The 115,343-nt window shown below is 39.9% G+C and carries 85 protein-coding genes and 2 pseudogenes (2 of these 87 running past the window's edge); 58 read left to right on the forward strand and 29 right to left on the reverse strand.

All coding sequences use genetic code 11. The annotated features are described in order from the left end of the window. Positions 1–215: the 5' portion of a cytochrome d ubiquinol oxidase subunit II gene (locus BN6556_RS11710; RefSeq protein WP_066191567.1), read on the reverse strand. It extends 799 nt beyond the left edge of the window; the window shows 215 of its 1,014 coding nt (coding positions 1–215); it begins with the start codon at positions 213–215; its stop codon lies beyond the left edge, outside the window. Further along, on the reverse strand, positions 212–1,552 hold the full coding sequence (locus BN6556_RS11715) for a cytochrome ubiquinol oxidase subunit I (protein ID WP_066191569.1): 1,341 nt from the start codon (positions 1,550–1,552) through the stop codon (positions 212–214). Before BN6556_RS11715 ends, BN6556_RS11710 begins: the two co-directional genes overlap by 4 nt. A 738-nt stretch (positions 1,553–2,290) precedes the next feature. Between BN6556_RS11715 and BN6556_RS11720 the strand changes: the two genes are divergently transcribed. From BN6556_RS11720 to BN6556_RS11735, 4 genes are read left to right on the forward strand one after another with little or no spacing between them, the layout of a single operon-like run. Next, positions 2,291–2,803 (forward strand): hypothetical protein, encoded by a 513-nt coding sequence (locus BN6556_RS11720; protein ID WP_066191574.1) that lies wholly within the window; start codon positions 2,291–2,293, stop codon positions 2,801–2,803. A 7-nt stretch (positions 2,804–2,810) separates the two neighbouring features. After that, positions 2,811–3,839 (forward strand): hypothetical protein, encoded by a 1,029-nt coding sequence (locus BN6556_RS11725; RefSeq protein ID WP_066191577.1) that lies wholly within the window; start codon positions 2,811–2,813, stop codon positions 3,837–3,839. After that, positions 3,836–4,597, forward strand: coding sequence for a TPM domain-containing protein (locus BN6556_RS11730; protein WP_066191578.1), 762 nt, complete (start codon positions 3,836–3,838; stop codon positions 4,595–4,597). Before BN6556_RS11725 ends, BN6556_RS11730 begins: the two co-directional genes overlap by 4 nt. 37 nt (positions 4,598–4,634) lie before the next feature. After that, the gene (locus tag BN6556_RS11735; protein WP_066191582.1) at positions 4,635–5,663 is read left to right on the forward strand and encodes an SPFH domain-containing protein; all 1,029 of its coding nucleotides are present in this window, start codon (positions 4,635–4,637) and stop codon (positions 5,661–5,663) included. A gap of 428 nt (positions 5,664–6,091) precedes the next feature. On the opposite strand, the gene BN6556_RS11740 is transcribed toward BN6556_RS11735, so the two are convergent. Beyond that, complete coding sequence (locus BN6556_RS11740) at positions 6,092–6,532, reverse strand: YtoQ family protein (protein ID WP_066191585.1); 441 nt, start codon at positions 6,530–6,532, stop codon at positions 6,092–6,094. 92 nt (positions 6,533–6,624) lie between these two features. Next, a complete protein-coding gene (gene htpX, locus BN6556_RS11745) occupies positions 6,625–7,527 on the reverse strand; it encodes a protease HtpX (protein ID WP_066191588.1) in 903 nt (300 codons plus the stop codon). A 419-nt stretch (positions 7,528–7,946) separates the two neighbouring features. On the opposite strand from htpX, the gene BN6556_RS11750 reads away from it, so the two are divergent. Continuing rightward, positions 7,947–8,453, forward strand: a complete 507-nt coding sequence (locus BN6556_RS11750) for an SRPBCC family protein (protein WP_066191592.1) — start codon at positions 7,947–7,949, stop codon at positions 8,451–8,453. 48 nt (positions 8,454–8,501) lie between these two features. After that, positions 8,502–8,843 (forward strand): ArsR/SmtB family transcription factor, encoded by a 342-nt coding sequence (locus BN6556_RS11755; protein ID WP_066191595.1) that lies wholly within the window; start codon positions 8,502–8,504, stop codon positions 8,841–8,843. Positions 8,844–8,894: 51 nt separating this feature from the next. Here BN6556_RS11755 and ilvD read toward each other — a convergent pair whose 3' ends face one another. The 3 genes from ilvD to BN6556_RS11770 form a co-directional block, all read right to left on the reverse strand. Further along, the gene (gene ilvD / locus BN6556_RS11760; protein WP_066191598.1) at positions 8,895–10,565 is read right to left on the reverse strand and encodes a dihydroxy-acid dehydratase; all 1,671 of its coding nucleotides are present in this window, start codon (positions 10,563–10,565) and stop codon (positions 8,895–8,897) included. Between the two features lie 190 nt (positions 10,566–10,755). After that, positions 10,756–11,430, reverse strand: a complete 675-nt coding sequence (locus BN6556_RS11765; RefSeq protein ID WP_066191603.1) for a FadR/GntR family transcriptional regulator — start codon at positions 11,428–11,430, stop codon at positions 10,756–10,758. Between the two features lie 56 nt (positions 11,431–11,486). After that, the gene (locus BN6556_RS11770; RefSeq protein WP_066191608.1) at positions 11,487–12,359 is read right to left on the reverse strand and encodes a TetR/AcrR family transcriptional regulator; all 873 of its coding nucleotides are present in this window, start codon (positions 12,357–12,359) and stop codon (positions 11,487–11,489) included. Positions 12,360–12,516: 157 nt separating this feature from the next. Here BN6556_RS11770 and BN6556_RS11775 point away from each other — a divergent pair, with 157 nt between their 5' ends. Then, positions 12,517–14,019 (forward strand): DHA2 family efflux MFS transporter permease subunit, encoded by a 1,503-nt coding sequence (locus tag BN6556_RS11775; RefSeq protein ID WP_066191610.1) that lies wholly within the window; start codon positions 12,517–12,519, stop codon positions 14,017–14,019. Positions 14,020–14,112: 93 nt separating this feature from the next. Then, positions 14,113–14,514: a hypothetical protein gene (locus BN6556_RS11780; protein ID WP_148436767.1), complete on the forward strand. Its 402-nt coding sequence runs from the start codon at positions 14,113–14,115 to the stop codon at positions 14,512–14,514. A gap of 15 nt (positions 14,515–14,529) precedes the next feature. Here BN6556_RS11780 and BN6556_RS11785 read toward each other — a convergent pair whose 3' ends face one another. Continuing rightward, positions 14,530–15,636: an N-acetylmuramoyl-L-alanine amidase gene (locus tag BN6556_RS11785; protein ID WP_066191618.1), complete on the reverse strand. Its 1,107-nt coding sequence runs from the start codon at positions 15,634–15,636 to the stop codon at positions 14,530–14,532. A 215-nt stretch (positions 15,637–15,851) separates the two neighbouring features. On the opposite strand from BN6556_RS11785, the gene BN6556_RS11790 reads away from it, so the two are divergent. The 13 genes from BN6556_RS11790 (at position 15,852) to BN6556_RS11850 (ending at position 35,898) form a co-directional block, all read left to right on the forward strand. Then, on the forward strand, positions 15,852–17,162 hold the full coding sequence (locus tag BN6556_RS11790; RefSeq protein WP_235817519.1) for a purine/pyrimidine permease: 1,311 nt from the start codon (positions 15,852–15,854) through the stop codon (positions 17,160–17,162). Continuing rightward, on the forward strand, positions 17,159–18,142 hold the full coding sequence (locus BN6556_RS11795) for an NAD(P)H-quinone oxidoreductase (RefSeq protein ID WP_066191624.1): 984 nt from the start codon (positions 17,159–17,161) through the stop codon (positions 18,140–18,142). The genes BN6556_RS11790 and BN6556_RS11795 overlap by 4 nt, the downstream gene beginning before the upstream one ends. 169 nt (positions 18,143–18,311) lie before the next feature. Further along, positions 18,312–19,970, forward strand: coding sequence for an L-lactate permease (locus BN6556_RS11800; RefSeq protein WP_066191626.1), 1,659 nt, complete (start codon positions 18,312–18,314; stop codon positions 19,968–19,970). A 772-nt stretch (positions 19,971–20,742) separates the two neighbouring features. Further along, complete coding sequence (locus BN6556_RS11805; protein WP_066191628.1) at positions 20,743–21,060, forward strand: PadR family transcriptional regulator; 318 nt, start codon at positions 20,743–20,745, stop codon at positions 21,058–21,060. Continuing rightward, positions 21,060–21,599 (forward strand): DUF2812 domain-containing protein, encoded by a 540-nt coding sequence (locus tag BN6556_RS11810; RefSeq protein WP_066191631.1) that lies wholly within the window; start codon positions 21,060–21,062, stop codon positions 21,597–21,599. Before BN6556_RS11805 ends, BN6556_RS11810 begins: the two co-directional genes overlap by 1 nt. Before the next feature lie 1,130 nt (positions 21,600–22,729). Then, a complete protein-coding gene (locus BN6556_RS11815) occupies positions 22,730–24,463 on the forward strand; it encodes a phospho-sugar mutase (protein WP_066191634.1) in 1,734 nt (577 codons plus the stop codon). A 110-nt stretch (positions 24,464–24,573) separates the two neighbouring features. Then, positions 24,574–26,490: a 1,4-alpha-glucan branching protein GlgB gene (gene glgB, locus BN6556_RS11820; RefSeq protein WP_066191638.1), complete on the forward strand. Its 1,917-nt coding sequence runs from the start codon at positions 24,574–24,576 to the stop codon at positions 26,488–26,490. 103 nt (positions 26,491–26,593) lie between these two features. After that, complete coding sequence (locus BN6556_RS11825) at positions 26,594–27,736, forward strand: glucose-1-phosphate adenylyltransferase (protein WP_066191640.1); 1,143 nt, start codon at positions 26,594–26,596, stop codon at positions 27,734–27,736. After that, positions 27,726–28,880, forward strand: coding sequence for a glucose-1-phosphate adenylyltransferase subunit GlgD (gene glgD, locus BN6556_RS11830; RefSeq protein WP_066191642.1), 1,155 nt, complete (start codon positions 27,726–27,728; stop codon positions 28,878–28,880). Before BN6556_RS11825 ends, glgD begins: the two co-directional genes overlap by 11 nt. Next, positions 28,877–30,307, forward strand: a complete 1,431-nt coding sequence (glgA, locus tag BN6556_RS11835; RefSeq protein WP_066191647.1) for a glycogen synthase GlgA — start codon at positions 28,877–28,879, stop codon at positions 30,305–30,307. The genes glgD and glgA overlap by 4 nt, the downstream gene beginning before the upstream one ends. Positions 30,308–30,526: 219 nt before the next feature. Beyond that, the gene (locus BN6556_RS11840; RefSeq protein WP_205410330.1) at positions 30,527–32,944 is read left to right on the forward strand and encodes a glycogen/starch/alpha-glucan phosphorylase; all 2,418 of its coding nucleotides are present in this window, start codon (positions 30,527–30,529) and stop codon (positions 32,942–32,944) included. A gap of 8 nt (positions 32,945–32,952) precedes the next feature. After that, positions 32,953–34,779, forward strand: coding sequence for a glycoside hydrolase family 13 protein (locus BN6556_RS11845; RefSeq protein WP_066191652.1), 1,827 nt, complete (start codon positions 32,953–32,955; stop codon positions 34,777–34,779). A gap of 516 nt (positions 34,780–35,295) precedes the next feature. Continuing rightward, on the forward strand, positions 35,296–35,898 hold the full coding sequence (locus BN6556_RS11850) for a GGDEF domain-containing protein (RefSeq protein ID WP_066191654.1): 603 nt from the start codon (positions 35,296–35,298) through the stop codon (positions 35,896–35,898). 270 nt (positions 35,899–36,168) lie between these two features. On the opposite strand, the gene trhA is transcribed toward BN6556_RS11850, so the two are convergent. Next, the gene (trhA, locus tag BN6556_RS11855) at positions 36,169–36,816 is read right to left on the reverse strand and encodes a PAQR family membrane homeostasis protein TrhA (protein WP_066191657.1); all 648 of its coding nucleotides are present in this window, start codon (positions 36,814–36,816) and stop codon (positions 36,169–36,171) included. A 389-nt stretch (positions 36,817–37,205) separates the two neighbouring features. Between trhA and BN6556_RS11860 the strand changes: the two genes are divergently transcribed. From BN6556_RS11860 to BN6556_RS11875, 4 genes are all read left to right on the forward strand, one after another. After that, positions 37,206–37,856, forward strand: a complete 651-nt coding sequence (locus tag BN6556_RS11860) for a ThuA domain-containing protein (protein ID WP_066191659.1) — start codon at positions 37,206–37,208, stop codon at positions 37,854–37,856. A gap of 247 nt (positions 37,857–38,103) precedes the next feature. Further along, a complete protein-coding gene (locus BN6556_RS11865; RefSeq protein WP_066191665.1) occupies positions 38,104–39,180 on the forward strand; it encodes a Gfo/Idh/MocA family protein in 1,077 nt (358 codons plus the stop codon). A 27-nt stretch (positions 39,181–39,207) separates the two neighbouring features. Then, positions 39,208–40,374, forward strand: a complete 1,167-nt coding sequence (locus BN6556_RS11870; RefSeq protein WP_066191669.1) for a Gfo/Idh/MocA family protein — start codon at positions 39,208–39,210, stop codon at positions 40,372–40,374. Between the two features lie 239 nt (positions 40,375–40,613). After that, on the forward strand, positions 40,614–41,537 hold the full coding sequence (locus BN6556_RS11875) for an LCP family glycopolymer transferase (RefSeq protein ID WP_066191672.1): 924 nt from the start codon (positions 40,614–40,616) through the stop codon (positions 41,535–41,537). Positions 41,538–41,625: 88 nt separating this feature from the next. On the opposite strand, the gene BN6556_RS11880 is transcribed toward BN6556_RS11875, so the two are convergent. The 3 genes from BN6556_RS11880 to BN6556_RS11890 all read right to left on the reverse strand — a co-directional run bounded on the left by BN6556_RS11880 (position 41,626) and on the right by BN6556_RS11890 (position 43,245). Beyond that, positions 41,626–42,099, reverse strand: coding sequence for a hypothetical protein (locus tag BN6556_RS11880; protein WP_066191675.1), 474 nt, complete (start codon positions 42,097–42,099; stop codon positions 41,626–41,628). 19 nt (positions 42,100–42,118) lie between these two features. Beyond that, positions 42,119–42,577, reverse strand: a complete 459-nt coding sequence (locus tag BN6556_RS11885; protein ID WP_066191678.1) for a flavin reductase family protein — start codon at positions 42,575–42,577, stop codon at positions 42,119–42,121. A 371-nt stretch (positions 42,578–42,948) separates the two neighbouring features. Continuing rightward, positions 42,949–43,245, reverse strand: coding sequence for a HesB/YadR/YfhF family protein (locus BN6556_RS11890; protein WP_066191682.1), 297 nt, complete (start codon positions 43,243–43,245; stop codon positions 42,949–42,951). A gap of 419 nt (positions 43,246–43,664) precedes the next feature. On the opposite strand from BN6556_RS11890, the gene BN6556_RS11895 reads away from it, so the two are divergent. Beyond that, complete coding sequence (locus BN6556_RS11895; protein ID WP_066191685.1) at positions 43,665–44,219, forward strand: hypothetical protein; 555 nt, start codon at positions 43,665–43,667, stop codon at positions 44,217–44,219. A gap of 135 nt (positions 44,220–44,354) precedes the next feature. Here the strand turns inward: BN6556_RS11895 and BN6556_RS11900 are convergent, their stop codons facing one another. After that, a complete protein-coding gene (locus tag BN6556_RS11900) occupies positions 44,355–45,257 on the reverse strand; it encodes an ArsR/SmtB family transcription factor (protein ID WP_066191689.1) in 903 nt (300 codons plus the stop codon). Between the two features lie 349 nt (positions 45,258–45,606). On the opposite strand from BN6556_RS11900, the gene BN6556_RS11905 reads away from it, so the two are divergent. The 3 genes from BN6556_RS11905 to cyoE all read left to right on the forward strand — a co-directional run bounded on the left by BN6556_RS11905 (position 45,607) and on the right by cyoE (position 50,221). Beyond that, positions 45,607–48,240, forward strand: coding sequence for a cation-translocating P-type ATPase (locus BN6556_RS11905; protein ID WP_066191691.1), 2,634 nt, complete (start codon positions 45,607–45,609; stop codon positions 48,238–48,240). Between the two features lie 252 nt (positions 48,241–48,492). Further along, the gene (locus BN6556_RS11910) at positions 48,493–49,335 is read left to right on the forward strand and encodes an SAM hydrolase/SAM-dependent halogenase family protein (RefSeq protein ID WP_066191693.1); all 843 of its coding nucleotides are present in this window, start codon (positions 48,493–48,495) and stop codon (positions 49,333–49,335) included. Positions 49,336–49,351: 16 nt separating this feature from the next. After that, positions 49,352–50,221 carry a heme o synthase gene (cyoE, locus tag BN6556_RS11915; RefSeq protein WP_066191696.1) on the forward strand — a complete coding sequence of 290 codons (870 nt, stop codon included), beginning with the start codon at positions 49,352–49,354 and terminating at the stop codon, positions 50,219–50,221. A 46-nt stretch (positions 50,222–50,267) separates the two neighbouring features. Here cyoE and BN6556_RS11920 read toward each other — a convergent pair whose 3' ends face one another. The 7 genes from BN6556_RS11920 to BN6556_RS11950 all read right to left on the reverse strand — a co-directional run bounded on the left by BN6556_RS11920 (position 50,268) and on the right by BN6556_RS11950 (position 58,023). Continuing rightward, entirely contained in the window at positions 50,268–51,065 is a 798-nt protein-coding gene (locus BN6556_RS11920) for a PepSY domain-containing protein (protein ID WP_066191698.1), read from the reverse strand. 160 nt (positions 51,066–51,225) lie between these two features. Next, a complete protein-coding gene (locus BN6556_RS11925; RefSeq protein ID WP_066191700.1) occupies positions 51,226–52,581 on the reverse strand; it encodes a sensor histidine kinase in 1,356 nt (451 codons plus the stop codon). After that, positions 52,578–53,264 (reverse strand): response regulator transcription factor, encoded by a 687-nt coding sequence (locus tag BN6556_RS11930; protein ID WP_066191704.1) that lies wholly within the window; start codon positions 53,262–53,264, stop codon positions 52,578–52,580. The genes BN6556_RS11925 and BN6556_RS11930 overlap by 4 nt, the downstream gene beginning before the upstream one ends. 60 nt (positions 53,265–53,324) lie before the next feature. Beyond that, on the reverse strand, positions 53,325–54,350 hold the full coding sequence (locus BN6556_RS11935) for a LacI family DNA-binding transcriptional regulator (protein ID WP_066191707.1): 1,026 nt from the start codon (positions 54,348–54,350) through the stop codon (positions 53,325–53,327). 176 nt (positions 54,351–54,526) lie between these two features. Next, entirely contained in the window at positions 54,527–55,369 is an 843-nt protein-coding gene (locus BN6556_RS11940) for a sugar ABC transporter permease (protein WP_066196306.1), read from the reverse strand. Between the two features lie 5 nt (positions 55,370–55,374). Continuing rightward, positions 55,375–56,667: a sugar ABC transporter permease gene (locus tag BN6556_RS11945; protein WP_066191709.1), complete on the reverse strand. Its 1,293-nt coding sequence runs from the start codon at positions 56,665–56,667 to the stop codon at positions 55,375–55,377. A 69-nt stretch (positions 56,668–56,736) separates the two neighbouring features. After that, positions 56,737–58,023, reverse strand: coding sequence for a sugar ABC transporter substrate-binding protein (locus BN6556_RS11950; RefSeq protein ID WP_066191711.1), 1,287 nt, complete (start codon positions 58,021–58,023; stop codon positions 56,737–56,739). Positions 58,024–58,274: 251 nt separating this feature from the next. Between BN6556_RS11950 and BN6556_RS11955 the strand changes: the two genes are divergently transcribed. Next, a complete protein-coding gene (locus BN6556_RS11955; protein WP_066191713.1) occupies positions 58,275–60,026 on the forward strand; it encodes a glycoside hydrolase family 13 protein in 1,752 nt (583 codons plus the stop codon). Between the two features lie 304 nt (positions 60,027–60,330). Next, the gene (locus BN6556_RS21680) at positions 60,331–66,315 is read left to right on the forward strand and encodes a pullulanase (RefSeq protein ID WP_235817520.1); all 5,985 of its coding nucleotides are present in this window, start codon (positions 60,331–60,333) and stop codon (positions 66,313–66,315) included. Positions 66,316–66,449: 134 nt separating this feature from the next. On the opposite strand, the gene BN6556_RS11965 is transcribed toward BN6556_RS21680, so the two are convergent. From BN6556_RS11965 to BN6556_RS11990, 6 genes are all read right to left on the reverse strand, one after another. Continuing rightward, positions 66,450–67,442, reverse strand: coding sequence for a tagatose 1,6-diphosphate aldolase (locus BN6556_RS11965; RefSeq protein WP_066191716.1), 993 nt, complete (start codon positions 67,440–67,442; stop codon positions 66,450–66,452). After that, on the reverse strand, positions 67,439–68,392 hold the full coding sequence (locus tag BN6556_RS11970) for a hexose kinase (protein ID WP_066191719.1): 954 nt from the start codon (positions 68,390–68,392) through the stop codon (positions 67,439–67,441). Before BN6556_RS11970 ends, BN6556_RS11965 begins: the two co-directional genes overlap by 4 nt. Next, a complete protein-coding gene (nagA, locus tag BN6556_RS11975; RefSeq protein WP_066191722.1) occupies positions 68,392–69,558 on the reverse strand; it encodes an N-acetylglucosamine-6-phosphate deacetylase in 1,167 nt (388 codons plus the stop codon). The genes BN6556_RS11970 and nagA overlap by 1 nt, the downstream gene beginning before the upstream one ends. Positions 69,559–69,576: 18 nt before the next feature. After that, positions 69,577–70,737, reverse strand: a complete 1,161-nt coding sequence (locus BN6556_RS11980; RefSeq protein ID WP_066191725.1) for an SIS domain-containing protein — start codon at positions 70,735–70,737, stop codon at positions 69,577–69,579. A gap of 87 nt (positions 70,738–70,824) precedes the next feature. After that, a complete protein-coding gene (locus BN6556_RS11985) occupies positions 70,825–71,541 on the reverse strand; it encodes a GntR family transcriptional regulator (protein ID WP_235817521.1) in 717 nt (238 codons plus the stop codon). A gap of 171 nt (positions 71,542–71,712) precedes the next feature. Continuing rightward, positions 71,713–72,558 carry an AraC family transcriptional regulator gene (locus tag BN6556_RS11990; RefSeq protein ID WP_066191728.1) on the reverse strand — a complete coding sequence of 282 codons (846 nt, stop codon included), beginning with the start codon at positions 72,556–72,558 and terminating at the stop codon, positions 71,713–71,715. Between the two features lie 328 nt (positions 72,559–72,886). Here BN6556_RS11990 and BN6556_RS11995 point away from each other — a divergent pair, with 328 nt between their 5' ends. The 20 genes and pseudogenes from BN6556_RS11995 (at position 72,887) to BN6556_RS12075 (ending at position 102,607) form a co-directional block, all read left to right on the forward strand. Further along, complete coding sequence (locus BN6556_RS11995; protein ID WP_066191730.1) at positions 72,887–74,233, forward strand: carbohydrate ABC transporter substrate-binding protein; 1,347 nt, start codon at positions 72,887–72,889, stop codon at positions 74,231–74,233. Positions 74,234–74,340: 107 nt separating this feature from the next. Next, a complete protein-coding gene (locus tag BN6556_RS12000; RefSeq protein ID WP_235817522.1) occupies positions 74,341–75,240 on the forward strand; it encodes a carbohydrate ABC transporter permease in 900 nt (299 codons plus the stop codon). A gap of 13 nt (positions 75,241–75,253) precedes the next feature. Then, entirely contained in the window at positions 75,254–76,135 is an 882-nt protein-coding gene (locus tag BN6556_RS12005) for a carbohydrate ABC transporter permease (RefSeq protein WP_066191735.1), read from the forward strand. Between the two features lie 9 nt (positions 76,136–76,144). Next, positions 76,145–78,316: a 1,3-beta-galactosyl-N-acetylhexosamine phosphorylase gene (gnpA, locus tag BN6556_RS12010; protein ID WP_066191738.1), complete on the forward strand. Its 2,172-nt coding sequence runs from the start codon at positions 76,145–76,147 to the stop codon at positions 78,314–78,316. After that, complete coding sequence (locus tag BN6556_RS22300; protein WP_162840598.1) at positions 78,309–78,473, forward strand: DUF6903 family protein; 165 nt, start codon at positions 78,309–78,311, stop codon at positions 78,471–78,473. The genes gnpA and BN6556_RS22300 overlap by 8 nt, the downstream gene beginning before the upstream one ends. Before the next feature lie 44 nt (positions 78,474–78,517). Then, on the forward strand, positions 78,518–79,426 hold the full coding sequence (locus BN6556_RS12015) for an ROK family protein (RefSeq protein WP_066191741.1): 909 nt from the start codon (positions 78,518–78,520) through the stop codon (positions 79,424–79,426). A gap of 39 nt (positions 79,427–79,465) precedes the next feature. Next, the gene (locus BN6556_RS12020) at positions 79,466–80,920 is read left to right on the forward strand and encodes an arylsulfatase (RefSeq protein ID WP_066191742.1); all 1,455 of its coding nucleotides are present in this window, start codon (positions 79,466–79,468) and stop codon (positions 80,918–80,920) included. Positions 80,921–81,177: 257 nt separating this feature from the next. Next, positions 81,178–81,681, forward strand: a pseudogene (locus BN6556_RS22535) (hypothetical protein); the annotation flags it as partial. Between the two features lie 318 nt (positions 81,682–81,999). Then, a pseudogene (locus tag BN6556_RS12025) lies at positions 82,000–86,571 on the forward strand (endo-alpha-N-acetylgalactosaminidase family protein); the annotation flags it as partial. A gap of 628 nt (positions 86,572–87,199) precedes the next feature. After that, on the forward strand, positions 87,200–88,363 hold the full coding sequence (locus BN6556_RS12030; protein ID WP_066191747.1) for an SIS domain-containing protein: 1,164 nt from the start codon (positions 87,200–87,202) through the stop codon (positions 88,361–88,363). 27 nt (positions 88,364–88,390) lie between these two features. Beyond that, positions 88,391–88,870, forward strand: a complete 480-nt coding sequence (gene agaV, locus BN6556_RS12035; protein ID WP_066191749.1) for a PTS N-acetylgalactosamine transporter subunit IIB — start codon at positions 88,391–88,393, stop codon at positions 88,868–88,870. Positions 88,871–88,901: 31 nt separating this feature from the next. Continuing rightward, positions 88,902–89,678 (forward strand): PTS N-acetylgalactosamine transporter subunit IIC, encoded by a 777-nt coding sequence (agaW, locus tag BN6556_RS12040; protein ID WP_066191751.1) that lies wholly within the window; start codon positions 88,902–88,904, stop codon positions 89,676–89,678. Then, positions 89,668–90,486 carry a PTS system mannose/fructose/sorbose family transporter subunit IID gene (locus tag BN6556_RS12045; protein ID WP_066191753.1) on the forward strand — a complete coding sequence of 273 codons (819 nt, stop codon included), beginning with the start codon at positions 89,668–89,670 and terminating at the stop codon, positions 90,484–90,486. Before agaW ends, BN6556_RS12045 begins: the two co-directional genes overlap by 11 nt. 130 nt (positions 90,487–90,616) lie before the next feature. Continuing rightward, entirely contained in the window at positions 90,617–91,036 is a 420-nt protein-coding gene (locus BN6556_RS12050; RefSeq protein ID WP_066191757.1) for a PTS sugar transporter subunit IIA, read from the forward strand. Between the two features lie 180 nt (positions 91,037–91,216). After that, positions 91,217–91,441: a hypothetical protein gene (locus tag BN6556_RS12055; RefSeq protein ID WP_066191764.1), complete on the forward strand. Its 225-nt coding sequence runs from the start codon at positions 91,217–91,219 to the stop codon at positions 91,439–91,441. A gap of 108 nt (positions 91,442–91,549) precedes the next feature. Beyond that, positions 91,550–97,747: a discoidin domain-containing protein gene (locus tag BN6556_RS21950; RefSeq protein WP_066191768.1), complete on the forward strand. Its 6,198-nt coding sequence runs from the start codon at positions 91,550–91,552 to the stop codon at positions 97,745–97,747. Positions 97,748–98,304: 557 nt separating this feature from the next. Beyond that, positions 98,305–100,200: a PrkA family serine protein kinase gene (locus BN6556_RS12065; RefSeq protein WP_066191771.1), complete on the forward strand. Its 1,896-nt coding sequence runs from the start codon at positions 98,305–98,307 to the stop codon at positions 100,198–100,200. 253 nt (positions 100,201–100,453) lie between these two features. Continuing rightward, complete coding sequence (tnpA, locus tag BN6556_RS12070; protein WP_066188382.1) at positions 100,454–100,924, forward strand: IS200/IS605 family transposase; 471 nt, start codon at positions 100,454–100,456, stop codon at positions 100,922–100,924. A 254-nt stretch (positions 100,925–101,178) separates the two neighbouring features. Then, a complete protein-coding gene (locus BN6556_RS21695) occupies positions 101,179–101,373 on the forward strand; it encodes a hypothetical protein (protein WP_078060081.1) in 195 nt (64 codons plus the stop codon). 280 nt (positions 101,374–101,653) lie between these two features. Further along, entirely contained in the window at positions 101,654–102,607 is a 954-nt protein-coding gene (locus tag BN6556_RS12075) for a 2-hydroxyacid dehydrogenase family protein (RefSeq protein WP_066191774.1), read from the forward strand. Positions 102,608–102,678: 71 nt separating this feature from the next. On the opposite strand, the gene panF is transcribed toward BN6556_RS12075, so the two are convergent. Together panF and BN6556_RS12085 are read right to left on the reverse strand one after the other, a co-directional pair. After that, positions 102,679–104,121, reverse strand: coding sequence for a sodium/pantothenate symporter (gene panF, locus BN6556_RS12080; RefSeq protein WP_066191775.1), 1,443 nt, complete (start codon positions 104,119–104,121; stop codon positions 102,679–102,681). Further along, the gene (locus BN6556_RS12085; protein ID WP_066191776.1) at positions 104,118–104,387 is read right to left on the reverse strand and encodes a YhdT family protein; all 270 of its coding nucleotides are present in this window, start codon (positions 104,385–104,387) and stop codon (positions 104,118–104,120) included. The genes panF and BN6556_RS12085 overlap by 4 nt, the downstream gene beginning before the upstream one ends. A 176-nt stretch (positions 104,388–104,563) precedes the next feature. Here BN6556_RS12085 and BN6556_RS12090 point away from each other — a divergent pair, with 176 nt between their 5' ends. From BN6556_RS12090 to BN6556_RS12110, 5 genes are all read left to right on the forward strand, one after another. Next, entirely contained in the window at positions 104,564–105,148 is a 585-nt protein-coding gene (locus BN6556_RS12090; protein WP_066191779.1) for a chromate transporter, read from the forward strand. 43 nt (positions 105,149–105,191) lie between these two features. Further along, positions 105,192–105,728: a chromate transporter gene (locus tag BN6556_RS12095; protein ID WP_066191782.1), complete on the forward strand. Its 537-nt coding sequence runs from the start codon at positions 105,192–105,194 to the stop codon at positions 105,726–105,728. Between the two features lie 31 nt (positions 105,729–105,759). Further along, positions 105,760–106,704, forward strand: a complete 945-nt coding sequence (locus BN6556_RS12100) for a formylglycine-generating enzyme family protein (protein WP_066191785.1) — start codon at positions 105,760–105,762, stop codon at positions 106,702–106,704. Between the two features lie 308 nt (positions 106,705–107,012). Beyond that, complete coding sequence (locus BN6556_RS12105) at positions 107,013–108,926, forward strand: BglG family transcription antiterminator (RefSeq protein ID WP_066191788.1); 1,914 nt, start codon at positions 107,013–107,015, stop codon at positions 108,924–108,926. A gap of 94 nt (positions 108,927–109,020) precedes the next feature. Next, positions 109,021–111,006 carry a PTS fructose transporter subunit IIABC gene (locus BN6556_RS12110; protein WP_066191791.1) on the forward strand — a complete coding sequence of 662 codons (1,986 nt, stop codon included), beginning with the start codon at positions 109,021–109,023 and terminating at the stop codon, positions 111,004–111,006. Between the two features lie 114 nt (positions 111,007–111,120). Here BN6556_RS12110 and BN6556_RS12115 read toward each other — a convergent pair whose 3' ends face one another. After that, positions 111,121–111,354, reverse strand: coding sequence for a hypothetical protein (locus BN6556_RS12115; RefSeq protein WP_066191793.1), 234 nt, complete (start codon positions 111,352–111,354; stop codon positions 111,121–111,123). 297 nt (positions 111,355–111,651) lie between these two features. Between BN6556_RS12115 and BN6556_RS12120 the strand changes: the two genes are divergently transcribed. Both BN6556_RS12120 and BN6556_RS12125 read left to right on the forward strand, forming a co-directional pair. Beyond that, positions 111,652–112,836, forward strand: coding sequence for an ROK family transcriptional regulator (locus BN6556_RS12120; RefSeq protein ID WP_066191796.1), 1,185 nt, complete (start codon positions 111,652–111,654; stop codon positions 112,834–112,836). 329 nt (positions 112,837–113,165) lie between these two features. Beyond that, positions 113,166–115,343: the 5' portion of a 2-oxoglutarate dehydrogenase E1 component gene (locus BN6556_RS12125; RefSeq protein ID WP_078060082.1), read on the forward strand. 693 nt of this gene lie beyond the right edge of the window; the window shows 2,178 of its 2,871 coding nt (coding positions 1–2,178); the start codon lies at positions 113,166–113,168; its stop codon lies off the right edge, out of view.

The raw sequence follows: 115,343 nt of genomic DNA on the forward strand, positions 1-115,343 counted from the left end.
CCGATAATCCCGACAAAGAAGAAAACGAAAAAGACATTGGTCACTTCCCAGACAGGAGATAAGTAACGTTGAATAATTTTCGAAACGACATGTTGTTTACCAGTTACAATACTGTAGGCATTAAAGAATCCGGCACCATAATCGATCGAACCAACAATAATATAGCCGAATAGAAATAACCATAAAACGGAGATACCAAGTATTTCAAGTGTCATGTTTGATCACCCCCATGGTAGTCTTGTAAATCTTGTTCAACCGGATTGTTGCGGAACATATGGCGTAATACGACCACGGTACCGACACCGAGAATAAAATATAAAGCGACGAATAGGATAAACATCCAGCCGACATAATCACTGGTGGTAGCCGCTTCTTCCACGCGCATGAGACCACGTAATATCCATGGCTGCCGTCCTACCTCTGCCATCCACCAGCCGGCTTCAATCGCAAGAAACGACAGGGGTCCACCAAGTACAATCAGCCAGCGATACCAATTTTTACGAATAAAGGACCAATTCCGCCAGGTACCAACCCAATAAACAAAAGAAAGTACGAGCATAAAGACACCGATCGTCACCATTAGATCAAAGAAAAAGTGAATTAAAAGCGGTGGCTGTTCATCGGCTGGAAATTCCTCCAACCCTAATACCTCAGCATTAGGTACGCCGTGTGCCAGTATACTCAAGGCGAATGGGATTTCCAAGGCGTACTGTGGTTCATTATTTTCATCTAACGTACCCCACATGACAAGCGGAGCTTCGGTTGACGTTTCAAAATGCCATTCTGCTGCCGCGAGCTTCTCTGGCTGGTGCTCAGCCAAATACTTACCAGAAAGGTCCCCGATTAGGGCGGAAGACAAGGCAAAGACAAAACCGATTTTTATGGTCATGTGTAAGGCTTTTTTATGATATTGCTTGTGAGAGCCTTTGATCAAACGAAATGCAGCAATTGCAGCCAACATAAAAGCGACTGTCATATAACCAGTTGATAACACGTGCGCCACCTTGGTTGGCATGGAGACCGTAAACATGGCGGCAATCGGATTGGCATTGACCAATTCGCCGTTTACGATATCGAATCCAGCCGGGCTGTTCATAAACGAATTCACCACCGTAATAAAGTAGGCCGACATCCCACCGCCGACAGCGACAGGAATTAATAATAGTAAATGCTTCTTCTGGTTATCAAAGCGATCCCATGTGTATAAATAAATACCCAAGAATATGGCTTCGAAGAAAAAGGCAAATACCTCCATAAACAATGGTAGAGCGATAATATTTCCGGCCAGTTCCATAAAGCTTGGCCATAATAAAGAAAGCTGTAAGCCAATCGCCGTACCAGTGACAACCCCAACAGCTACGGTGACAACAAAGCCTTTTGCCCAGCGTCGAGCTAGTAATAAGTAATGGGGGTCATTATTACGAATTCCAATCCATTGGGCAATCATAATCATTAACGGCAACCCAACCCCAATGGTGGCGTAAATAATATGAAAGGATAAGGTTAATAGTGTGAGCAGTTGACTGGCATAGGCCGGGTCTTCAAATAACATAAGTAGTCCTCCTTTGCTGAACGAAATGGCTTTTTCCCTATAATTATGTTACCCGAAAAGGTCATATCTTAATTCCATTTGGTGATTTTTTTGCACTTTAAGAAAGTAAAAAGAATGTAAGGAATAAAGTATAAGTGCAACTAAGGTATTCACAAAAGGATTGGCGAATGCCAAGTTTTCTTTATTAGATAAGAAAGTATATCATTTTGCATGAATAAATTCTTATTCAGGAACAGCCGTGTCCAGCTCCAAGCGCCAAACTTTAGAGATTTCACGACACGCCCTACGATAAAGAAGACTTAGCGACTGGCAAGCCAACAGGCGCAGACAGAGCTAAAGTCGCACTTATGTCCTGCGGGTGAAAGTCAACATCGACTCCTCACGTCGCCGTGTTTCCTTTATCTCAGTTGCAACGCGCAGGTCTCTACGTTTTTAAGAGGGCGCTCCTGCGCTTTTCGTTCAAAATAGGGTCATTCTTTCCCTATTATAGCAGATTTGTTTGACTTGTGGAGGGGATAATAGTGAAGGTTTAATGAAAATGACCAGGAAATAATAAGCAACACAGCCTGATAATAGTGACAGCAAACGAAAAATATGGATATCATTTTGAAGAACAACCAAAGAATACTTCTACCCATGATAGGATGTATGGTATGCTTAGAAAAAGCAGCGCTGTATCATGTGAAACTTTTTTGACAAGAGAGCGTATATAAGATATACCGAAAGGAGTGTGTCAAGATGAGTTTCTTTCATCGGTTGAAGACCGTAGCAAAAAGTTATATGATAAAAGATAATAAAAAATGGCAAAGAATGAAAGATGATACCGAAAAAACGATGCGAGAACTGCAGACCAAAATCGATACCTACCAAATGAAGATTCAGCAAGCAGCTCAGGAAATCATTAGTCAGCAGGCGAAAGTAAATAAGTTGGCCCGCTATCAGGAGAAAGCAGATCAGCCCGAGCAAAAACAGCAATTTGCCTTACAACAGCAGCAAGCAGAGCAAGAAATCAAACAATTAGAACAGAGGAAATCGCAGCTGGAGCAATCACTGGCTCCTTATCAGCACCGTTTTCAGCAAATCGATCAAGACTTTGCGGAAACGTTGGCTTACATTCAGGCAATGGAAGCGGAAGCAGCCTCCAAACAGCAAGAAGCAGAAACCATTCAGCAATTACAGCAGTACGAAGATAAAGTAAGACGACAATTAGCAGAAGCAGAGGCATTACTAGAACTAAGGAATTCGAGGTGAGGAGCGTATGTTAGTACACTATAAGTGCCCTAGCTGTGGGGCTGATATGAAATTTGACAGTGGCTCGGGTCATTTATCATGTGACAGCTGCGGACATGAGGAGCATATTGATACATATGATGACGTCAATATTTCACACTCCTTTGAAGAAAGTGAAGCGAAAGAATACCATTGTGATAATTGCGGTGCAGTGGTGATAACGGATGCGGATACAACGGCAACCTCTTGTAGCTTTTGTGGTGCAGGGGTGGTGCTGGCCGATCGATTATCAGGGAGTTTGGCGCCGGCTCAGGTTATTCCTTTTACCATTAGTAAGGAAGAAGCGATGGCCGCTTTTAAAAAATGGTGTAAAAATGGACGTTTGACACCAAAAGGGTTTATGACGGCCGATCGCGTCAAAGGAATTACTGGAATGTATGTTCCTTTTTGGATGTATGACTTAGATAATGACGTGGAAGTGAAAGCTACCGGTACTAGAGTGAAGACATATCGGCGCGGTGATTACCGTTATCGTGAAACGCATTATTACAGTGTCTATCGTGATATTGATGTCAGCTATTTAAAGGTGCCTGTCGATGCCTCGGAGAAAATGGATGATCAGCTGATGGATAAACTAGAACCTTATCATTATGGCGAGTTAAAAGACTTTAAAACTCCTTATCTAGCAGGCTATTTGGCAGAAAAGTATAATTATACCGATAAAGAGTTATTTGGCAGGGTCAAGGATAAGATCGGCAAGTTTATCGATTCCTATGTGGCTTCGACGATCAATGGTTATTCATCGGTTTCTTACGACCATAAACATATCGATACCAAACAGCGTAACAGCTATTATGTTTTGTTACCAGTTTGGATGGTGTATTATGACTTTGATAAACAGGAGCACACCTTTGCGATGAATGGTCAAACTGGCAAGATTGTCGGAAAACCGCCGCTAAGCTATAAAAAAGCAGCGATTTGGTTTTCCAGTATTGCGGGTGGCTCCTTTGTTATCTTTAAGTCGATCGCGCTGATGTTAGGTGGTGGCTGGCTATGAGAAAATATCTTGCTGCCTTATGTTTCATCGTATTGGTTTCGTTGCTCTGGTTACCAGCAAGTTTTGCGGTAGAGCAATATATTTACGATGATGGGAATCTTTTGAACGATGGAGAAAGGGAAGAGCTAACACAACTAGCAGAAGAATACAGTGCTAATCATGATGTGAATTTGCTTATTGCTACGGCAACAGATCTTGGCGGTCGTGATGTCGTTCAGTATACCGAAGATTTTTATGATGAGCATGATACTGAATTCGGTGACGCCGCCATTTTGACGATTGATATGTCGGAAAATCGAGAAGTATATTTAGCAGGATTTGGTAAGGGAGAGCAATATTTAGAGGATAGTCGCCTCGATCAAATTAGAGAACAGATTACTCCGTATTTATCTAATGAGAACTTCTTTGCTGCCGGTGAATTATATTTGGAAAAGGCCGATCAGTACTTAGGTGTTAATCCGATCATTAATCCGGAAAGTATTTTGTTGAAAACATGGTTTCAATTGGTTGTAGCGGTTGTGATCGGCGGTGCCATTGTTGGATTTATGATATTTAATATGGGCGGCCGGGTAACGGTGGATCATCAAACCTATGTCGATGCCAATAACTCCAAAGTAAAAAGGAAAAAAGATACTTATGTGCGCAAGACCGTGTCCAAAACAAAAATCCAAAAGAACTCAGGTGGCGGCCGAGGTGGCGGTGGCGGCGGTGTAACCAGCGGCGGTCATTCCCATTCAGGCAGTCGTGGCGGTTTCTAGCACATGTTTATATTTTAACAGGAAAGGATGAAAGCAGATGTTTGATTTTTTCAAAGACCAGTTTGCCAATGTCGTCGAATGGGAAGAATTCCGCGATGATATGATTTTCTGGAAATGGAATAATAATGAGATAAAAAAGGGAAGTAATTTAATTATTCGATCCGGCCAGGATGCGATTTTCTTCGATCAAGGAAAAGTAGAGGGTGTTTTTAAAGAGCCGGGCGAGTATGAAATTGAGTCGGAAATCATTCCTTTTTTATCTACTCTAAAAGGGTTTAAATTTGGTTTCAACACCGGGATGCGTGTGGAAGTGCTGTTTGTGAATACGAAAGAATTCACGGTAAAATGGGGAACCAAAAACGCCATTAATATTCCAACCCAGCAACTGCCAGGTGGAATGCCGATTCGCGCCAACGGGACCTTCCAATTCAAGGTCAACGATTATGTCAAGCTGATTGAAAATATTGCCGGGGTGAAGGATAGCTATTTGGTAGAAGATGTACGTTTGCGTATTACGGCGATTCTTGATCAGCTGTTAATGAAGTGGATTAGTAAAGAGGGCAAGGATATGTTTAATCTGCAAGCCAATTCCTTTGAGATCGGTAATGGTATTCGTGAAGACTTGGATATGCAGGTAAACAAGGATGGCCTGGAGATTTGCGGTTTTAACATTATGAGTTTCAATTATCCAAAAGAGATTCAGGATATGATCACAAAATCCGCTTCTCATGGTATGATTGGCGATATGAACCGTTATAAGGAAGTATCGATGACCGATGCGATTGCCTCTGGTAAGTCGGAAGGCGGCAACTCGGCAACGGATATGGCAGGAATGATGATGGGGATGAATATGGCCCAGGAAATGATGAAGGGCATGAACCAAAATCAGTCGAATAATAATAATCAGCAACAGACCTCTAACCAACAGCAGCCTAACCAGCAATCGAATCAACAGGCTGCAGACAACAATCCGTCGCCTGGATCGATTCCTAACTTTTGCCCGAATTGTGGAAGCAAAACAGCTGGAATGAAATTTTGTGGGAATTGTGGTTATAAGTTAGTGTAAATAAACACCTCTCGTCATGTGAAAGACGGGAGGTGTTTGTTTATGGTTGAAATGGATCTGACGTTACGGACTGAGTGCTCCTGAGTCCGCGAGAATCTAGCGGACAGAATATAGCGATGCCACGAATTTTTGTCTGTAAGATTCATTCTAACGGACAGAATATAGCGATGCCACGAATTTTTGTCTGTGAGATTCATTCTAACGGACAGAATATAGCGATGCCGCGTTTTTTTGTCTGTAAGATTCATTCTAACGGACAGAATATAGCGATGCCGCGTTTTTTTGTCTGTAAGATTCATTCTAACGGACAGAATATAGCGATGCCACGAATTTTTGTCTGTAAGATCTAATGGATGGAGGGGAGGGATCTCACTTGCTCTTTTGATTGGCAAGAACGAGCGGACCATCAAAAAGCCAAACCTCACTAATCATTCATAAATATATTGCAGCACGTCTAGCGCCTGTTCCATCGTTTCTACAGTCACATTTGTTTTATTCGACAATTCTTTAAGCGGATGGATGAGTGACTCTGGACGAATCATAATCGTTGGTTTGCCCATCTGAATAGCGGTGCTCAGGTCCATTGCCGTATTCCACTGTTTGTATTTTTCTCCAAATAAGCCAATGACAATATCTGCTTTCTGAAGTAAGACTTGTGTACGAAAGTTGTTGATATCGGAAGCAGCATCGTCCTTACAATAGTTATTTGGCTGCTCTCCAAGAATTGCTTCGCCAATATTGTCTGAGCGGTCATGGTTGGTTTGGGGTCCAGAAAACGTTAGAGGTAGTTTCCGTTTTTTGGCTAGTTCAGCAAGTTGTTCCCGCCAATCATCATGAATTTGTCCAGCAAGGTATACGGTTAGTTCCATGTTATCACTCCTTAGGATAGTATTATCTACTATGCTAAAAGTAAACCGAAAAAAATACAACTGTTTAGTCTAACAGTTGTATTTTTCATATCTTATCGTTGTTCCAGCTTGGCAATACGTTCCTCTAATGGTGGATGAGAAGAGAATAATCTCATCACACTGCTTTTTCCACTGATTTTCATGGTTTGAATCGCATCATCGTTGGAATGATCATCCATTGTGGCACGATCGACATAAGCTTGTAATGAGCGCAAGGCATGCGCCATTTTGTCACGTCCAGCTAAGTCAGCGCCGCCACGATCGGCATGAAATTCCCGATATCTCGAATAGGAACTGACCACAATACTTCCTAAAATAGAGAAGAGAATCTGGAATACAATAATCGAAGCAAAATGTACGATCCATTGCAATTCCGAACGAACTAAACGGGACACAACCGAAGCAACAATACGGGATAAGAAGACAACAAAGGTGTTGACAATTCCTTGTAATAAGGTCATCGTTACCATATCTCCATTAGCAACGTGTGCTACCTCATGGGCAATAACCCCTTCGACAGCATCGTCATCCATCGTATCTAATAACCCCTGAGAGACTGCAACCAGAGAACGCTTTTTCGTTGGACCAGTAGCAAAGGCGTTTACTTCATGTGATTGATAGATACCAACTTCTGGTGTATGTGCTAGTCCAGCTGCACGAGACAAGCGTTCTACTTTTTCATATACGGCACGTTCTTGTCCATAAGCACTGTTCGGGTCAATTACTTTTACCTTCATCATCATTTTTGCCATCCATCGTGACATCGCTAGGGAGATGAAGGAGCCGGCGAAACCGACGATAATACTGAAGACCATGAGGGAACCATAATCAAGTGTCCCATCCAAATTGTACATACTACCTATATTGGTAAAAGATGTGATGACGGTCCAAACAATCACAATGGTTGTCATCACCAAAATGTTTGTCAAAAGAAATAATAAAATTCGTTTACCCATTATCCAACCCCCATATGCATAAAGTTACACATCTATATCATATCACATTTTATTCCGTTTACTAAGGAATTAGCACTGTATATTTTTTGAATATTTAGTGAAAGAGGTATGGGCTGGAGTTGGTAAGGGTGAAAGGTTGCCTATTATAAGAAAAAAGTACTGTGACGTGTTTAGATCCTGATTATCGGATGTTCAAAACCTCTAAAAGATGTTTTTCTTTATATTAAATTGGTCAACAGTATATGGAAACGACAATGTATTTTGGAATAAGCATTTCAAAGAAAAATCAGTGATATTGAAAATTAAATATTCCTTGACAAGAATATTCTTTTTGAGGCATAATTAAATCTATAAGATGACTCAACTTACAGCAAAAGGTTGTGGGTTTCATGTTAAATATTTATAAGGAGTGATTTATAATGACTGAATCGAATGAATTAGGGGACATCACCACGAACATAGGCGACCGGGCGTTTACTCTAGAACGTGTCTTTGATGCACCACGTGAACTTGTATTTAAGGCATTTACGGAACCTGAGCATGTTTCTCGTTGGTGGGCACCAAGTGGATTTTCCATGCCGGTGTGTAAGATGGACCTGCGACCGGGTGGTATCTGGCATTATTGTTTTGAATCACCAGAAGGTGAAAAGCATTGGTCAAGATGTGTATATCAAGAAATTGTCGCACCGGAGCGGCTTGTATACACCAGTACCTTGTCAGATGAAGAAGCCAATCCAATAGAAAGCCCACTACCTGAGCATCGGGCAACCATAATATTTGAGGAAAAAGAAGGTAAAACGAAGCTTTCAGTCCATATTCAATTACCTTCCGTCGAAGAACTAAAGGCAACATTGGAAATGGGAATGATGCAAGGATTGAAAGAAACAATGAACAATCTCGACAAACATTTGAAAGAAGTTCAATAACCCCAAAAAACGGTGTCATCATGAATCGAGAAGAAAGAAGCAACTATCATGAATAAAACCTTTAAAACGTTAGCTGAACCAAATCGTTTTCAGATTGTCGAGCTTCTGCGTAACGGACCGCTTTCTGTAGGGGAAGTTGCTGATCGAATTGGGCTCCGCCAACCACAGACCTCGAAACATCTTCGTGCCTTAATGGACGCCGGGTTGGTCGAGGTGGATCCAATTGCCAACCGACGAATTTACAAACTGCGCCTGGAGCCATTCCAAGAGCTAGATATCTGGTTGGAGTCTTATCGACACATCTGGAAGGAAAGATTAGACAGCTTAGATGATTACCTGCAGGACTTGCAGCGAAAAGACAATCATCATCATGATGAAGATAAAGAATAATAAAAAAAACAAGAGCCTGTTTTGAAAATTTTTCAAAACAGGCTCTTGTTATTAAATTCCCATCACACCACCGTTAGATGCATTTGTTACTAGTTTGGAATATCGGCCTAACCAACCCTTTTTGATTTTAGGCTCAAATGGTGGTAAGTTTTTTTTACGTTCTTCCAATTCCTCGTCAGATATTTGTGCGTTTAAGGTTCTGTTTGGTAAATCAATCACAATCGTATCCCCATTTTCAATCAAGGCAATTGGGCCGCCTTCTGCTGCTTCTGGAGAGATATGTCCGATCGAGATACCTCGAGAGGCACCAGAAAAACGTCCATCGGTTAAAAGTGCTACCGTACTGCCTAACCCACGTCCCATAATTGCGGAAGTTGGAGCGAGCATCTCCGGCATGCCAGGACCACCTTTCGGACCTTCATAACGAATCACAACCACATGACCTTCTTTTACCGTCCCATTGTCAATTGCTTCCTGTGCTTCGTCTTGTGAATTAAAGACGATGGCTTCCCCTTTAAATTCCTTAATAGCTGGATCAACGGCACCTACTTTAATCACAGCGCCTTCTGGGGCAAGGTTTCCATATAAAATCGATAAGCCACCAACCGGGCTATAGGGATTGTCCTTGGTTCGAATGACTTGTTCGTTGGTGATGCGATAATCACTAACAAGATCTCCCATCGTTTGCCCGGTGATAGTTAAGCGGTCGGGATGGATAGCACCAGGAATGTTTGTCAGTTCATTAATGATAGCGCTGACCCCGCCAGCCTTATTAATATCATCCATTGATAGATCGGAGGCAGGCATAATTTTGGCTAGATATGGTACGCGTTCGGCAATTTTATTTATATCCTCTAGGTTGTACTCGATTTCTGCTTCATTCGCAATCGCAAGGGTATGCAAAACGGTATTGGTTGAGCCTCCCATGGCCATATCTAAAGCAAAAGCATCATCAATTGCTTCTTTTGTAATAATATCCCGTGGTTTCACGTCTTCTTTAACCATGCGAACGAGATGTCTGGCTGCCTCATAAATAAGTTCTTTACGTTTCTCACTAGTGGCCACAACCGAACCATTGCCGGGGAGAGCAAGACCTAACATCTCCATTAAACAGTTCATCGAGTTGGCTGTAAACATACCAGAACAAGAACCACAGGTAGGGCATGCATTATTTTCGATATCTTTAAACTCTTCTTCTGACATTTTACCAGATTTAAAGGCACCAACCCCTTCGAAAACAGAGCTTAACGATAACTGTTTTCCACTGGAGCTTGTTCCTGCTTCCATCGGACCGCCAGACACAAATACGGCTGGGACATTGGTACGGGCAGCAGCCATCAGCATGCCCGGTGTGATCTTGTCACAATTGGGGATATAAAATACCCCATCAAACCAATGGGCATTAATTACCGTTTCTGCACTGTCAGCGATTAATTCACGGCTGGGCAAGGAATAACGCATGCCGATATGTCCCATGGCAATCCCGTCATCAACACCAATCGTATTGAATTCAAATGGAATACCACCGGCTTCAATAATCGCTTCCTTCACGACCTCAGCAAATTCACGTAAATGGACATGACCTGGAATAATATCAATATAGGAATTACAAACGCCAATAAAAGGTTTGCCCCAATCTTTCGCTTTTACCTTTCCTGTCGCGTATAAAAGACTGCGATGCGGGGCGCGATCTACCCCAATTTTAATCGTATCACTTCTCATTTGTACATCCATCCTTAAATTAATAGTTAATATTCTATATTTTATAAGGATAGTTGTCTGCTGTCAATAACGTTGTATGATGTATTTTATGAAAAATGTATTTACTAGAGGCTATTGTTAAAAAATGACGGACAAAGTCAGGAAAAAACTCCCACTTTGTCCGTCATTAAATCTTACGACATTCTCAAACTTATTCAATTCCTAATTCTCGCATCGCATGTAAAATATGAATTTTCATGGCGCTTTTGGCCCCTTCAGGATTACGATGTTTCATAAACTCCATAATCATATGGTGATCATGGATGGTATCTTTGACGGCTAATTCTCTTTTAGTGGATAGAATAACCCCTTTGTTGATTGCCTGATAAATAACCGGCATCAGCTTTTCCATAAATTCATTATGGGTCGCCTTTACAATGGCTTGGTGAAATTGCTGTTCCACTTCTGTCCGGTCCTCTTTGGCTTTGATTTTCTGTTCTATCTGCATGCCGTAATCCAAAATCCGTTTTAATTCTGTTTCACTGGCTCGAACTGTCGCATAGTAGGCGGCGTCCGGCTCAAATATCAATCGCATTTCGTATAAATCCCGTGCATTGATTTTTGCTTCTGTAAGCTCGCCAAAGGTTTCTAGATTATCAGTATCAATATTTTCTTTGATATATGTTCCTTTTCCACGTCTGATTTCTACGATACCATTAGCCACTAAGATACGAATGGCTTCCCGAAGCGTGGTTCGGCTGATATTTAATTCCCCTGATAACTCATTTTCGTTGGGAAGCTTATCACCAGGTGCAAATCTTTTCTCTATGGCGATCATCGACATCATATCGTCGGCTACACTATCAGATAATCTTTTTTGCTGCATATTCTCTATCACCCTGTTTTAGTATAACATAGCTGGAACATTTAGCGTTCTCATAGTTAATTCGCCTGCAAATAAGTCCACACAGCATTGGTGAATAATTGTACCTGGGCTTTGGTCGAATTTTCTTCAAACAAGGATAGGAATGGCTTCAAAAGGTTTTGCACGACAATTTTTCGAATGCGATCTCGTTTTAATTCGGATAACATGGTATCAAATAAGTCCTGTTGCTCCTCATTAAAATCAAGATGTGCTTGCAGTTGATCAGCCATTTCTAAAAGCTCAGGGAGTGTGATGATTTGTTTGTGTACATTCGATTGCAATAAATCGATGGCGCTATTATTTAAAAAAGTACTTCCTCTCTGTTCCATCTGCGCGAGTAAAATTTCTACATAAGACAGTAAGGTTTCAATTAATTCTTTTAGAGAGAAGCGGCTGTTGGTAATATTCAAGGTGAACAGCATATACTGCAGCATGCCAAAGTATAATACGGTTGCCTCGGTGGCATATTCCCTGATATCTTCGCCCATCACATCGACTAAACGATTGGCCATCCATTCCATTTCAATCGTACGATGCTGTAAAACCAGTTTTTTTAAATCGGAATTATCGGAGGATAAGATGTTCTCAAACAATGCACGTAAATTATTTTCTTCATTTAGCTTCATAATTACAGTGATTTGCTCCACCAGTACGCTGCGATCCTTCTCATCTTTGCCAATTTGGATGGCTACTCGTTGTTGACTGGCGTCATAACGAATATTCTCTAATATTTCAACAAGACAATCATTTTTAGAAGAAAAATAATTATAAAAAGTTCCTTTTGATATCTCTGCTTTATCGATAATTTCCTGAATCGATGTTTCCTGGAATCCTTTATCAATAAACAGTCTTAACGCAATGTCGGCTACTTTTCTTTTGCGTTGATTCATCTAGCATCACCTGATCTTTCTCTATCGTCTAGTATACAATTCTAATAGATAAAAAACAATTTTTTGAACTAACAGTATAAAAACCTTGAAAAAATGTACGGTAGGTATAATATATAAAAGTGCTCATTATTTTAAAGAAAGATAAGAGGGATGTTTGATGGATTCACAAGTAAATAAAGCATCTTATACGATGCTTGCTATTTTGTTTGTTGGGGCGTTTGTTTCTTTTTTGAATAATTCGTTATTAAATGTAGCTCTTCCGTCGATTATGGTTGATTTAGGGTTGGATAACTACTCAACGGTACAATGGTTGGCTACCGGTTATATGCTGGTAAGCGGGATTCTTATTCCGGCTTCAGCTTTTTTGATTACACGTTTTTCTAATCGGAATTTGTTTATTACGGCAATGTCCATCTTTGCGTTAGGTACGGCTTTGGCGGCATTTGCACCTAATTTCGGTGTTTTATTAGCAGGGCGTATGGTGCAGGCCGTTGGATCTTCCGTTATGGGACCATTATTAATGAATATTATGTTAGTCAGCTTTCCACGAGATAAACGTGGTACAGCGATGGGCGTGTTTGGCATGGTAATGATAGCTGCACCGGCAATTGGCCCAACGCTATCAGGCTATATTGTGGAATATCACCATTGGCGTCTGCTTTTTGAAATGATTTTGCCATTATCCATTATTAGTCTAGGTTTAGCCATTTGGAAATTCCGTAATGTGATGGAACAGGATAAACAGGCAAGTCTGGATTATTTCTCCTTAGTGCTATCTAGCTTAGGCTTTGGTGGTGTTTTATATGGAGTCAGTAATGCGAGTGCGGATGGCTGGGGCGATACCATCGTATTAACTACCTTGATAGTTGGTGTTATTTCTTTAGTTTTATTTGTTATCCGACAGCTAAAAATGGATAAGCCATTGTTAGATTTACGGCCTTATAAATATCCAATGTTTAGCTTGGCTTCTATTATTATGGTAGTTAATGCTGTTGCCATGTTTTCTGGTATGATTTTGACACCTGCTTATGTGCAGGATGTTCGTGGTATTTCACCTATGCATTCCGGTTTAATGTTATTACCAGGTGCATTGATCATGGGGCTTATGTCACCAATTACGGGAAAATTATTTGATAAGTTTGGTCCACGTGTTTTAGCTTTTGTGGGGCTTACTGTTACAGGGGTATCGACATTTATGCTTGCCCATGTACAGCTTGATTCTACGTATACCTATATTGTAGTCGTTTATGCATTGCGGATGTTAGGAATGTCAATGGTGATGATGCCAATCATGACAAATGGCTTGAATCAATTGCCAACCAGCTTAAATCCACATGGTACGGCGATTAATAATACAGCACAACAAGTATCTGGTGCGATTGGTACTGCAGTTATGATTACGATTATGAACTCCGTTGCTACATCTGAAGGGGAAAGCTTAATGCAGGGTGTGGATCCAGCCACGGTAACAGACGCCACCATGATGTCGATGTCACAGCAAGCATTGTTGGCAGGGATTCAATATTCCTTTTATGTGGCATTGGGAATAAATATTGTGGCTTTAATCTTGTCCTTATTTATGAAACGAGTCGATACAAGTGATAAAGCCGTGGAGGAAATAGAAAAAGAAAAAGGTGCTGTCAAACCAGCGGTATCCTAATGGTCAAACCAGCGTGCGCGAACGTCATCATGATGTTTCGTGCACTTTTTTTGTTTACTATTATGATTATATGATTTGGGCGTCATCGGGGAAATGACGCCCAAAATCGGAGGGAGAAGCGCTGAAATGGTCGTCATCACGGAAATGACGGCCAAAATCGGAGGGGAAAGCGTTAAAATGGGCGTCATCACGGAAATGACGGCCAAAATCGGAGAGGGAAGCGTCGAAATGGGCGTCATCATGGAAATGACGGCCAAAATCGGAGAGAAAAGCGTCAAAATGGTCGTCATCACGGAAATGACGGCCAAAATCGGAGGGAAAAGCGCTGAAATGGTCGTCATCACGGAAATGATGGCCAAAATCGGAGAGGAAAGCATCGAAATGGTCGTCATATCGGAAATGAAGGCCAAAATCCGAGGAAAAAGCGTCGAAATGGGTGTCATCTCAGTAATAACGCCAAGCATACATGCTATAATACAAGAAAAAACCGAGTAAAGATACTCGGCTTTTTTAATGAAAATAGTTGCTTAAGGCATTGGTGACTGCCTGTCCAATGTTAGATTGATAGCTTTCGGTTTGAATAACCTCGATATCATGCGGGTTGGTAATAAAGCCTAATTCAAGTAATAATGCCGGGTTGTCATTGTTACGCAATACATGCAGGCTTTCGTGCATGACGCCGCGATCTGTCAAATCAACATGTTCTGCAAGCGACTGCTGCATCTGATAGGCAAATGATTGATCACTATCATTCGTATAATAAGTACTGATTCCATTGACTAATCGCAATGGATTGGCATTGTAATGAAGACTTATAAATGCATCGGTATGATAGCTGTGACTAATATTTACCCGTTCTTCTAAACTAATAAAGGTATCATTCGATCGAGTGAGGATGACATTTGCGCCTGCACTTTCCAAATCACTCGCAATTTGGTTGGCGGCTATCATGGCAAGATCTTTTTCTTGGTTGCCATACAAACCAATGGCACCGGGATCATGACCGCCATGACCAGGGTCAAGCACGATATTATATCCGCTTAAGTCCCCATCACCATTATTTTCCGTGCGAGCAACCTGTTCTACCTCTGCACTTTCTGACTGTGTCGTTTCATTAGAGGAAGAGGACTGGCTGTCATTGGCACTGTCACTCGTTAACCAACGAGCAACCCATCCTGTAGATCCATCGTTTAATTGGACTTTAATCCAATCACTTTGCGTTTCAACGACGGAGAACTTATCCCCGTTTGTGGCAAAGTTTATGATGGAATTACTGGTATCAGGTCCGGAACGTATTCTGGTGCCTTCTGCTTGCACAGTGATTTCTTTACTGCTGGTTGTTTCGACGGCAGTTTCGGAATCAGAAGCAAATAGATACTGTGACGCTACCCAGCCGCTTTGGCCATTTACGTAGGTTTGGTACCAACCATGCTTTTCTTGGAATACTTTAATCTTATCCCCGGCCTGGAGTTTTCCGATGACATCGCTATTACTAGCTGGTTCTTCACGAACAAGAAGAACTGAGGCGTCTACCTCGTATACTTTTTCCTGCGCAAATACGGTGGCAGGCAGTATAAAGAAAAAACATAAGATGCTAAAACCAACTATTTTTTTCATCTCATCTCCCCATTCTATATCTATTAAAAATCTATATCCCATTGTACCCTATTTTTAAAAAAATAAACATGAAATATTAGGAATTATTCAATGTACTTGAAAGGATAGCGCTGTTGATTATCTGTCATGACTACTTTAAATGTAATAGATGCGGTCGGTAGCATTTCCTAGTATAATAAAATAATATGGTATTTTTTGAATAGGAGCGTTTTTTTGTGAAGAATCAGTCATTTGTTCAAACATCCTTGGAAACAATGCAGTGGTTTATTTTCTTTTTGGCTAGTTCGGTGGCTTTGCCGATCGTGATCGGGGCCGTTTTTCATATGGATTTCCACCAGATTGCTGGTTTAATGCAGCGTACTTTTTTTATTGTTGGTCTTGCTTCCCTGCTGCAAGGTCTATTCGGTCATCGTTTGCCGATCATGGAAGGACCGGCGGGAATATGGATCAGTATTTTTACTGTCATGGCCGCAACGGGTTTACAGAGTGGGGAAGGTCTTGATCATACCTTGCGTTTATTACAGACAACCATGATCTTTACAGGGATCTTCTTAGTATTAATTGGTGTTTTTCGTATCTCGCAAAAAATATTACCAATTTTCACTCCATTAGTTACTGGCACCTTCTTCTTATTATTAACGGTTCAATTGAGCGGTACTTTTTTGGAAGGTATGCTGGGGTTACAAGGAGAAGCAGAGAATATCCAGGTAAAGGAAGCTGGTCTTGCCTTTCTAACTTTTTTTATTGTATTGGGTTTGTCTACTTTTGCTAAAGGTTGGTTAAGCAGTTATTCTATGTTTATAGGTATTATTGCCGGATGGATATTATTTGTGCTGATTGGGGGATCTTCTCCGCAGTTAGAAAGTGTGTCTTTTTTTGCTGTGCCGGAATTATTCGCCTTTGGAATGCCTGTATGGGATTTGAGTGTGGTACCTGTTGCTTTGATTACCTCGATTATATTAATATCTAATGTGGTTGCTTCTGTAGTAGCGATTGAACAAACATTAGGTGCCAAAACAAATAGCCCCTTAGCGGTAAACCGAGGGACGATCTTGTCAGGTGTTAACCATGGTGTAGCTGGTGTATTCTCTGGCATTGCCAATGTGCCGTTAGCAACTTCAGCTGGCTTTATTGGTTTGACAGGACAGAAAAGAAAAAAACCTTTTATCTATGCGTCGTTGATCTTATTGATTATTGCGTTTTTTCCACCAATTGTTTCGTTTATCTCCAGCATTCCGGCACCGATTGCCAATGCAGCCTTGATGGCATCATTCATTCAATTGGTTAGTTTGGGTATTCATAATGTGACGCTGCAGCCTTTAGATAACCGGAAAGTTACGATTGTAGGTATTGCCTATTTAATTGGAATGGGCACGATGTTTTTACCGGCAGAGGTGTTCTCCAATCTGCCATCTATTGTGCAGAATGTGATGAGCAATGGGCTGTTAGTCGGTGTGACGTTAGTTATTTTGATCGAACAATTATGGCGTGAGAAAAAAACGTCTGGAAAGGAGAATGAGTCATGAAAGCAGTCATAGCAAAACAACCAGGAGGAGCTGAACAATTAGTTTATCAAGAAATGCCAGGCCCAACCATGTCAGATAAAGATGTTTTAATCGACGTTTATGCGTCTGCTGTGAACCGTACCGATATCTTGAATCGTGAGGGGAAGTCTGGGTATGCAGAGAATCCGATAATTGGAATTGAGGTAGCTGGTGAGGTTGCTGATCCGAATGGTCATAGTCACTGGAAGAAAGGGGATCGAATAATGGGTTTGGTGAACGGCGGTGCCTATGCAGAACAAGTGGTAATGCCTGCCGACCGAGTGATACCTATTCCAGATCGCTTGTCGTTTGAAGAGGCTGCTGCTATCCCTGAGGTATTCCTGACTGCTTTTCAAACATTGTATTGGATCGGTGATTTGCAACGTAGTGAAAAGGTATTGATTCACGCTGGCGCCAGTGGAGTGGGTACAGCTGCGATCCAGTTAGCGCGTGTCCTTTCTGATGCAGAAATTTTCACAACGGCAGGGACAGCAGAGAAATTAGCTTATTGTAAACAGTTAGGCGCGAATGAGACCATTCCGTATAAAGAAGTAGATTTTGCTGACGTTATCACCAAGATTACAGATGGTGAAGGTGTTTCCTTGATTTTAGATTTCGTTGGAGCCAGCTACTGGCAGAAAAATATGCAGAGTATTGCCGTGGATGGCCGCTGGGTGCTGATTGGTGTACTAGGTGGAAGTAAGGTGGAACAGATTTCTTTAATGGATGTCATGGCAAAGCGAATCCAATTGACAGGTACCTTGTTAACCCCAAGAAGTGATGCCTATAAAGCAAGACTTACGAGAGATTTTATCGAACGGGCGCTTCCATACATGGAACAGGGCAAGTTGCAGCCAGTTATTGATACGGTTTATCCAATAGAAGAAGTAGCTGATGCCCATCGTCATATGGAAGCCAATAAGAATATTGGTAAGCTGATTTTGCAGGTGCGAACATCATAAAATAGAGAATAAAAACAACTTGCTATCGTTAAAAAAGGCAGGTCCATATTATGAGTGCAGCCTGCTTTTATTGCGCTAAATACGATGAGGTAACTAGTGTTAAATAGAGGCAGCGCATCTGCTAGTATATGCTATAATAATCACAGAATGGAAAGGAAGTGGGGATAAAATGATGACAATAGTAGCGCTGACACCGATTTTAGCAGTATTCTTATTTCTTGTCTTACTACGTATGCCAGCGATGAAAGCGATGCCAATTAGCCTGCTGATTACAGGAGTTTTGGCATTTTTCTATTGGAAAGTCCCCTTATTACAAATTAGTGCTTCCATAATTGAAGGGGTGTTGATTGGTATATCTGTTCTGTATATTGTATTTGGTGCGATTTTATTATTAAATACGTTACAGAAAAGCGGGGCTATTGGTACGATTCGTAACTTCTTTATGGGAGTAACTCCTGATAGGAGGGTGCAAGTTATTTTAATTGCATGGCTATTTGGTGCTTTTATCGAAGGAGCAGCGGGGTTTGGTACACCAGCGGCGATCGTGGCACCATTATTGGTAGTCTTGGGCTTCCCTCCTTTGGCTGCCGTTGTACTAGCATTAATAGCGAACAGTGTGCCGGTATCGTTCGGAGCGGTAGGAACACCGATTATTGTTGGTGTTGGACAAGGTTTGGTAGAAGGTGGCTCGCTTGCTCAAGTCGCCGCTTTATTCTTAGGAGATATTAGCATTGGAGAATATACGCGCGTGATTGCTAGTCAAGTGATGCAATTTGACCTAATCACTGGTACACTCATGCCGTTAGTATTGGTCGTGCTATTAAGCCGCTTTTTTGGCAAGGATAAATCTTGGAAAAAGGCGTTTGAATTATGGAGATTTGCTCTTTATGCTGGGTTTAGTTTTACGATTCCAGCCTTCCTGGTAGCCGTTTTTGTAGGACCGGAATTTCCATCGATCATCGCCGGTTTAGTGGGATTATTACTGGTATTGTTTGCTGTTAAAAGAGGCTGGATGATGCCTGATGAGCCATGGCAATTTCCGCCACGCGAAGATTGGTCAAAAGAATGGCTGGGAGATTTACCAATCGCCAAGCAGGAAAAAGTAAAGGAAATGAATTTATTAAAGGCTTGGTTACCCTACTTATTATTGGGCATATTATTAATTATCACGCGTGTAGAAGAACTGCCGGTTAAGGGCTGGCTTAATAATGTGACTGTCGGCTGGGAGAACATTCTTGGCACTTCGATTTCAGCGGTATTTGAACCCTTGTATTTACCAGGTACTGTTTTTTTAATCGTTGTTCTTATTACTATCATTTACCACCAAGTATCATTTCGAGCATTTGGTCAGGCCTTTGCTACTTCCGGAAAAACTTTAATCGGCACAGCTATTACCTTGTTTACAGCTGTTCCTATGGTAAGAATTTTTATCAATTCTGGATTGAATGAAGCCGGATTAGAAAGTATGCCTATTGAATTAGCGCATCAAGCGGCTGTTTTAATTGGTACAGGTTGGCCAATCATGGCACCATTTATTGGTGTGTTAGGTTCGTTTATTTCAGGGAGTGCAACATTTAGTAATATGATGTTTTCCTTATTCCAATTTTCGGTAGCGGATAAAGCAGGAGTTGATCCAACCCAAATTGTTAGTTTACAGATCATAGGATCAAATGCAGGAAATATGATTTGTGTTGTGAATGTGGTAGCCGCTGCATCCGTGGTTGGTCTAGTTGGAAAAGAAGGGGTAATCATTCGAATGACTATGATCGCCATGTTCGTTTATGCTGGGTTAGCCGGTGTGCTTGGATACGTATTCTCTTTATGGTGAGTCGACTCTTGTTCATCTATGCTTGACAAGTGCTTTAACCCTTGGTGGAACGAGTTCTGTCTGTGCGGAAATCGCTTGCGTCTGCCTTGAATTTTTGTTTCGTATTATTTCTAATATTTCGAATATTATATTTTTTCTTTGGCATGTTATTCTACCTCCCTTATATTGTTACCTGCATTAATAAGGTGCCCAATTTTTCAGTGGTTATGTAGAGCAAAAAGGAGGAGTACTCCAAATGTTGTTTTGTGAGATCAGCCATTAATACACCCACACACCTAGAAAATTATCCCGATCATACAGAAGTTGGACGGTAAACTGCGATTCAGTCAGCAGTTCGTATGTTTTTATAAGATAAAAGACTGGATATATTTATTCTGTTTTTGTGCTCGTTTATTTCATTGAGTTCTTTTTCACGTCTATAACTTTTCTGCAATAATGTGTAACAAGCATAAGGATGATACTATAACATAAAAAATCGATTAACTAGTAACACTCAATTTAGTGATTTCACAAGATTTCAAGATTATTTTACCACTCATTTACTACTGTGGAATGAACTTTAATGTGAAAAAAATCACCAAACAGATCAGCTGCTTTTCTAAAAATACAACGGAGCCGATTCTTCAAATACTTAAGCATTTCTGTTCATGCCACTTTAAATCATAACATAATGATGAGGGTTCACGTATTTAGATTTCTTTACAAACGATTGACTTATATATCGCATCTCGATATAATAAAAGAAATATATGTATCGAGGTGCGATATAGTGATGAATTCAAAAATTAAAAAGATATATGTTCCAATGACCGAAACAGCCTTTTATATTTTATTATCCCTGCAGTCTTCTCGATATGGTTATCTTATTATGCAGCATGTTGAGGAATTAACAAATGGTCGTATCAAACTTGGAGCAGGGACTTTATATGGTAGTTTAGCGAAAATGCAGAAGGATGGACTGATTGAGATTGTAAGGATAGAAGATAAGCGAAAGATTTATCAAGTAACGGACCTTGGTAATCAGCTGTTGCGTATCGAAAAAGAAAGAATTATAGAACTATACAAAAATACAGAAAGGATTGAGGACTGATGGAGAAGAAGGTGTTCAAATTTTTCACCGTGGATAATTTTGAAAAGGAGGAAGCATATTTAAGGAAGATGGCACAGAAAGGCTGGCATTTTAAACGTTATCAAGGATTTAGATACTACTTTGAAAAAGGTGAGCCACAAGACGTGTATTACCGTATCGACTGTCACAGTCCAGGTGATGGAGACAGAGATGATTATATACAGTTTTTTGAAGATAGTGGCTGGTCACCAGTTTTTTTCTATCCTATATTTGACGTAGAATGGACTTATTTTCGCAAAAGCAGCAACCATTCTGGAATTACAGAAATATATACAGATTCTACATCAAAAATCAGTCTGTTTCGTAAAATAAGAAAAAGATGGAGCTTTTTGGGAATATTTATTTTCACTTGTATGATTATACTTTCGCTTCTAAGTGGTATAACGCTTGAAAGACCCTTTCTATTATTATTTCTTGCAATTGTAGTAGGAAGCTTTATTCTCTTATATAGCAAAATGATATTTAATTTTACGAGAAAAATTCAAAAGCTACAACAATAATTTTCTGTTATCTTTTTCTTATGACAGGTGGAACGATTTTTGCATGGATTAACCGTTGTGATATCTGCTATGCTTCCCATATCAAAGGCGATGCATGTCTTGCAGTACCTAGAACTCTTTATGCTTTTCGTGATAACCATTATTGAGTCATTTTCTAGCGGAGCATATTCCCGCAGCGCTTGTTTCGCACAGATAAAACGATCAAACTCACTACTCAGGAAAGGGCTCTACTTAACATAATCCGTCTTATCGATAGTCAGTATCCACATTAGCAGTAAAGGACCAGGCGAAAATTGCTTGGTTTTTTAACAAAAAATAAGACTTTGAAGTTTCGTTCAAATAAAGTAGGGGAATATAAAAAATAGGTATTTCGCGATCCTATGATGGATAGTCATTCTCCTTATTTTATCATGGAAAAATTCCAATTCTGGAAAAATAATTTTCAAAAATGGAATTTAATACTGTTTTTGCTTGACATAGACAGCTTTTTCCTTTAAGATTTGAGTATAATATTACATTAGTATTTCATTTTTATTACATGAATGTGTCACTTTGTGTAAGGTTAATGTTATACAATGTATGTATCAGTGGCAATACGAAGCAATTGCCCTTGATACCAATAAGGTTATAATAGGAATACCTGTCTTTTCTAACACATTAGCCATAACTTAGCGACTGTTAAGTCATATCAGGCTACCAAGTCTTACCTTCCAAAATTATGTCGTACTCTCTTAAATTCTGCAACGTGTACAATCGATTTCGTTTCTTTCTTTTGTTTCAAATGATTGCCAGATCTATAAGTGGTGAGTACATTGAAATCTGTAAATGTAGAGTCAAAGGAAGATTGAAATCACATTAGCATAAGTTTAAATGTATGCGCTTTCCGTTTTGCTGATATAGCCTTTTGACAGAACTATACTACTCTTAGCAATCTAAACAAGAGTTGTATAGTTTTATTTAAAATAGGGGTGTATAAATTGTCATTTTGGTAAACAAGATCACATTAGTGAGGCAACTATTATATTACCCAAGCCATCTGGCGTTATATATCAGCGAATGCATAGTGGGGGGAGATGGGATTTTCCTATTTAGTAAAAGCTTGAGAACTTATAACGGAGGGAGTGCTGTCGATGGGCTATCAAGAAACATATGAACAATGGAAAGAGGAAAAGGATTTAGACCTGTTATTAAGACAACAACTAGACATGCTTGCCGAAGATCAGGAACAACTAGAGGATGCTTTTGCGGTACCATTAGAATTTGGTACGGCTGGCATGAGAGGGCTTATAGGCCCTGGTATTAATCGAATGAATATGTATACTGTAAGACAAGCTACAGAAGGATTAGCACGTTTTATCGAAGCGCAATCAAACACAGCTAAATCAAAAGGAGTAGTGATCGCTTACGATTGTCGCCACATGTCACAGGAATTTGCACTAGAGGCTGCAAAAACCTTGGCAGCACATGACATTGTCACTTATGTGTTCGAGGATTTACGACCAACACCGGAACTTTCCTTCGCGGTAAGACATTTAGGGACTGTTGCGGGCATTATGATAACCGCTTCACACAATCCGGCTGCATACAATGGTTACAAGGTTTATGGTGAGGCTGGCGGTCAAATGCCCCCGGATGAAGCCGATAGGTTAACGGAGTTTGTGCGCGCTGTAGAAAATCCACTGCAAATTGCTGTCCTGTCCGAACAAGAGGCTAAGGAAAAAGGATTATTAACCATCATTGGTGCGGAAATAGACCGTATCTATTTGGAAAATGTGAAAACAGTAACGGTTGACCCAGCACTTACTAAACAGGCTGGGAAAGATTTGAAACTGGTTTTTTCGCCATTGCATGGAACAGGCAAAATGCTTGGAGAAAAAGCATTAAGGCAAGCTGGTTTTGAAGGTTTTTCTTTGGTGCCTGAGCAAGCGGTTGCCGACCCTAATTTTTCTACCGTGAAGTCGCCTAATCCAGAAGAACATTCTGCTTTTGAATATGCGATTAAATTGGGCAAGGAACAACAGGCGGAGCTGCTTGTTGCGACAGATCCTGACGCCGATCGTCTTGGTGTCGCCGTCAGAATGCTCAATCAGGAGTACGAGGTGTTATCAGGCAATCAAATCGGCGCATTGATGGCAGAATATATCTTAAGGACACGCCAACAGGCAGGGACGTTACCGAAAAATGCGACGATTTTGAAATCGATTGTTTCTAGTGAACTCGCGACAGCTATTGCGGAAAAGTATGATACGAGGTGCGTTAGCGTACTAACAGGGTTTAAATTTATTGCTGAAAAAATGGAACAATATGAAATAGATCAATCACAAACCTTCATGTTCGGTTTTGAAGAGAGTTACGGCTATTTAGTGAAACCGTTTGTTCGTGATAAGGACGCGATTCAAGCGCTAGTTATGATTGCAGAAGTAGCAGCATATCATAAAAAACAAGGAAAAACACTTTATGACGCTTTGCAGTCAATTTTTGAAACATTCGGATATTATAGTGAAAAAACCATATCGGTGACCATGCCAGGGGTTAAAGGTTCAGCAAAGATTGCAGCCCTTATGAAGCAATTGCGCAAAGATCCACCAAGGGAGTTTGGTGGAGAACTAGTGATACAAGTGGAAGATTATCAGCATTTGATCAAAACCTTTTTAGATGGAAACTCAGAAGATATCAATGCACCTGTCTCCAATGTATTAAAGTACACGTTATCTGATCATAGCTGGGTCGCCATACGGCCTTCAGGAACAGAGCCTAAGGTCAAATTTTACATCGCCGCGGTAGCGATTGATGCGGAGGAGGTTGAAGAAAAGATTACTAAATATGAATCTACTATTTCCAAACTAATAGAATCAATCGAGTAGTCTTCCTGCTCTTGACAAAACGGAGCAATGTCAAAGAAGTTGTAGAAAATGCTACTAGCCTCCTGATGGATCTCAGGTGAAAACTAAAACGTTTATGATGGGGTGGCAATATGCAAAGAAACGAACAAACTCGTGAAGCATTAGAAAGATTTCAATCTGGTGAGAACTTCTATAGTCACCATCTATTTGGTTATCATCATGACGTGCAGGATGAGCAAACAGGATTTATATTTAGGGTGTGGGCACCTCATGCTCAACAAGTATGGCTGGTAGGAACATTTAATGATTGGAACGATTCCTTACCAATGGAGAAAAATGAAGAATACGGCTGTTGGGAAATATTTACGACCATAGCGAAAGAACAAGATTTATATAAATACAAAATCCGTCAAGCAGATGGCAGAGAAATTCTCAAGATCGATCCCTTTGCCATAGCTTTTGAGGAGAGACCAGGCAGTGCAAGTGTTATTCGTGCCATTCCCGAACGAAAATGGAAGGATGGTCTATGGTTCGTCCGGAAAAAACGCTCCAATTTTTTCAAACGTCCGATCAATATTTATGAAGTTCATGCTAGCTCATGGAGACATCATGAGGATGGTACGCCGTATACCTTTCAACAATTGACGGAAGAACTAATTCCTTATGTAAAAGAAATGGGCTATACCCATATCGAATTTATGCCGCTCATGGAGCACCCGCTTGGCGCCTCATGGGGATATCAACTAGTTGGTTATTTTGCCTTAAGTTCCTATTATGGTACCCCTGAAGAGTTTCAAGCATTCGTTGAATCTTGTCATATCCAGAATATTGGCGTATTAGTCGATTGGGTTCCAGGCCATTTCTGCGTAAACGAGGAAACGTTACCTCGTTATGATGGAACTCCGCAGTTTGAGTATCAAGATCTACAACGAGCCCAGAATATTCGCTGGGGTTCGGTAAATTTTGATTTAGGTAAACCACAAGTACAAAGCTTTCTGATATCCAGTGCCATATTCTGGTTGGAATTTTACCACCTTGATGGAATTAGGGTGGACGCTGTATCTAATATGCTGTATCTGGATTATGATGAGGGATCATGGCAACCAAATCATGAAGGTGGCAATCGTAACTTGGAAGGATACTACTTCTTGCAAAAGTTGAACGCCGTCATTAAATTGGCACATCCAGAAGCCATGATGATCGCTGAAGAGAGCTCATCAGATACGAAGATTACTGGATTGATCGAAACGGGAGCACTAGGTTTTGATTACAAATGGAATATGGGCTGGATGAATGACGTATTGCGTTTCTATCAAATGGACCCTCTTTTTCGCAAGGATCACATTTCCTTAATGACCTTTTCTTTTATGTACATGATGGATGAGAATTATATTCTGCCTTTATCACATGATGAAGTGGTACATGGAAAAAAGAGCTTAATGCACAAAATGTGGGGAGATCGTTATAAACAATTTGCTCAGCTTCGTAATCTATACACCTATTTACTGACACATCCCGGAAAGAAACTATTGTTTATGGGCAGTGAATGGGGGCAATTTTTGGAATGGAAGTATGATGAAGGGTTAGAATGGCGTGATTTGCAAGACGATTTGAATCATAAAATGCAGCACTTCACTCGTCATATCAATCATTTATATAAAGCAGAATCAGCATTATGGGAATTAGAAGAGACCCAAGATACATTAACCATCATTGATGCCGATAATCGAAATGAAACGGTATTGAGTTTTATCCGCCAAGGGAAAAAGAAGAAGGATTTCCTGATTGTTATCTTCAATATGACCCCGATAGAACGTAAAGACTTCCCGATCGGTGTGCCTTATCCGGGAGTATACGAAGAAATTCTCAATACAGAAAAAGAAGAATTTGGCGGTACATGGGTGAGAAACAATGAAGATTGTCAAAGTGTACAAGAACCATTCAAAGCATTTGACCAGCAGATTCGAACCATCGTTCCGGCACTAGGAGCACTCCTGTTACGACCGAAAAAAATCCAAATGAAAAAAAAGCAAAAACCCGGTAAATAATTGTTCCCACCCAGCATACACTTTAAAGTTGGCAAGATGAAAGAATCCATAGATATTAAGCCACAGAAGGGAGGCAGGTGGAAGAATTCTTTCACCGTAGATTATGAAAAACGGGATGCTTGCAATGATTCTTGCTGGGGGTAAAGGTACCCGCCTAGGCAAACTGACACAGAAAAATGCGAAACCAGCAGTTCCTTTTGGAGGACGTTACCGTATTATTGATTTTACGTTAAGTAATTGTGCCAATGCCGGTATTAAAAATGTTGGGGTCGTTACACAATATCAGCCATTAGGGTTAAACAAACATATTGGGAATGGGGCCAGTTGGGGTTTGGATGGTATTAATTCCAGTGTCACCATTTTACAGCCGTTTTCCAGTTCAGAGGGAGGGAAATGGTTTGATGGTACAGCTCATGCCATTTACCAAAATATGTCCTATATCGATGAAATGGATCCGGAATATATCTTAGTGTTGTCAGGTGATCATATTTATAAGATGGACTATGAAGAGATGTTAGAAACGCATAAAAAGAATCATGCCTCATTAACGGTAGCCGTGCTTGAGGTTCCCATTAAGGAAGCTTCGCGCTTCGGGATTATGAATACAGATGAAAATGACCGCATTATAGAGTTTCAGGAAAAACCGCAAGAACCCAAGAATAATCTCGCCTCCATGGGGATCTATATCTTTGACTGGCAACAACTACGTAGTGTATTGCTGAACAGTTATTCGAAGGACGATCAAATGCTTGATTTTGGTAAACATGTGATTCCTGCCTACTTAGAGAGTGGTGAGAATGTGTTTGTCTATCGCTTTGATGGATATTGGAAGGATGTTGGAACGATTGATTCGTTGTGGGAAGCGAATATGGAATTTATTGATCCTGCGATGAATTTGGATATTCGAGATAAAAACTGGCGCGTATATTCTAAAAATACGATATCACCGCCTCATTTTTTAACGGATACAGCATCTGTGAAGGAATCATTGATTGTTGATGGCTGTTATGTGGCAGGGCGAATTGAACGGAGTATCTTATCCAACGATGTTCAAGTAAAAGAAGGTTCCACGATTAGGGAAAGCTTCATTATGCCAGGGGCGTCTATTGGCAAGAATGTGACGATCAATCGGGCAATTATTGGTGAATATGCCGTAGTAGGGGATAATACAGTGATTGATGGCAGTGAAGAAATTGGTGTAGTTGGCGATTCTGAAGTGATTGGAGTGACGATCGATGAGGACTAACAAAATGTGTGCTGTGTTAGGGAATATTCAACGTTACAACGCCTTATTACCATTAACGAATGAACGACCGCTTGCTACTCTACCAGTAGCTTGTAAATATAGAATGCTTGATTTTCCTTTATCCAGTATTGTGAACGCCAATGTGAATACGGTATTTATGATCTTTAATGAAGGAGAGACGCAATCCGTTTTTGATCATATTGGTGGGGGAAAGGAATGGAATTTAGATGGTATCCATAATCGTTTCTTTATCCATCTCTATCAGGATTTCTTGAAATTAAAGGCACAAAACTTAGAATATTATAATGAATTAATTGGTTATTTAGAGAAATCAAAATCCGAGTATACGGTGTATATGAGCAGTAAGATGCTGTGTAGTATTGACCTGCGCGCCGTCCTTAACATCCATCAAGCTAATCAGAATGAAATGACGGTAGTCTATAAGAAAGTGCAGCCTGATAACGTCTGTGCCACCGATGCCGTGCTGACGATTGAAGAGAACGGAAAGATATCCGAAGTATTCTCTGCCAAGGAAAAAGGGGACACTGAGGATCAAATGAATCTATGTATGGATATTTATATTGTGCAAACAGATTGGTTAATCAATGAGCTGAAAGCCGGTCAACGAGAGGGAGCTACCGTGGACTTACAGGACTTTTTACGTAAGAAGATCCATACCGTCAAAAGCTCTATTTATGAATACACCGGTTATTTGAGTAATATATTTGATATTCCGTCGTATTACAAGGCTTCCATGGATATGTTGAATTCCAAACGATTTAACTCCCTTATGTATTCAAGCCAAAAGATTTATACCAAATTAAAGAATGAAGTTCCAACTTATTATTCGGAAACATCAGAGGTGAATAACAGCCAATTTGCGACAGGAAGCATTGTCGAAGGAAAGGTGGAAGACTCGGTCGTATCCAGAGGTGCTATTATTGAGAAGGATACAGAAGTACTCCACTCCATCATCATGCCAAGTGCCGAAATTCGTTCGGGTGCCTCCATTCAATTTGCGATATTAGATAAGAACGTCGTAGTAGACGCAGGTGTTAAGATTGCCGGGACAAAAGAAGAACCCGTGGTCATACCAAAGGGTACACATGTGACTAACCATATCTTGGAGGGACAAACGCAATGAAAGTACTGTTTGCAAGTACTGAATGTGCTCCGTTTTTTAAGACGGGTGGACTTGGTGATGTAATGGGAGCTCTACCGAAAGAATTAGCGAAAAAAAATACGGAAGTAGCTGTGGTGCTTCCGTATTTTTCGCAAATGCCATCAGCCTATCAAGAGGCATGCAAGGATTTATTTTCTTTTACAGTAAATGTTGGCTGGCGAAAACAATACGCTGGTGTGAAGCACCTAAAAATCAAAGATGTCGATTATTATTTTGTGGATAGTCTCTACTATTTTGCTCGCGACGGTTTGTATGGTTATTACGATGACGGGGAACGCTTCGCCTTTTTCCAGATGGCCGCTATTGAGCTGATGGAACATATCGAATTTATACCAGATATTTTGCATGTAAATGATTATCATACGGCGATGATACCGTTTCTGCTAAAAGAAAAGTATCGCTGGATTAATGCCTATCAATCGATTCGTACTGTTCTGACAATTCATAATATGGAATTTCAAGGAAGATTTAGTCCTAGTATTCTCTCTGATTTGTTCGGTATGGGTATGGAGCGATATTATGACGGTGCCGTACGTTTTGACGATGATGTGAATTTCTTGAAGGCAGGTATACAGTATGCGGACCGAGTGAATACCGTTAGTCCCTCTTATGCGGAAGAAATCCAAACCGCCGAGTTTGGTCACGGATTGGAAGGGATTTTACGGATGGAGCAGCATAAGCTAAGCGGTATTGTTAATGGAATTGATTATGAGATTAATGATCCGGAAAACGATGAGGCCTTATATACCAACTATTCACGCAAGGACACAGACGGTAAACAAAAGAACAAACTGGAATTACAGCGTGCGCTGGGTTTACCGGTTCGGGAAGATGTGCCAGTGATCACTGTTGTCAGCCGCTTAACTCATCAGAAAGGCTTTCGATTAGTGCTACAGGAATTAGAAAACCTATTGCAATTCGATGTGCAATTTGTCTTGCTAGGGACGGGCGATCCTGGTATGGAAGCCGCATTTAAAAGCTTTGGTGAACGGTTTCCTGAAAAATGCTCGGTCCATATCGACTTTGATGTCAGCTTTGCGCAACAGTTATATGCAGGTGCGGATATGTTTTTGATGCCATCTGCTTTCGAACCTTGTGGGTTGTCCCAAATGATTTCGATGCGCTATGGCACCTTGCCAGTTGTTCATGAAGTGGGGGGATTAAAAGATACGGTAAAGCCTTATAATCCGATTGAAAAAAGTGGGACAGGCTTTGGTTTTTCCTCCTTCAAATCTTTTTACTTGATGGAGACTCTTAAGATGGCGATCCAGCTGTACCAGAATGACTCTGAAACTTGGCGAAACCTGATGAGTCAAGCCATGGCAGAAGATTTTAGTTGGGAAAGTTCCAGTGATCGGTACCTTTCTCTGTATCATGAAATAGTATAGTATCATCTGCATGATCGAGTGTTCTGGCGTAACGAAATAGTTATAACAGGAGGGAGATAGTTGTCCTCCCTTCTGCCATATTTAGCCCCCACTATTGTCTGGTGCTAACGTCCGTAATATCCTCGTTACGTCTTACCTTATTCGGAAAATGGCGATCTACTTCGGCTTAGCAACAAAGAATGCAAGGCCTTACATTCAAAAAAGGAGCTAACAGATCATATGGGAATGACAAAAAAAGAATTTAAGCAGGAATTTCAACAGCGTCTTAGGGAGAACTATGCGATGGAGGTGGGAGAAGCAAAGGCGCCAGAACTTTTTAATACATTGGGCGCCGTTCTAAAAGCTAAATATTCCAATGATTGGCGGGACACCTGGAAGAATTATCTTGTGAAAAAGCAAAAACAGGTCTATTATTTTTCTATTGAGTTTTTGCCAGGAAAAATGTTAAAAAGTAATCTATTGAATATGGGCATGCTAAATATGGTACGAGATGCACTAGCAGAAATGGATATTAATCTAGAGGAGCTAGCCGATGTGGAACGAGATATGGCCTTGGGGAATGGTGGATTAGGTCGTTTAGCATCTTGTTTTATGGATTCGATTGCCTCAGGTGGCTTTCCTGGTAATGGGAATGGCATCCGTTATGATTATGGTTTATTTAAACAGCGTTTCGTGGATGGTTATCAGGTAGAATTGCCAGATGAATGGCTTCGTAGCGGTAACATATGGGAATTGAGAAGGGATAGTAAGGCTGTGAATGTGCGTGTTGGCGGCAATGTGTACATGAAAGAAGTAAAAAAAGGCAGGCTCGAACCGGTTTATGAACATGCCCGTGTCTTACGAGCAGTGCCATATGATACGGGGATGGTCGGTTATGACAATGGTGTTGTCAATACGATGCGTCTCTGGTCTGTGGAGATTCCCGCATCAGAAGAAGATAAATATCAAAGCATTCAAAGGAGACGGGAGTTGGAGGATTTAACCGCAGTCCTCTATCCGGATGATTCCAATGAGAGCGGCAGGATTACGCGCTTAACCCAAGAATATTTCTTTGTATCTGCAGGTATTCAAAGTATTATTCGTTATTACAAACAATTAAATGTCCCCATGACTCGTTTAAGTGAATATATTGCGATTCATATTAATGATACCCATCCAGCGCTATGTATCCCGGAAATGATGCGTGTTCTAATGGATGAAGAGAGGCTCACTTGGGAACAGGCATGGGATACGACCGTTAAGGTGATGAGTTATACGAACCATACGATTATGGCAGAGGCATTGGAAAAATGGTCCATCGACTTAATGCAGCGAACGGTGCCAAGAATGTATCAGATTATTGAAGAAATTGATCGCCGTTATGTGCAAAAAATGTCGGATATTCATGAGTCAGACTTAGTCGACAGGACCCGTATCATCAAAGACGGACAGGTTCATATGGCGCATATGGCGATTATCGGAAGCTACAGCACTAACGGGGTAGCGAAATTGCATTCCGATTTATTAAAATCCGTTGTGCTCCATGATTTTTATGTAATATATCCAGACCGTTTCAATAATAAAACGAATGGTATTACCCATCGTCGCTGGTCGCAGCTAGCCAATGAACCTTTGTCGAATGTCTTAGATGAAACCATTGGTAAAACATGGCGAAAAAATCCATCCGACTTAAAGTTGCTGATGAATTATCAGAACAATGAGGCGGTATTAGAGAAACTAGCTCAAGCAAAACAAACGAATAAACAGGTACTAGCTGATTATATTCATGACAAGACGAGTGTTGAAGTGTCAGCGAATGCTATTTTTGATGTGCAAATCAAGCGTCTCCATGCTTATAAGCGTCAATTAATGAACCTGATGCATATTATCAAACTGTATCTGGATTTGAAGGATAATCCAAGCCATCCGATGCAGCCCCGTGTGTTTATTTTTGGAGCTAAGGCGGCACCAAGTTATGCCTATGCCAAGACGATCATTAAATGTATCAATGAAACAGCCAATTTAATTAATAATGACCCGGATATCAAGGATCGCTTGAAAATCATTTTCTTAGAAAACTATAATGTGTCCCTGGCCGAGAAGATTATTCCAGCTTCTGATGTCAGTGAACAAATCTCGCTAGCGTCCAAAGAGGCGTCAGGAACCAGTAATATGAAGCTGATGTTAAATGGGGCAGTCACCGTTGCTACGTTGGATGGGGCAAATGTCGAAATCCGAAATGCTGTTGGAGACGAGAATATTTATATCTTTGGACTTACAGAGAAAGAAGTATACCAATATTATGAAAACAAACAGTACTCTTCGATCCGTCTCTATGAGGAAAATGCGGTGATTCAAAGGGTGTTAAATACCTTTATTGATGGAACCATTCCTAATATCATTTATGAAGGGCGAGAAATATTTGATTCCTTGATTAAATATAATGATGAATACTTCGTGTTAAGAGACTTTGAGTCCTATACAAAAGCCCAAGAACAAATTGATCAGGCCTATGCTGATCAAAAAAAATGGCAAAAAATCAGTCTGATTAATATTTCCAATGCTGGTCGTTTCTCTGCCGATGATACCGTGCGCCGTTATGCCGAGGATATTTGGAATATTGAAACCATCGCATCACACGCAAAGAAAAAGGAGTAAACTGTTATATGTCAGATATTTATTTTCATTCATGGTTAACTAAACATAAATATCCGTTTGGTGCCATTCAACAGGATCAATCATGCACGTTTCGTTTATGGGTTACATCGCCGGCTATCTCCCATGTGAAGATGGTGATTCGAAAGGAAGATGGTCCCAATGGGGAAGAAGCTTATTTGTTGGAAAAAACAGATGGCGACTATCTTTCTTTTACCTATACCTTCGATCAAGGGAAAGGCTTGTATTTCTATTATTTTACTTTTGAAGAAAGGCAGCCAAACGGTACAGTTGTCATTAAGTATTATGCCCCGCTTAAGCAGGGCGGGCAGGGACAAGTGTATCAAGACAATGCAGGGATGCCTGCTTATCAGCTAACATGTTTTGAAAAGGCAGAAAGCCCCCCTGCTTGGTATAGAGAGTCTATCTTTTATCAAATATTTCCGGATCGTTTTTATAATGGCAATCCCAACGGTCAGCTGAATGCAGTAAAGCCTAATACCTTTCTTTATGCCACGACAAATGATGATCCAATGTATATCAAGGACGAGGCAGGGGATATTATCCGTTGGGACTTCTATGGCGGTAATTTGCAAGGTATCATTCAAAAGATTCCCTATCTCAAAGAATTGGGAGTAAATGCGCTTTACTTAAACCCAATTTTTGAAGCCGCCAGTAATCACCGTTACGACACAGGAGACTATGATAAGATAGATTCTATGCTTGGGGATGAAGAAATATTCACGCAATTGGTCGATCAATTACATCAAGCTGGAATAAGGGTGATTTTGGATGGTGTGTTCAGCCATGTCGGCAGAAATAGCCGCTATTTCAATTATGATGGCTCCTATGGTAAAAACCAAGGGGCTTATCAAAATCAAGCAAGTCCCTATTATTCTTGGTTTAATTTCGATCATTACCCTGATGAATACAAGTCATGGTGGGGGATAAAGGATTTACCGGAAATGGACAAGACAAACGCTTCTTTCCAATCGTTTATTTACGGAAAAGAAAACAGTGTGTTAACGAAATGGAATCGTTTAGGCATTGACGGTTGGCGTATCGATGTAGTGGATGAACTTCCAGATACCTTTTTACAAGGGGTTAGAAACAATCTGAATCAATGGGATGATAAACTATTGATTGGTGAAGTTTGGGAAGATGCCTCGAACAAGATAGCTTATGATCAAAGAAGGCAGTACATATTAGGAGATCATTTGCACGGCGTGATGAATTACCCATTCCGTGATCAACTATTACGATTATTGAATTTACAAACGACTCCACAAGAGGTCTGTGAAACGTTGATGCAGCTGCAGGAAAATTATCCTGAGGATGTGTTTTATAATGGTTTCAATAATATTGGAACCCATGACACAGAACGTATTCTTACCTTACTTGGAGGGGATATGGCGAAGCTGAAACTAGCATTTGGTTTTCTGTTTATGTCTCCAGGTACCCCTTGTATTTATTACGGAGATGAAGCCGGTCTAACCGGAGGCAGTGATCCGGATAATAGAAAGTTTTTCCCGTGGGAGAATATAAATGAAACTATATTTCAAGCATGTCAGGCTTGGATCGATCAACGTAAGCAGAATCGCTGTTTAACACATGGAGAGTTTCTCACTTGTTACACTAAGTCATTGTTCGGGATATTACGCTATCTAGACGATCGGTATGTCTTATATGTGATAAATCCTCATCCAGAACAAATAGAATTACGAATACAGGAAGTGAAGACAGCGACTGGAGATTTTCCTTTTCGCAGTGTTCTGTTGGAGCCAGTTGTACTGCCCGCTCACAGTGGTTATTTTGTAACGTCAAAAAATATCGCTTGATCATGTCAACGGGTAGTAGTATATAAGTTGAACTTACAAATGTAACAAAAACAAGTGACAAGCAAGTCTTTGCTCGCATGATTTCCTGATCATACCTCGTTTGATCCATTTCGTGCTCTTGACCTATTCACACTGCGTAAATGGATCAAGAGCACATACCAAACCAATGAGAAATGATTTCATTCATCTTATATAGGCAAGTGTTCCGGGGAGTTGTTGACCAGAGCGCTTGCCTTCTATTGCGGAACAAGCAACAAAGGATCGATCATTCACCATCGATTAGTGATGGTATCCCAAAATACACAGGACCATTCACACAACAAAAAATTGTGCAAAATTCCCGTTAAGAGGCAATGTTTAACGGGTATATAGTACTATATGTGCTTTTGATATGGAGGTTTTTGGATGTTGGAAATCTATATTTGTGTTAAAATATAAATGTCGACAAGTTTACCTTGTGAAAAATGTGTGATGCACTGCTCATCATAGCTTAATCCCTTTAGGAGTTGTCAAAGAATGATGGATTTCTTAATTATATATGGTATTGCAGTGACGTGGTTTGTTGTTATTCTTGCGATGGAATGGCGCAAATTACGTAAAAAGGCCTATCAAGATTTTACCACTGGTCTGTTTAATAGATATGCCTTGCAACAATATAAAAAGAATATGAAAAATGGTATAACCCGTGGCTTGATTTACATCGACCTAGATAATTTTAAAGGGATTAATGACAGTTATGGTCATCATATTGGTGATATGATCTTACAGGAGGTTGGTAACCGTTTAAAAGAATTAACTAATGAGCAGCATTATTTTTTTCGAGTGGGCGGAGATGAATTTCTCTTGCTAACGGAAGGCTGTAGTGCTGCAACCGTGCGAGATTTGGCTAAGCAGGTGGTGGAGCTATTAAACGAGCCAATAGTGACAGAAGAGAAAAATGTGATAGTATCAGGAAGCGTGGGAATCAGCTTTACAGATATAAACTCCGCCCAACGTTTTGAAGGAATTATTGAACAGGCAGAGCAGGCGATGTATCAAGCCAAAGGTAACGGAAAAAATCAATTTGACTTCTTGGCTGAACAATTCGTTACCAGAGACCATCGTGAAGACAATCGATAAAATAAGAAAAAACGGGCAAACCCCGCCTGATCCTTTATTGCTATATAAGTTGAACTTACAAATGTAACAAAAACAAGTGACAAGCAAGTTTTTGCTCGCATGATTTCCTGGTCATATCTCGTTTGATCCATTTCGTGCTCTTGACCTATTCACACTGCGTAAATGGATCAAGAGCACATACCAGATCAATGAGAAATGATTTCATTCATCTTATATCATCAAAAGAAAATGCTGACTACCGATAAGGAGGGGTTATATTAACTGTAACCTTTATGTTAACGGCAAAACATACCATAGCACAGCAAAGAAATGTGCTGCCGATCCTGCTAATACAAACACATGCCATAGTGCATGATGATAACGAAAGCCTCGCCATACATAGAAAACGGCACCAATGGTATAAAATAAGCCTCCTGCCACTAGAAGAATAATCCCATTGGACGCCAAGTTTGCGGTTAACGTGTTCCAGCTTAAGACGATAAGCCATCCCATCAAAATATACAAAATAGTGGAGAAAAAGAGGAACCGTTTGACAAAAAAGGCTTTAAATATCGTTCCTCCAATGGCCAGCCCCCAAATAACACCAAAGAGTGTCCATCCTTCCCATCCTTTAATCACAATAAATAGAAAAGGGGTATAGGTACCTGCAATGAAGAAATATATGGAAGAATGATCGAGTATCTCAAATACATTCTTAGCCCTTCCTTTTGGTAAACTGTGCAATAACGTGGAGGATGTATACAACAATACCATAGTGGCACCAAAAAGGGTAAAACTAACGATATGCCATACGGTACCATACAATGAGGCATATACAATCAAAACGATTAGCCCAGCTATACTTAGTATCACGCCTATCCCATGCGTGATCGAATTAGCGACTTCTTCCTTTAAAGAAAATTCATGCGTAGAGCCCATCTTGGTTAATTCCTTCCCGAAACAGAATAACTGTCACTATTTTAAAAACTTGTATTTACATTATCGCGCTTTAAGCGGCGGATTGCAAATATTCGAAGTTTGATGAAACCGACAAGACATGGATTAAAAAGTAATAAAGGATTGCTAAGAAAGATGTTCTAAACTTTACTACATGGAATAGATAGACTAGCTACTTAACATTATCCATCTTATCAGCAACTCGGTTCGTTCAAGGTCAAAATGGTTCCGCCTCCTATCATATCAAAAATGTTATGCTTTCTTTTCATATAACGAAATAAAGCGAATATATCACTTTGTTTTAAAGATGTACTAAGTTATAATATGAGATGAATAGATAGAAAGCGATATCATTTTGGGGGAGGTACATAATGAAACAGGCATTAATATTTCAAGGCGGCTGGGATGGACATGAGCCGGAAAAAGTCGCACATATCCTGGGCGGGATATTAAACGAAGAAGGATTTCAAGTAAAGATTACCGACACGTTACAAACATTGGCAGAAGACGACTTATCCCTTTATGATCTGATTATACCCAATTGGACTCAAGGGACCATTGCTCAAGAGCAGCTACAACCGTTATTAAAAGCAGTGGAAAATGGAACGGGGCTTGCCGGTTTACATGGTGGCATGGGTGATTCTTTTCGAATGGAAGTAGATTATCAATTCATGGTCGGCGGCCAATGGGTGGCACACCCGGGCAATGACGGGGTTGAATACCAAGTTTGTATCAAAGACCCTGGTCATCTTTTAACCAAAGGAATGGACGATTTCACGGTTGTCTCCGAGCAATATTATATGCATGTAGATCCTGTGGTTGATGTCCACGCTACGACAAAATTTCCTGTTATCGCAGGTCCTCATCAAACCAACGGAGAAGTGGAGATGCCAGTTGTCTGGACGAAAAAATGGGGAGATGGCAAGGTTTATTATTGTGGACTTGGCCATGTAGCCGAAGTGGTTCAAATGCCAGAGGTACGGCAACTTATGCGTAATGGTATGAAGTGGGCGTGCCGATAATTTTTAGTCCAATTAAGAAGGGAAATGACAGCTCTGCTACATCTCGCGTTATACTAAAAACCGAAGAACGACTTCCTTGTTTGCGGTAGTCGTTTCTTGAAAAGAAGGAGGGGAACCGTTCTGTCAAATCTTGCAACAGATTAAAAAAAGCTGGTTCGCTGGTTCTTGAGGAGGCTAGATGGGCAAGTGTCAATCTTCTTTTCAACCAACAGGACCATGCCAAAATAGATGTTGACAGCGGGAACAAATGAAAGTTGGTATTATAGGTTGTGGTAATATTAGCCGCATTTATTTAGAGAATGCACCAAGATTTGCTAATTATACGATCGAGGCAGTAGCCGATCTAGTGGTGGAAAGGGCCGAGGAAAGAGCAAAAGAATATGGTATACTTAAAGCATACAGTACGGATGCGTTATTAAATGACCCAGAAATAGAATTAGTCATTAACTTGACGATTCCTGCTGTTCACGCGGATATTGCTAAACGTGCCCTAAAGCAAGGAAAACATGTATATGGCGAAAAACCTTTGGCCGTTGCACTGGAAGATGGAGAAGAAATGCTTAAATTGGCACAAGAAAAGGGATTATATCTTGGTAATGCCCCAGATACATCCTTAGGAGCAGGTATTCAAACGGTTCGGAAGTTGATCGATGAAGGGGAAATTGGCGAGCCCTTATCTGCAAGCGCTTTTATGATGGGGCCGGGACATGAAAGCTGGCATCCAGATCCTGCTTTTTATTATAAACAGGGAGGCGGACCAATGTTTGATATGGGTCCCTATTACTTAACTACTCTTATCCATCTGTTAGGACCTGCCGCTAGAGTGACAGGCTCCGCCCAAATTTCCAGCACAGAGAGAACGATTACCAGCCAGCCTAAACGCGGGGAAAAAATAGAAGTTGAGGTTCCTACCCAAGTTAATAGTGTCATTGATTTTGAAAGAGGGACCGTTGTTTCCTTGATTATGAGCTTTGACGTTCAAGCACATCAGTTGCCACACATGGAAATATACGGAACAAAGGGGACGATTTCTGTTCCAGATCCTAATACCTTTGCCGGTCCTGTACGAATGAAGACACACGATCAACAAGAGTGGAAAGAAGTTCCTTTAGTTGCTGGATATGCTGATAACAGTCGCGGTTTAGGTGTGGCAGAGATGGTTGCGGCGATTAAGAAACAGAAAGTGTCTAGGGTGACAGGGGAAGTGGGATATCATGTGTTAGAGATCATGCACGGTGTACATCACGCCTCAACAGAGCAAAAGCACGTCATTCTTTCCAGCAGTTGTAAGCAGCCAGAGGCATTTGTGAACGAAAGTTTCTAAACTAAAAGAAGGGTTGGTGCTATTCATATGAGTAATAAGAAAAAGATTAGAATAGGGATGGTAGGTTATCAGTTTATGGGAAAGGCGCATAGTCATGCGTACCGTGATCTTCCTTTTTATTTTGATAATCCATTACAACCTGAATTAAAAGCGATTTCAGGAAGAAATGAGACAGCCGTGAAGGAAGCAATGGAGAACATGGGATGGGAATCGTATGAAACGGATTGGCGCAAACTTATTGCCCGGGACGATATTGATGTCATCGATATTGTGACGCCTAACCATACGCATGCCGAGATCGCCATTGCAGCCGCAGAAGCCGGCAAGCATATTATTACAGAGAAACCACTTGCCTTAACCGTCGAAGAAGCAGAGCGCATGGTGGATGCCGTCGAGCGTAACAAGGTGAAGCATATGGTATGTCATAATTATCGTTTTGTTCCGGCCGTCCAATATATCAAACAACTCATTACAGAAGGCAGGCTTGGCCATATCTATCATTACCGAGCCAACTACCTGCAAGATTTTATCATGGATCCTAATTTTCCGCTCGCTTGGCGATTGAAAAAAGAAATATCTGGTTCTGGTGCCTTAGGGGATATCGGTGCTCATAGTATTGATTTGGCACGATTCCTAGTAGGAGAATTTCAAGAAGTATCGGCAATGATGGAAACGTTCATTAAAGAACGCCCGATAGGCGGGGATACAGCAGGAGGCTTAAGCGCGGCAGCTAGTACAGAAGCACAAGAAATGGGTGAGGTGACTGTGGACGACGCTGTTGCTTTTCTTGCTCGTATGGAAAATGGAATATTTGGTGTTTTTGAAGCGACGCGGTTTGCTGGGGGAAATCGTAATAAAAATAAATTAGAAATAAATGGGGAAAAGGGCTCGGTTCGTTGGGACATGGAAAATATGAATAAGCTGGAGGTTTATTTGGCAGATGACGAAGCGGGTTTACAAGGCTTCCGTGTGATCAATTGTACCGAAGAAGTCCATCCATATGCCGGGGCTTATTGGCCAGCGGGTCATATCATTGGGTATGAGCATACTTTTATCAATCTGATGGATGCCTTCTTTAGAGGATTGGCAGCAGATCAACAAGCATATCCAGACTTTATCGATGGATTGCAAAACCAAAAGGTACTAGACGCAATTGAGCGTTCCGCAACAGAAAAACGTTGGATCTCATTATAGGTACAAGTAAGTCGATTATTTCGATAAGCTTGATGAATTTTGTCGGGCGCGCTCCGAAACAGGATGCCCTGTTTTGTAATGATTCATAGGTCAAAATAATTACGTGAATTACTAATGAAGCAAACCCTGTCTACTAAAAATATTCGGAATTTTTCCAAAAGTAGCTTACTAATGTTGGGAGCATTATGTTATAATGAAAAAGTCGAATAGAGTATAAAAAGATAGGATGTTGATGAATAGTGGAAACGAGATCGAGACAAAGAAAGGGAAAAAAATCAAAAAAATGGTGGATACTAACGCCACTTATTATTATTTTTGCATTGATTTTAGCGGTAGGCATATATGCCTGGTCGATTCTTAGTAATGTACAAGATACGTTTGATTCAAAGATGCACGATCCGTTGGAAACCATTGATATGGAAAGGTCAATGGAAAAAGCAGAAAGCGGAGAACCTCTTAACATTTTATTATTAGGAGTAGATCAGGAAGATAATGATATTGGTAGATCTGATGCGATGATGGTGCTCTCTTTAAAACCAGAAAGTGATTCTATGGAATTAATTAGTATTCCACGTGATACAAGGACTGTCCTTCCTGGTAGGGGGGAAGATAAAATTAACCATGCTTACGCTTTTGGTGGTGCCGATATGGCCGTTCAAACGGTGGAAGACTTCATCGGTATTGAGCTTGACTATTTTGTGCGCGTGAATATGGGTGGTTTAAAAGAGTTAGTAGATGAGCTAGGTACCATTACGGTTGATAATGAAATCGCATGGGATGATGGTACTTATCAATTTACCGAAGGACCAACGGAAATGGACGGTGCCAAGACCTTGGCTTTCGTACGGATGAGGAAACAGGATCCGGAAGGTGATTTTGGTCGAACAGAACGGCAGCGTAAGGTTATTCAAGGTATTATCGACGAGGGTGCTAACGTTGCCAATGTCACAAAGGTCAATGAATTAATTGATATCATGGGCAATAACATGGCTACCAGCCTGACATACGATGATATGAAAGCCTTATTGAGTGGATATCGCGGTACTAGAAATAATCCGACCAGCTATTTAATGCAAGGTTCTGGTACAACCATTGATGGTATCTATTATTATATTGTTCCAGAAGAGGAAGTCACTAAAGTACGAGAGATGATCAACAGCTAGGGCCGATAAACGGCTCTAGCTTTTTATTTTAAAAGGATGTGAAGAAAAAGGAAAGTTGAGCTTGCTTAGACTAGGTATCGTAACAAATCTACCTTTTAGCTGGATATACACGAATCATTTGAATGAGTAAGATGTATAACAAAAGCAAACCACCTATAAACGCTAGATTTGGCAACCATACTGCCAGTCCTTTATAGAAGACCAATGGCCATAGCAAGGCAAAACCCGTCATCTTCCATAATTGTTGATAAGCAAGGCGACGATGTAAGTAAAGCCTGCACAACCAGCCGCCTAGTGCTAATATAGAAACACTTACAATCACAAGAAACATGATAGAAAAGGGATAAAATACAATAATTTGCAGTAAATATTGACTATAAGATGCTTGTGAAACGCCTGCTTCAAATCGAAGGATGAGCGAAATAACGTTTGGTAAAAAAGCAATAAAAAACAATAAGAATAGATAGACAAGGGTGTCTCTCATACTAACGCGGTTCAAAGCAAAAAGCGCCTTTTTCTTTGGCAGTGCCGCACTTTTCCCTAGGATATTAAATAGTTTCATAGGAACCTCCGACAATCGCTTAATCGATTATTTTTCGATAGGCCCTATCATAATAAATCAACGGCTTACCATCTCTCAAGTCAATTTCATCTACTTCTGCGATTAATAACATGTGATCGCCAGCTTCTACACTGTTAATAACTGTGCAAGCCAGGGTTGTTAGCGCATTGTTTATCACAGAGACTCCGTCTAGTGTTGTAAAATCCTCAAACGGTTCATCTACCTGTTTGGCAAAGATCATCGAAACATCTTCTTGTTCTTCTCGTAAAATACTTACTCCAAAACGCTGCAGCTCATCTGCATGTTTATACATTTTTGTTTTTTGATCGAGTGAAATGGTAATTAATTGTGGATCCAGGGATACGGACATAAATGCATTAACCGTCATTCCATGTATGTGCCCATTAATTTGACCGGTAACCACCGTAACCCCAGTGGAAAACTTGCCCATAGCCTGGCGAAATTCTTGTGAACTCATCAGCTGAATGCCTCCTTTATATATTCTCTGTATCTTATCATCATAACATAATCCATTATAATAATAATCTGATTGGCTCAGAAATAAGGAAATGATATTCAGGAATAAAAAGCTGGGCAAAATCCTGTCTTGTCCTTTATTACGAATCAAATGTAGTCTAGTCAGAGGCATTGCTTTGGGGAGCTAAGCATGGTTTTCTTTTTCTTTGAAAAAAAACACTTATTACAGTGTTAACCGTCCGAGAAAAAACACATATGGCAGCCTCGTTTATAGAAGGTTTTTTACGAAGGAATTTCACAAGCCACTTCATTATTAGCCGTAATAATTGTAAAAGCAGGCATGTGTTATTCTGCCTGCTCAACATACGGAAGTTATTCTTCTTCATACTCATAGGCAACTTCATCGTCTTTTTCATCATAATTAACAATCAAGTTATAGCCTTTGAAATACCATTCGTCTGTCTCATCAATAAAAAAGGTGATTCCGCCCTTTTCTTTTTGTGTAATGATTCCTTTTAGCGGTTCATTAAGGGAAAAGGCTAACGAAAACCCTTCATGTATAGGGCTGTTTCCTCCATACTTCGCTTGAAATTTCACCGTGTTACCTTCACTTACTTCCACTTCGTCTTTAAACCATTCTAGTGCCTTATCCGAAATCTTTATTTCCAATCATAGCAACTCCCTTCTAGTATAAAAAATAGTTCAAAAAAAGCTTGATAAAAGGATCGGATTTTTATCGATTATGGGCGATTTTTAGTAGAAATCCAGCTGCATTCTTTTTCAGCCACTTTTTGAACATCCTCTTAAATCTATTCCCATATAAGGAAGGTGTTACACCTATTATACGGGATTAGTATGTGAATAGATAGCATTATTTCCTGGGAAATTGTCGATATACCTTCGTAAATAGGAAGGATTACTTGAATCGCTGATGAATAAGTTTTACTTTAGGGTATTTTTTGTTACACTGTATTATAGTAAAATGAGTCTTATCAGGATGTTTTGCGACTATGACGCAGAATAAAATGGACGCTTAACAACATGATATTGTGCGTAGGTAAATAATAATAACTGAAGGTGGTGTAATAGTGGCAGTTAAATATACGAATTTTCGTGGGGATGTATACTATCTGCATGTACGACAAACCAAAAAGGGAAATCCAAGCTATTACTTTAAGAAAGAAGACGATAATACCGATGTACCCAGTATCCCAGAAGGATATGAAATTTATGAGCACCCCAATGGCCGTGTGTTTTTAACCAAAAAAACCAAGAAACAAATTACTAATGAAGAGATCAATTTAGTACAAGAGTGTATGGAACAACATAGTCCGATTAGGGATTTTAAATTAGATGTCAAAAAGAATACGATTTTTGTATATACCTATGAAAATCCCGTCCCATTCAATGAAAATCCTTTGATTGTGGAGGCATTGTCGGATCCCAAGTATAAAACCTACTTCACTGAGCTTTGCTTCACATTGATAGATAAGGAAAACAGAGCTTTTAAGGTGGAGCAAAGAAAATATACAGGTGGTAAAGAGAATGAATGGTTAACGCTAGATGAATCAGATGATTTAGCAGCCTTAGTAGAGCAATATGTACAACATTTAGGACAAGAAAGCTTCTATGAATTGCGTTAACACCTGAAATACAGCTATTATCGCCATTTTTTAATCACCATTATAGCCCCATCATGTTTAACTATCATTCTATGGATAGTTAATGGAACATGGTGGGGGCGCTTTTCTGTTTGAAACAGGTGAGCAAGACTTGTACTAAATGTAGTATAGTTTTACGTTAATATCTTGATTATGATTACCGAATTCCCGCCCAAAGAGGGTGAGGCCACCTACATGCTCGGCCTCTTGCTTTACTTCCATGCGAATCTTCCATAAGTCAATGGTTGTATCTAAATCGTCAATGGTTACATCAGATAGAGGATCGCCATCTATATAGGTGCCATGAGATGTGATCCTTATCGTCTTTAATAATCCATATTGATTCACATTTTCCGGCCACCAGTCGGGGGTGTATAAGCCGCGTGTATCGGCAAAATCTCCAGGGCTTTGCCAAGTGCCCAGCTCTTGGTCATTCAAACTAAACGTAATATCAGACGGCCACACATCATGAGAAAAAGGGAATTCTGATCCTATTTCAAAACTGATTTCCAACTGTTGTAATTGATCATTTTCCTGTAAATAGTTTGGTGTTTTATACTCGATAAAACCTTCCGTAAACCAGAGGATTCCTGCCTCCATTCGTTTAGGGTCCATAAAATACTTGGTTTGATCTACTTCGCCAATAAAATCCTTACTGGTGGCCAGACCGCATGTTGGTTTTACCAAGTAATCCGTATAATGACCGACCGGGATAGAGGTTTCATATGTAGCAAACGAATGATAAATTTTCTTTGGGAAGTTAACTTCAATATGATCTACTTTTAATATAGAAATACGTTGTAAACCTGATTTACCGGGGATCTTTTCGGTTCGAATAATCCCTGCCTCTTCTAATTTTTCTACGTGTTTTTTAACGATTGGACTGCTTAGCCCTAAAGCCGCGGATAATTCTTTAATATTCATTTTGTTGGTAGAGAGTAATTGGATGATATCCAGTCTTACTTGGCTTGCCAAAGCGGCATAAACTGGTAATGAGTCTTGATCTATTTTCAATTGCATAAAACGTATCAGCTACTTTCTTTATATGATTTCTCAAGTTTAAAAAGGTTGTTCAAAAAGTCCAACAAAAATGACGCATCGAATTTCTGCTAAGTCCGCCCGCATCCTGGTGGGTAACATAGAAGTCAACACTTCCTGTGCAAGCGCAGGCGTTGCGAATGTTACCTGTGTACCTATTATCGGCCTTTTTGAATACGCACTTAAAAAACTCGTTTAATGTTTATTATACCGAAGTTTGCGCTAGGATTCAGCATTTGTGGAATTTTTTTATTAAATAAATTCGACTGAGTCAGGTCCAACAAGGGTATACCAATGGTAGTTAGAATTGTTCAACCAGGGAGGAAAGTCTGTGAAAACCTATCAATACACCAAACAAGAAGTACTTAACGAATGGAAGGCAGATGAGAAAAATGGATTAACAGAGGCCGAAGCGAAGAAACGATTAGAGCAAGAAGGTTATAATGAAATTGCCGATCGTGAGAGTGTTCCGACATGGAAGTTATTTTTAGAGACATTCAAAGATGCGATGGTTATCGTTCTCTTAGTGGCTGCAATTGTTCAAATCTTGCTAGGAGAAATGATTGAATCGATCATTATCTTTATCGTTATTTTGTTAAATTCGGTAATCAGCGTTGTTCAGACGAAAAAAGCAGAAAGCTCACTAGAGGCATTGCGGGATATGTCTGCGCCAGAGGCAAAGGTGATTCGAGATGGAACAAGTGCGGTTGTGATGGCTCGGGAATTGGTGCCAGGCGATATTGTTACCTTAGAGGCGGGAGATTACATACCGGCTGATGGGCGGTTATTGGAAGCAGAATCTTTGAAAGTAAATGAAGGAATGTTAACGGGAGAATCAAATGCCGTAGAGAAAATCACCGAACCGCTAGAAGAAGAAATGTCTATTGGAGATCAAGTCAATATGGTTTTCTCCAGTTCGCTAGTAGTGAATGGGCGAGCGAGCTTTGTCGTTACCGGAACTGGTGAGAAAGCAGAAATAGGCAAGATTGCGGAAATGATTGAAACGGCAGAAGCCAAACAGACACCTTTACAACGAAAATTGGATAATTTCAGTAAAAAACTAGGATTCGCCATTCTTGCGATTTGTATTCTTATTTTTGCTATACAAGTGGGGCGTATCTGGTTTAGCGATGCTGACGTGGACATGACTACAGCGGTGTTAGAGGCTTTGATGTTTTCAGTAGCTATTGCGGTAGCCGCGATTCCTGAGGCATTACAATCGATTGTGACCATTGTCTTATCCGTTGGTACGAACAAAATGGCCAAACAGCATGCGATTATCAGACGACTTCCAGCCGTGGAGACATTAGGTTCCACAAGTGTGATCTGTACCGATAAGACTGGAACATTAACCAAGAATGAAATGACAGTAACGCAAGCCTATCTTCCATTAATAGAGAGTCCATGGCAAGACAAGCAGTGGAGTCAAGCAGAACAGTTGCTGCTTTTTTCGGCTGCATTGTGTAATGATTCGTATATCAATGAAGAGTCTAATGAAATTGGTGATCCTACAGAGATTGCTTTGATTCGTTTAGGGGAAAAATATAATCAATCGTATCAAACATTACGTGAACGTTATCCACGTGAAGCAGAGTTACCGTTTGATTCCGATCGTAAAATGATGTCGACTGTACATACGATAGAAGGAAAACGTCTTATGCTGGTTAAGGGCGGACCGGATGTGATGCTGGAGCGTACTGATTCTGTTCTCGAAAATGGGAAAGTGACGGCGATGACGGCAGAACGACAGCAGCAATTGATCCAACAAAACGAAGCGTATTCGAACCAAGCACTTCGTGTACTCGCTTTTGCTTATAAGGAAATACCAAAAGGAAAAGAAATTTCTTTGGCAGACGAACAAGGATTAACGTTTCTAGGTTTTACAGCGATGATTGATCCACCTCGCGATGCTGTTTATGGGGCAATTGAGGAAGCTAAGAAGGCGGGTGTTAAGCCTGTGATGATTACCGGGGACCATAAGACAACCGCAGAGACGATTGGTCGTGATATCGGATTGATGAGAGAGGGCGATATGGCACTAACCGGTAAAGAGCTTGATCAGTTGTCCGAACAGGAATTGGATCAAAAGCTAGAATATATCTCGGTTTATGCCAGGGTTTCACCAGAAAATAAAATTCGTATTGTGAAGGCATGGCAACGCAAGAATCAAATCACGGCGATGACCGGAGACGGTGTCAACGATGCACCTGCCCTTAAACAAGCCGATATTGGTATTGGAATGGGAAGTGGTACGGATGTAGCGAAAGACGCTGCTGCCATGGTCTTAACGGATGATAATTTTGTTTCTATTGTCAAGGCGGTTAGTGTAGGGCGTACGGTATTTGATAATATCAAAAAATCGATTGCGTATCTATTTGCTGGGAATCTAGGGGCAATTATAGCGATTGTGTTTGCCGTTCTGATGAACTGGGCCAATCCTTTTACCGCTCTGCAGCTCTTGTTTATTAATCTGGTCAATGATTCCCTGCCTGCGATAGCATTGGGAATGGAAAAATCAGAACCAAATGTTATGAAACGAAAGCCACGTAAAATCGATGAAGGCATCTTTGCCGGTGGAACACTGCAATCGGTTATCCTGCGTGGGGTGCTAATTGCTGCAGCTGTTATTACGGCTCATTATATTGGACTTCAGCATTCAGATGAAATGGGCGTGGCGATGGCCTTTAGTGTGCTAATCTTATCGCGAACGCTGCAGACTTTCCCAGCAAGATCCAACGTACAGACGGCTATTGGCGCTGGCTTTTTCCAAAATAAATATGTCTTAGGTGCCGTTATCGTAGGATTCTTATTATATGCACTGACGATGATGCCATTTGCCCGGGGAGTATTTCAGATTCCAGATACATTCGGTTGGGCAGAAGGCTTGCTTGCCTTTGGACTAGCGCTTGGCAGTATGGTTTTAATGGAAGTGTTCAAGCTGATTCGAGTAAAAAGCAAATCCTAAGATGTAATGCATGTAGTTGACATAATCTGAGATTGTCCGGAAAAAGGTTGAAACCGTCCGGAAAACGAACGAAACTGTCAAGAAAAAAGCTGAAAAAGATGTCAGTAAAGAGAACAAACCGTCCGGAAGACGAGGTTTTACGCTCAAATGGATTGCTACAGGAATAGCAGCCGCTGAAAAAATAGGATTTTCTTTCATTTCTGACAGAGAAAATAGTATAATGGGGGATAAGTAGAGAAAGGGGTAGTCATCATGATGAACGCACTGGTTTTACAATCTGATTTTGGCCTGGAAGATGGCGCAGTAAGTGCAATGAAAGGTGTTGCACACAACGTTAGCAAACTGATTTCTATATATGACAACACCCATGATATCCCGCCATTTGATATTTGGGCTGGGTCTTACCGCTTATTACAGACGATAGGTTATTGGCCAGAGAGCACCGTTTTTGTATCTGTCGTTGATCCTGGGGTTGGATCAGAAAGAAAAAGCGTTGTCGCTCAAACCAATAATAATCAATATATCGTAACGCCAGATAATGGCACCTTAACCCATGTCCATCAAAAAGTAGGTATTAAACAGATGCGGGAAATTGATGAAAACCTAAATAGGCTGCCCAAGTCCGGTGCGTCTCATACCTTTCATGGTCGCGATATATATGCCTATACAGGGGCTCGCTTGGCTGCTGGTGTCATCAGCTTTCAAGAAGTAGGCAGAGAATTAGATTTGGCTGATATAGAGCAATTAACTTTTTATGAACCGGAAAAAACGGACAACATGATTAGAGGAACCATTGATATTCTCGATGTGCGCTTTGGTAACCTGTGGACCAATATCAGCAGGGAGCTCTTTCTGTCATTAGGTATTCATTATGGAGATGCGATTGAAATCGAAATTGTCAATGATATCAGGAGGATGTACCGGAACAGTATGACGTTCGGCCGTTCTTTTGCAGCAATTCAGCTCGGGGAGCCCGTGCTGTATGTCAATTCATTAGATAACATGGCAGTAGCCATTAATCAAGGCTCTTTTGCCAGGGCCCATAATATTGGAACAGGATCCAACTGGCATATTTATATCAAGCGGATAGATTAAGTTAAGGAGTTATTGCATGAGTAGTTGGTGGAAAGAATTTAATAGTCTGTTTAAGCGATTCGTACTCATCGCCAATGTGTTACCTGTCTTCTTTGGTTTCATGATAGCTAGCAGATATTACGGGATTGCTTTTTCAGATTATTGGTTGGAATTTGTATTATTAACGGTTGGAAGCTTCTTGTTGATTGCTGGTGCACTGACGTTAAACAATTGGCTGGAAGCAGACGTAGATAAATTAATGGAGCGGACAAAAAATCGTCCTACTGTTACAGGCACACTATCTTTACGAACGATTTTAGCGATTGGTATCTTACTGAGTGTAGCTGGTCAGATCCTGTTGTTTTTGATTAATTTGGAAGTAGCCTTCTATGGTTTTATTGGCTGGTATACGTATATTGTGGTCTATACGATTTGGACCAAAAGAAGAGTCACGTGGAATACGCAAATTGGCAGTGTGTCAGGAGCGGTTACTCCACTGATGGGTTGGGCCGTAATTGATACGGCATGGCACCCTATTCCACTTGCTTTATTTATAATAATGTTTCTTTGGCAAATGCCACATACGTACGCGATTGCCATTCGTAAGTTTGATGATTATGCCCGTGCTGGCTTGCAGATGCTTCCCGTAGTAAAGGGATATGAAGTGACCATCCGGCGTAATTTTGTCTATATTGCCTTGTTGCTGGCGGTGCCATTCTTCGTACCCGGCTTTTCACCCTTTTTTTATATAGGGATTACCGTGTTAAACCTGGTTTGGCTAAGTATTGCTTTCTATGGTTGGAAGGCAGATTCGCTGCTTAAGTGGGCTAATCTGTTGTTTGCCAGTTCCTTGGCATATTTGATGACAGTGTTTGTGCTATTTCTAGTCTGGGTGCCTCAGAACTAAACAAAACGGGATCAGCTCTATCAGGCCGGTCCCGTTTTGATAATGATTAATCATTATGATAATCTCGTGAGATAGAAACAATTTCGCCCGTGTAGGCGTCGATATCTAAATCAATCTCTGCTTCACTTGTGGTCACTTCTATTTCATAATATTGACGGCCATCATCTTCGTCAAAATCTAAGTCAGTAATCTCGCCATCATACTCTTCTAATGCAATATTAGATGCTTCATCGGCTGAAAGTAGAGCTTCATTACCTTGTTGCGTCTGATCATGGCGATCTTCTGATTTTGTGATAATTTCTCCGCTGTATGCGTCAATCTCTAATTCGATTTCTGCTTCATCCGTGAGCATTTCTATGTCGTAATATTGACGACCATCATCACCATCAAAATCTAAGTCAATAACCTCACCATCATATTCCTCTTGAGCAATGGCAGTGACTTCCTCTGTAGAAAGGCGTTCGTTGTTGCTGTTCTCTTGTTGAGTGTTATTTCCATCATTATTTCCTTCTGTTTCTTGATTGTTGCTGTTGTCCGCCTGCTGTACCATATCTTCATCTAACTCTAAGATATCACCTGTTTCTGCATCGATGGTTAGATCATATAGACGATCATCACCCTGAATCTTGATTTCATAAACTTGTTTGTTATCTTCTCTGTCCTGTTTTAATTCAACAATTTCTCCTGAGTATTGGTTGGTAGCTATTTCGGTTGCTTCTTCCTCTGTCATCATCGCACTGGCTGGACTGCTGTTAAATTGCCAAATCGCAAAGGCAGCACCAATGATAATGAGACTCCCTACAATGATTAAGAACTTCTTGTGTTGTAATAATTTTTGTTTCATGTTATCTCCTCCATATCTTTTGTTAATTCTACTATACCCCAGCAAAATGAAGGAGCGCTGAGAGAAAAATGAGAAAATGATGAGAGTCTACTGAGCATTTTCTCAAGACTAGGTCCGTCATTGGTGGTTCAAATGCATTGAACCCATCATAGATCTGAAACTATCTTGGCAAATGAATCGTAAAGGTAGAACCTTCATTGATCGCTGAATCAATCGTTATCGTTCCGCCATGTCCGTGTACGATTTGATAACATATCGCTAGCCCCAAACCAGTTCCGCCGGCTTTACGACTTCTAGCTTTATCCACACGGTAAAAACGTTCAAAAATGTGTTCCTTATCTTGTTCAGATAATCCTTCTCCACAATCGGTAATAGAAATAGTTAGCGTTGTCTCCGTACTGTCCGTTTCTACAAGCACTTTGTCATCACTATACTTACAGGCATTATCGATTAAAATATAGATCGCTTGATGAATTTTATGTTTATCACCGGAATAGCGGAGATCAGCCTCTGTCTTGTTTCGATAATGAATCTCCCTCTGATAGGTGGTGGAAAGGGAGCGGATCGACTCACGTATCAGCTGACTTAGATCTATTTCTTCAAATAATAAGTCTGCTTGATTTTGATTTTTGGCAAGAGTCAACATCTGTTCTGTCAGGTGTTTCATACGTTCCGATTCAGATAAAATGGTTTCCGTTGCTTCCTCTAATAATTCTGGACGATCTTTTGCCCGTCGTTGTAATAATTCAGCATAACTCGTAATAACGGATAGAGGAGTACGCAATTCATGGGAAGCGTCCGACACAAAACGTTCTTGCTTGCCAATATTTTCTTCTACTCGATCAATCATGGCATTGTAGGCTTTCTGCATCTCGGTGATTTCATCTTGAGTTTTTCCTTTAAGCCTTAGCTTTTCCCATTTGCCGTTCTTCGGATTGTCCTTCATTTCATTGGTTAGTAATCGAATCGGCTTGGTCATAAAACCAGCAAGTAAATAGGCTACCAAAAGTGTTGGTATCAATAGAACCCCAGTCGTTGCCAAAAGGACGATTTGTAGTGTTTGTAAGGTGTCTGCCGTTTCATATAATGCCTCACTTACTTGCAAGGTTACAATCGATCCATCTTCCCAAATTAACGGTTTAGACACCTGCATATAAAGTAGTCCATCTTCCCTTTGATGCAGGTTTTGTGTTTCCGTCGTCGTGTATTCATAAGGCCACTCCGTAAATGAACTATCTGTGGAGACATCATAAATAGGGTCAGAGGCCTCTTCAGAGATAATCCGAATCATCCCATTGGCTGGTAAAAAGGCCTTGAGCAATTCATTGATATCAACGTTGTCTGTGGTATTTTCAGCAAATACACTCATAATATTAGCAGTTTCTTGCTGTAGCCGATTCATTTCATTATTATGTGCTTGATTTTCGTACATGAGGTAAATCGCGCTATTGATAAGTAAAACAACTACCAGGATAAAACCGGTTAATATAAGCTGAAATTTCGTCCGCAGTTTCATGAAATGCCGTCCTTAATCGTGTAGCCAACGCCACGTACTGTCTGAATCGTTTCCGTGCTAAAAGGTTTATCAATTTTATTACGCAGATAGCGAATGTAGACGTCTACCACATTGGTATCTCCAGCGTACTCGAATCCCCATACCTGATCAAGCAGTTGATCACGGTTAAACACCTGGTTTTTGTTTTTTAACAGGAAAACAAGCAAATTATATTCTCTTGGTGTCAGCTCAATTGCAGTGTCCTCTCGATAAATATCCCGAGACGATAAGTTGACAGATAACCCCTGATGACTAAGCTGTTCAACGGAATTATTTGCGGGAACGGTTTGTCGCAATTGCGCTCGAATCCTAGCAAGTAATTCTTCTGTCTGAAATGGTTTGGTCAGATAATCATTAGCCCCTAAATCTAACCCAGATACCTTATCGTGTACCTCATCTCGTGCCGTTAATAGAATAATGGGGGTGGCTTGATTTTGCTTACGATAACGTCGCAGCAATTCCATTCCGCTCATACCTGGAAGCATAATGTCTAAAAGAATCAAATCAAAATTTTCCGATTGCAACAGCTGGAATGCCTGCTGTCCATCTAAAGCAATAGAGGTTTGATAATCCTCATAACCTAACTCCAATTCAAGTACGCGTGCTAGTTTTTCTTCATCTTCTACGATTAGTATATGCGTCATCGGACAGCCTCCTTTTCTCTAATATAGCATATCCTGTTAATAAAAGAAAAAGCCCTGTAATTATGAATACAGAGGCTTTGTCGAAGAACGATATTTAATTTCATAAGGTACGATAATCCGTTTAGCAGGTTCTTCCTTGTTTTTGGTTTGCTCAATTAAGCAGCGTGCCGATTGAAACCCGAGTTGATAAATATTAATATCTACTGTGGTGAGCGGGGGATGAGTAATCTCCGATAAATAAAGGTTATTAAAGGAAGTTAAGGAGACATCCTCCGGGCATTGCAGTCCAATTTCCTTGATGGCGTGGATAACCCCAAGTGTCATAAGATCATCTGATACGACCAATCCGGTAGGAGGGTGGTCTAAGGCAAAGAGCTTCTCAACAGCTTCGGTCCCTCCAGATTTAAGAAATTCGGTATGAACGATATAATCATCGGATAAAGGTAGATTATTTTCCCGAATGGCAGAGCGAAAGCCATTCAGTCGTTCTTGGGTAACGGTTAGTTCCAGAGATCCTCCAATAAAACCAAGGTGTTGATGTCCCATGTCAATCAAATGCTTAGCTAATTCCTGACTTGCTTTGAAGTTGTTATTATCGACATAAGTGATTTCGCTTTCATCTTTAGAGGGCTTGCCGACAATGACAAAAGGGAAGTTCTCCTCCATAAGAAATTGCTGGACAGGGTCGTTATTGCGTGAATAAAGTAAAATAAGTCCATCCACCCGATGTCCATTCACCATTCGCTGCACTTCTTCGAAGGTAGTCTCATCATTTTCGCCAGTAGAAACATATAAAGAATATTCCAATTCATGGGCAAATGCCCCGATCCCGCGTAATACTTCGGGAAAAAAAGGGTTCTGCAATGCTTTATCGGCAGAAGAGGGCATAATCACACCGATCGCCTGGGAAGATCGTACTGCCAGGTTTCGCGCATTGATATTGGGATGATAGCCAAGTTCCTTCATGGCTTTACGTACACGTTTTTTTGTATTCAAACTAATTCTGGAACTATCTGCAATTACTCTTGAAACAGTAGACGGGGCAACCCCAGCCTTTTTTGCGACATCTTTAATCGTTGCGGCCATTATTTCTCATCCTTTGGTTGTTATAGTGCTTCGTTCTCATACGTGTCTTCGTTTTGTAATATAGTTGTTATGGCTTTATTATAGGACATATACAGAGAAATGAAAACTTTAAATCAAAAAAAGCAAGAATAATGCTAATCATATAGCATATTCTCGCTTTTTAGTGGTGTGCAACGTTAACCTTTGGTAGATCCTGCTGTTAACCCACCTATTAGGTAACGCTGTAGCATTAAGAATACCAAAGCGATCGGTAATGCAATTAGAATAGAACCTGCAGCAAATCGTGTGAAATTGGTAGAGAATTGATCACTAATAAAGTTATATAACCCTAATGCTAAGGTATAATTCTCTGGACTGGTTAACACGATTTGAGGTAGTAAGAAGTCCATAAATGGTGCCATAAAATTAAATAAAGCAACTACCGCTAAAATTGGTTTAGCTAATGGTAACATAATTGTCCAAAAAATTCGTAAGTGACCCGCTCCATCAATCTTAGCTGCTTCATCTAATTCTCTTGGAATCGTATCATAGTAACCTTTGACAAGCCATGCGTTGAAAGGGATTTGCCCGCCTAAATAGATGAGTAGCAGTCCCCAAATCGAATCTACCAAACCAATCGTTGTTAATAGAATATAGATTGCAACCATCCCCATTAGTGCAGGAAACATTTGCAATAATAAGAATAAATACAAACCATACTTTCGACCGACAAATTTATAGCGAGAAAAAGCATAAGCAATGAGTGATGTAATAATCACGGATCCTAAAGCATTAAGTATCGCAATAATAACACTATTTTTATACCAAAGAAGATAATCACTGTTTGGATCTGTAAATAACCAATTATAATGTTCAAAAGTTGGATTATCTGGAACCAATTGTGTTACTAGCATGTTTGTACCTGGGTTTAAGCTCATCATAAATGTCCAGACTAATGGATAACCAATAATGACAAACATAAATAGAATGAATAGATAAATGAACGTTACTTCAATTTTGGATTTTGTTTTTGTTTTCATAGCCATTAGTAACGTCCCTCCTCTTTAAATGAAGCGGTTTTCCGGAATTGGAAAAAGGCAAAACCCATGACGATGAGTCCCATGATAATGGTGATAGCTGCCGCCATATTATATTGGTTTGATTCAAAAGTTAGCTTATAAACCCAAGAGATGAGTATATCCGTTCCACCAGCATTTTGTCCTCTTACTGGAGGGTTTCCTTCATTAAATAAGTAAATGATATTAAAATTATTGAAATTCTGCGCGTATTGCATAATAAGAAGCGGAGCAGTTGCAAACAAAATATGAGGCAGTGTTATATTTGTGAATTTCTGCCACCGTGTCCCACCGTCTACATCTGCAGCTTCGTACATATCGGCAGGAACACTTTGCAATACACCAGTAAATAAAGCAAATACAAATGGAAAACCAAGCCATGTTTGAATCATAATGAGTGCTACTTTCGCCCAGAATGGATCTGATAGCCAGGGAATAGCCATATCAAAAACGCTTAACAAATCCCGATTAATGGCACCAAATGTTGGGTTAAACAATGCTGAGAAAATCAAAATAGACACAAATGCTGGCACTGCCCAAGGCAAAATAAGCACTGTACGAATTGTTCGCTTGAACTTGATGCGTTTATCGTTTATCAATAAAGCTAAGAATAAACCTAAAGCAATTTGCAGCGTCGTTGCTACAACTGTCCAAACAATTGTCCAGGTAAATACATTAAAGAATGTATCTTTCCATATATCAATATTTACTAAATCTACAAAATTTTGAAATCCAATCCAATTCAATAAATTTCTTGGTGGAGCATTGTACTGATTGTAATCTGTAAAGGCAAGTCCCACCATGAAAACAAGTGGTAATACCACAATAAACAACAACATTAATAACCCTGGTAAAATCATAAAATAAGGAAAGCCGTTGTTATAAAAATCTCTAACGCCTTGTAATAATGTTGGATTTTTCTTTCCTTTTTCGATGGCTATTGCATCTTTTCGAGCATCTATTAAATTATAGGCATAGATTGCAATACCAAATACCAAAACAATCAGTGCTATTAACCCTTGTATAAGTAATTGAACCGAATGATGCTCACGAGGAATCGTTCCTAATGTAAAGATACCCCACAAGCCTATATCGATAAAATTCCAAAAAACAAGCAAAAATGAAATGGCAATAGCAAATAACAGAATTCCTTTTACGAAACGCTTATTATATATTTGACCAAGTCCAGGAATGATCGATAATATCGTTGCAATCGCTCTGCGTGAAGTCTTAGTATTTTGATTTGTTTGTTGACTTGCCACGATATGCTCCCCCTTGCTTTTGTATATTATAGAAAGGGAAGCGATTGATTGCTCCCCTTATTTAAATTATTATTGAGTAGCTCCAGAGGCCTCGATGTTATCTTCAATCGTTTGTACTGCTTCCTCTAATACTTCTTGGACTGGTTCTCCTTTGGAAATGAAATTCAATCCATTATTGATCGGATCCCAAATCTGTTGTACTGCAGGAACACCTGGCATAGGCTCTCCATAAGTGGCTTGTTCAGCAAAGGCAGAGTAGATAGGGTCTTCGGCAATTACTGGATCATCAATGGAGTCTACTCTTGCTGGCATTTCTCCTGCAACATCAAAGTAGAGCATGGCATTCTCTTGATTGGTTAAGTAAGCCATAAAGTCCTCAGCCCATTCAGGGTTTTCAGAATAATAGGAAAGTAACCAAGCTTTCACACCAACAAAAGATCTAGGGTTTTCTCCATTATCAAGTAATGGAAGAACGGTAGCTTGTAAATCATCCCCTAATGAATCTTGATATTCACGAATCATCCAAGGGCCATTAATAACAGTAGCTACTTTGCCTTCTCTAAAGAATCCATTCATGATATCTGGGTTTAGGTCTTGCGGAATATAACCATTTTCAAACCAAGTTTGAATAAGTTCTCCACCAGCCACTGCACCTTCATTTGCTAAGCCGATATCTTCAATATCATAATCACCATTTTCTTCTGCGAATACATAAGCCCCATTACCAGAAAAGAATGGATAGGTAAAGTAGAAGTTAGCTGCTTCCATTAGGAAACCGTATTCATCGTTTGACGCATCAGTTTGCTCTTCAGCAATAGCCATAAGATCATCCATTGTTTCAGGTGCTTCATCCACTAAGGCATTATTATAGAATAACGCATAAGTTTCTGTTACAGCAGGGTATCCCCAATACTCGTCCTCGGCAGTAATTGCACTCAAAGCTGCCTCTGTATAGTCAGACTCTAACTCTCCAAGGTTTACTGGATCAATTAAACCACGTAATACAAGGTCACCTATTCGGTCGTGTGGTTGAAAAATGATATCTGGACCATTACCGGCAGGACCTTCCACATCTAATTTTTCTACTTGTTCTAACATATCGATTGGAATCGTCTCAATTTCAATTCCTGTTTCTTCCGTATATGCTTCGGCAATTTCATTAACTGCTTCTTCTTGCTTTTCTTCTGGATTTATCCAAACTGTTAATTGGTCAGGCTTCTCAGGCATTTCATCTGTTGAACCTTCTTCCGCCTCTCCTGAAGTTGTTTCTTCTGGTTGTGCGTCATCAGGTCCACAAGCTACTAATAGACCAATCATACATAAAAAAATAAACCAACTTCCTAACTGCTTTTTCATTGAATACTCCCCCTTGATTTGTGATTAAAAATTATTGCGAAAACGATTGCGCAACTTTCAAAATAAATTATACACACGAAATTACCTTTTGACAAGAGATTTTTAAAAAGAAAAAAATCTTTATATTTAAAAGATAGTATCGCTTTCAAAATAGAATTCGATTTGTTATAATTTTTTGAAATATGTAAATTGGTAAAGAATAATTATGGGTCATTAGTGCAAACGATTGTTAATATTAAAGGAGTGTAAAAATGGATATTTCATCAATAATTCATCGAACAACAAATGAATTCGTGTATGGTTACGGAAAGAAAAAATTGCATATACGTCTGAAAAGTAAAAAAGGAGATCTGCAAAATGTACAGTTAATCTATGGAGATCCTTATAATATAGAAAAAGGGGAGTGGCGCTGCGCTCAAAAAACAATGAACCTCAGTGGCAGCTGTGCATTATATGATTATTGGCATATAGAAGTAGAACCAATTTATCGTCGACTTCGATATGGGTTTGTCTGTACAGATCTGAAAGGCAACAAAAAAATCATTACCGAACGAGGTTTCTATGACACCATTCCTGCAGATATTGGCAACTTCTTCTGCTTTCCTTATTTACATGAGGTTGATGTCTTTCAGGCGCCGGATTGGGTCAAGGATACGGTTTGGTATCAAATTTTCCCAGAACGCTTTGCCAATGGTGATGCTTCGTTAAATCCAGAAGGGACATTACCATGGGGAAGTGAAGAACCATCTCCCACTAATTTTTTTGGCGGAGATTTCCAAGGAGTGATCGACCACTTAGATTATTTGGATGAATTGGGTATTAACGGATTGTATTTTACTCCTATTTTCAAGGCATACTCCAATCACAAATATGATACGATCGATTATTTCGAAATCGATCCACAGTTTGGTGATAAGAAAACCTTTCGTAAATTAGTGAAAGAGTGCCATAAACGAGGGATCAAAGTGATGCTTGATGCTGTATTTAATCATAGCGGCTTTTATTTTGAGCCATTCCAAGATGTCTTAAAAAATCAAGAAGAATCGAAATACAAGGATTGGTTCTTTATTTGGGATTTTCCGGTGAAGACAAAGGGACTGCCGAATTATGATACATTCAGTTTTGTAGCAAGCATGCCAAAATTAAACACAACTAATCCAGAAGTCAAGCAGTACTTACTGGAAGTTGCGAAATATTGGATTGAAGAATTTGATATTGATGGTTGGCGTTTGGATGTCGCGAATGAGGTGGATCATGTTTTCTGGCGTGACTTCCGACAAGTTGTTAAGAAGGCCAAGCCGGATGCCTATATTCTCGGAGAAATTTGGCACGATTCACTAAAATGGCTGCAAGGGGATCAATTTGATGCGGTTATGAATTATCCGTTTACGAATGGGGCAGTGGAGTTTTTCGCCAAACAAAACATGGATAGTCCGACATTTTTGGACACGATCACGAAGGTATTACATATGTATCCGCAGAACGTCAATGAAGTCACTTTCAATTTGTTAGACAGTCATGATACACCACGTATTCTGACAGAAGCGGATGGGGAAAAAGCACGGATTAAGCTATTATATTTATTCCAAATGTCCTTTATCGGTTCACCATGTATATACTATGGAGACGAGATAAGTATGGATGGAGGTGATGATCCAGGTTGTCGAAAATGCATGGTGTGGCAGGAAAACAAACAGGATCAAGAAATGTTTGCCTTTGTCAAACGATTGATAAACCTAAGAAAAAAACTTCCTGCTTTCGGTAATGAAGCCGAATTTCGCTTTTTAGGATATCAAGGTGGTGCGATTGTTTACGAGAAACAAACAAAGCATGAACAGCTTGTGTTTGTGCTGAATAATAGTGAAAATTTTCAGGTTATGGAGGTACCTTCCTTATCGCATCAAGACGTAACAGAAATATTTAGCAATGATACGATAACCTTTCATAAAGAGACACAACTTGAATTAGAGGGTTATGGTTTTCGGTGTTTTCGGGTGAGATAATTGACTTCATAAAAAACTTGGAAATTATGTATGTCCAAGTTTTTTATGAATGATTTCATTCGAAGTTCAGAAGTGGGAATAGTCAATGCTTATTCAATCTTAATAACGTAATCATGAAAATAATGGTTGCGCTTGCAATGTGAATAGTATATACTCCTAAGAAAACGATTGCACTTATTTTAGAGAAATACTTTTGATATGTGTAAAAATAAGTATAATAAGGCTTGGTTTTTACTTGTGATCTTTTAATAATAAATGCAATCGTTTGCTTAAATTTCAGACTAAAATAGGAGGGAAACGTAATTTGAAAAAGCAGAAAAGACAGTATGTTATGGTGCGAATGATGGTTATCGTCATGTTATTCAGTTTATTTGCGGGCATACAACCAATATCAGACGTACAAGCGGACGAAATAACGGAAGAAAATGTATTGCGAATTCATTATGACTATGGTGACGATTCCGTTACCGACATAGGCGCTTGGTTATGGGGGGATGTAACCACACCTTCAGAAACAACTGGAGAGTGGCCAGATGGAGTCTGGTTTGAAGAGGATAAAACAAATGATTATGGTGCTTATATTGATGTAGAAGTGATGGAAGAGGCAGAAGAGGTTCAATTACTGATTAATAATCGTAATGGAGATGAGTTGACTGAAGAGATCACGATTGAGATATTATCTGATCAAATGCAAGAGGTTTGGTTAACCAATGATGGAGAGGTTTATTATTATGAACCAATGGAATTGGAGGATAATAGTATTCGAATTCATTATCAAACAGAGGGAGAATCCTATGAACCTTGGGGTGTTTGGACGTGGGATGATGTACTTCAGCCATCTGATGAGTGGCCAACCGATGCGCATCCTTTTTCAGACGAACAAACCGGTCCTTATGGTGCCTATGTAGATATTCCTTTGAAGGACAATCCGGGATCAATCGGGTTTTTATTGGTAGAAAGAATCGAAAATGGCGCCCAAACAAATGATTTTCATTTTGCAGAACTGGACAAGCATCGGCAAATCTTTTTGAAAGCTGACAGTGAAGAAGTATACACTAATCCGTATTATGTATCAGATCAGGTGGAGGAAGAGATACCGGAAGAGACAGAAGGGAAGCAGGATATTAAAGTAAGTGCCTCTGTGAATCGAGCATTTACCTATAATGATCATGCTGTCTTAGAAGTAAACATCAACAATCAATCTGACCTGGGAATACGTCAAATTTATGCAGATACTTCTGCTTTAGGCGGCAAAGAACGACTGGAAATATCACCTGAACTAAATGAGGTTACTCTATCTGCTTCTTATCATATAGAGCCTGGCGAGAAAGATATTCCTGTCACAGTCGTGGATGAAGCAGGGGGCACATATAAGACTAGCGTGACTGCTACAGTTGATGCGAGAGAAATCGGCGAGGGTACGACGGATTGGGATGAATCAATCATTTATTTTATGCTAACGGATCGCTTTTACGACGGTAATTCTGCTAATAATGATCCTTATGATTTGGGGTATCAAGATTATGACAATCCCCGTGGTACCTATCAGGGTGGAGATTTTAAAGGTGTAACAGAGAAATTAGATTATTTAGCTGAACTTGGGGTTAATACGATTTGGATTACCCCAATCGTTGAAAATATTGGTCATGATGTTAATTATAATGAATCTCAAGGTTCCTATTTTGCTTACCATGGGTATTGGGCGAAGAATTTTGAAGAGCTCAATCCTCATTTAGGAACAGTAGAAGAGTTTCATGAACTTATTGATGCTGCAGCAGCACGTAATATCGATATTATGGCAGATGTCGTTCTCAATCATCCTGGATATGGATTGAAATCAGTAGATGCACTGGGCGAAAATGCACCAGGTGGTTATCCGACCAGTGAAGACCGTCTACGGTTTGAGGATATGTTAAGAGAAAGTTCTGGTTCTGGAGATTTGACAACGGAACTATCCGGATTACCTGATTTCTTAACAGAAGAAGCTGCTGTTCGTGAACAAATGGTAGAATGGCAATCAAACTGGGTTGAAAAGTCTACTACACCAAATGGTAATTCATTGGCTTCTTATCGAGTGGATACAGTGAAGCATGTAGATGATACAACCTGGCAGCATTTTCGTAATGAATTAACTAAAAAAGAACCTGAATTCCAATTGATTGGTGAATCATGGGGAGCTGGACAGTCGAATGATCATGGCTATCTTCAAACAGGTACGATGAATTCTTTGTTAGATTTTGAATTTAAGGGTACTGCAAACAATTTTGTGAATGGAAATTTAGAGAGTGCTAATCAAACTTTGATAGAGCGAAATCAGAATATGGATAATACATCTTTATTAGGGCAGTTTTTAAGTAGTCATGATGAAGATGGTTTTCTTTATCAATTAGATGGTGATGAAGGAAAAGCAATGATAGCAGCATCTTTACAAATTACTGCTAAGGGACAGCCGGTTATCTATTATGGAGAAGAATTGGGACAATCGGGTGCTAATAATTGGCCAGAATATGATAATCGCTATGACTTTGCTTGGGACGAAGTAGAAGGAAATGAAATGTTAGCGCATTACCAAGAGTTAGTTTCCTTCCGAAATGATCATTCTGATATTATGGCTAAAGGGGAACGTCAACAAGTTGCCGGTTCTGATGAGGAACAATTTATCCTTGTGGAACGGTCGTTTCAAGGGAAGTCTGCTTATGTTGCTTTCAATACAGCTGATACGACAAAGCAAGTTTCTTTAACTGTAGATAATGAGGAAACAGAAATTGTCGACCATTATCAAGATCAAACATATGAGGCTGAAAGAAATGAAGCCGGTGAATTTGAAGTATTCATTGATATTCCTGCTATGGAAGATGGGGGTACCGTTTTATTAACAGCAAACAATGGAAATATTGTAGATGGAGAAGAAGGGGAAGAACAGCCAGAAGGTCGTGATATTCCTGACAACCATTTGCGCGTTCATTTTCCTGAAGATGGTGCTGACTTTGATGGATTAGGATTATGGTTGTGGGAAGACGTTGCAACTCCTTCAGAAAGTGCAGGTAGCTGGCCGGACGCCGCATTATCTTTTGAAGAACAGAACCAAACCGAATATGGAAGGTATATTGATGTTGAGCTAGCAGAAAATCCTAATGAGGTAGGCTTGCTGATTAATCATTCCAATGGCGATAACTTATCAGGAGATATCTTTGTTCAGATGCTTTCCCCAGAAATGAATGAAGTTTGGTTGAATAAAGATTATGAAGTGTTTTATTACGAACCATTAGAGAAGGAAAATTCACTTCGTGTTAATTTTTATCAAACAGCAGAAAGTTATGACCCATTTGGTTTGTGGACATGGGGTGATGTGGCAGAACCAACGGAAGATTGGCCTGATGGAGCACATTCTTTCGCCGATGATCGTCAAGGAATGAAAGGGTCTTACTACGATTTACCTCTCACAAATGAAGCAGAACAAATAGACTTTTTACTAATGAATAAAGAAACAGAATGGCAGTCAGAAGAATTGTCATTTGATCAATTAGAGCAGCACACACAAATTTTTGTACAGAAAGATGATCCTATGATATACACGAACCCTTACTTTGTAAGTCAAGATGGCTTAGTATCTGCAGAAGTCTTGTCAGACCAAGAGATAGAATTAAAATATACTTCTGTTCAAGGATTTACAGAGGCACAATTATTAGAGGATATTACCGTATTAACAAGCGAAGAACAAGAAGTAGAAATGAATTCAGTGACCATAATAGAAGATGATAACACCGTATTATTGAACGGAAGTTTTGATCTGGACCAGGCTCCATTTACGATTCAGCATAATGGACGTGAAGTCATTGCATCAATTGGTTGGCGATTAAAAGATAATATGTATGGCTATGAAGGGGATCTGGGATTGGAAGTCCATGATTCTAGTAATGCTACCTTAAAGGTCTGGTCACCAAGTGCGGACAATGTATTCGTCGTCTTGTACGATAAGGATGATGCGAAGCAAGTTATTAAAGATGATTTGGAGATGACACGTTCCGAACAAGGCGTCTGGGAAGTAGAGTTAAATAAAGAAACAACTGGATTGGATGATATGATTGGTTATTATTATCATTTTGCTATAGAACGTGAAGGGGAAACGGCATTAACACTAGATCCTTACGCAAAATCTATGGCAGCTTGGAATAGTAATGACGCTGAAGCTAATATTGGCAAGGCGGCTATTGTCGATCCAAGTTCATTAGGGCCAACATTAGATTATGCCTCGATTGATGGTTTTGAAAAACGTGAAGATGCGATTATTTATGAAACGCACGTGCGTGATTTTACGTCTGATCCATCGATTGATGATGAATTAGAAGCTCAATTTGGTACGTTCGCTTCCTTTGTAGAAAAATTAGATTATATAGAAGATTTGGGAGTCACTCATATTCAATTACTCCCGGTAATGAGTTATTTTCATGCGAATGAAATGAACAAAGATGATCGGCTATTAGACTGGGAATCAACGGATACCAACTATAACTGGGGGTATGATCCACAAAGTTATTTTTCGTTAACTGGAATGTATTCCGAAAATCCAGAGGATCCTGAAAAAAGAATCGAAGAATTTAAAAATTTAGTGGATGAAATTCATAAACGTGATATGGGAGTTGTTTTAGATGTGGTCTATAACCATACGGCCCAGTTGCATATATTGGAAGATTTAGAACCCAATTATTATCATTTTATGGACGCAGATGGGACGCCGCGTGAAAGTTTTGGTGGTGGTCGTTTAGGAACAACCCATCAAATGGCAAGACGTATTTTAGTAGATTCTATAACCTACTGGGTAGACGAGTATAAAGTCGATGGTTTTCGATTTGATATGATGGGAGACCATGATGCAGAATCCATTCAAATGGCATATGATGAAGCAAAAGAATTGAATCCAAATGTTGTGATGATTGGCGAGGGTTGGGTAACCTATGTAGGTGACGAAAATAACCCAGATGTGCAACCCGCTGATCAGAGTTGGATGGAGGATACGACGAGTGTTGGTTCCTTTTCCGATGATTTTCGTAATGAATTAAAATCAGGTTTTGGTAGTGAAGGAGAGCCAAGATTTATTACTGGAGGGGCCCGCGATATTAATAGAATATTTGAAAATCTTACGGCTAATCCCGGTAATTTTACAGCAGATGATCCAGGGGATGTGGTGCCTTATATTGCGGCACATGATAATTTAACCTTACATGATGTGATTGCCCAATCAATTAAAAAGGATCCAAAAGATCACGCCGAGGAAATACATCAACGCATCCGGTTAGGTAATTTAATGGTATTAACTGCTCAAGGAACACCATTTATTCATGCCGGTCAAGAGTATGGCAGAACCAAGCAATTCCGCCATGAAGATTTTAAAGGAGAGGTAACGGAACCTCCTTATAAGTCTACTTATCTCACAGATAAAGATGGAAATCCATTTGAATATCCATATTTCATTCACGATTCGTATGACTCAACGGATGCGATTAACCAGTTTGACTGGCAGAAAGCGACCAATACGGAAGCATACCCAACAGAGACGACAACAAGGGATTATACAAAAGGTTTAATTGAACTCAGGCGTTCCACTGATGCATTTCGACATGGAACCATGGAAGATGTCCATGATAAAGTTTCTTTATTGGATATTCCTGAAATAGATAATGAAGACCTTGTCATTGCTTATCGTTCAGAAGATTCTGCTGGAAAAGAGGAGTATTTCATTTTTGTAAATGCAGATGATCAAACAAGATCTTTAACATTATCCGAAGATTTAACAAATGGTGAGATTATTGTTGATCAAGAGACAGCTGGAATGAATGTTATCGAGGAACCGACTGGTGTTACTCTTTCTGAGCATTCTATTGAAATAGAGCCGTTATCAGCTATTGTTATTCGAGTAGCAGAGCAGGATGATGATTCAGACAATGAAGATAGCACCGGTGGAGATGATGGTTCAAACGGTGAAGATGACAGTGATGGTCATGACGATTCACACGGTGAGGAAGATGGCAGCGGTGGCAATGATGATTCAGACGGTGATAATGGCACCAACGGCAATGACGATCCAGATGGTGATGATGGATCTAATGAAAACGGTGGGACTGAATCGAATTCCAACAAAGATACAGACGCAAATAATGATTCGAAAAACGGTTCTTTACCAGATACAGCAACCTCTACATTTAATTGGATAATTACTGGTCTGCTATTTGTGCTACTAGGTTTTGTTATAGTGTATTTTGAGTTGAGACGTAAAGTAGAAAAAGAGTAATTACGCCGCTTTGAAAGAGTAGTTTTTCAAAGGTACGATCCGTTTAGTGAGAAAACTATAAAAATGATTGTTAGGACACTTGCTCATAAAAAAAACTTGGACAAATATAATGTCCAAGTTTTTTATGATTGATTTCATTTCACCAACCGACTCCATGGAGTTGCAGTCTCCCGAATCGCTTGTTTTACCTTCTGTAGATTATCCGTGCCCACGGATTCCAACCAGTTATGAAAAGCTTCAGGACCTTCTTTGGCAAAAGGCTCGACCGCATCTTTCCAAATGGCGCGTCCACAAAGACAACCATTAAATGTCGCTCCCGCTTCTTTAGCGAAATAGAGGGTATCGACAAATTGTTTGTTGGTAACACCACCGCTTAAATAGATAAAAGGGAGACGGCTTTTATCAGAACAGTTTTTATAGTGAGCTTTGGCTTCTTCTTGGCTAAAGACAGGATCATAATTATCATATTGGTGATTACCTTCGATATGGTAAATAGATACTGGCACTTCTACTTTCAACAAATCTATGCCGTATGCTTCCTTAGAGAATTCGGTCATGAAATACTCAATGATAGCTGGTTTTTTCTTGGCGAATTCCGTCCCTTTGGTATTTAAACCTTCAGTGCTGTAAGAAACAGGTTCTAGAATAAACAATAAATCATTTTGTCGGCATTCGTCTCCCACACGTTTGATGAATGCTTTTTTTGTATTATTGAACAGTGCTTCTTCTTGATGATCAAAATAGATTAATAGTTTGACTGCGCTGGCTCCACGCTGCACTAAATCCTGTATCGCATATTCGTCAACTAAGTTGGGCAGTCGTCCTTTTTCAGAAGCATCATAACCCGTTTTCTCATAGGCCATAATCAAGCCAACATCATCATGCAGTTGCGCAGCGGCCTCCCAGCCATACTCTGGATCAAGCAAAAGGGAGGATGATTGGTTGCCCAGCACCTTACTCACACCTTCCTTGAATTGGGATAATCCATCTTTATACGTGATATGGTCATTCATCGATTGAATCATTTTTCCTAATGATCCACGTTGATCCATGGCGGTGGCAAAGACGATTTGTTCTTGATCAGAAATTAATTCGAGTCCTCGTTTTTTTCCTGGGGTAAGTTTCATTCCATTATCCTCCCGTTATCGCATATTTTCTTTACTTTCATTTTCTCCACATATTTGTCGATATGATCCGTTTGAATCGCTCCAGTATGAGGGTGCAAGGCATTGAGAACACCCATACTAAGGGCATACTTCATCAATGCCTCATTGGCTAATCCTTTCGACAAGCCCGCTGCAAAACCAGCTATGACTGAATCCCCGGAACCAACTGGATTAATTGCCTCTACCTTTGGCGGGGTAATCTTATAAATCACTTCTTTTTGTTTGACATAGGCACCAGTCTTCCCTGTGGTTACAACGACCCAAGGAATACCCGCGAATGTTTCGGTATAAAGAGCAGAGATAATTGCTGCCTCATTTGTAGGTGGTTCCTCTAATAAATCAGCTAACTCTTCCATATTTGGTTTGATTAAAAACGGTTTGTCTGCTGCTTGGATTGTGTAAGAGAGTAGATCTCCTTTGGTATCAAGCAGCACGGACGCACCGAATTGATTAGCCGTCTGGATTAATAAACGGTAAAAGGACGTATCTAATCCTTTGGGCAGACTACCGGAGATCGTAATAACGTCCGCTTTTTTCACAAGGTTTGCAAAGCTATCGAGAAACGCTTCTGCTTCTTTTTCGCTAATCTCTGGCCCGGATTCTAAGATTTCCGTTTGCTGCCCTTCATGAATAATCGCAATACAATTCCGCGTCTCTCCAGTAATCGATGTAAAATGATCAATGATATTTTCCTCAACAAGACTTTTTCGTATGAAAGAACCTAAACTGCCTCCTAAAAAACCCGTAGCGGCGACCTTTTCGTCAAGCTGTTGGATTACTCTTGCTACATTAAGCCCTTTTCCACCGGCCGTTTTGGAAAAAGTGGATACTCGGTTTACCGTATCAAGATCGAAAGGCTTTAAGGAATAATTAATATCAACAGAAGGGTTTAAGGTAACTGTTAAAATCATTATTCATTCACCTCACTCTTTTCCTTGTGATATTTTTCCTTACCTGCTACTGTAACGGATTGAATCGTAAGTTGATCATCGATTACCACAAAATCAGCTATCTTTCCTGTGGCTATACTACCGAGTAGATCATCTCGACCAATACTTGCAGCAGGAGAGAGAGAGGCAAGGTGCCATATGTCATATAATGGCTCGCTCGTCCATGTTTGCAGATTTTTCACCCCATCGATCAAACGCAATGTACTGCCAGCCAGGGAACCACTCTCGGTACGTGCGATGCCATCTTCCATGACCACCGGGAATTCACCTAGCATATAGTTCCCATCTGGCATTAATCCCGCTCGCATACAATCAGTAATTAAGGTCAACTTGTTACCTTTTATTTTGGCCGCTAACGAAGCTACTTCCGGATGGACGTGGTGTCCATCGCAGATTAGTTCGGCAAAAGCTTGTTCCTCTATGAAGGCAGCACCAGCCACTCCTGGTTCGCGATGGTGTAAGCCAGACATGCCATTAAATAAGTGAACAAAGTTGTTTGCCCCCGCATGAATCGCTTTTTGGCAACAATCGTAACTCGCGTCGCTATGAGCGATGCTTAGTAACACGCCATCTTTATGAATAGAATCAATAAATTCGATGGCTCCATTGCGCTCTGGTGCCAGTGCAATCTTGACAATAGAGCCCTCGGCGAGCTGCTGCCAGGATAGAAATTGCTTTTCATCTGGGTCACAAAAGTAGTCTGGATTTTGCGCACCCTTATGCTTTTCGGTAAAATATGGACCTTCCAAAAACATACCTTCTGATTGTGCCCCTTGTAACCCTTGTTTAACGGCATCACGAATGGCTTTAATGGCCTGCTCAAGATCCGCTTCCGAAGAGGTCAACGTTGTTGGTAGAAAGCGGGTAACACCGAGTGGCAGAATGGCTTCAGAAATACCGTGAATTGCCTCCGTGTTCCCATCCATCACATCATAGCCGTTGATGCCATGAATATGGGTGTCAAATAGCCCAGGAGCAACGGTATAACCACTCCAATCAATGATGTTGGCTTGATTCGGTACCTCGTCAACAAAAAAACCAAATCGATCCTGATTCACTTGTAAATAAGCATCTTTTTTTTCACCGTCTTCTAGTAAAAAACGGCTTGCCTTAATGAAATAGGTCATATAATCCCTTCTTTGTGGTTATTTGTCATAATCGTAAATCGTAACCCCTTGCACTACTCGATTCACATTACCATCCGGGCTTGGGTTATCTGGAGTAATGCCAAGCCGCAATGACTTCTGTAGTGCCAAGCTTTGGGCAAATAGGATATAGAGTAGGGCCGCATGGAAATCATCTGTACGGATATTAAAACCAGCTGATACTGGAATGGTCCAATCGGCTAACGTTTCGACAGCGTCATTTTGTTCCGTCGTTAAGGCTATGATTTTGGGTTTAACAGGACTGTCTGCAATCTCCCGCAGAATATCCATATCGTATTTTCTTGTATAAGCATCTTGTGAGAAGAAAAGTACGACCGCAGTTTGATCATTCAAAACTGACTTCGGTCCATGGCGGAAACCTAAGGATGATTCGTGTAAAGCGACTACTTTGCCTGCACTTAATTCCAACATTTTTAGTGCAGCTTCATGAGATAGCTGTCCTAACATACCAGAACCTAGATAGATAATACGCTCCCAATCAAAGTCACAAATATTTTTCACAGATGTTGGAATGCTAGGAATTAGTTTTTTGGCCGCTTGGATTACATTGGTATCTAAGTTATTAGAAGTAAATAAGGTATAGGCTGAGATCAGCATGCAAGTAAAACTACTAGTCATAGCAAAGCCTTTATCATGGGCTTTCTCAGGCATTAAAATAGTAAGAGCGTTTGTATCTTCTTTTGTGTCTGCGGCTAGCTTTCCGTCCTTGTTACAGGTAATAATTACTTGATAAAAATCGGTAATAAGCTGTTTTCCGAGTTTTACGGCGGCTACACTCTCCGGGCTATTACCAGAACGAGCAAAGGATACCATGATAGTAGGGACATCCTGTAAATATTCCGCTGGGCTTGCCACTATATCGGTTGTTGCTATGGAGTCCAATTGTATCTGTTTTTGATGATTGGTGCGTAACAAGGGAGTAATGGTATCCCCGATAAAGGCAGAGGTTCCTGCACCTGTGAATATAACTCGAACATAATCATGTTTTTCATAAATAGCAGTTAAAAATGGATTCCATATATCCCGTTGCTCAGAAAGAATGGTTCTTAATTCTTCCCACATTTCTGGCTGCTGTTGAATTTCTGTTGCTGTATGAAGCGCTTGTTTGTTTTGTAATTCTTCGTTTGTCATGTTAAACATTCTAGATCCTCCTGTAATTAATTAATTCTTTAAGTGGTTATGTCGTTATAACCAGTTGGTGTAAATAAGAAGCCCTTGTTAAATGGGCTAGGTTAATTCTACCGTGTAATTGAATTTATCACCGGGTGTCACGCTAACGGTATACTCAATCAGCTGATCATTATGATAAGCAAGTCTTTTTACTAACATAGCAGGAGAACCTGCTGTTAATTGAAGATAATCTGCCTCTTCCTTGCGCAAGCTGCTGGCAGAGAAATGTTCCACAGCTTTGGTGACATGGATTTGGTATTCTTGCCGAAAAATTTCGTACATAGGCCGTTCGTTTAAATCATTTTTGGTGAGACCAGGAAATGTTTCCTTGGGCAAATACGAGGTTTCGTAGATGAGAGGCTCCTGATCAGCGAGCCGCAATCTGACAATTTGAAAGACTTCATCCAAAGCCGTTACATTCATTTTATGGGCCAATCGTTCATCCAAGGCAATTTCCTGGAAAGAAAGGACTTGCGTTGTTGGCGTTTTTCCTAATTTTTTCATTTCATCGGTGAAACTATATAGCTTAATCAATTTTTGATGATAACTAACGGGAGATACAAAAGTTCCCTTACCGTGTAGTTTATAGATATAGCCTTCGCGTTCTAACTCCTGCAAGGCGCTTCTCACTGTAATTCGGCTTAAGTTGTAGATTTCGCATAATTCCCTTTCGGATGGCAACTTTTGATCGACTTGAAGTTCTTTATTGTCCATTTTAAGGATAAGCTCATCCATCAATTGCAGGTATAAAGGCACTTTGCTTGCTTTATCCAATTATCTTCCTCCTTTCCCAAACGAAAATGTGTCAGTAGTATATCAGATTGGTTATGACCAGTTGGGTAAAGTATAATAGATCTTGTTCTTTCTGTAAAGCTACAATGATAAAAATAATCCACTTGTCTCTATTGTCATCAAGCTCGACTTAGTTCACACAATATGGCAATCTTATTTTGTTGTTTCATGTTTACGTGCTTTTTTTCGGTAAGCAGAGGGAGTAAAACTCGTTTCCCTTTTAAAAGTCTGTGAGAAAAAGGAAAGAGAAGAAAAACCGTTGATTTCGGCAATTTCTGCGATAGAATAATCGGTTGTTTCTAATAGATTCTTAGCATCCTTGATACGAACATTGTTTAAGTACTCTATTGGAGAGACACCCATATCTTTCTTGAATGCATGTGAAAGATAGTATTTGTTGCTATGCCCTGCTTTTGCCAGCCTATCCAATGTAATATCCTCGCGAAAGTTTTTATCTAAATAGTGCTTTACAAAACTTGTTAATTTGCTTAATTCCTTCGTATTATTTTGTTCGATGGTGATTGTGGGTTCACGCCATAATTTGATAACTAGAATTTCAATAATATTTTGACAAATAACTTCGTACTCTTCTTTGCTTTGCTGCACTTCTTCCAATAGTTTATTTAAGTAAAATAAAATATCTTCACGTTCCCCCTCATATCGATACAAACCAATCGGTTCATTGTTTTCTTCCGTTAGCCAGAAGGAAAGTCCCTCAATTCCCAAGGCAATATACTCTAACGAATCTTGTGCGTTTGAGCGTTCTGTATGTTCAATATGTGGGTTAATAATTACTAAATCATTTTGCTGGACCGGTACATCATAATCAGGAAGTACAAACGCTCCTTTTCCTTTGGTAATATAAAACAGCTCAGTGAAATGGTGCGTATGTGAAGTGCTATGCCATCCCTTATCATACGTTGAACGTGTGACATACAAGAGCTTAAACGATATTTCTTTTGTAAGTATTTTGTTCATTTTATACATTTCATAAGACATTTTATTCACCTGCTCCATTTTGTCTAAGATTTAATTAAATCTATTTTACGGAGGGATAAAATAAAAATCAAATCAGGTTGTTTAAAAGAACGGTTAAATCAATGGTGTTACGCAGAAAATGATCGTTACTATTCAAGCCAAAGAAATGTCATTCCTTTTTGATGATGATGTTGATAGTAATTGAAATCGCTATTTAATAGGATTTTTAACTCCAGTTTATCCACTGTAAAACAAGATTACTAAAAAAAACAACAATATTTCGATTGAGAAAGCGTTTTAAAAATCGATAGAATGAAATTGTAATAACCAACCAAAGGAGGCAACCGGAATGAAATTAAAAAGTTTATTGTTTATAGGATTTATGATGATCGTTATTTTTACATTAGTTGCTTGTAGTGGGGAAAGCGATGATGAGGGTGAAGAAAATACTGGCGGATCAGATGAAGATGTTACATTACATTTAGCAGCTTTGGAATCTGCTTATGGCGCTGAAATGTGGGATAACATTATTGAAGATTATGAGGCAATGAATGAAAACGTTACCGTTGAATTAACGATTGAACAGAACTTGGAAGAGGTTGTTCGTCCGCAAATGCAAGCTGGCAATTACCCAGATGTCTTTTTGTTAGCTACGGATCGTGAAGAGGCGCTGACCGAGACACTTATTAAAGATAATGGATTGGAAAACATTACAGATGTCTTAGATAAAACAGTGCCTGGCGAAGAGGTGACAGTTGCTGACAAATTACTGGACGGATTTGCAGATACATTAGCAACTAACCCTTATGGAGATGGTGAAATGTATTTAGCACCAATGTTCTATAGTCCTTCAGGCATGTTTTATAATGCTGGTTTATTAGAGGAACAAGGCTGGGAAGTTCCTGAAACATGGGATGATATGTGGGCCTTAGGTGATGAGGCTGCTAATGAAGATTTACCACTCTTCACTTATCCAGTTGCGGGCTATTTTGATACCTTTATCGGTTCGATGTTATATGCGTCAGGTGGACCAGAATTCTTTCATTCGGTGATGACATATGAAGAAGGAATTTGGGAGACAGAAGAAGCCGAACGTGTGCTACAAACCATCGAACAATTAGCAGAGTATACACATCCAAATACTGTAGCTAATGCTAATCCGAATGATTTTACAAGAAACCAGCAATTAATCCTAGACAATGAAGCCTTATTTATGCCTAATGGAACATGGGTTGTTGGTGAGATGGAGGAAGCACCAAGAGCTGATAACTTTGAATGGGGCATGACTTCTGTTCCAGCATTTGAAAGTGGTGAGGGAGATCGTTATGCCTTTACATTCTTCGAGCAAATGTGGATTCCTGCAGAAGCAGAAAACAAAGAGGCAGCAAAAGATTTTATTGCCTACATGTATTCTGATGAAGCGGCAGATACATTCCTTGAAGCTGGAGCGGTACAGCCAATCGAAGATATTACAGATAAATTAGAAGGAAATATGCTGGAATACTACAGCGTTTATGATGAAGGAGTGCTTCCTGCCATGGGAACCTTTGCTTCGACAAACCCTGTACCAGGTGTAAGTATAAGTGAAGCCCTGTATGAAAATGTCGATAATGTAGTCAATGGTCAAATGACTTATCAAGAGTGGCAAGCAGCTATTCAAGAGGCATCGGATCAATTGAGACCTGAAATGAACTAGGTGGGGAATGATTTCAAAACGATACGGCGAGTTCTATTCATAGACTCGCTGTATCGTTTCATCCAGATTAGCAAAGGTTTATATGGAAGCAGTGTCTTTCAAGAGAGGTGAGCAACTTGAGTAAAAAAATGTCTAGAAACATTTTCATTGCGGTCTGTGTTTTACCTGCAGTGTTGTTATTTATATTGTTTATGGTAGTACCAACATTTGAAGTGTTTAGAATGTCACTTTATCGCTGGGGGGGTCTTTCTAGTTCTCAGGAGTTTGTTGGTTTCGATAATTTTCGAATTTTATGGAATGATATGAATTTTATTCAGTCGTTCCAAAACTCGATTTTATTAATTGTACTTGTTGCCCTTGTTACCTTGTTCTTTGCCTTATTTTTTGCAGCGATATTGACAAGAGAACAATTAAAAGGCGGCAATTTCTTTCGGGTTATCTTTTATATACCAAATATTCTGTCCATTGTTGTTATTGCAGGTATATTCTCGGCGGTGTATAACCCGGATAATGGTCTTTTGAACAGTGTCTTAGGGGTGTTTCAGTTAGAAAGCTGGCAGCAAATGTGGTTGGGAAATCAGGATATTGTTATTTATAGTGTGGCAGGGGCATTAGTCTGGCAGGCAATTGGTTATTATATGGTGATGTATATGTCGAGTATGGCGAGCGTACCACCTAGTTTTTATGAAGCGGCTTCTTTAGAAGGTGCCAGTCAAATAAAGCAGTTCACCAGTATTACGCTCCCATTGATCTGGAATAATATCCGTACGACATTAGCCTTTTATATTATTAGTACCATAAATCTCAGTTTCTTATTGGTAAGGGCGATGACTGGAGGAGGACCAGGCGGATCAACAGAAGTCTTCCTTTCCTACATGTATGATCAAGCGTACGGCAATTCAACGTATGGTTATGGAATGGCGATTGGTGTGGTAGTGTTTACCTTCTCATTCATACTTGCGGCGATTGTTAGTCGAATTACCAAAAGAACGGTATTAGAGTATTAAGGGGGTGTAGTAATTGAAAAAATCGAAACGAATAAGCACAACGACACTATTTAAAGTATTTATTTATGTGGCATTAGTGAGTTTGGCTGTCTCCATCATTGTTCCTGTAGGCTGGGTGTTTATGGCCTCTATCAAAGAAAACCAAGAATTTTATGGAAATCCGTGGACATTACCAGATGGTTTTCATTTTCAAAACTTTGCAGAGGCATTTATCGAGGCACAAATGGGACAATATCTCTTAAACTCTATCATTGTGACTGTACTGGCTCTACTTTTCTTACTGGTGTTGGCCTTGCCAGCAGCTTATGTACTGTCACGATTCAAATTCTTTGGAAGTAATTTGCTAAATGGTTTTATTAAGGCTGGTCTATTTATTAATGTCAGCTATATTGCAGTACCCATCTTTTTATTACTACTTGGCTGGGACAATGTATTACAAGATATCATCGGGCAAAATTTTTTTCTAGATAACCGGGCGATTTTGGCATTAATTTATGCTTCCACAGCATTACCGTTTACGATCTTTTTGTTATCCAGTTATTTTGAGACTTTACCATCTGACTTTGAGGAAGCGGCGAATATTGATGGAGCAGGTTATTTTCGGACGATGTTTTCCGTCATGCTGCCAATGGCTATGCCAAGTATTGTGATCGTTATTCTCTTTAACTTCCTACTGTTTTGGAACGAATATCTATTGGCACTTACGATCATGCCTGGGGATAACAAGACATTGCCAGTAGGGCTTCTTAATCTACTAGCTGCAGAACGAGCGGCTGTCAATTATGGTCCGATGTATGCTGGTATGGTTATTGTCATGCTACCGACATTAATTTTATACATCATTGTACAGAAGCGTTTAACAGAAGGCATGACTGTTGGCGGAGTGAAAGGATAGGTGATAGAAATGAAGAAATCAACCGGGCGTATTACACTCCCCATTGAAGAAAATTTTTTAGAAGAAACGAAGGAATTAATGGAGCGATGGGGTGCCGATGCCTTACGAGATAGTGACGGTACCAAAATGGAAGAAGCTATTAAACAACTACATGCAAAAATATATACTACTTATTTTGTTGCTCGAGGAAATAATGAATTCGCTGAGCAGCACTTGGAGGAAACACAACAAATTTATCTTATGTCCTCTTTCCATGTAGCAACGGAATCGGTCTTGGAAATAGATTTTATGGCTGGTTATTTTGAGGAGCAAATCGAACCAGATTACCGGCATGACCCCAAAAAATGGTGGGAAGTGATGGATCGAACAACCGGAGAGATCATTGATACAAGCCACTGGTCCATCGATAAAGAAAGAAATAAATTAGTACTCCATGACGCAGAACCATGGCATGAATATACGGTTTCCTACCTGGCTTATATGAAATGGGACCCGACGCACATGTATAATCATATGACGAATAATTGGGGAGATAAACCGCATGAGATTCCGTTCGATGCTCGCCAGCCTTATTCGAATCAATTTATCAAAGACTATTTAAGAGAATGGCTTCGAGAGAATTCAGATACCGATGTTGTCCGTTTTACGACTTTTTTCTATCATTTTACGCTTGTGTTTAATCATGTAGGACAGGAAAAATTTGTAGATTGGTTTGGATATGGAGCGAGTGTTTCGGTTGCAGCACTAGAAGCTTTTGAAGAAGAAAAAGGATATAAGCTTCGTCCAGAGGATCTAGTGGATCAAGGCTATTACAATTCACCATTTCGAGTACCATCTAACGCTTATTTGGATTATATTGATTTTATCCAGAAATTTGTCGCACGCGAAGTAAAAGAGTTAGTAGATATTGTACATGATTACGACAAAGAAGCAATGATGTTTTTGGGGGATAATTGGATTGGGACAGAGCCGTATGGTTCCTATTTCAAAGAAACGGGTATCGATGCGGTTGTAGGCAGTGTAGGGGATGGAACCACGTTGCGTCTTATTTCAGACATTCCACATGTACGCTATACGGAAGGTCGCTTTCTTCCTTATTTCTTTCCAGATACCTTTTATGAGGGGAATGACCCTGTCGTAGAGGCAAATGAGAATTGGCTGACAGCTAGGAGAGCTTTAATGCGAAAGCCAGTAGATCGAATTGGTTATGGTGGTTACCCAAGCTTACCTTATCAGTTTCCGGACTTTATTGATTACGTGGAAAAGGTAACCGATGAATTTCGCGATATCTATCATACGATAGCAGAAGCAAAGCCATACACTGGCGTAAAAGTTGCGATTTTGAATGCTTGGGGCAAGTTACGCACCTGGCAGACACACATTGTAGCGCATGGAAAATATTATCAACAGACTTACTCTTATTATGGAATAGTGGAGGCATTAAGCGGTGCTTCGGTAGATGTAGAATTTATTAGTTTTGATGATATATTGGAAAAAGGTGTTCCGACAGATATTGATGTAATAATTAACGCCGGTGATGCAGGTACGGCTTTTTCAGGAGGGGATAAGTGGAGGAATCAAACATTGGTGTCTCTCCTAAGAGAATGGGTATACCATGGCGGCGGTTTGATTGGAGTCGGAGAACCATCGGCAGTTCATCACCAAGGTCGTTACTTCCAATTAGCCAATGTGCTTGGTGTGGATAAGGAATTAGGATTTAGTTTATCTACCAATAAATATGTCACCGAAGAAACCAATAGTCACTTTCTAACCAAGGACTTGACTCGCTATGACTACGGAGAAGGGAGCAATAATATCTATGCCTTAAATGATGATACGGAGATTATTGCCTATCATAATGGCAGTGTCCAGTTATCCAGTACATTCTTTGGTAGGGGAAGAGGAGTCTATATGGCTGGACTGCCGTATAGTCACGAAAATACAAGATTGTTAATGCGTGCCCTGTTTTATGCAGCTGGTAAAGAAGGTGAATTCACAAAATGGTTGGCATCTAATATTCATTGTGAGGTACATGCTTATCCTAGTATTGGAAAATATGCGATCGTGAATAATGCAAACAGTCTTCAGCAAACAGAGGTTTATGATGGTGATGGCCATGTAGATACATTAACGATACAACCAAGTGATATTATTTGGAAGGAGATGCGGGATAATGGATAAAGGGTTCCGTGTTTTAAAAATAATCTTTTTTCTATTCTGTATGTTTTTGATTATTTATGGTCAGCAAACAGTAGGGAAAATTTATTTATTATATCAATTGATTGGTCTTGCTGGTTTGTTGTTCTTGTTATGGAACTATAATCGAAAGTTTATATAATTCATGAAGTTGGAAGTTGTGATGGAAGCAGGAGGAAGATAACGATGAAATATGCTATTGGTCTAGATATTGGAGGGACCAAGATTGCCAGTGGTCTCCTCAATCAAAATGGAGATGTTATTCAACAGGAAACCGTTAGCAGTGCTCCCTCTGATAGTGAGAAGATGTTTAACCAAGTGGTGCAGTGTATAGAGAATTTATTGGGTCATTCAAGTATCCCTATATACGATATTCATAGTCTAGGGGCTGGCATTCCTGGGAAAGTAGATCGGGAAAAAGGAGTTGCAGTTTTTCAAAATAACTTACCATGGCGGAATTTCCCTTTTGTTCAGCGAATACGTGAAGTTTTTGATGTGAGTCATATAACGATCGATAATGATGTGCATATGGCGGCCTTTGCCGAGTGGAAAAAAGCTCAGCTAAAACCAGATGAATTATTCGTTTACATGACAATAAGCACCGGAATCTCGACAGCCATTATTCAAAATGGGGAGTTTATCAGAGGGGCCGGATTTGCTGGTGAAGCAGGATTAGTACCAGTTTACACAGAGTTTCCTGCGAAAGAATTACATCGTTTAGAAATGATTGCTTCTGGCCCTGCTATTGCAAGATATGCGAACGATTTATATGGAAGAAATGATTTAACTGCAAAAGAAGTGTTTCGACTATTTTATGATGGGGAGGAAATGTCACAAAGGTTGATAGATGACATGGTTGCCGGTCTTACTCAAGGAATTTATACAATGAATAGTTTGTTAGATCCCCATAAAATAGTGTTCGGCGGTAGTGTGATTTCCTGCAATCCGGTTTTATTACCAATGATGAAAGCAAAATTAAAAAAATGGCTTCTTGCTGAACAGGCCCATATATTGGAGCGAATGGAAGTAAGCCATATGGGTAATGAGCAAGGTATCATTGGTGCTGGACTTCGGGCACTAGAAACAAGTTCATAGTGGTCTATCTAATCTACTATATACGGAAGGTGATCTGAAATGAAGCCTAATATTCTCTTAATAACAGTGGATCAAATGCGATGGGATTGCTTAAGTTATTTGAACCACCCAGCCGTTGACACACCTAATTTGGACCAGCTGGCCAGAGATGGCGTACTCTTTCAACATGCATATTCTGCAACTCCATCTTGTGTGCCAGCAAGAGCTTCCCTGCTAACGGGAATGTCACAAGTTGCCACAGGTCGAACGGGGTATGCCGATAAAGTTCCATGGAGATATGAACATACCATAGCGAGTGAGTTAGCGAAAGCGACTTATCATACACAATGTGTCGGTAAAATGCATGTTTATCCAACTCGTAACTTATGTGGGTTTCACAATGTGGTATTACATGATGGTTATATGCATTATGGTCGTTTTAAACAACAGACTACTGTGGCGGAATCTCAAGCAGAAACGGATGATTATTTAAGATGGCTTCAAGAAAGAGTAGGTGCAGATGTGGATCTTTTAGATCTTGGTCTTGACTGCAACTCATCAACAATGGCACGGCCTTGGCATTTGGATGAGAAGTATCATCCCACTAACTGGGTGACTTCCCAATCGATCGATTTTTTACGTCGTCGCGATCCGTCCAAACCCTTTTTCTTGAAGATGTCCTATGTGCGACCACATCCGCCATTTGATCCACCACAAGTCTTTTTGGATATGTATAAGGATAGAGAATTGCCAGATCCACCGATTGGGGACTGGGCTGAACAAAGTGATTTGGATAAGTCTGGCTTGGATCCCGTCGCTTCTCAGGGAACGGTTCCTGAAGGTCGTTATCGTCGGGCACAAGCTGCTTACTATGCATTGATTACACATATTGATCATCAAATAGGCAGGTTTTTGCAGGCCATGCGTGAATATGGTGTATATGATAATACAGTGATTTTATTTACATCCGATCATGGTGAGTTAATGGGGGATCATCATTTGTATCGCAAATCTTTACCGTATGAAGGAAGTGCCAAAGTTCCTTTTATTGTCGCTGATCCTGGTCAACAACTTGGACTGCAAAAGAATGTGATAGTCGATCAGGTGGTGGAAATGCGAGATATTATGCCTACTTTATTGAATGTTGCAGGAGCGGATATACCTACAACGGTTGAAGGGAAGAGCGTTTTGCCGTTATGTAATGGAGAAACCTCTTGGCGGGATTACATCCATGGTGAACACGCATTTGGCGAGAAATCATACCATTATATAACGAATGGAAAGGAAAAATACATTTGGTTTTCCAAAACTGGAGAAGAGCAGTTTTTTGATTTACAAGAAGATCCTCATGAACTACAAAATCTTGCGTTAAAAGATAGCTACAAAGAGCGCGTCAGTCATAGAAGAAATCAATTGATCGAAGAATTATTGGGAAGGGAAGAAGGCTATACAGATGGGGAGAAATTGATCAAGGGCAGAGCAGCGAAGGCGGTTCAGGAGCATTTGTTTACTTAGCTGTTTCAGAAAGGTAAGTTCAAAGAAAAATAGAGGGAAGAAAATCCAATTCTAAGTTTTTTCTTCCTTCTCTATAGGAAGAATCCTTATCTTATTTCATTTATCTTGTTGAGAGAATGGAGGGATCTCATAATGTAAAGATGATAAAGCACATTGACCCAACCCCCTGTCATTGTATCTTTGCAAAATAGAAAGGAGAAATGATGAAGTTGAAAAGAAAAACCTTCAAAAAAAATATACTTATTTTATCGATTGTTATGTTAGCGCTTTCTCCCGTGTTAACTGGTTTTCAACCAGTTGTGGCTGCAGAAGAGGACAATCCTTGGAAAACGATTTCCGATGAGGGCAATGAAATTAACGAGATTATTCATAAGAATGAGCAGACGTATATTCATTTAGGTGCTGGTGAAGATATTGACAATAAAGAAAATGCCGCTATTTTTAGAGATCAAGAAACACCTGTTGCAGAGAGCGATCAATTAAAATACACGGTAGTTCCGAAAACAGCTGCCGATCAAATGAATGTTGGTTTCTATACACACTTTAAGGATCAAGCCAATTATTCTCTCGTAGGTTTTGATGGGGAGGTTTGGTTTTATGAATACAAAGTGGATGGTAAAGGTGAACGCATAGAAGAGAACTCGGACATAGCGTTTCCTGGTATTGATCAAGCGTTTGATTTAGAAGTTAATTACGATAAGTTTCAGCTAACAGTCTTGCTAAATGATGAGACGATCTTTAATGAAGGTGAATTTGATGAAGCAATTGAACCGTTATTTGTAGAAGCTCCTGCTCTAAAATTAGGAAAAGATGAGCAAGGAGGATCAGAGATTTATATTGATCAAACATCTAATTCTGAATCACCTGAAAAAGATGAGGATGCTGCCGTTGAGGAGGCAAGTGAAGAGCCAAAAACAAAAGAGAGTGAAGATGGAGTGGAAGAAACTGTTCAAGAGGATGACGGTTCAGAAAAAGAAACAGATGAACAAGAAAAGCAAGTAACAGAAGACGAAGAAACTTCTGAAGAAAAAGAGACGTTGGAAGAGGATGAACACCATAAGAGAGAACAAGCGGATGATAATGGTGAACTAGTTGACATTCGTGATGAAGAATTAGCAGAGGGAGACTTAGACATTATCGAAGGTGATGGAGACATCACATATAATGATGATGGCTCAGCTACCTTCCATGTAACTTCTAATGGAAAAAATAAAGTAGTATATAACAATATGCCTAAGATAAAGAACGGAACATTAGAAGCAGATATCACCGGAGATGTTGATTTAAGTCGTTTTGGGTTAATCTATCGAGTGCAAGATGAATCAGCCTATACATATGTAGGTACTGGTGATACCCACGAAAGTTATTTCGGGGAAATATTCGGACCAGATAATTCTTGGACCAGTTTTACCGACGGACCAGCTCTTGCTGCTGAAGAAACAAAACGATTAAAAATCCGTTTTATTGATCAGATGGCAAGGTTGTATATAGATAATGAATTCCTTACTTCATGGAGTCTGCAAGGGGTTCAAGAGCCTGGCTTGTTAGGCTTTGAAAAAAGTAGAGGAGAGGCGAATATCACCATTTCCAATATTGTGATAACGGAAGAAACAGACGTGGAGTCACCAGAAACAGAGCCTGTACCTAATACGTTACAATCTGATTATATGGAGGTAACGATTGATGAAGTTTTCCCAAGGATTATACAATATCAGGTTGGTGACAAAACCCTTAATGGACAAGAAACACCGACTCAAGGCATAAAAATAAATGGCATTCCATATGCTGCAAATGTAAGCTTTGAAAAAATAACTGATAATGAAGCAGAATACGTGCTGACGGTTGAAGATGCGGATGAAAATTTAGACGTTGATTTGGTTTTAAGTGTAAAAGTAGAAGGTAATCAAGTAATTTATGAGTTTACAGAGGTATCCAATCAAATGGCTACCACCATTGAGACGATTGAGTTTGCCAATCTAAACTTTATATCGGTAAATGATCAAGAGAAAAATGCAACGGCTAAGCTGACGAATCTTAGCGGTGATATTAACCAGCCTGGGGATGTTGATATAACAGTAGATGAATCTTTAGATAAGATTGGATCCAGTGAAAGTTATTACGTGGGTGTACTTTCTAATGATCAATTAAGTGGTACCATTTGGTCAAGTTCGGAAGTGAATGGTCATAAGAACCTTATAGCTAATAGATACGAAAATGATGAAGAGTCTAAAGCAATTGGATTAGGTTCCAGTGCCTTATACTATCATCGATCATTTATGAATGAACCTTCTTCCAATCAGCCGATGATAAAAATCGCAATTGCTGAGGACGAGAATCAAGATAATGAAGTTGACTGGCAAGATGGGGCAATTGCGTATCGTGATATTATGCAAGAAATCCCAGGGTGGGAATCGGTTAATAATCAGGTAGCAACTAGGATTGCGATGAACTTTGGATCACAAGCGCAACAACCTTTCTTGAAAACACTAGATAATATCAAGAAAGTACAATTGGCTACTGATAATCTTGGACAATCTGTATTATTGAAAGGTTATGGAAATGAAGGTCATGACAGTGCACACCCTGACTATGGTGATGTAGGTGAAAGAATCGGTGGAGAAGAAGATCTTAACTTTTTGATTGATCAAGCTCACCAACTCAATACGCAAGTTGGCGTTCATATTAATGCACAAGAGACTTATCCAGAGGCGAATGCATTTAGTGAAGACTTAATCGAAGGTCCTGATAGTAGAGGATGGGCTTGGCTAGATCAAGGATATGTAATCGACAAAATAAATGATTTGGCTACGGGAAGTCGTGCGGAGCGATTAGATGAATTGAAAACAACTGCACCAGGATTAGATTTTGTTTATTTAGACGTTTGGTATCAGGATCAATGGGAATCCAATCGAATCGTTGAACAATTTGATGAACGAGATTTAAGAGTGACCACAGAATTTGGTACAGCCATTCCTAATTCCGCTACATGGACACATTGGGCTACGGATAAAAACTATGGTGGAACAGAATCCAAAGGTATCAACTCTGATTTATTGCGTTTCATAAGTAATCATCAACGAGATTCATGGGTGTTAAACTGGCCAGAGCAAGGTGGAACAGCAGACCATCCATTACTTGGAGGATACGAATTATTTGGTTTTGAAGGATGGCAATCGGATAAGAACTTTGACAACTTTATCAACAAAACATTTGATATTAACCTTCCAACCAAATTTTTGCAAAAATATCGTGTTATGAATTGGGAAACCGTTGATGGAGATCCAACTGAGACAAACTTAGAACAAGAAATTAAATTAGAAGATCCAGGTAATGATGACACTGTAGTAGTTAAACGAAAAAACAATGGGAGAGAGCGAGTCATTACATTGAATGATCATGTAATACTAGATGGATCTAATTATTTGCTTCCATGGATAGAACAAGATTTTCAAGGAACAACACCTGATTCTGAAAAGTTATACCATTGGAATAAAGAAGGTGGAGAAACAACTTGGGATTTACCAAATGAGTACCTTAATGAAAATACAATGAAGGTGTATCAGCTTACTGATCAGGGCCGAGTGTTCCAAGAAGAAGTAGAGGTAGTCGATAATCAAATTACCATTGCAGCAGAAGCGTCAACACCATATTTAATTACTGGAGATAATACGGATGAAAACACTGATGTCGCTTGGAGCGAAGAGGCTCATGTTTATGATACAGGATTTAATTCAGGCACTATCGATGACCGTCAAACGGAACTTGAAGGTGATCTAGAAGCAGTAGATGTAAAACGTACAGAAACAGAGGAAACTGGACGACAATATACAAGCGGAGATTATTTTTTAAGTATGGAAAACCCTACTGAAACAACATCTTTTTCTAGAACGATTAGTGGTTTGGAACCTGGACAAGATTATGTAGCAGAAGTGTATGTGGAGAACCAAAGTGATGCAAAAGCTTATATAGAGGTAGATACAGGCGCGGAAACGGCAAGTAATGTTGCCTTGAAGAGTCTGCAGAAGAACTATGTCAAGGCCGATTCACATGCCTCCAATGATGGACTTAATAGTAAAATGCAACGTATGCAGGTAAGCTTTACAGCTGAGGATGAAGTAGCTACCTTATCTTTGACAAGAGATGAAGGCGAAGGAGTAACCAAATTTGATGACATTCGTATCGTTGAAAAATCGCTTGATAATTATGATTCTGAGAATGTTTTTGAGCAAGATTTTGAAACGGTAGTGCAAGGTATATATCCTTTTGTTATTGGTAATACGGAAGGCGTAGAGGACAATCGAATTCATCTATCAGAGAAAAATGCACCCTATACACAAAAAGGATGGGCCAATGCCAAAGAAATTGACGATGTAATTGATGGAGATTGGTCAGTAAAAGTGAATACTGGAAATAGCGGGCTTGTTTATCGCACTATTCCGCAACATTTCTCCTTTGATCCAGGTTCTCAGTATGAAGTATCGTTTGATTATCAAACAACCGCTGATTCTTATCGCTTCATTGTTGGAGACCAAGCAATTGATGAGCAAAGTATTGATAATGTGCAAGGATTAAGTCAAAATGAACAGCTTGAAGCCTCCACGGATACTAACAGAGTTTCCTTTACGGTGGACGGTTCTGAAAATGGGCAAACCTATGTCGGAATTTTTAGTGATGGTACGACAGTGGATGCACATACTGGGGAAGGTAATTTCATTCTTGATAATTTAAGAATTGAAAAGCTTGAAGAAAAGGCACCGATCTTAGAAGTAAAGGATATGACTATTTCCGTTGGCGATTCGTTTGATTTACAATCATTAATTGTGAAGGCATTAGATTCTAAAGGAGAAGATGTCACGGAAAATGTGAAAATAGACACTGGTGATTTTGATAATGAAACACCTGGGGAGTATGTCGTCACCTTTACACTAGAGGAAGAAGGTTATGAAGCTAGGATGGCAACAGCAAGTGTTACTGTGGAAGATGTACCAGTAGACAAGGGGGAATTACAATCACTTATCGCCGCACAATCAGACAAAGATAAAACAAATTATACAGCAGAAAGTTGGGAAGTGTTTGCTCAAGCATTAAGTGAAGCAGAATCAGTCTTAGCAGATAGTGAGGCTAGTCAAGAGAATGTAGATCATGCCTTGTTTAGTTTACAGGAGGCAGAAGAACAGTTAGAATCCAAAGAGACAGAGAAAGTAGACAAAACAGCACTACAAGAGCTAGTAGATGCCCATGCTGATAAGGAAGAAGCAGAGTATACAAAAGAAAGCTGGACAACATTTATTCAAGCGATGGCACAGGCTAAGGAAGTGTTAGCCGAAGAAACTGCTAGTCAAAAAGAAATCGACCTGGCTTTAACAGAACTGCAAACAGCAATTGATGGGCTAACAGTTGAAGAAAAGACAGATGAAAGTGATGGGGATAATCATACAGAAGGCAATGATGAACCTGATGATAATACTGGTTCAACAGAAAGTGGAGAAGCCAATGATAGTCTAGGTGGGGACTCAGGTAATAACCAGCAAGGAGATGAATTACCGGATACAGCAACTTCTACATTTAACTGGTTAATTACAGGTTTGCTATTTACTTTAATAGGGCTTGTTATAGGGTATTTTGAGTGGAGACGTAAGGCTGCTAAATAAGAATAACAGCAAGGGAGCTGTCGCAAAATGCATAGGAGGCATTTGCTGATAGCTCCTTTTTCTATGTATGAGGTTACTCGTTTTAAGATTCGTTATTTTATTTTTGACGCACTCAAATAAACTTCACCTTTTTAAAATTTTTTAAGCTGTCTCTAATGGATGATGATAGAAGTTAAGGCTACCGACTTGGATTTCATATGTATATTTTATTGAGATATATCCAAATGCCAGAATCAAAAGCTTATTTCGTACATTGCCTGTTCCTCGCTGTGATATGAATTTTTCTTTAAAGACGACATAAATTTAAAAGAAGGCTTTACATTTATATTAAGATAGATTATACTAAATCCAACTGGTAATAACCACTTCTGAGGGGATTTTTCTGCTGCTATCACTATGCAGGAAGGAGTTACACTTGAGAAAACAAGTCGTATACCTCCTAGGGTATTCTTTCAATAGCGAAGGAAATTAGTGGAATACCTAATCAGTATTATTCGGTGACAAAGTGAAATTAAAAAGAGGTCTTATCGTATTATACTCAAATATGAAAGCGTTTCGTTTATTTTTAGGTCAACTGGTTATAACGACATAACCAGTTGAAAAGAAAATATTTACAGGAGGATTGACAATGTTTCATATAACAAACGAGGAATTACAAAGTAAGCAAGCACTTCACACAGTAAGTGAAATAATACAACAACCTGAAGTATGGGAAAAATTAAGACATACTCTTTTGGAACAACAGGGTATATGGGAACCGTTCTTATCTTCTATTTATGAAAAACATGAATATGTGCGAATTATATTCACAGGTGCAGGAACCTCTGCCTTTATTGGAGATACCATTACCCCCTTCTTGCGATCTCGAAATCAAAAGCATGTGCAATTTGATTCAATCGCTACGACAGATATTGTGGCAAGTCCAAATGAATATTTACAGGAAGATGTACCGACTATTCTAGTCTCCTTTGCTCGATCTGGTAACAGTCCAGAAAGTGTGGCAGCTACCAAGCTTGGTGAACGGCTTGTTACCGATTTTTATCAAGTTATTATCACTTGTAATAAAGAAGGCCAATTGGCAACAGGAACCAAAGAAGATAACAATGCTATAACCATTTTAATGCCAGACAGAGCACACGATAAAGGTTTTGCTATGACGAGTAGTTTTACTTGTATGCTGATTTCTGCCTATACCTTATTTACTTCAGACGATTTAGATCACAGTGTAATAGAGGCTGCAAGGGAACTAATTTCAAATCTTTCAACACCATTGACAGGTATTTGTGATTTTGAGTTTGAACGTATTATATATCTGGGTTCTGGTATGTTAGGCCCTTTATCTCGTGAAGCCTCTTTAAAAATGTTGGAGCTAAGTGCTGGAACAGTGGTAGCGTTATATGAATCATCCTTAGGTTTCCGTCATGGACCAAAGTTCGTACTGAATGACAAATCCGTTGTTGTTCTTTTTCTTTCTCAAGATTGTTATACACGAAAATATGATATGGATATTTTACGAGAGATTGCGGATAGTCCAGCACAACCAAAGATTATTGCTGTGACAACAGATCAAGATTCCACTGTTGAAACATTATCCGATTGGGTTATTTCTGTTTCGTCTTCTTACAATATACCAACTGATGATTTTCATGCGGCTATACTTTATATTATTTTTGCTCAAGGATTGGCGTTACAGAAATCACTAAAACTTGGCATCACTCCTGATAATCCAAGTCCTGATGGCAGTGTAAATCGAGTAGTACAGGGTGTTACGATTTATGAGTATCATAAATAAAAATTTTAAAAAGGAAGGTGTTTTGTGATGGCAGGACCAAATTTATTATTAACAAGGATTGACAATCGACTGATTCACGGGCAGGTTGGTGTAACATGGGTTAATCACTTAGGGGCTAACCTTGTTCTGGTAGCAAACGATGAAGTAGCAGGTGATGAAGTACAACAAAATTTAATGGATATGGTGTTACCAGATGTTATTCAAACTCGCTTTTTCACTATACAGAAAACTATAGATATTATCCATAAGGCAGCACCAAGGCAAAAAATCTTCTTAGTTGTTCGAGATGTGCATGATGCTTTAAAGCTAAAAAAAGGAGGTGTGCCAATCGAACATATTAATGTGGGCAACATGCACTATGAGGAAGGAAAAAAGCAGATCTCGTCTACTGTCTCAGTAAATGAAAGTGATATTGAAGCATTTAAACAGTTAGGACAACTGGGAGTTGAATTAGACTTACGACGTGTGCCGGATGAAAGAGGACAGAACATTTTGGACTTATTGTGAGAATTAACGATTTTAAAGGAGGAATGTATCTATGTTGTTAGAAGCCATTTTAATCGCCTTATGGGCCGGAATCATTGGTATAGATCTTTATGTCGGTCTCACACATATACATCGGCCGGTAGTAACCGGACTTGTTGTCGGGATGATTTTAGGAGATGTGACAACTGGACTGATCGTTGGTGGGACGTTAGAACTTATTTGGATGGGAATGGTACCGCTTGCAGGTGCTCAACCGCCAAATGTAGTAATTGGCGGAACAATTGGAACAGCATTCGGAATTATTCTCGGGAGTGATGCACAAGCAGCAGTAGGTATTGCTATTCCATTTGCTGTAGCGGTTCAGGGATTGATCACCTTGTTTTTTACTTTATTCGCTCCAATGATGCATAAGGCTGATCAGTTTGCTCTTGACGCCAATTATCGTGGGATTGAGAAGATCAATTACCTAGGTGTTACCATATTATTTGTCTTTAATGCATTGATTGCTTTTTTACCTATTTATTTTGGTGCAGAACAGGCGACGCATTATGTAGAGGCAATACCTGAATGGATTATCAACGGATTATCGATTGCTGGTGGTATCATGCCTGCTGTTGGTTTTGCCATGCTGTTGAAAATTATGATGAAAATAGAATATGTGATGTTCTTTATTGTCGGTTTTGTACTTGCTGCCTATTTAGAATTACCAGTATTGGCTATTGCCCTGATTGGTTTGGCAATTGCATTATATGATTTTTATCAGAATAAAAATAAGAAAGATCCTGATCAATCATCACCTCAAGAGGAGGAGATTACCGATGGCATCTAATTATATATATGAAGATAAAACAGAAGCTGTGGAATTACAACCTAAACAGTTACGACACTTAGTCTGGCGTTCATTATTACTTCAAGCTTCTTTCAATTATGAACGTATGCAAGCAGCTGGATGGCTTTATTCCATTTTACCGGGGCTGCGACAAATTCACAAAAACAGGCAAGACTTAAGTAAATCCATGAAAGATCATATGGAGTTTTTTAACACACATCCATTTCTTGTGACCTTCATTATGGGTATAATTCTTGCAATGGAAGGTAAAAAGGAAGATAGAGAGGCGATTCGAGGGATTAAAGTCGCTACTATGGGACCGTTGGGCGGTATTGGAGATGCACTATTTTACCTAACATTACTACCTATTACAGCTGGTATTGGGGCGTCGTTAGCTGTAGATGGTAATTTTCTTGGACCGATTATTTTCGTATTGATGTTTAATATTATTCACTTTGGTGTACGTTTTGGTCTCATGACATACGGTTATAAAACGGGTGTTAAAGCCATTGCAAAATTGAAAGAAGGAACGAAATTTGTTTCTCGGGCGGCTTCGATTGTTGGTTTGACCGTTGTCGGAGGATTAATTGCCACTTATGTTGCCTTACAAATTGACTATGTATGGGTACAAGGGGAATCGGAGTTGAACATTCAAACAGAGGTACTTGATCAAATTATGCCTGCTATGCTGCCTCTTGCATACACATTGTTGATGTACTGGTTATTAAAAAAGGGTTGGTCTCCACTTATGTTAATTGGAATCACTGTAGTTTTAGGGCTAATAGGCTCATTACTTGGCATTATGTAAAATTTTAATAATTAAAAAATAATTCTAGCCATAAATAGATGATCAAAAAGTTCAATAAAATGCGTAGGAAAACATTACGTCTATCTTTAACGAACTTTTTGATCACGCATTATAAGAAGGGAGTATTACAATGATTGGCATAGTCATAGCAGGACATGGTTCCTTTTCAACAGCTATATTAGAATCTGTCGAGTTAATTGCGGGATCTGTTCAAAAGGCAGAGACTGTTGAATTTAAAGATGATACAGATAAACTGGAAAAAGAAATCAAACAGGCTATTCATGAAGTGGATGGTGGGAACGGTGTTGTCTGTTTCACGGATTTAGCTGGAGGTACACCTTTTAATATTTGTTCCCAAGTGGCTTCATCATTATCGGGTGTTCAAGTTATCGGTGGAATCAATTCTCCTATGTTGTTAAGTGGAATTTTTCAGCGGGAAGCAGGTCTTCAAGAATTTGTGGAGAAAGTCATGGAGGATGGGAAAAGTAATATTAAACAGTTCGCTATGGAAAAAAGAAAAGAATCGTCTACTTCACAGGATGGAATCTAACCACAAAGAAGGGATTACATGATCCTATTGTATCAAGGCAAGTTGTTTTTTATTATAAGACGGTGAAAAAAGTGGCATGTTTATAAGTAAATCAGGATCAGTTTGGTATCTTTGTTGGATCAGGTCAACATCATTGATTGGAGTGGTTAGACCGTTTCCCACAGGTTATTTGACACCCACATGCATGGCATCAACGGCTATGATGTGATGAATGGGAACACGGAGGCAGTTCAAGATATTTCTGAAGCCATTCTGTCACTCGGTGTTACCTGCTTTCTATCAACAACGTTGACCTCTTCGGAAGCGGATCTTAAGCAGGTCATTACAGCCATTCGTGATGCCGTTAAACAAAGGTTACAAGGGGCGCAATCAGAAGATATGTTTTTGGAAGGTCCATATTTGTAAGTTATTATGGTCAAGTCTATTCATTTATATAGGAACAGAGAACTCCTAGAGGAAAAGTGTAAAAACTAGTCAGGAAAATTCAAAATGAATAATTATTGGAGGATTGTTATGAGTAATAAACAAAGTAATACTAATAAATATACCAGCGTATGGTTGATTTTTATGTTGATATTGACTATGTTTGCCCCAGTTAATACCGTGATGGCTAATACTAAAAATACTACATCAGACGTAACAACTATTAACGATTCTCTTGAGGAACCGGAAATGCTATCTGCCAGTGATTCATTTACGGAAATTGGTTTAATTGATCAGATAACCCGAGAAGGTAGTGATATTTTTATAGAACTGGCAAGCGGTGAATCTATCAAGATAAACTTTCTTAAGACTAACCTTTTCAGGATGCACTTAGATCCAAAGGGTGAATTTCCAGAATATCCAACTCCGAATAGTGAAGACCACACAACAACAATCATTGCTAAGGGAGCTGATGATTATACTAAAGAATATGGAGAAATTGATATTAATTTATATGAAAGCGATTCCAAATATTATAAAATTTCAACAGAAGATATTGAATTAAGTATTGAAAAACAAACATCTAAAATGAACTTATACGATAAGATAAACGATAAACAGCTTTGGAGTGAGAGTGAGCCATTAAAATATGATGGTAATAAAACAGTACAAACATTAGAAACAAAAGAAAAAGAATATTTTTATGGTGGAGGCCAGCAAAACGGATTTTATTCTCATAAAAATGAATCTATTAATATTGCTATTGGAGGGGGATGGGATGCCGGAGCAGCTTCCAGTCCAGTTCCTTTCTATATAAGTACTCAAGGATATGGAGTTATGCGAAACACATTCAAACCTGGTGTTTATGATTTTTCCAAAGAAGCAACTTTCGCGCACAATGAACAAAGATTTGACGCTTACTATTTTGTAGACGATTCGATACCATCCATTATTGATGAATACACAGAGTTAACCGGTCAAGCGGCACTTATGCCAGAATACGCTTTTTATTTAGGGCATGCCGATTGTTTCAATGGAACGCATAATGGACATGGTGATCAGCGGACACTCTTGGATGAGGGTCTAAACCAATTAAATGAATATGGTGAGAATGATATGCCATTAGGGTGGTTTCTGCCTAATGATGGATATGGTTGTGGCTACGGTGGTTTAGATAACTTAGAAAAATTTGTAGATGGAGCAAATGAACATGGAGTGGAAGTAGGGCTGTGGACGGAAAGTAATCTTCACCCAGATCCTAGTTTGCCTGCAGATAGTCCATTGCGAAGAGATCTTGATGGTGAAGTGCAAGCTGGTGTGAGAGGTGTAAAAACCGATGTAGCATGGGTAGGACAAGGTTATTCGATGGCCTTAGATGCAACTCGTCAAGCTGCAGAAGGAATAATGAAAGAAGAGAATTCTAGTGGAGCACGCCCTTTTGTGGTTAGTTTAGATGGATGGGCAGGAACGCAACGCTATGCTTCATTATGGTCTGGTGATCAATATGGTGGAAACTGGGAATACATTAGAATGCACATCCCAACTTATATTGGTGCAGGATTATCAGGTAATCCCAATGTCGGATCGGATATGGACGGGATATTTGGTGGTGACGAAGTAATACAAACCCGCGATCATCAGTGGAAAGCTTTTACTCCTATTCAAATCAATATGGATGGTTGGTCTTCAGTAGATGATAAGAAAAACCCGTGGAACTATGGAGAACCTTATGCTTCTATAAACAGAATGTACTTGAAGTTAAAGTCTCGAATGATGCCATATAACTATACAATTGCAGAAGAATCTACTACTACATCTATGCCTATGGTAAGAGGTATGATGTTAGAATTTCCAGAAGATTCATATACGTACGGAACCCAAACACAATATCAATATATGTGGGGGCCAAACTTATTAATTGCCCCGGTGTACAATGAATCTGATCATGAAGCTGGTGTAAGGAATGGAATTTATTTACCAGACGAAGAACAAGTGTGGATTGATTATTTCACAGGTGATCAATATCAAGGTGGAGGAGTTATCGATAACTTCGAGGCACCATTATGGAAAACGCCTGTTTTTGTTAAGAATGGCGCCATTATTCCAATGACTCCTGATAATAATTCAACTAATCAATTAGATGGATCTGAGAATCGAATTTTTGATATATATCCATCAGGCACATCTAGTTTTACCTTGTACGAAGATGATGGTAAATCTCTTGATTATAAAAACGGACAGAACACAAGAACAAAAATTACTTCAGAAGTGCACGATGGACAAGTAATTATTACAGTCGGTACAGCACAGGGAAAAGGCTATGATGGTATGGTAAAAAATAGAGGAACAGAGTTTTTGGTTAATACCCGTGTAAAACCAAATAATATAGTCGCTCAAGCTGGTGGAGAAGAAATTATTCTAACAGAAGTGACCTCTGAAGCAGAATATAATAATTCGGAAAATGTTTTCTTCTATAATGAGAATCCCGATTTAAATCAATATGCTACCCCGGATTCTGAGTTTGAAGATGTAGAAATAGAGACATCCCCCAAACTAAAAGTGAAGGTAGAGAAGACAGATATTACCGCAAATGAAGTACAAGTAATAGTAGATGGTTTTGATAATACCCAAGGCAAAGAGGTAGTTGATCCTAAAGTTCCGGATATGCCGACAAATTTAAGAGCAAATGAGGAAGATATTACGGATAGACAGATTCATTTGCAATGGGATCAGGTTGATGGCGACAATACGTATGATCTAATGATAGATGGAGTAGTGTATAGAAATGTATTTACTTCACCAGATAATGAACAAACGCCATTCTACATCCATAAAGATTTATTTCATGATACGGCTTATACTTATCGTGTAAGGGCTGTTAATTCAAAAGGAGCTTCTGACTGGACGGATGAAGTAACATTTCAAACAAAGCTTGACCGGTTTAGAAATGTACCCGAAAACATGACAGCTGAAGCGAGCAGTGAACAGTCAGGTGAAGGTGCTGAGAATGCTATAGATGGTGATGAAGGGACATTATGGCATACTGACTGGAATGATGGAAATCAACCACCACACACCTATGAAATTGATATGCAGTTAGCGTATCAATTAGATAAATTTGAATATCTACCAAGACCTGCCGCAAGTAATGGAACTATTCTAAAATATGATTTAGATGTCAGTTTGGATGGTAAGACCTATAAAAATATTGTCACGGATGGAACATTCGAACGTAATGGTGATGTAAAAACGGTTAACTTTGATGAAGACGTGAGAGCGAGATACATTAAATTAACAATTAAAGATGGTGTAGGTGGATTTGCAAGCGCTCATGAATTTAGACCGTATAAAGTGAACAATACTGAAGGAATCGTCGTGGGAGAAAATATTCCAAACGGAGTCATTGATGAAGACGATTTAACATTCTTTGCAAGTTACATCGGTGTAGATGATACGGATACAGCATGGGATCAAGTATCCAAAGTTGACATTAATTATAATGGCGTTATTGATGCCTATGATCTTATGTATGTAGCAGGCCAATTGGGTGAAACACCATTAGAAGCGACCGGTGATGATATTGGTGGAGCACTAAACCTCAAACCAGAAAAGGAACAATTAAAAGAAGGAGAAGAATTTTTCGTTGAGATCAATGGAGAAACCTTACAAGACATCAATGCCTTTAATTTAGAATTAACACTTAATTCTAATAAATATGATGTGATTGATATTTTGCTTGTGGATTCAACTGAACATATGTTACGTTATTCATCTCAAAGAGACGCAGGAGACTCTGAAGAACGATTGATGGCAGCTTTTTCTAATAAGGGCTCTCAGGAAGTTTTAGAAGGGACAAATACTCTGGCTGTAGTTAAAGTAAGAGCGTTGCAAGATACTGATTTTGATATGTCAATTACCAGGTCACTACTCATTAACACCGGATTTGACGTCATTGATGAGATTGGAGAAGTAGAAAAACCTGATTCAGAAGTTGATAAGAGTGTATTAGAATCAAAAATAGAAGAAGCTCAAGCCATTGATTTAGAGGATTATACCGAAGAAAGTGTTAATAACTTGACGGAAGCATTAGCAACAGCAGAAGCAGTGCTAGCTGATGAATCAGCCACACAAGAAGTAGTAGACAAAGCCTTCACAGAGTTAGAGACAGCAATCAACGGATTAGAAGCAGCAGTAGATAAGACAGCATTAGAAGTAAAAGTAGAAGAGGCCCAAGCTATTGATTTAGAAGGTTATACGGAGGAAAGTGTTGAAGCACTGACCGAAGCCATAACAATAGCAGAGACAGTATTAGCCGATGAACAAGCAACCCAAGAAACAATAGATCAAGCTTTCGCAGAGTTAGAGACAGCGATTAATGGACTTAAGGAAAAAGCAGACAAGTCAGCATTGGAAACAAAAGTAGAAGAAGCACAGGCTATTGATTTACAGGACTACACCGAGAAGAGTGCTGCTGCACTGGTAGAAGCATTAGCAACAGCAGAAACAATACTAGTCGATGAATCAGCAACACAGGAAGCAGTCGATAACGTTTTAGCAGAGTTAGAGACAGCAATTAATGGATTACAGGAAGCAATAAATAAAGCAGCGTTAGAAGCAAAGATAGAAGAAGCAAAAGAATTAGACATAGAGAGGTTGTCGGAAGAAAGCAAAAACAGGTTGGCAGACACATTAACTGCTTCAGAAACAGTGTTGACCGATCCAGAAGCAACGGAAGAAGAAATAGGCGAAGCACTGCAAGAACTGGAAACTGTCATCAAAGAATTACGTGAAGAACTAGGAGAAGTTGATAAATCGGAATTGGAAGCAAAAATAGAAGAAGTCCAAGCCATTGATTTAGAAGGTTATACCGAAAAAAGTGTTAATAACCTGACAGAAGCATTAGCAACAGCAGAAGCAGTGCTAGCCGATGAATCTGCCACACAAGAAACAATAGACAAAGTTATCGTAGAGTTAGAGACAGCAATCAACGGATTAGAAGCAGCGGTAGATAAGGCAACATTAGAAACAAAAATAGAAGAAGCCCAAGCTATTGATTTAGAAGATTACACTGAAGAGAGTGGCACTACCCTAACAGAAGCATTAGCAGCAGCGGAAACAGTGTTAGTCGATGAATCAGCGACACAGGAAGTAGTAGACAAAGCCATCGCAGAGTTAGAGACAGCAATCAACGAATTAGAAGCAGCGGTAGATAAGGCAATATTAGAAACAAAAGTAGAAGAAGCCCAAGCTATTGATTTAGAAGGTTACACCGAAGAGAGTGGCACTACCCTAACAGAAGCATTAGCAGCAGCGGAAACAGTGTTAGACGATGAATCAGCGACACAGGAAGTAGTAGACAAAGCCATCGCAGAGTTAGAGACAGCAATCAACGAATTAGAAGCAGCGGTAGATAAGGCAACATTAGAAACAAAAATAGAAGAAGCCCAAGCTATTGATTTAGAAGGTTACACCGAAGAGAGTGGTACTGTCCTAACAGAAGCATTAGCAGCAGCGGAAACAGTGTTAGACGATGAATCAGCGACACAGGAAGTAGTAGATAAAGCTGTATCTGCTTTAGCGGCAGCAGTAAAACAATTAGAGTTGCTAGATACGGAGGAGATAGATAAAACTGCATTACAAGAAGTAGTAGATTCTCACTTGAATAAACAGAAATCAGACTACACAACAGAAAGCTGGGAAAGATTTATCGAGGCATTAGATAAGGCGGTATTAGTGTTGGCTAACGAAACTGTCACACAAGAAAAAGTAGACAACACAGAATCCGCTTTAGTCTCTGCAATTGAACAATTACAACTAATGGAAACGGAAACTGTTAATAAAACCGCATTACAAGAGCTAGTGGACGCCCAAACGAATAAGCAGGAATCCAATTATACCATAGAAAGTTGGAAGGTATTTGATCAAGCAATGACAGATGCAAGAGAAATTTTAGCAGCAGAAACAGCTGATCAGGATGCAGTGGATACAGCCATGTCAGAGTTACAAGCAGCAATTAAGGATCTGCAAGCAAAAGATAGCAGTAATAGTCATGAGACGAATAAAGGGAAAGAATCAGAGGTTAATGAAGAAACGAATGTCAGTGGTTCGGGCGGAAACCAGGATAGTGACAATGATACCAAAAATACTGGAGCCAGTAATAATAAAGATAGTGACACACTTCCAGATACAGCAACATCTACATTTAATTGGATCATTGCAGGTCTGTTATTTGCACTACTAGGACTTGTCATAGCGTTCTATGAGTTAAGACGTAAAAAAGCAAAATAAGAGAATGAAAAAGGAAAGAGCCATTGTGTTCTTTCCTTTTTGTAAGAGTGAGGAAGTGAAAAAGACATGTGGTTTATCAATGAAGGCGTAGGTCTTTGTAGTTATTCCTTATTAAGAGTATTTTTGTACTATATTCAAAAAATCCCAATTACTTCAGTATTGTTCTATAAACCCTTTCATAGGTAAACAGTTCATCGGCAGGAACAACATTCCGCTTTACACTTCCACGCCTTAAATAGCACAACAAAAGCTTGCCCTCATCAAGAGAGCAAGCTTTTTGTTAATTTCATTAATGCTTCGCTTCATACCCCGCAGCAAAAATAGCAACCAAAAAGGAAATAGACACACCAATAATTAACGCAACACCCATACAAGTAGCCTCCTTTATTTATCTTCATCTGTCCATTATGTACGTTTTTCTATTATCTCCATATATTATAACGAAATACAGTTCATTTGTGAAGGGCTCATTTCCATTCATGATTTTGATCCTTTCATCATACATTTAGTTATAGTCACAAGCCATGAAAAGCTTCACATCACTGGGAGGTTGTTGAATGGATATTTTAAGAAGAGTACAGGAATATCGCCAAACACAACAGGCTTTAAAATGGGAGGGAACCTTTGTTGAGTACCTGGAGTTACTAAAGGAAAAGCCTTATCTGGCGCAATCGGCGCATTCACGGATATATCAAATGATTAAAGATAAGGGGATAGAAGAAACGAATGATGGGCGCAGGTACCATTTTTTTAGTGAGCAATTGTTTGGCCTAGAAGATGCCTTAGAAAAATTAGTAGAGGAATATTTCCATCCTTCAGCCAAGCGATTAGACGTGAAGAAACGGATCTTGCTGCTGATGGGACCAGTAAGCGGTGGGAAATCTACCTTGGTCACCATGTTAAAAAGAGGGCTGGAGCAATATAGCTTAACGGATCGTGGTGCCGTCTATGCGATTAAAGATTGCCCCATGCATGAAGATCCACTGCATTTAATCCCAGCGCACTTACGATCTGACTTTGAAAAGGAATATGGTATCAAAATTGAAGGGACACTATCTCCCTTAAATCGTTTACGCCTAGAGGAAGATTATGGTGGGCGGATTGAAGATGTTATTGTTGAACGGATTTTCTTCTCGGAGGATAATCGTTCGGGGATTGGTACATTCAGTCCATCTGATCCTAAATCACAGGATATCGCTGACTTAACAGGTTCGATTGATTTTTCAACGATTGCTACCTATGGTTCCGAGTCAGATCCACGTGCCTACCGATTTGACGGGGAATTAAACAAAGCCAATCGAGGATTAATGGAGTTTCAAGAAATGCTCAAGTGTGACGAGAAATTCCTCTGGCATTTACTTTCTCTAACGCAGGAAGGAAATTTCAAGGCGGGAAGATTTTCCCTTATTTCTGCTGATGAAATGGTGATAGCCCATACGAACGAAACAGAATATCGTGCGTTTATTTCCAACAAAAAGAATGAGGCGTTACATTCCAGAATGATTGTGATGCCGATCCCGTATAATCTAAAACTGGATCAAGAAGAACGAATTTACCAGAAAATGATCGAGGAAAGTGATATTCAGGATGTGCATATTGCTCCGCATACCTTGAAAATTGCTGCCATGTTTACCATCCTGACTCGTTTGAAGGAATCGAAGCAGAATCAGCTCAGTTTGTTAAAGAAGCTCTACCTATATAATGATCAAGACGTAGAAGGGTTTAGCGAACAAGATGTTGCTTCCTTGAGGAAAGAGTTTTCCGATGAAGGCATGTCTGGTATTGATCCGCGGTATGTCATCAACCGTATTTCATCCACGATTATTCGCAAAGAAATGCAGGCAATCAATGCTTTGGATGTGTTGCGTTCCTTGAAGGATGGGTTGGATGATCATGCCTCCATAACCAAAGAGCAAAAAGAAGACTACTTGGATTTTATTTCTACGGCAAGAAAAGAATATGATGAGTTAGCTAAGAAAGAAGTGCAGAAAGCCTTTGTTTATTCTTATGAAGAATCTGCCAAGACGTTAATGGACAATTATTTGGATAATGTCGAGGCATTTTGCAATAAAACAAAGCTGGAAGATCCACTGACAGGCGAAGAAATGCAGCCTGATGAAAAACTAATGCGCTCCATTGAAGAACAAATTGGCATTTCAGAGAATGCGAAAAAGGCTTTTAGAGAAGAGATCTTGATTCGAATCTCAGCCTACGCTCGCAAAGGCAAGAAATTCAACTATCAATCCCATGAACGATTGCGGGAAGCGATCCAAAAGAAATTATTTGCGGATCTTAAAGATGTGGTCAAGATCACGACATCCTCCAAAACTCCTGACGAACAGCAATTAAAGAAAATGAATGAGGTCGTCGCAACCCTGGTAGAAGAATATGGTTATTCCTCTCAGTCCGCCAATGATTTATTGCGGTATGTGGGAAGCTTGTTGAATCGTTAAGAAATAGTAACAGACCTCATAGAATTAAAATTGTACGAAAAAAGGAAATAGTACGCTTTTTGGAGTTATTTTTTACCGTCAAAAATCTTGTAATGACTAAGTTTTTGACGGTTTTTTATGGTCTTTGAAAACCCCTGGCTATGCCGGGGGTTCCATAGAGCTTCTAGCGCGGGGGCAAAAAAAGCCTCTCTTCATGATAAGATAAGGTTGGTTTCCCGACCACCAAATCTCATCAAAGAAGGAGGCATGTCCAATGCAGGACAAGAATAGTTTAGCACATACACAATGGAGATGTAAGTTCCACATCGTTTTTGCACCAAAATATAGAAGACAAATTATTTATGGGAAATATAAAAAAAGCATCGGAGAAATAGTAAGAGAGCTTTGTGAAAGGAAAGGGATTGAGATACACGAGGCAAATGCATGTAAAGATCACATTCATATGTTAGTAAGTATTCCACCAAAACTAAGTGTATCTCAGTTCATGGGCTACCTAAAGGGCAAAAGTAGTTTAATGATATTCGATCGCCACGCTAATTTAAAGTACAGATATGGTAATCGTAAATTTTGGTGTCGAGGCTACTTTGTAGATACAGTGGGCAGAAATAAAAATCAAATTCAAGAATATATTAGAAATCAGCTTAAAGAGGACTACATGAGTGATCAGTTAACATTATTTGAAGAATTTGATCCGTTCACTGGAGAGAAAAATAAGAGGAAATAAGAGATTCTTTTAGAATCAGTGAGTGAGTGTGGTGCAAAAGGGAAACCATTCAGTGGGCCTTTTAGGCCGAGGCCGGTAACATAGGCTTTCAGCCGCAGAGCAAACCACCAGTTCACACTGGTGGTTTTGATTAGTGTCAAAGACGAGTAATTCATAGGATAGCAGTTGCTCATTAAATTCAACGGCAAAAGGGTACTCATGTTCTTGTTTTTGTGTATAACAATTCAAACAAAGGTTCTGTTTTGGGGTATTTCATGAGAGCCAATCAGAAAATCATGATGTACTATATGGATGACAACCATAAAGTCACGCAGCGTATGATAAGAATTGTGAAAATAAAAGACACCCATATCCTGGCTTACTGTTATTTCCGCAAGCAAGTACGGTCGTTTAAAGTAGCCAATATTTTATCATACGGACCAGTCAGCAGAAGACAAACAGGGGCTTGAATGTTAGCGGAATGGACTTGAAATTGCTATGAGCTATATAAGTTGCATTAAATAATTTCTCGTTGACCAAACTAGATATATCAGGAAATAATAATGCGAGCAAAGACTTGCATGTAACACGTTTTGTTACATGCATAAGTTCCACTTATAGAGGTTATTGGTTCAGAAAAACGTAACCCCTGATTCTTTGTGATATAATAAACCCATCGACAAAACAAGTGTCATCACATAGTGGAAACGATGGCTTACCACAAACAATCCAGAAAGAGGTGCATACATCATGGCAAGCATATTTATATCCGGAGAAATTCCTGAGACAGGTTATGGCATGCTAAAAGAACATGACTATCACGTACATGAAGGAGAGCAGCTGATTACAGAAGAACAGCTGATCGAAGGGGCAAAAGAGGCAGAGGCATTATTAACCCCTTTGTCTACAAAAGTAACCCGAAAAGTATTGGAATCGGCGCCTCACTTAAAGATTATTGCCAATTTTGGAGCTGGTTTTGATAATATCGATATCGAGGCAGCTAAGGAAAAAGGGATCGCAGTGACCAATACGCCGAAAGTATCGACGGAGGCAACGGCAGAATTGACACTTGGCTTAATGATCGCCTTAATGCGGCGTATTCCAGAAGGCGATCAGTTATGCCGAACGACTGGATTTAACGGTTGGGCTCCGCTGTTCTTTTTGGGCAGGGAATTAACAGGCAAAAAGTTAGGGATTGTTGGGTTCGGCAAGATTGGACAGGCAGTGGCTAAGCGGGCGCAAGCCTTTGGTATGGAGATTTATTATACGGGACGTTCACGTAAACCAGTGGAAATAGAAGAACCGTATCAAGCGACTTATCTGAGTCAAGAAGAGTTGCTGGCAACTTGTGATGTAATCACGGTTCATTGTGCCTATACGCCAGAAACCCATCACCTTTTTACAAAAAAAACGTTTCAATCCATGAAAAAGGATGCCTATTTTCTGAATGTATCCAGAGGTCCCGTAGTAAAGGAAATAGATTTGGCGGATGCCTTAAAAGAGGAAGAAATCGCAGGAGCGGCACTGGATGTGTTTGAATTTGAACCAGTTATCACGGAAGAGTTAAAACAGATTGAACAATTAGTGATTACCCCGCATATTGGCAATGCAACCGTTGAGACACGAGATAATATGGCAATACTATCGACAGAAAATATCCTTAAGGTGTTAGCAGGTCAATCACCATTAACGCCTGTTTATTAATGTTTCTCCGATTTAAGAATAGAAAAGCTCTAATGATGGCAGCGTGTATCATTAGAGCTTTTTCATTTTTTTCAATGTTCTAGAACCTTCTGTGGCGTCTCTTTTATGAACCAACTCATTCCAACATAAGCGATCAACGACAAAGCAATCGAGCTTACAACGCTGTGCATGCCGAAGGGCGTAGGGTAGAAGGCTTGAAATAAAATATAAGATATAAGCCCAGTGACCATGGCGGCGATAGCTCCGTATTTATTCCCTTTTTTCCAATAGATACCCATAACAATTGGCCAGATAAATGCCGCTTCTAAACCACCGATGGCATAGAGATTCAGCCAAATAATCAAGTCAGGTGGTTGAATGGTGATCAAATAAACGATAATACCTAGTAGGGCAGTGATACTCATGCTGATGGTCTTTACTTGTTTCCTGCTTGCATGAGGTTGAACGTAATTGACGTATACATCCTTGACGATTGTGGAGCTCACGAGCAACAGTAGAGAGTCCACGGTAGACATAATGGCGGCTAATGGTGCCGCTAGGACAATTCCTGCCAGCCAAGCGGGAAGAACCTTCAAGGCAATTAACGGTATCACGGCGTCTGGTACATCAATACCAGGTAGAATGGGGCGAGCAAACACACCAATGATATGCATGTTTAACATTAATACGCCGACTACGATCGTGCCAATAATTAAGGCGCGATGAAAGGCCTTGGTGCTTTGATAAGACATGGACCGTACGACAATTTGTGGCAAAGCAACAACGCCGAGCCCGACGAGTATCCAAAAGCTGGACACATAATGAGGAGTAAGCGTACCATCTGCTCCATATGGCGTGATCAAATGGGGATTTTCCGTTTGAAGATCCTGCATGATAGCTTCTACACCACCGCCAGAAATGATGATCGCTGCTAGTAAAATAATCGTACCAATCACCATAATACTGCCCTGAATCGAATCGGTTAAGGTTACCGCACGAAAGCCGCCAAAGGTAACATAGATTAAAACGGTGATGACAAAAAGAAGGAGTGCGGTATGATAAGACAGACCGGTCACGGATTCAATTAATCTACCGCCGCCAATCCATTGAGCAGCCATTGCCGAGAATAGAAAAATTATAATACTGACTGCTGCTAAGAGGACGACCCATTTGGATTGGTAACGCGCCTTTAGAAAGTCGACCATCGTGATCGCCTTGTATCGTTTGGACATAATCGCAAAGCGCTTACCCAAAATCATTAAAGTGAAATAACCAGTGGCTACTTGTGTTACAGATAGAAGCACCCATCCCAGCCCTTCATTGTAAGCAACACCAGGACCGCCAATAAAACTGCTGGCACTTCCATAGGTAGCTGTCATCGTCATGGCCAGTACGAAACCACCCAGCTTCCTGCCCCCTAGATAATAATCCTCCATAAAAGAAGTGGACGGATTGGCTGTTCTGCTTGCTAACAACCCAACAAGGAAAATACCTGCAAGTGAGATAAATAAGGTAATCGTTGCAATGGCATTCATGTGTGGTACGATTCCTCCTCATCAAGCGGCATATCGGTGAAAAAATAATGAACAATGATAAAAACCAGTGTTGAAATTACCAGCACACTGCCGATACAGCTATAGAAAAACCATGCTGGAAACCCGAGGATATACTGGTATTGGCTGGGATCTTTAGTCCCTAGTCCATAGGCAAAGCCAAACCACCAAATAAAATGAAATAGCGCAAGGATGATACCAATGATTGCCTCACGATTGGCTATTTGAAAAGGATGTTTTTCCTTCATCGGACACGCCTCCTTTGTAAGTTTACATTATAATGAAGAAGGTGGGTCAATGCAATCCATCAAGCCCTTTTCGTTTAGTCCTGTTTATATTACATAAAAAAATAAATACTTTTATCCAAAATGGACGAAAGTGTGTTATACTGAATAATAGGAAGAATAATAGAGGGGGCTTCAATTTGAAATCGAGTTGGAAGTCATTAGGACAGATATTTTTAGCTTTTTTAAAGATAGCGCCCGCTACTTTTGGCGGTGGTTATGCAATGATACCGTTAATGGAAAAAGAAGTAGTAGATAAAAGAAAATGGATGGAGACGAAAGAAATATCCGAGATTTTTGCGATTGCTCAATCGGTACCAGGAGCTATTGCGATTAATTCGGCTACCTTTATTGGCTATCGTTTGGCAGGTGTACTTGGTGCGGTCACTGCGATGGTTGGTATTATGGTCCCGACTTTTCTCATTGTTGTGGCTTTAAGTATACTGTTTATCTTTGTGAATGATAATCCTTATGTTGAAGCCGCGTTTACAGGTATCCGTGCGGCGGTAGTAGCGATGATTTTGTATGCCGCTTATAAAATTGGTTTAACGGCTATTTATGATAAAACGACCTTAATGATTATGATCGTCACGACACTTGTTTTATATCTATTACAAGTACATCCTGTTATCGTGATCTTAGGAGGTATTGTTGTGGGGATTGCGGCTGTAAAGGTCCAGCGCTGGTTGGGATACGCCACAAGGTTGGATAGAGAGGATAAATAAGACAAATTGGTGTTAGTGGAAAAAGAGAAAGAGGGAGTAATACATGGAATTGTTGAGTTTGTTTTGGACATTTTTATTAATAGGTTCGGTCTCGTTCGGCGGCGGTTATGCGATGATTCCTGTTATTGAAGAAGAGGTGAGCAAACATGGCTGGATGACTACTCAGGAGTTTACTGATGTGATTGCAGTAGCAGGTATGTCGCCAGGCCCGATTGCGACAAATAGTGCGATTTTTGTTGGTTACCATACGGCATCGCTGCCGGGGGCGATCATCGCCGCACTTGGCATGATTTTGCCTTCATTGATTATTATACTAATCATTGCAGCCTTCTTTTTTAAGTTTCATGAGTTGCCGCTTGTACGTTCGGCTTTTTATGGATTGCGCCCGATTATCACAGGGCTAATCTTATATTCGGCGATCCATTTTGCTATTTCTAATCAAGTAATTGGGGAAATATCTTACCAAACGATAACTTTGATTGGGATTTTTGCCTTATCCCTGTTTGCCTTGATGAAATTACGGTTGCATCCGGTTACCGTAATTGCTTTGGCTGGGATTTGCGGGCTCGTGTTATACTAAAGTTAAGTTAATGGAGAGGGAGTGATACTTGATGACAGAAGAAAAACGCAGCTGCTGTCAGGTAAGCAGAGCTGATTTGTTTGCGGAGAAAAAAGAGGATACGGTGCAAGTGGAACGTGGGCAGCAAAGTACAGATGGGATGGTATATCTGTCTGGGGGAGAGTTCCTAATGGGGACAGACGATGAAGAAGGTTTTAAAACGGATGGAGAGGGCCCTGTAGAAAAGGTCAAAGTGGACCCTTTTTACATAGATGAAACAACGGTAACGAATCAGCAATTTCAAGCGTTTGTGAAGGAGACTGGTTATCAGACCGAAGCAGAGAGATTTAGCTGGTCTTTTGTCTTCCATCTATTTGTTGCGAAAGATTTTCCAGGTAAAGTGCAGCAAGTTCCTCAAACTCCTTGGTGGCTGGCAACAGAAGGGGCTTATTGGTATCAACCGGAAGGTGAAGGCTCTAATTTGGACGGGAGGATGGATCATCCCGTTATTCATGTTTCTTGGAATGATGCAATCGCCTATTGTCAGTGGGCAGGAAAACGACTGCCAACAGAGGCGGAATGGGAATATGCTGCGAGAGGCGGTCTTGTGCAAAAAAGGTTTCCGTGGGGAGATGAGTTAACTCCAAACGGCGAGCATTATTGTAATATATGGCAGGGTGAATTTCCTCGTCATAATACAGAAGAGGATGGATATGTAGGGACCGCACCTGTGCAAAGTTTCTCGCCGAATGACTATGGTCTGTATCATATGTCAGGGAATGTGTGGGAATGGTGTGCCAATACGTTTCAAATCGATCGTCAAGGAAAGGCAGATCAAGAACCGGTAGATGGAAATCTTCTTAAGGTAATGCGCGGGGGTTCTTATTTATGTCATCATTCCTACTGTAATCGTTATCGTGTAGCTGCAAGGAGCTCGAATACGGTGGAAAGTTCGTCAGGAAATATAGGATTTCGTTGTGTGAAGACAGCAAATTAGTAAAGAAAAGGAGCGGGTAAACCATTTGCCCGCTCTATTTATGTAGGCGGCGTGTTCACAGTACAGACTAAAAAAGCAATGACCATCATGTAATTTCGGAAACGAACAACACAGTGATGGAAATCAGACCTTAATAATTGTAATTGTTTCGTTTGCTATCAGGTTTTCTAGGGTATCTAGCAGGAATAGGTGGTCGAGGTAAGATTTTTTGTCTCGATGGATAGAGGGGGAGGAAATTCACTCATTGTGTAAAGCGCCCCTATCGCCATGATAGAGGCAGGATATATTAACGCTAGGCGGTGTTTCTGATGAATCGCAGACAAAAAGAACTGTTACGGATATTGTTGACGGATTTGGGTGAGTTTTTTCGTATAGAGGAACTGACGGATAAACTGGATTGCTCAGAAAAGACAGTTAGAAATGATTTAAATACGGTCGAATCATTGCTCAAGCAATATCCTTCCACTGCATTAAGAAGAAAACGGGGAACGGGAATTTCTATTGTAGCTGACAAGGAAGGGAAGGATAAACTGTTAAATCATATCTATCAGCTGGAAGCGATATCAACGGAGGATCGTTTATTAGAAATGGCTTACCAATTGCTTGCAAGTGATAAACCATTGACATTATCAACTCTCGCTAAAGAATATTATACTAATACGACCACAGTTAGGCATCAGATGCAAGACATTTCCAGATGGCTGGAAGGTTATGATCTGAAATTGGTCTCGAAACAACGTATTGGTCATCTCGTCCAAGGAGATGAATTAAGCAAACGTAACGCATTAGCGAATCTAACGGAACTAATCTCATTTGAAGCACAGCAAAAGCAGCGCGTGTTTCAGTTGTTTTCTCCGCATGAAATCCATACAGTCAGGAAGTTACTACGTGATTTACAAATAGCTTATTCGCTTGATTTGACAGGGGACGAGTTTCAAAGCTTACAGATTCATGCCTTGATTATGATTAAACGTACCCGCCAGCACGCTCCAATTTTAGTCGGCAGATCGAAGGATACAGATGTTAGGTTGGATAGTTACCATTTGACGGTATGGTTTTTGAAGCGACTGGAAGAGCTTCTGAGCCTGTCGTTTCCAGAGGATGAGTATATTTACTTCACTTGGCATCTAGTAAGCTGTAGAACGCCTTATACCGGTAAAGCATCTAAACATAATGAATTATTGTCGGATGTCGTCCGCCAGCTGATGTTGCAACTGCAACGCATGACGATGATCAAATTTGAGAATGACAAGGGTCTAAGGGATGGTCTTGAAAGCCATCTTGCTTTTGCTTTACATCGTATCAGGTATGGTTTTACCATTAGAAATCCCATGCTTTCAGACATTAAGAAAAAATATGCCTATATGTTCAGCATGGTGATTTTGGCAGTGGAAAAGATCAATGAAGCCTATCATATTCATATCACCGAAGATGAAGCAGCTTACCTTCTTCTGCATTTTCAAGCTTCTGTTGAACGCATGCAGGAACACACACTACTAAAACGAGCCGTGGTCGTTTGTGATTTGGGAGTCGGGATGTCTTATCTTCTTCAGGCAAAACTGGAACAGTCTTATCATGATATTAAAATACTTGCTAGTATTGGGGAAACGAATCTTCCTGGATTTCTATATGAACATGATGTGGATATGATAATTGCTACCATGGATATAGATCATCCCGATATTCCGGTGATTGTGGTATCCCCTTTACTGGAATCAGATGATAAAGACCGACTGGAGGCATTTTTACAATCAGTTGATCAAGAAGGAACCAATGAAAAAGAGGTGCTGCCTGTCATCAAGAGGTTTATCAATCCAGACACCATTTATCTTGGAATGAATATCAAACATCGATTTGAAATTGTTGAAATGCTAGCCCGTCAATTGGTTCAAAAGGGCTTTGCTGAACAATCATTTATTCATCGTGCGATGTTAAGGGAAAAAACAGCGGCAACGGCTGTTGGTGGGGGTATCGCTATTCCGCATGCAGATCCAAATTTTGTGAAGAAGTCCGTAGTATCGCTAGCTATACTACGTCATCCAGTGCAATGGGGAAGAGAGATGGTCTCTGTTGTGTTTTTCTTGGCAATTGCCAAAGAGGATCGAGATATGCTAAAACCTCTAATGCAAACCGTACTCTCCATCAGTCAAAATCCGGCGATGGTGGAAGCATTAAACGAAGCAGAAAGTGTAGCGGAAATGCTGCAAATCTTTGAACAATAATTCATTTTTTCCGATCTTCCGGTAAAAATGAATTATTTTATTGGGCAGAAGGTGTTTTATCATAGAAACAAAATAATAAAAGGAGGAAACACCGATGCGAATATTAGCTGTTACCGCATGTCCGACAGGTATTGCACATACCTACATGGCTGCTGAGAATTTGCAAAAAGCTGCAGAGACCATGGATGTTGATATGAAAATTGAGACACGAGGTTCAATTGGTGTTGAAAATGAACTCACCGAGCAGGATATTGCCGAAGCTGATGGGATTATTATTGCTAGTGATACGGATGTTTCCAAAGATCGTTTTGCTGGCAAAAAGTTGCTTGAAGTTGGTGTTCAGAAAGGAATAAGGGAACCGGAACAATTGATCCAACGCATACAAACTGGAGACGCAGAGGTTTATCAAGCAGCGAAGCAATCGGTGGATCAGGTGAAAAAGGAACGAAAAGAAAAGGAAAATCCGATTTACCGGCACTTAATGAATGGGGTCTCCTATATGATTCCGTTTATCGTCGTTGGTGGTTTGTTGATGGCTATATCATTAGCCATTGGCGGAGAACAGACACCTGAAGGTATTGTCGTACCCGATGATTCATTTTGGAAACAAATTGAAAACATTGGCAATGCCTCTTTTAGTTTTATGGTTCCGATACTTGCAGGTTTTATTGCAGTGAGTATTGCTGATCGTCCCGGTCTGGCACCAGGTATGATCGGTGGTTATATTGCCAGCACGGGAAGTTTTTATGGAAGTGAGGCTAATGCAGGATTTATCGGGGGCATAATTGCAGGATTTCTAGCAGGCTTTGTTGTTTTAGCTATAAAAAAGATAAAAGTTCCACAAGCGGTACAGCCGGTTATGCCAATCATATTTATCCCGATCATTGCTTCATTGATTGTTGGCGTGTTATTTATTAGCGTGATTGGAGCGCCAGTGGCGAGTATCTTTGCCGCATTAACCACATGGCTTGAAGGAATGCAGGGAGCTAGTTCGATTCTGTTAGCGTTGATTCTTGGAGCGATGATCGCTGTTGATATGGGTGGACCATTTAATAAAGTGGCATTCCTGTTTGGTTCAGCGATGATTGCGGAAGGTAACTATGCTATCATGGGATCAATCGCTGTTGCTATCTGTACACCCCCGCTTGGGATGGGACTGGCCACGTTTTTAAACAAACGCAAGTATCAATCCGCTGAAAAGGAAACGGGAAAGGCCTCCTTTACAATGGGACTGTTCGGTATTTCCGAGGGGGCGATCCCTTTCGCTGCTCAAGACCCACTTCGAGTGATACCCAGTATTATCGTCGGTTCCATGACCGGTGCTGTGATTGCCATGCTTGGTAATGTGGGAGACAGGGTTGCTCATGGCGGACCGATCGTTGCCGTTCTCGGTGCCGTAGATAATGTGCTCATGTTCTTTATTGCAGCGATGATCGGGACGATTGTCACCGCTTTATTGGTGAATCTTTTGAAAAAAGATGTGCAGCCCGCTGCTGGAACACCAGAAGGGATGGAAGTGACAGCGGATACAGAAGCTGATACATCAGATACTTCAGATCATCAAGCTGAAAAGGAGATCCAAACGGGTACCAATAAACAAATGTCGAAAGAGAATCGCACCATTCATCAATTGACCGATATCTTAAATCGAGATTTGATGACCATGCATGTGGCTGGATCTACACAAGCAGAGGTTATCGATGAATTTGTTCAAATGCTGGATGATGGAGAATATATTACATCTCAGGAGACGATCAAACAGGCCATTTTCGATCGTGAAAAGGAAGGTACAACCGGTCTTGGTATGAACATTGCTATTCCGCATGCCAAATCAGCTGCGGTCAGGGAATCAACAGTGGTTTTTGGAATCAGTCAAGAAGGTATCGACTGGCATAGCCTGGATGGCACTAAGGCCAAATTGATTTTTATGATTGTGATTCCGGAAGAAAGGGCAGGTGATGATCATTTGAAAATCTTGCAAATGCTTTCGCGCAAGTTGATGGATGATACGTTTCGGGAGCAATTGCAGAATGCTGAAACGAAAGAGGACGCCTACCAACTACTAGACATGATTCAATAAGAGGCGCTAAGGACAGTTGACGAGTAGCTGTCCTTATCACTATACAAAAAAGTGAAAGAGCGGGTAAACCATTTGCCCGCTCTATTTATGTAGGCGGCGTGTTCACATGGAAAGCTAAAAAATTCCTCCATTAAAAATAGCCATAATTTGATTGCGAAAACTGAATACCAGGAAAACGACAGCGATGGTGATCAGATATTTTAATAAATGATTGGTTCGTTTGCCGTCAGGTTTTACGATGGTGTCTAATGTAATAATAACTGCTGCAACAATAAATCCTGCTAATGATTGATCTACGTATGATAGCATAAACAGAAAAGTAACCAAAATAAGCAATATAAAGCGCATCCAATCCTCCTTTTTCAAATTGTCAGAAAGGGTATTTAACTTCGAACGTTCTGCCCTTTACTTTTTCCATTGTTTGTTAGTATAACAGAAAGGTTAGATAATTCCATAGGACTTTTTTCATGAAAAGTTAGCCAGGCAAAGATCGGACATACAAAGGAATGGTGAGGATAGGTGATCGTTTGTTATAATGAAGAAAAGAGAGGAATACATATCCATTGCGACCACGATCAATAATGAGAACAAGAGACTGCTTCCCTTTTGTTGCAGTGCCTTGGATTAGTAAAGGAGCAAACCAATATGCTAAAAGACTTCTTACAACAGACCTCAACAAAGTACAGCGGAATGAAACAAGTTTATCAATGTATATTTGATCAAGGACCAAGCACCAAAGCAACACTTCTGGAGCAGACAGGTATGAAACAGACCACATTAACGAGACATTTAGATTATTTACTTCAAGAAAAATATATAGACGTTGCGGCATACCAAGCGTCTTCAGGCGGGCGTCCACCTGCCCTTTATCATATTAATCCAAATGCCGGCTATATGGTTGGAGTCGATCTATCTCGTATGAAATCAACGGTTGTATTAGTCAACATAGAAATGGAAGAAATAGATCATTATACATTAAATATGACAGAGACACATACAGGTGAAAAAACACTAGCAGAGATTGATCAAGCGATTCAGCAATTACTTCAGCTACATCAGATTCCTCGAGACAAGTTCTTGGGTATTGGGATTGGTACGGTTGGACCACTGGATCGTAAGCGTGGGATGATGTTGGATACAAAAGGATTTATGGCGTCAGGGTGGCGAAATTTCAGCTTGATTGATCATTTACCGAGTTTTCAACAGGAGAAGATTATATTGGAGAATGGTGCCAATGCAGCAACACTTCATACCTATAGTCAGGGAGAATTAAACGAACTATCGATTCTTTATTGCATTAGTGGTCGGGGCTTACGTTGTGGCGTATTAGCGGATGGACGTCTGTTAAAAAATGAAACAGGGGATGTCAGTTCTTTCGGTGAAATGATTATTGATATTAAGACTCGGCAGACACTATCTTCTCTGATTACTTATGATTATTTATTACAAGAAGTGAATCGGCGCTATCTAGCAGAAACCTCATCCCCTTTTTACCCAGAGACATTTACGAAAAGCCTTTTAATGGAACTGCTGTTAGATGGACTGCGACAGCACGACCCTATTATAGAAGCCGTTTTGCTTGAATCGGCAGAAGTATATGGGATTGGTCTAGCGAATATTGTTAATATTATACAGCCGGATCGAGTAGTTTTGAATAGTGTTCTTATTCAGGCCTATCCCTCTTATTATGAGAAGGTAGTAGAAACGGCCGTGAAATATATTGATCGACAAGAACGAGTGCCTATTCTGTTTCATCAGGAAAACGATCCCGAAAAGGCAATTGCAAATGGAGCGGCGGCCATGATATTTAAGTCTTTTTTTCCTTCTTAAGCAAGAGGGAGGTCAGTTATCGTCAAAAATGGGGATCCTACTTTTAATAATAATACCAGTCTCAGGTATCAAAGTTATTCCATATAACGGAAATAGAGAGAGTCAAAATAAATCGTATTCATGAATAAGAAACGGCTTGTTTTTTCTTTGATGAACAGCCGTAATGGTAACGATTTGTTTTGAAAAAAAGAATTCAAATATTCCCATCATATCTGTTGTTTCCCATAGTAAAATAGGTTATATTTAGAGATGTAGTGTTTATACATTGCATCTTTTGGATGGGAATAAATCAAAGCAGGAGTAAGTGAAATGTAATGGGGGTATAAGACGTGACACAGCATGAGTCTAGTGAGAAAATATGGGAAAATTTTTATGGTCCCAACATGGGATATGTAGAAGAGCAGTATGAGCTGTATTTAGGAAATAAAGACTCTGTGGATCCATCCCTGAAACAAATGTTTGATCAGTATGGGGCGCCAGAGGAAATCCAAGCAGCAGTACAAACAGCAGGAGCAGGGAACAAAGATTTTTCTGCCAATATCAGTGCCAAACAGTTAACCTCAGCAATCAAACTTGTTGAGGCTATTAGACGTTATGGGCACTTGAAGGCAAATATCTATCCAGTTGGATCGGGTATACACAGTGATACTTCTTTAGTAGATCCAGCACAATATAATCTTAATAAAAGCATTTTGGAAGCGATTCCCGCAGATTGGGTATGGGAACAAAATATTGAAAATGTGCAGACCGCACAAGATGTCGTCGACTATCTCATGGAACAATATGCAGGAACCATTTCTTTTGAATACGATCATGTGAACAATGATGATGAACGTTCTTGGTTTCAAGAAAACATTGAGTCAGGGAAGTATCGCTTCCCATTCTCAGATAGTGAAAAACAAGAATTATTAGGACAGATTTTAGATGTGGAAGGCTTTGAAGACTTTTTAGCCAAAACCTTTGTGGCGCAAAAACGATTTTCCATTGAAGGTTTAGAAATGATGGTGCCAGTGATCGACCGTATGGTGCAGAATTCCTTTTATGATGACACAGAAGAAATCATGATGGGGATGGCTCACCGCGGCAGATTGAGTGTACTGACCCATATCTTGGGCAAGCCTTATGATAAGTTATTTTCAGAGTTTCATCCTTCCGCAGATAAAGAACTGGTTCCATCGTCACCTGGTTCCAAAGCGATTACGTATGGATGGACAGGAGATGTGAAGTATCACTTCGGTGCTGAGCGTGCCGTAGGTGAAGAGAAACCGTCACCAACTAAAATTACGTTGGCGCATAATCCCTCCCATTTGGAATTCGTTAATCCAGTGGTAGAAGGCTTCACCAAGGCCGTGCAGGATTTTCGTTTTCAAAAGGGGGCACCAGAACAAGATGTGAGTAAGGCATTTGGTATTTTGGTTCATGGGGATGCGGCCTTTATTGGGGAAGGTGTAGTTGCCGAAACATTTAATTTGAGCGCATTGGACGGTTATCGTACGGGAGGCTCTTTGCACATTATTTCGAATAACCTTCTTGGATTTACAACGGGACAGCGGCAAGGGCGTTCCACTACGTATGCTAGTGATTTGGCAAAAGGTTTTGAGGTGCCGATTATTCATGTCAATGCTGATGATCCTGAGGCGTGTATTTCCGCTGCTAACTTAGCCTATGATTATCGCCATAAGTTTCAAAAGGATATCTTGATTGACTTGGTTGGTTATCGTCGATACGGGCATAATGAAATGGATGAACCTCGTGCGACACAACCTGAGCTGTATCAAGCCATTGATCAGCACGCGACATGTGCCTCGATTTATGCAGATAAATTGCATCAAGAAGGAATTGTATCCGAAAACGCTTATGAAGAAATGAAGGAAGCGGTTTTTGATAAACTGCAAGGTATTTATGATGATATGACAGAAAGTGTGAATGAAAACCCAGAAGCTATGCCAGTGCCGCAAGCATTACGGCAAGGATTAAGTGATATTGAAACGGCAGTGCCTAAAGAGATATTAGAGACGTTAAATAAAGATTTATTAAAGCGTCCAGAAGGTTTTCATTCACTGAAAAAGTTGGAGAAGATTTTAACCAAGCGTCATAACACGTTTGAAGAAGAAGGAAAAGCCGATTGGGCTGTAGGTGAAGCATTAGCCTATGCGTCTATACTACAAGATGGCATACCGATCAGGCTGACAGGACAGGATTCCGAGCGGGGAACCTTTGCTCATCGTCATTTAAAACTGCATGATGTCGAGACAACAGAGACCTATTGTCCGATGCACGGCTTAGAGGACGCCAAGGCAACTTTTGATATTCATAATAGTCCGCTATCGGAGGCGGCTGTAATCGGATTTGAATATGGCTATAGTGTGAAGGCACCCAAAACACTTGTTATTTGGGAGGCACAGTTTGGCGATTTTGCTAATGCAGGTCAAGTCATCTTTGATCAGTTTATTTCTGCTGCACGTGCCAAATGGGATGATCGCTCGAATATGGTTCTCCTACTACCA

This window comes from Gracilibacillus timonensis (assembly GCF_900086715.1).
Classification (GTDB): Bacteria; Bacillota; Bacilli; order Bacillales; family Amphibacillaceae; genus Gracilibacillus; species Gracilibacillus timonensis.

Coding starts and splice junctions, on each gene's coding strand:
- BN6556_RS11995 (WP_066191730.1), top strand. CDS start 72,887: ATGAAATTAAAAAGTTTATTGTTTATAGGATTTATGATGATCGTTATT.
- agaV (WP_066191749.1), top strand. CDS start 88,391: ATGGCAGGACCAAATTTATTATTAACAAGGATTGACAATCGACTGATT.
- BN6556_RS11735 (WP_066191582.1), top strand. CDS start 4,635: ATGTTTGATTTTTTCAAAGACCAGTTTGCCAATGTCGTCGAATGGGAA.
- BN6556_RS11730 (WP_066191578.1), top strand. CDS start 3,836: ATGAGAAAATATCTTGCTGCCTTATGTTTCATCGTATTGGTTTCGTTG.
- cyoE (WP_066191696.1), top strand. CDS start 49,352: ATGAGTAGTTGGTGGAAAGAATTTAATAGTCTGTTTAAGCGATTCGTA.
- BN6556_RS11775 (WP_066191610.1), top strand. CDS start 12,517: ATGGATTCACAAGTAAATAAAGCATCTTATACGATGCTTGCTATTTTG.
- BN6556_RS11910 (WP_066191693.1), top strand. CDS start 48,493: ATGATGAACGCACTGGTTTTACAATCTGATTTTGGCCTGGAAGATGGC.
- agaW (WP_066191751.1), top strand. CDS start 88,902: ATGTTGTTAGAAGCCATTTTAATCGCCTTATGGGCCGGAATCATTGGT.
- BN6556_RS12055 (WP_066191764.1), top strand. CDS start 91,217: ATGCATGGCATCAACGGCTATGATGTGATGAATGGGAACACGGAGGCA.
- BN6556_RS11970 (WP_066191719.1), bottom strand. CDS start 68,392: ATGATTTTAACAGTTACCTTAAACCCTTCTGTTGATATTAATTATTCC.
- BN6556_RS11990 (WP_066191728.1), bottom strand. CDS start 72,558: ATGTCTTATGAAATGTATAAAATGAACAAAATACTTACAAAAGAAATA.
- BN6556_RS11825 (WP_066191640.1), top strand. CDS start 26,594: ATGAAAAACGGGATGCTTGCAATGATTCTTGCTGGGGGTAAAGGTACC.
- panF (WP_066191775.1), bottom strand. CDS start 104,121: ATGAATGCCATTGCAACGATTACCTTATTTATCTCACTTGCAGGTATT.
- BN6556_RS11860 (WP_066191659.1), top strand. CDS start 37,206: ATGAAACAGGCATTAATATTTCAAGGCGGCTGGGATGGACATGAGCCG.
- BN6556_RS21695 (WP_078060081.1), top strand. CDS start 101,179: ATGAGAGCCAATCAGAAAATCATGATGTACTATATGGATGACAACCAT.
- BN6556_RS12045 (WP_066191753.1), top strand. CDS start 89,668: ATGGCATCTAATTATATATATGAAGATAAAACAGAAGCTGTGGAATTA.
- BN6556_RS11750 (WP_066191592.1), top strand. CDS start 7,947: ATGACTGAATCGAATGAATTAGGGGACATCACCACGAACATAGGCGAC.
- nagA (WP_066191722.1), bottom strand. CDS start 69,558: ATGACCTATTTCATTAAGGCAAGCCGTTTTTTACTAGAAGACGGTGAA.
- glgD (WP_066191642.1), top strand. CDS start 27,726: ATGAGGACTAACAAAATGTGTGCTGTGTTAGGGAATATTCAACGTTAC.
- BN6556_RS11870 (WP_066191669.1), top strand. CDS start 39,208: ATGAGTAATAAGAAAAAGATTAGAATAGGGATGGTAGGTTATCAGTTT.
- BN6556_RS12120 (WP_066191796.1), top strand. CDS start 111,652: ATGCTAAAAGACTTCTTACAACAGACCTCAACAAAGTACAGCGGAATG.
- htpX (WP_066191588.1), bottom strand. CDS start 7,527: ATGGGTAAACGAATTTTATTATTTCTTTTGACAAACATTTTGGTGATG.
- BN6556_RS11720 (WP_066191574.1), top strand. CDS start 2,291: ATGAGTTTCTTTCATCGGTTGAAGACCGTAGCAAAAAGTTATATGATA.
- BN6556_RS12110 (WP_066191791.1), top strand. CDS start 109,021: ATGCGAATATTAGCTGTTACCGCATGTCCGACAGGTATTGCACATACC.
- BN6556_RS12020 (WP_066191742.1), top strand. CDS start 79,466: ATGAAGCCTAATATTCTCTTAATAACAGTGGATCAAATGCGATGGGAT.
- BN6556_RS11805 (WP_066191628.1), top strand. CDS start 20,743: ATGAATTCAAAAATTAAAAAGATATATGTTCCAATGACCGAAACAGCC.
- BN6556_RS11930 (WP_066191704.1), bottom strand. CDS start 53,264: ATGACGCATATACTAATCGTAGAAGATGAAGAAAAACTAGCACGCGTA.
- BN6556_RS12115 (WP_066191793.1), bottom strand. CDS start 111,354: ATGCGCTTTATATTGCTTATTTTGGTTACTTTTCTGTTTATGCTATCA.
- BN6556_RS11880 (WP_066191675.1), bottom strand. CDS start 42,099: ATGAAACTATTTAATATCCTAGGGAAAAGTGCGGCACTGCCAAAGAAA.
- glgA (WP_066191647.1), top strand. CDS start 28,877: ATGAAAGTACTGTTTGCAAGTACTGAATGTGCTCCGTTTTTTAAGACG.
- BN6556_RS12095 (WP_066191782.1), top strand. CDS start 105,192: ATGGAATTGTTGAGTTTGTTTTGGACATTTTTATTAATAGGTTCGGTC.
- BN6556_RS11785 (WP_066191618.1), bottom strand. CDS start 15,636: ATGAAAAAAATAGTTGGTTTTAGCATCTTATGTTTTTTCTTTATACTG.
- BN6556_RS11940 (WP_066196306.1), bottom strand. CDS start 55,369: ATGAAAACAAAAACAAAATCCAAAATTGAAGTAACGTTCATTTATCTA.
- gnpA (WP_066191738.1), top strand. CDS start 76,145: ATGAAGAAATCAACCGGGCGTATTACACTCCCCATTGAAGAAAATTTT.
- BN6556_RS11740 (WP_066191585.1), bottom strand. CDS start 6,532: ATGGAACTAACCGTATACCTTGCTGGACAAATTCATGATGATTGGCGG.
- BN6556_RS11935 (WP_066191707.1), bottom strand. CDS start 54,350: ATGGCCGCAACGATTAAAGATGTCGCAAAAAAGGCTGGGGTTGCCCCG.
- BN6556_RS11765 (WP_066191603.1), bottom strand. CDS start 11,430: ATGCAGCAAAAAAGATTATCTGATAGTGTAGCCGACGATATGATGTCG.
- BN6556_RS11770 (WP_066191608.1), bottom strand. CDS start 12,359: ATGAATCAACGCAAAAGAAAAGTAGCCGACATTGCGTTAAGACTGTTT.
- BN6556_RS12050 (WP_066191757.1), top strand. CDS start 90,617: ATGATTGGCATAGTCATAGCAGGACATGGTTCCTTTTCAACAGCTATA.
- BN6556_RS22300 (WP_162840598.1), top strand. CDS start 78,309: ATGGATAAAGGGTTCCGTGTTTTAAAAATAATCTTTTTTCTATTCTGT.
- BN6556_RS12075 (WP_066191774.1), top strand. CDS start 101,654: ATGGCAAGCATATTTATATCCGGAGAAATTCCTGAGACAGGTTATGGC.
- BN6556_RS11900 (WP_066191689.1), bottom strand. CDS start 45,257: ATGCAATTGAAAATAGATCAAGACTCATTACCAGTTTATGCCGCTTTG.
- BN6556_RS11885 (WP_066191678.1), bottom strand. CDS start 42,577: ATGAGTTCACAAGAATTTCGCCAGGCTATGGGCAAGTTTTCCACTGGG.
- BN6556_RS11845 (WP_066191652.1), top strand. CDS start 32,953: ATGTCAGATATTTATTTTCATTCATGGTTAACTAAACATAAATATCCG.
- BN6556_RS12105 (WP_066191788.1), top strand. CDS start 107,013: ATGAATCGCAGACAAAAAGAACTGTTACGGATATTGTTGACGGATTTG.
- BN6556_RS11800 (WP_066191626.1), top strand. CDS start 18,312: ATGATGACAATAGTAGCGCTGACACCGATTTTAGCAGTATTCTTATTT.
- BN6556_RS11810 (WP_066191631.1), top strand. CDS start 21,060: ATGGAGAAGAAGGTGTTCAAATTTTTCACCGTGGATAATTTTGAAAAG.
- BN6556_RS11955 (WP_066191713.1), top strand. CDS start 58,275: ATGGATATTTCATCAATAATTCATCGAACAACAAATGAATTCGTGTAT.
- BN6556_RS12015 (WP_066191741.1), top strand. CDS start 78,518: ATGAAATATGCTATTGGTCTAGATATTGGAGGGACCAAGATTGCCAGT.
- BN6556_RS11780 (WP_148436767.1), top strand. CDS start 14,113: ATGACGCCCAAAATCGGAGGGAGAAGCGCTGAAATGGTCGTCATCACG.
- BN6556_RS11850 (WP_066191654.1), top strand. CDS start 35,296: ATGATGGATTTCTTAATTATATATGGTATTGCAGTGACGTGGTTTGTT.
- BN6556_RS11725 (WP_066191577.1), top strand. CDS start 2,811: ATGTTAGTACACTATAAGTGCCCTAGCTGTGGGGCTGATATGAAATTT.
- tnpA (WP_066188382.1), top strand. CDS start 100,454: ATGCAGGACAAGAATAGTTTAGCACATACACAATGGAGATGTAAGTTC.
- BN6556_RS11965 (WP_066191716.1), bottom strand. CDS start 67,442: ATGAAACTTACCCCAGGAAAAAAACGAGGACTCGAATTAATTTCTGAT.
- BN6556_RS11925 (WP_066191700.1), bottom strand. CDS start 52,581: ATGAAACTGCGGACGAAATTTCAGCTTATATTAACCGGTTTTATCCTG.
- BN6556_RS11950 (WP_066191711.1), bottom strand. CDS start 58,023: ATGAAAAAGCAGTTAGGAAGTTGGTTTATTTTTTTATGTATGATTGGT.
- BN6556_RS11840 (WP_205410330.1), top strand. CDS start 30,527: ATGGGAATGACAAAAAAAGAATTTAAGCAGGAATTTCAACAGCGTCTT.
- BN6556_RS11715 (WP_066191569.1), bottom strand. CDS start 1,552: ATGTTATTTGAAGACCCGGCCTATGCCAGTCAACTGCTCACACTATTA.
- glgB (WP_066191638.1), top strand. CDS start 24,574: ATGCAAAGAAACGAACAAACTCGTGAAGCATTAGAAAGATTTCAATCT.
- BN6556_RS12065 (WP_066191771.1), top strand. CDS start 98,305: ATGGATATTTTAAGAAGAGTACAGGAATATCGCCAAACACAACAGGCT.
- ilvD (WP_066191598.1), bottom strand. CDS start 10,565: ATGAGAAGTGATACGATTAAAATTGGGGTAGATCGCGCCCCGCATCGC.
- BN6556_RS11920 (WP_066191698.1), bottom strand. CDS start 51,065: ATGAAACAAAAATTATTACAACACAAGAAGTTCTTAATCATTGTAGGG.
- BN6556_RS11980 (WP_066191725.1), bottom strand. CDS start 70,737: ATGTTTAACATGACAAACGAAGAATTACAAAACAAACAAGCGCTTCAT.
- BN6556_RS12085 (WP_066191776.1), bottom strand. CDS start 104,387: ATGAAGGAAAAACATCCTTTTCAAATAGCCAATCGTGAGGCAATCATT.
- BN6556_RS11865 (WP_066191665.1), top strand. CDS start 38,104: ATGAAAGTTGGTATTATAGGTTGTGGTAATATTAGCCGCATTTATTTA.
- trhA (WP_066191657.1), bottom strand. CDS start 36,816: ATGGGCTCTACGCATGAATTTTCTTTAAAGGAAGAAGTCGCTAATTCG.
- BN6556_RS21950 (WP_066191768.1), top strand. CDS start 91,550: ATGAGTAATAAACAAAGTAATACTAATAAATATACCAGCGTATGGTTG.
- BN6556_RS12030 (WP_066191747.1), top strand. CDS start 87,200: ATGTTTCATATAACAAACGAGGAATTACAAAGTAAGCAAGCACTTCAC.
- BN6556_RS11815 (WP_066191634.1), top strand. CDS start 22,730: ATGGGCTATCAAGAAACATATGAACAATGGAAAGAGGAAAAGGATTTA.
- BN6556_RS11755 (WP_066191595.1), top strand. CDS start 8,502: ATGAATAAAACCTTTAAAACGTTAGCTGAACCAAATCGTTTTCAGATT.
- BN6556_RS12100 (WP_066191785.1), top strand. CDS start 105,760: ATGACAGAAGAAAAACGCAGCTGCTGTCAGGTAAGCAGAGCTGATTTG.
- BN6556_RS11795 (WP_066191624.1), top strand. CDS start 17,159: ATGAAAGCAGTCATAGCAAAACAACCAGGAGGAGCTGAACAATTAGTT.